The organism is Variovorax sp. MHTC-1, assembly GCF_003984645.1.
Taxonomy (GTDB): Bacteria; Pseudomonadota; Gammaproteobacteria; order Burkholderiales; family Burkholderiaceae_C; genus Variovorax.
The window spans coordinates 1-111430 of sequence record NZ_RWKI01000012.1; the positions used below are offsets into that span (position 1 = coordinate 1).

Consider the following 111430-nt stretch of genomic DNA (forward strand, 5'->3'; position numbering starts at 1 on the left):
AGCCGGGGGAAAAGCTCGAAAGTCAGCTGCCAACTATCATCCAGGCTCTGCTCGGTCGAGCCGAGTTGTCCATGCGCTACTCCGCACAGATCGTCTACGAGCACAGAGTCGAGCGACGCGCCGAGATCGCGGAAGAGCGTGAAGCGGCCGAGCGCGCAAAAGAAACCCAGCGCCTGGAAGAAATCGCCGCACATCGAAAAAGAGTTCGACAGCACATCATCGACTTAGGTGAGCAGCGCAGAGCCTCTCAAGATATTCGCGACATGGTTTCGGCGCTTTCCACTCACCCAGACCTCATTTCCAGACCAAACTCGCAGTTCAACGAATGGGTGCAACTGGCACTGAGCGTTGCCGACGAGCTTGACCCCATGAAGCGGCCCCTTGATATGACTATCAACAGTGCAGGTGACGTCATGCTCGCGCCAAGCGTACAGATCAACTTAGCTCCTCGATCTGACTGACTGCCTGAAAATGCAGCGGCCAGACTAGCACTGCGTATTTCAGGGCATCGTGGACGCCCATTTCAGCCGATCGTGGGCGGTATTTCAGATGAACGTGGACGATTGCGGAGCGTGCGGGTGATCTCGACCGTTGGCATGCTGGCCGATTTTTCGGCCCGCCATGCCCACTCCCAGGATCACGATGCGCCAGATTCGACAGGCCCTTCGCCTGCACCTTGAAGCCGACCTGAGCTACGCCCAAGTCGCCCGCGCCGTCGGCATCGGCAAGGGAGCCGTCGGCAAATTCATGCCGCTGGCGCGTGCTGCCGGCGTGGATTGGAGCGTGTTGCCCAGAGGCTCTCGGATGAAGAACTGGAAGCTCGCCTTTACCGGCCGGCCGTGCCGCGCTCGAGCCGACAGCTCGACCCGGACTACGCCTGGATTCATCAGGAACTCAAGCGCCCGGGCGTCCGCAGGTGGCTTCTTGCCTAGTCTATAGTCTTGCGCTAGACTCAATTTTATGCTTCATCCCGCCCATGCGTTCCGCCTTCATGAGGCAGCTGCATTGAGCGGATTCAGCAAGTACATGCTGGACTACTTGGCCCGAGAAGATGTCTTCCGTCCCGAGGCAGGCGTTGGCGGCCGAGGTGTCGCGCGCAGGTACAGCTTTGCAGACATAGTGGTGCTGCGCGCGCTCCGGCAGATCTGCAAGGATCGCGGACGAATCAGGCACTTGCGGGTCGCTCTGAGCACCTTTCGGGACGAGTTCGGGCCGATCGAGGTGGGCCAACGCATCGACCAGCTGCTGTTTGTCCAGGGGGGCGAGCTTTGCTTGCGGACGGCCGAGCAGGCAGACTGCGAGCTTCGCACCGGCCAGTTGGCCTTTTCGTTCGTCGTAGACTTGGATCGGCTGACCCAAGAGGTCTCCGCGAGTCTGATCGTCGATAGCAAGAACAACGTCGTGCGTCTGGAGCCTAGCAAGGCGAAAGAGGCGGAGGCCATTCGACAGAAGGTGTGGGCCGCCGTGCGACAAAAGAGAGAACAGCGTCGAGGCGCCGCATGAGCACTGCGGATTAGTGTGGCGCTCGGTTTGCCGACTGTCGTATCCTCTGCAGTCCTATGGGCAGGAGCACGGACGTGACTAGGAATTTTGGTGTATTTTTTACGCCGGCACGCGACAGCGGCGCCCGCTGTCGTCCTGACTTGAGGGGTCTGCCATGAGCATCATTTCGCTTCTTCCAGGTGACGACAGTGACATGCTTTGCAAACGCTACGCCTCGGACGTCTCTCGATATTTCTCCGAACCCGGTGGCGCTCGCGTAACCCTGGCCCAGGTACCTCTGGAGAACGTTTTCCGTGTTCTTGAGATGTACCGGTACGACGCCTTCGCAGATGAACATCGCAAGGGGGTGCTCGCCCTTGAAACCGGTGAGCCGGAGTACTTGCATGCTGGGGGCTTCAAGGACTGGTACGTGAACATCCAAGATGCCCTTGAGCGGGCCAAGGCGGAGGTGTTTGGCTCGGTCGACAAGGAGCAGGTAGTCACGACGCTGCAAGATTCATTGCGGCAGCTGGTTGCTGGCAAGCTGGATACTGCCATTGCCAATCAGTGCCAACTTTTTTTCCGCCGCTTCTCGGAACAGCTCCCCGCAAGGTGATGCTCTCACCCAAGGCCTTCCTGCTCCAGGAATGCGCCAACGTACGTGATGTTCTCGACGAGACGCTCAGGTACAAGTACGGCGCAGACGGCAGCAAAGATTTTTACGACGAGTGCCTCATCCGGCTCGAATCCACCGAGGCCGGCATCAAAGGCTGCGAAGAGGGCGATCACAGTCAGCTCACTGCCTTCTCCAAGTTGCTGCAGCGTCTGACATATCTCATCGCGCGAATCGAACGCTCATCTATCGGAGAGTACTCGTGGCCATTCGTCGAAGAGTTGAAGGATCTGGCAGCTGGCATCTGTTCTGAAGCGACACTGGCCGACGATTCCACGCCGCCCCAGATTCATGTCCTGTCGCAGGGCGAGTTTGGCTATTCGATTGATCCAGAGCAAAGCCGCCCTTCGGCAAGTCGGCGCAAAATTCTGACAATCGTGCTCCCGCGGACGCTGAAGCACTTCGTGCTGCTACACGCGATCCTGGGGCACGAGATCGGCCACGCGATCTACGCGAATGCGAAACACCAACGACATCTAAAGCACGTGCGTCGCACCCATCTTGGGAAGACGGGCAATGTTCTCGAGTCCTCGGCCACAACCGCCGCCCGAATGTTCGACAAAGATGCCCCCTTCCTCGTCAAGCAGCACTTGATTAGTCGGAGCATGCGACAAGAGGCCGATCTTTACCGCTTTTCAGACTGGGACGCGTGGGTCGAGGAGGTCCTGTGCGATCTCATCGGGTTGGTGAGCTTCGGTCCAAGTTATGTCGCCGCAGCCTGGCACCTGCTCCTTGCGATGGATCCAACCGGATTGCGCTGGGGCCCAGACCACCCCCCGATCGCGTGGCGTCTCAACATGTTGCTGGACGGCGCTTCGATTCTTGGAATGGACACGGTGTCCAGCGGTGACCCAGGAACAGATGCGGCAGCGAAGAGCTTCTGGGACGCAATTCGAAACAAGAGGTACGCCGACCCTTGGTGCGACATCATTGATCGAGCATCTCTAACGGACGCCTTGAATGAAATTAAGGCGCTCCTCGATGTGCATCCGCCAGCGGCTTACCCATCGAATCCAGATCGGCTCCTACCCGGTCTGCTCAATGACCTGGGGCATCTGGTGCCTCCCGCGGGCTTCGCTGTGGAGCAGGATGATTCATTGACGCTCGAGCAGATCGATTTTCGGCACATCCTCTATGCCGGTTGGATTCATGGGCACTCTACGGACATCGATCAGAAGACACTGAATCGACTGTGTGAACATGCCATCATGCAACAGCGGGCCATCAAGAAGTTCCAGGGCACTACCGCATGACCGCGCTGTCGAGAAGTTCGATTCTGGCGCGCATGAAATCGCGCGAACTCTTCATCTCGCCGATCCTCGGCACTGACCAGCTAGGAATGTCATCTGTCGACTTGCGCATGGGGACCGTCGCCCTCGTGGCTCGCGCAGGTGCCCAGTCGCACGTTGATCCAAACGCCTATGCGAACGCTCCTATGCAAGCCCATGGGGCGATGGAGGGCAAGAAGCAAAAGCACGAGCGCTTCGACATCCCTTTCGGGGAGTCCTTTCTACTCCATCCTGGGTCACTCGCCTTGGTTCCCACGCTTGAATGGGTGCTACTGCCTGGGGATCTGCAAGGTGTGGTGACGGCTCGTTCATCTTGGGCGCGGGAAGGGCTGAACATCGCCACCGCCACCATCGTCAATCCAGGCTACACGGGCATCGTCACGCTTGAACTGGCCAACTTCGGCCAGATCCCGATCAAGCTCTATCCGGGCCTGCGACTTGCGCAGATCGCGTTCTACGATCTTCACCGTGCGGACCCAGCGCGTGACGACGAACACCTGAAGAAACAGGGGCAATTCCAGATGGCCTTTGAGCCTTCAGCCGGAGACATTGCGAAGAAGGACGAAGCGTTCTTGAGCAAAGGGCCCGGACGCACTTGAACGCAGGTTGAATCTCCGCTATTCTGCGGATTAACGTAGATTCAATGCATGACCGAAGGCAAGACACTGGGCAAGGTCATTTCCGAAGCGCGAAAGGCCAAGGGAATGAACCAAAAGGAACTCGCGGCGTCTGTACGCCGCGAAGACGGCGAGTCAATTTCGCCTCAATATCTCAACGACCTTGAGCATGATCGCCGGGTGCCTTCCTCGGAGATCGCGCTGCAACTAGCTAGCGTGCTGGGCCTGCATCCGGATTACCTGCTCTACTTGGCGCGCAAATGGCCTGACGACCTGACTGACAGAGGGCTGCAACCGGAGCAATTCGAGAAGGCCATGATGGCCTTCCGAAAACAGCTGTCCCGTTAGGAGCCAGCCGTGCGGATGATTCTAGATGTCACCAGAAGGCTTCCCGAGCGACCGCACTACACGCAGGAAGAGTTGGACGAAATCTCCGAGTACGCGGTGACAAGCTATCTCACCGAAAAGCACGGAAATGCGCTGTTCCCAATCTGCACAGATGATCTAGCGTCGTTGATCGAGGTGCACGCGGAGGACCTCGACCTCTACGCCGATCTTTCACAACTAGGGTCCGACGTAGAGGGCGTGACTCTTTTCAATCCGGACGGCAAGCCCAGCATCCGCATCGCTGCCAGGTTATCGGAGGCCAAGCGAGAAAATAGATTGCGCACGACGCTTGCGCACGAGCTTGGACACGCGCTGCTGCACAACATCCTGTTTGAGCGCTGTACGGGGCCTGGTCTCTTCGACGATGAAGAAGTTCAGACGGACCGCGTTCAGGCTTGCAGGGAAGGAAACATGCTCAATGCTGGTCAATCCGACTGGATGGAGTGGCAAGCGGGCTACGTGTCGGGCGCAATCCTAATGCCGGCCACGCAAGTGCGTCTGGTCATCGCTCATCGATTTCCCAACTACATCCGTGGCGGCCTTGCCGCCTGTGGCGATCTCTTTGAAGCCATGGTGGGAGAAGTGCAGTCCGCCTTCCAAGTCTCCTCTGAAGCCGCCCGCATCCGTCTGCTGAAGCTGCAAGTAGTTCGCGATGCCGGGCTGACCTCCACCCTGTTCTAAACGGCCCACACCCCGGGGGGCTTGCGCTTGCAAGAAATTTATCCAATAATCCGCTTATCAGCGTATCGGCTGTTAGGCGGTTCCGCTAAATCACGGATCTGCCGCTCAAGGTGGAGGGTCAACAGCCCTTCGAACAAGGTGCAACCCATCGATCAAGGAGATCGCATGAAAACGCAACACGGCAGTCAAGATGGTGATGAACAGCGCATCGTGATCCTGGACGAAGCGCTCCAGGAACGCACCGTCGACATGAACGACCCGAAGGTAAACGCCACGCAACTGGCGGCAGCCGCAGGCTACCGGTCTGCCGACGAGGTAATCGTGCTCCAGCGCCTCAAGAGCGGGAACCTTGAAGAGATCAGGCCCGACGAGGTCGTCGACCTGCGCGAAGCGGGTGTCGAACGGTTCTACGTGATCGAGAGCGACGCGACCTACCGGTTCATCCTGGATGGCATGAAGATCGAGTGGCCGAAGGCCAAGGTCAATGCAGCACTGCTGCGCCACCTCACCGGCGTGGACGAGGACTTCGACGTCATCCTGGAGCTGGAAGAGAGCCCTGATCGCGTTCTGGACGATGACGATGTCGTCGATCTCTCAGGCAAGGGCACTGAGCGTTTCCGTACCAAGCGTGCGCCAAAAACTGTCACGGTCTACTACGGCGAAGTGCCCTACGAGATGCCGCGCGGCGTCTATACGACCGAACAGCTCAAGACGAAGTTCCAAGTCGAACAGGGCTATGTGCTGGCGGTATTCGAGGGCGATCGCCTGGTTCCCCTGAAGCCCGACCAGCGCGTGCGCCTGAAGAACGACATGCGCTTCACCTCCCACGCCCCCTGCGGCCAGTCGTCGTGAGCGCTCACAAGTTCGAGGCGCTCAAGCAGTACTACCCCGCGGCACAGGCGGTCCACGAGGGGGGGGTGCTGTGCGCCTTCCTCCCCGCGCTGAGGATCGACACGCCGGCGGGGATCGTACAACTCGACGCCCTGCTCTACCCTGCGCACCACGCGGGTTACGAATCCCGCCTGTTCCTGGAACGGCAGATCAGCGCCCTCAACGCCAAGAACTGGAACGCCTTCCAGTTGATCGGGCGCAACTGGCAGGCCTGCTCCTGGCAGGGAGTGTCGGCCGCACTGCCCTGGCATCAGATGCTTGCCAACCACTTGAGGGCCTTCGCATGAACATCAGGGTCAAAATCCTGTCGTCCCTGCTGCGGGATATCCGCGCCGATCTGCATCGACACCACCCATTCGCCTATGAGCGTGTCGGCTTCATCAACGCCGGTGCGACTTGGATGGGTGACGATCTCATGCTGGTCGCCCGTAACTACCAGCCAGTAGCAGACGACGACTATGAGCGCAGCATGGCGGTGGGCGCACAAATCGGCCCCGACGCCATTCGCAAGGCACTCGAGGCAGCCTACAAGCACAAGTCCTGCATCCTGCACGTCCACACGCACGGCGGATGGAGCCGTCCCGAGTTCTCGGCCACCGACCTGAAAAGCGCTGCCAGCTTCGTGCCGGGTTTCTTCAACGCTTTGCCTGGAATGCCGCACGGGATCATCGTCCTCAGCAACGACAGCGCCCGCGGACTGATGTGGACCGCGCCAAAGATCCGCCCCACTTACGTTGCTGGATTCGTGGAAATCGGCGCGCAATTTCAACGGATTGGAGAAGCAGCATGAGCAAGAGCGCCCGCCAGAGCTTCCTCGGCGCAGACAGCACGCGCGTATTGGCTGAGGCCCGTGTGGGTATCGTGGGCCTGGGCGGCGGCGGCTCACACGTCGCCCAGCAGCTCGCCCATGTCGGCATCGGCAACTACGTCCTGGTTGACCCCGATGTCATCGAGGAGTCGAACCTCAACCGCCTGGTCGGCGCGACGACCGCCGACGTGGAGCAACGCGCGAGAAAAGTCGATATCGCCAGTCGCGTCATTCGCGGGGTGCTCCCGGAATCCAACATCATCGCAGCGTTCGCGAACTGGCAAGACGCGGCCGGCCATTTGAAGTCGTGCGACCTCATCGTGGGCGGACTCGACTCGGTCCGGGCGAAGGACGAGCTAGATCGCTACTGCCGAAGGTACCTCATCCCCTACGTAGACATGGGTATGGACGTGCACAAGGTCGGAGACCACTTCCTGATCGCGGGACAAGTCGTTCTGGTAACGCCTGGCGCACCGTGCCTGCGTTGCCTAAGCGTTGTCACCGATGACGCGCTGGAGCAGGAAGCACGCAAGTACGGTGCCGCAGGAAGCAAGCCTCAAGTCGTATGGCCCAATGGCGTGCTCGCCGCTGCCGCGGTTGGCCTCGTGATCCAACAGATCTGCCCCTGGCACGCCACCGCCCCTGCCGGCGCATACCTCGAATACGACGGCAATAAGCACACGATCGTCCCGCATCAAGGCCATACGGTGTTGTTGCAACGTCGCTGCTCGCACTTCTTTGCCGAAGAGGCGGGAGACGCCATATTCGACATCAGACGACCGCCCTCCAGGCATGCCGAGATGGAGCGACGCCCCGCCCCTTGGCAAAGGCTGTTGCTCGCCCTGCGAAAGGGGCTCCGATCGATACTCGCGGGGTCATTGGCGCATTGAGCCAGGAAAGTCCTCGCGTTCGGCCCACCTGCATCGACGTGTACGCGGAAGTTCGCCAAGACTTCGGCAATCTCGTCGTTGCCCAAGCGGGCGATAGCGGAAAAGATCCGCGTTCCACGAACTGTGGCGCGCAGATGGGAAATTGTCATGAATCTTGACCTTATCTCAGTAGTGGACCGCACCGTAGTTGGCGCCTAACTTGTTGCTCCACAACAAAACCACCGATCAGTAAATGTGGCGCACCACACAGGGCAAGCTGAGCGGCCCGCTGCTCGACCGCATCGATCTGCACATCGAGGTGCCTGCAGTCTCGGCTGTGCAGCTGCTCGAAGCGCCGGCCGGCGAAGCCACCGGCAGCATCCGCGGGCGCGTGGTCGAGGCGCGTGGACGCGCGATGGAGCGCCAAGGCAAACCGAACCAGGCTTTGCAGGGTGCCGAGATCGACCGGCATGCCGCGCTCGATGCGGCGGCGCTCAAGTTCATGCACAGCGCGGCGGCGCGGCTGGGCTGGTCGGCGCGCAGCACGCACCGTGCGCTGAAGGTCGCCCGCACGATCGCCGACCTGGCCGGCGCCGGCGACGTGCAGGTCCCGCATGTGGCGGAGGCGGTGCAGTACCGCCGGGCCTTGCGCGCGGACACCTAGAGCAGCCCGCGGCCTGCCAAGTTGCGCATCAGCGCACCGATCCCGAAAGACCAGCGCGCGGCCTGGTCCGAATGCACGACGCGGTTCTCCAGCGCGCCGAGCTCGGGCGCCGAGATGGTCACGCGGTCGCCGACCACATGGGTGAAGCCCTGGCCCGGGCCTTGGCGGTCCTGCGTCGGCGCGAACATGGTGCCCAGGAAGAGCATCAGGCCGTCCGGGTAGGCATGGTGCGGGCTGATCGCCTGCGACACGATGTCCAGCGGGTCGCGGCTGATCAGCGCCAGCGAGCTCTCGCCTTCGAGCACGAAACCTTCAGGGCCGGCGACGCGCAGCGCCACCGTGATGCGGCGCACGTCGTCGATGCCGAAGTGGGCGTCGAAGAGGCGGATGAAGGGGCCGATCGCGCACGAGGCGTTGTTGTCCTTGGCCTTGCCGAGCAAGAGCGCGCTGCGGCCTTCGAAGTCGCGCAGGTTGACGTCGTTCCCCAAGGCGGCGCCCAGCGTCTGGCCACGGCTGTTGACCGCGAGCACGACCTCCGGCTCGGGGTTGTTCCAGACCGAGCCCGAGTGGATGCCGACGTCGGCGCCGGTGCCCACCGAGGCCAGTACCGGCGCCTTGGTGAAGATCTCGGCATCGGGGCCGATGCCGACCTCGAGGTACTGCGACCAGGCGCCCTGCGCGATCAGCAGCTCCTTGACCTGCGCCGCCTGCGGCGAGCCGGGCACGATGCCCGCGAGGTTGTCGCCGAGCACGCCGCCGAGCGCCGTGCGGATGGCATCGGCCTTCGATGCGTCGCCGCGGGACTGCTCCTCGATCACGCGCTCCAGCAGGCTGGCGACGAAGGTCACGCCGCTGGCCTTGACGGCCTGCAAGTCGCAGGGCGCCAGCAGCCAGGGTAGTTCGGGATCGCGCCTGGCCTCGTCGCTGTTGGCCAGCGCCGCATCGAGCGCAGCGATGCGCGGTGCGTTGTTGTCGCGCAGGGCCTGCTGCACGGCGCCTGCGGCATCGTCGAGTTCGAGCAGCTGGCTGATGGTGGGCGCGAGGCGGGTGAGGTCGTGCAAGCCGCCCTCTTTCACGGCCACCGGCGTCGGCCCTAGGCCCGGCTGCCAGAGGCGTCCGATCAGGGTGGCGCGCCCGGCATCGCGAGGCAGGCTGGGGGCGGGCGAGAGGGTCGGGGGCATGCGAGGTCTCCAGATTGATCGGGCCGATGAGCCGGCCTCTGCATGGGCGATCGTACGGGACTGTCAGCGCGCCGTGTGGGCCTGTCCTGCGGCACGCACGCGCGCGACGCTCCGCGGCAGGTCTTTCCAGGCAGTCGCCTGCGGTGCGAAGCGCGCGCGCATGTAGCCGGCCAGCTCGGCGATCTGCGCATCGTCGAGCGCATCGCGGAAAGCCGGCATGAAGCCGATCTCGCGCGAAGCCGGTTCGCGCACGCCGTCGAGGATGGTGCGCAGCAGGTTGTCCGGCTTGTCGCTCGTGAGGTTGCTGTTGAGCGCGAGCGGCGTGTTCACGCCCAGCAGGGTCGGCCCGTTGCCGTCGTGGTGGCAGGCGGCGCAGGCGCCGTCGAACATGCGCTGGGCGGGGCCCAGCAGTTGGCCCTGGCCGGCGGCGGCGGTGGCGACCGCGCGCTGCGCCTGTGCGCTCGCTTCGACATCGCTCGCGGCCGGGTTGAAGGAGGCGAGATAGGTCGCCATCGCGCGGATGTCCTCGTCGGGCACCGAACCCAACTCGCGCACCACCTCGGCCATCGGGCCGCCGGCGATGCCGTGGCGTGGGCTGTGGCCGTTGCGCAAGTAACGGTAGAGCGCATCGGCATTCCAGGGCACGGCTGCCTTCGAGAGGCTCGTCAATGCCGGCGCCTCCCATCCCTCGACCATCGCGCCGGAAAGAAAGGCGCTGCCGCCCTGCTCCGCGCCCAACGCATTGCGCGGCGTGTGGCAGGCGCCGCAGTGGCCCAGGCCATTGACGAGGTAGGCGCCGCGGTTCCATTCGGCGCTTCGGTTCGCCACCGGCTGCATCGGCGCCGGATCGTGGAAGAGCGCATTCCAGCCGGCCATCAGCGGCCGCAGGCCGAAGGGAAACTTGAGCTCGGCTTCGGGCGTGGGCGCGCGCACCGCGGGCAGCGACATGAAGTAAGAGTAGAGCGCCTGCAGGTCGTCGTCGCTGGTCTTGGCGAAGGCGGTGTAGGGAAAGGCCGGATAGAGGTGATGCCCGTCGCGCGAGATGCCCTCGCGCATCGCGCGCTGGAAGGCGCTGAAGGACCAGCGGCCCAGGCCGGTGTCGGCATCGGGCGTGAGGTTGGTGGTGTAGATGGTGCCGAAGGGCGTGTCCATCGCACGGCCGCCGGCATGGGGCGTGCCGCCCGGCGCGGTGTGGCAGACGGCGCAGTCGCCGATGGCGGCGAGCGTGCGGCCGCGTTCGATGGTGGATGGGCTGTAGGCGGGGGCGCTGAAGGTGACGGGGGCGATGGTCGAGCGCCAGCCGAACAGGCCGGCGATGACGCCGATGCCGCCGATGACGAGGGCTGCTGCCGTGGCCCACACGGACTTGCTCCTTCCCCTTCCGGGGGAAGGTTGGGATGGGGGTATGACGGCGCCAGCATTGACCGACCGCGTGCCCCCATCCCAGCCCTCCCCCGGCGGGGGAGGGAGAGGATTCAGCGCAGCCCGTACCACCTCCGGCGTGAACGGCGGCGCCCTGAAGCGCACCCCCGTCGCATCGAAGATCGCATTCGCGATCGCCGCCGTGCCGGGCACCGAGGACGATTCACCCGCTCCCAGCGGCGGCTCGCCGGGCCGCTGCATGTGCATGACCTCGATCACCGGCACGTCGCGGAAATTGACGATCGGATAGCTGCCCCATTCGCGGCTCGCCACCACGCCGGGGTTGGGCGCCGCCTGCGGCGCGAACTGCACGCGCTCTTTCAACGCGCGGCTGGTGGTCTGGATCACGTTGCCGTGGATCTGGTGCTCGACACCGGCCGGATTGACCATCAGACCGGCGTCGTGCCCGACCACCACCCGGCGCACATGCACCTCCCCGGTCTTGCGGTTGACCTCGACATCGGCCACCCAGGCCGACCAGGCTGCGCCGAAGCCGGGCCACTTGCTGTGCACGTAGCGCGCGTACGCAAAGCCCTGGCCGAACAGCACGTCGCCACCGGGGCCGAGGCCCCCGTCTGCGTTCTCCTGTGGACCGGTGCGCATGCGCCAGCCGGCCTTCTGCGCGGTTTCGCGCACCAAGTCCACCGCGCGCGGATCCTGCAGATGCCGCAGGCGGAATGCGACCGGATCGACGCCGGCGGCGGTGGCCAGCTCGTCGACATAGGACTCGTGCGCGAAGGCGTTCGGCAGCGCCGACACGCCGCGCAGCCACGACGCGCGCACGATCGGCGCCATGTCGTTGACCTTGACGCGCAGGTTGCCGTAGGCATAGGGCGGCCGCGCGGTGCGGTCGCCCATCTCGAAGGCCTGCGCCGCCGGCTCGACGGTGCGCGTGAGCAGGAGCGCCAGCGTGGGCGCGCCGTTCGACGGGTAGGAGGTCTCGAAGTCGTAGGCCGCGACGCCGCATTCGGCATCGAGCCCGCCCTGCACCTGCATCAGCTGCGCCGCGCCCTTGGGCTCCCACGCATGCTCCTGCTCGCGCGTGAGCTGCACGCGCACCGGCGCGCCGGCCGCGCGCGCGAGCAATGCCGCATCGGCCGCGACGTCGTCGGCACTGTTGCGGCCATAGCAGCCCGCGGCCTCCATGCGCACGACGTCGACCGCGACGTCCTGCAAGCCCATGAGCTTGGCGAGATCGGCGCGCAGCACATGCGGATTCTGCGAGCCGGCCCATACGCGCAGCTGCACATCGCCGCCCTCGCCTTCGGGCTGCCAATGCGCGAGCGCGCACGAAGGCCCGATCGACGCATGCATCTGATAGGGCCAGACATAGGTGCGCGGCATCGGCTCGGCCGCGTCGGCGAGCGCGCCGTCGACATCGCCTTCGTCGACCAGGAGGCGCTGCGTGGCGGGATTGGCGCGGATCGCGCCTTCGAGGTCATCGAGCGAGGGCAGGCCCGGCCATTGCTTCCACGCCACGCGCAACTCGCGCAGCGCCTGCTCTGCATGTTCCTCGCGCTCGGCGACGATGCCGACGAAGTCGCGGATCACCACCACCGCGCGAATGCCGGGAATGTGGGCGATCGAGGATTCGTCCACCGATTCGAGCGTGTTGCCGATGTAGTCGCCATGGTCCGCGCCCGCATAGGGCGGGCGCACGACGCGGCCGTGCAGCATGCCGCTCGCGCGCATGTCGTGCACGAAGACCAGCTCGCCCGCGAGCTTGGCCGGGATGTCGACGCGCGGCACCGGGCTGCCGACGATGCGGTAGTCCTTCGGGTCCTTGAGACGGGCGCCGCCGTCGAGCTGGAGCACGGTGCGCGCGCCCGCCACCAGCTCGCCGAAGCCGACGCCGAAGGCCGAACCGTCGCCGGCATGGATGCGCCCCTCGCGCACCGCCAGCAGCGAAGGCTGCACGCCGAAGCGCTCGGAGGCCTGCGCGACGAGCCAGGCGCGCGCCTGCGCGGCCGCGAGCCGCAGCGGCTGCGCATGGATCTGCAGCGAGGCGCTGGCGATGGTCGCGCCCTGGTTCGGCGCGCGCGCGGTATCGCCGAGCACCATGCGGATCTGCGCTAGCGGCAGGTCGAGCTCCTCGGCGACGATCTGCGACAGCGCGGTCTGGATGCCGGTGCCGAGGTCGACGTGGCCGTGGAGTGCGGTCGCGCTGCCGTCGTCCCACAGCGCAAGCAGGATCTCGGGGCCCTCTGCGGGATTGCCGAACACCGCGGGCGGCTGGCCGTTGACCGCCGGCGGCGCGGGCGGCGTCTCGCGCACGACGACGAGCACGCCTTCGGCATGCAGGAAGTCGCTGCGAGTGCGCGGCAGGTCGGCGCGCCGGTTCACGAATCAGCGTCCTTCGATGCCATCAGCTCTGCAGCGCGCTGCACCGCGGCCATGATCTCGACATGCGTGCCGCAACGGCACAGGTTGCCCGAGAGCTCGTTGCGGATCTGCGCCTCGCTGGGATGCGGCTCGCGCGCCAGCAGCGCCGCCGCCTGCATCACCATGCCGTTCAGGCAGTAGCCGCATTGCGCCGCCTGGGCCTCCTCGAAGCCCTGCTGCACCGGATGCCAACGCCCGCGCCGCGCCGCCGGACCGCCCCAAGGCGCGGCAGCCCCCTCGGGGGGTGGCGAGGACACGATAGTGCCGAGCCTGGGGGCGACATCTGCCAGCCCTTCAAGGGTCGTGATCTCCCGGCCGGCCACGCCATGCGCCGGAATCACACAGGCCCGTGCCGCCACGCCGTCCACCCACACGGTGCAGGCGCCGCACTGGCCCAGCCCGCAGCCGTACTTGGGTCCGTTCAGGCCGAGGTCGTTGCGCAGCACGTGCAGGAGCGATGCCTCGCGCGGCACCGCGAGCACCTGCGCGCACCCGTTGACCTGCAGGGCGAAGGTCTCAGCGCTGAAGGCGTCCGTCACGTGTGTACATCTCCAGATCGACGAAGGTCGAGCCGTTGTGGTTCTTCGGCCCGTAGGCCACCGGGAACTCGCCGATGCGCGTCTCGCCCAGGCTCTCGAGCGCGGCGACGAAGCTCTCGCGCGTGAGGTGGCGGCCGGCGCGCTTGATCCCTTCGACGAACACGCGCGCGGCGATGTAGCCCTCGAGCGCGGTGTAGCTGTCGATCTTCTCGCCGAACTCGGCGCGGTCACGCCGGTAGTCGGCCACGATCGGCACCCGCACCGCCTGCGGCGGCGGCACGATGCTGGCGGTGACCAGGCCTTCGAGCTTGCCGCCCAGGCGCTGCGCCGAACCGGCCGCATCGGTGATGCCGACCGACAGCGTGTAGAGCGGCGCCGCCGCCCCGCCGCCGCGGTAGTCGCGGATGAAGACCTCGCTCATGCGCCCGGCCATGATCATCACCACCGCGCCGGGCTTGGCCTTCATCAGGCTCTCACCGATTTCCTTGGCGTCGGTCGCGGCAATCGCCATCGGCAGCGCCTGCACCACCTTGACCTTGTATTCGGCCGCGAGCTGCTCGCAGGTCGCGAGGTTCGACTTGCCGAAGGCGCTGTCCTGGTACACGACGGCGATGTTGTGGATGCCGATGGTCGACAAGTGGCTGATGATCTTGCGCAGCTCCAGGTCGTAGCCCGCGCGCACGTGGAAGAGATTGCGTTTGAGCCTGGTGCGGAAGGAGGTGGTGCCCACCAGCGGCGCGAACATCGGCACGCCGGCCTTGTCGGCCAGCGGCATGGCCGCCGCCAGGTTGCCGGTGGCGACGAAGCCCATCAGCGCGAACACCTTGTCCTCGTCGATCAGCTTGGCCGTGTTGATCGCGGTGCGCTGGGGCTCGTAGGCATCGTCGTAGGACAGCAGTTCGATCTTGCGGCCGTTGACGCCGCCGCCCTTGTTCACGCGGTCGAAGTAGAGCTTGATGCCGGCGCGGTAGTCGTTGCCGAAATCCTGCGCCACGCCGCTGAAGACGGCCGATTGGCCGATGCGGATGCTGGTGTCGGTGACGCCGGTTTCGGCGGCGTGCGTGAGCGTCGAGAAGACAGCGAGCGCGGCGGCACAGCGCGCCGCCGCGGCGCGTCGGGAGATGGGGGCCATCGCTCAGGCCGCCACTTCGATGTCGGCGGACTGGATGCGCTTGACGCCCTTGGCCGCCATCTGCTTCCAGGCCTTGGCCAGCGAGCCGTCGAGGTCGATGGCGCGCGTCGCGTCCTCGATCACGTAGGCTTCGAAGCCGGCCTTGCGCGCATCGAGCGCGGTCCAGGCGACGCAGAAGTCGGTGGCCAGGCCGCTCACGAACACGGTCTTGATGCCACGCTGCTTGAGGTAGCCGGCCAGGCCGGTGGCGGTCTTGCGGTCGGCTTCCTCGAAGGCCGAGTAGCTGTCGACGCCCTTGTGGAAGCCCTTGCGGATGATCAGCTGCGCGGTCGGCAGCTTCAGGTCCTTGTGCAGCGCCGCATCCTCGGTGCCCTGCACGCAGTGGTCGGGCCACAGCACCTGGCTGCCGTAGCCCAGCTTGATGCTGCTGAAAGGCTTCTGGCCCGGATGCGCGCTGGCGAAGGAGGCATGGCCCTGCGTGTGCCAGTCCTGCGTGACGACGATGTTCTCGAAGGCGGTGGAGAGCTTGTTGATCACCGGCACCACCTCGGCACCGCCCTTGACCGGCAGCGTGCCGCCGTCGACGAAGCAGTTCTGCACGTCGACCACGATCAGGACCGCGTTCGCTGCCGGCCTGATCTTCGCGGCAGCGAGCAGCGGCGCCGAGAGCCCCGCGAGCCCCAGGGCTGCGGCGGACTGGAGAAAGGTTCTGCGGTGCGTGTTGTGCATGGTAATAACTCCTCGGGCTAAGAAAACGCTGGGCCACGCCGGCGCCGGGCCGCCCCAAGGCGGCGTGCGGCCCCTTCGGGGGGCAGCGACGACACGAAGTGCGGGAGCGTGGGGGCCATATGCTTCAAACGCTCAGGTAGGCCCTGCGCACCTCGTCGTTGGCTGCCAGTTCGGCCATCGATGCCTGGTAGCGGATCTGCCCCTTCTCGAGCACGTAGGCGCGGTCGGACACGAGCTCGGCGAAGTGCATGTTCTGCTCCGACAGCAGGATGCTCACGCCCTGCGCCTTGAGCTCGAGGATCATGTTGGCCATCTGCTCGACGATCACCGGCGCCACGCCTTCGGAGGGCTCGTCGAGCAGCACCAGGTAAGGATTGCCCATCAGCGTGCGCGCCACGGTCAGCATCTGCTGCTCGCCGCCGCTCATGCGGCCGCCGGGTCGGTTCGGCATCTCGCCGAGGTTCGGGAAGAGCTTGAACAGGCGCTCGGGCGTCCACAGCGGCGCATCGCTGCCGTCGGTCCATCGGCGCGCGGCCTGCTTGCCGACCTCGAGGTTCTCCATCACTGTAAGGTCGGTGAACACGCGCCGGTCCTCGGGCACGAAGCCCAGGCCGAGCTTGGCCGCATGGTGCGGCTCGCTCTTCGAGATGTCGTGGCCCAGGAAGCGCACCGCGCCGCGGCGTTTGCCGAGCATGCCGATCAGCGTCTTGAGCGTGGTCGACTTGCCGGCGCCGTTGCGTCCCATGAGCGCGACGACTTCGCCGCGCCGCACCTCGAGGTCGACGTCGTAGAGGATCTGCGCGGCGCCGTACCAGGCGCACAGGGCCTTGGCTTCGAGCAGGACTTCATGCGTGCTCATGCGTTTTCTCCCACCGCGGCATTCACTGCCGCCGCCTTCTCGGCAATCTTCTCGAAGGTCTTCCCGCTGCCGAAATACACCTCCTGCACTTTCGGATGGTCGCGGATCTCGAGCGGCTTGCCCTGCGCGATGAGGCGCCCGCGCGCCAGCACGATCATGCGGTCGGCGTACGCGAACACCACGTCCATGCTGTGCTCGGTGAAGAGCACCGCCATGCCGCGGTCGATCACCAGTTGCTTGGTCAATGCCATCAGCGAGTTGCGCTCCTTGGGCGCCATGCCGGCGGTGGGCTCGTCCATCAGCAGCAGCTTGGGCGAATTGGCCATCGCGATCGCGAGCTCGACGCGCTTGACGTCGCCATAGGCCAGCACGCTGCAGGGCCGGTCGGCTTGGCTCTTCATGCCGACCTGGTCGAGCAGCGCCAGCGCTTCCTCGCGCTTGTGGTCGGCGGCGCGGCGCCAGGTCGAGAAGAGCCGGTGGTCATGCGAGAGCAGCGCCATCTGCACGTTCTCCACCACCGTGAGCGAGGCGAAGGTCTCGGCGATCTGGAAGGTGCGTCCCACGCCCATGCGCCAGATCTCGCGCGGCTTGCGGCCCACGAGTTCCTGGCCGTCGAGCAGGATCGAGCCGCGATCGGCCTTCAACTGGCCGTTGACCATGTTGAAGGTGGTGGACTTGCCGGCGCCGTTGGGGCCGATCAATGCGAGCAGTTCGCCCGGCGCGAGCTCGAAGCTGATGCCGTCGACGGCTTTGACGCCGCCGAAGGATTTGCCGAGTTCCGAAACTTTAAGAAGGCTCATGGTCTTACTCCCTCCCCCGCCGGGGGAGGGTGGGGGTAGGGGCGCCGGACGCCTGTTCAATCGTTGCGTTGGATGAAGGTTCGGCGCCCCCACCCCAACCCTCCCCCGGAAGGGGAGGGAGCAAGAGCCCGTTCATGCCTCTGCCTCCTTCAACTTGCCGGCCGCGCCACCGCGCCGCCGATCGAACAGCTGCTTGGCAAAGCCCGCGATCCCCTGCGGGAACAGCAGCACCAGGAGCAGGATGATCCCGCCCAGCATGGCGCGCCAGTAGTCGGTGTTGCGCGCCACCGTGTCGTGCAGCCAGGTGAAAGTGACGGCGCCCACCACCGGACCCGCCAGCGTCTGGATGCCGCCCAGCAGCACCATCACCAGCCCGTCCACCGACTTGCCTACGCTCAGCGATTCGGGCGAGATGCTGCCCTTGGAGAACGCGTAGAGCGCGCCGGCCAGCCCCGCCGCGGTGCCCGCGATCACGAAGGCGACCCACTGCATGCGCTTGACGTCGATGCCGATCGCATCGGCCCGAAGCGCCGAGTCGCGCCCGGCGCGCAGCGCATAGCCGAAGGGCGAGAACAGCACGCGCCGCAGCCACAGCACGCCGATCGCGACCAGCACCAGCGTGAGCCAGTAGTACACGCGCTTGTCCGAGAGCCACGCCGCCGGCCAGACGCCGGTGAGGCCGTTGCTGCCGCCCGTGAAAGTGTCCCACTGGTAGGTGACGGCCCAGGTGATCTGCGCGAAGGCGAGCGTGAGCATCGCGAGGTAGACGCCCGACAACCGCACCGCGAACCAGCCGTAGACGAAGGCGCCGGCCGCCGCCACCAGCGGGGCGATGACGAGCGCGAGCTCCATCGGCATGCCGCTCGTGCGCACCAGCAGCGCGGCACCGTAGGCCCCGAGCCCGAAGTAGGCCGCATGCCCGAAGGAATGCATGCCGGCCGGGCCCATGATGAAGTGCAGGCTGGTCGCGAACAGCGCGGCGATCATGAGGTCGATCATCAGCACGGTCGTGTAGGGCGAATCGGCCGTGATGAAGGGCATGGCCGCGAGCACCAGGCCGAACACGGCGGCCGCGATCAGGTAAGCCTTGCTCGGGCGGCGCAGCGGCTCCTCCTGCATGCCCACGTAGCGGCTCGGCGCCTGCGGCCGGCCGAACAGGCCCCAGGGGCGCCACACCAGCACCACCGCCATCACGAGGAAGTCGACCACCAGCGTGAGCTTGGAGAAGGAGACGCTGATGCCGAAGACGTCGACCACGCCGAGCCAGATGCAGATCGCCTTGATCTCGGCGATCAGCAGCGCGGCCGCATAGGCGCCGGGGATCGAGCCCATGCCGCCCACCACCACGACCACGAAAGCCGCGCCGATGGTGTTGAGGTCCATCTCGAGCGTGGCCGGCTCGCGCGGCAGCTGCAGCGCGCCGCCCAGGCCCGCAAGCAGTGCGCCGAGCGCGAACACGGCGGTGAACAGCCATGCCTGGTTGACGCCGAGCGCGCTGACCATCTCGCGGTCCTGCGTGGCGGCGCGCACCAGCGTGCCGAAGCGGGTGCGCGTGAGCAGCATCCAGACCAGGCCGAGCACAAGCGGGCCGACGACGATCAGGAACAGGTCATAGGACGGGAACTGGCGTCCGAGGATCATCACCGAGCCCGAAAGGCCGGGCGCGCGTGGGCCCAGCAATTCGTCGGGACCCCAGAGCCACAGCACCGCGTCCTTGATCACCAGCACCAACGCGAAGGTCGCGAGCAGCTGGAACAGCTCGGGCGCCTTGTAGATGCGGCGCAGCAGCACCACCTCGATCAGCGCACCCAGCACGCCGACCGCGAGCGCGGCGATCACCAGCGCCGGCCAGAAGCCGAGCCCCGTGCCCAGCCGCTCGACCAGCGTGTAGGCGATGTAGACGCCCACCATGAAGAACGAGCCATGCGCGAAGTTCACGATCCGCGTGACGCCGAAGATCAGCGACAGGCCTGCCGCCACGAGAAACAGCGAGGACGCGCTCGCCAGCCCATTCAAGAGCTGAACGATGAAACCCGAAAAGCTCATTCGAAGATCCTCGACATGGAAGCTCTACCCGAAGAGGGCCCCCGCGCGGCCGGCGCAGCCAGGCTGCCCGTTCGCGAAACACCGCGGAACCGGCTTTGCCGGGCCGCTGGTGTTGCCCCCGGTAGGGGGTTGGCGAAGCGACACGAAGTGCGCGCAGCCTGGGGGCGAGCGTCAATCATTGGCTCGCGACTTCTTCAGCTCGGCGACGGGCGGCTGGTACTTGGGGTCGGCACCGTCGAGGTAGACGTAGTTCACCATCACGCCCTTGCCGCCTTCGTTCTTGGTGCGGCCCACGAAGGCGCCCATGGTCGACTGGTGGTCTTCGGGGCGGTAGGTGATCTTGCCGAAGGGCGTGTCGACCTGCAGGCCCTTGAAGGCCGCGACCAGCTTCTCGGTGTCGGTGCTCTTGGCCTTGGCGATGCCGGCAGCGGCCGAGTGGATCATGCTGTAGCCGACCACCGAGCCGAGGCGCGGGTAATCCTTGAATTTGGCCTGGTAGGCCTGCTCGAACTTCTTATGCTCGGGCGTGGTGATGCCATACCAGGGATAGCCGGTCACGATCCAGCCGTTGGGCGCCTCGTCCTTCAGCGGGTCCAGGTACTCGGGCTCGCCGGTCAGCACGCTCACCACCTCGCGGTCCTTGAACAGGCCGCGCGTGTTGCCTTCGCGCACGAACTTCGACAGGTCGGCGCCGAACAGCACGTTGAAGATTGCATCCGGCTTGGCATCGGCCAGCGCCTGCACCACGCTGCCGGCATCGACCTTGCCGAGCGGCGTGGCCTGCTCGGCGACGAACTCGACGTCCGGCTGCGCAGCCTTCAGCAGGTTCTTGAACGCGGCCACGGCCGACTGGCCGTACTCGTAGTTGGGGTACACCACGGCCCAGCGCTTTTTCTTCAGCTTGGCCGCCTCGGGCACCAGCATCGCGGCCTGCATGTAGGTGCCGGGGCGCAGGCGGAAGGTGTATTGATTGCCGCCCTGCCAGGTGATCTTGTCGGTCAGCGGTTCGCCCGCGAGGAAGAAGAACTTCTTCTGCTTCGCGAAGTCGGTCACCGCGAGGCCGGTGTTGGACAGGAAGGTGCCCGCCAGCATGTCGACCTTCTCGCGCGACACCAGCTCCTCGGCCACGCGCACCGCGTCGCCGGGGTTGGCGTTGTCGTCGCGCGTGACGAGCTCGATCTTCTTGCCGTTGACGCCGCCGGCGGCGTTGATCTCGTCGACCGCGAGCTCCATGCCCTTCTTGTAGGGCTCGAGGAAGGCGGGCTGCGCCTTGTAGCTGTTGATCTCGCCGATCTTGATCACGCCCTGCGCATGCGCGGCGGGAATCAGTGAGACGGTGAGCGCGGCGAGCGACACGACGTTGAAGGCAAAGCGCATGGTCATGGGGAACTCCTCGTTGAAAATGGTCAATGGGACCGGACAAATGCGGTGCGCGCAGCGCACTCGCCGTTCGGGGGCGGCCGCGGAACCGGCTTCGCCGGGCCGCAGGGCGGCGCCCCCGGAAGGGGGTTGGCGGACCACACGAAGTGGGGGAGCCTGGGGGTGAGCTTCATTTCAGGCCGTCTTCGCCCTTGATCTCGGAAACTTGGAGACCACCGATGCGCGGGAGCGGCCGCCCGCTGTCGGTGACCGCGACCGCAACGACGATCTCGTTGGCGCGCGGCGCATCCGACACGCGAGCCTCGACGGCATCGAAGTGGCTGCGCACGAAGGCCGCGTCCTTGTGGCCCAGCGGCACGTCGATGGCGGTGCCGAGCGTGCCGCGCTTCTTGGCCGAGGGCACCAGCGCCGCGCCTTTTTCCACCGCCAAGCGCAGCGGCGCGCCGAGCTTGGGATGCAGGATGGCCGCGGCATGCTCGAGCTCGCCGGCTTCGCCGACGATCGCGCCCTTGCCGTAGCTCTGCGCCTGGCCGGGCTCGATGCCCAGCGCGGCCACGGCCTTCTGGCCGAGCAGCGCACCCAGCTCCTCGCCGATGGCGATCAGTTCGTCGAGCGACTCGCTGTAGCGGCCCGCGTAGGGGTTCTCGATCACAGCGATCGCGACGGCGCGGCGCGTGGGCGGCTCGATGGCCTGGCCCATTTCCTTGCGGGTTTCGTCGACCTGCACGACGAGCTTGCGGATGTTGGCGGTCATCTTGACTACTCCTGTTCTGGTTTTAGGCATTCGCGCCGGCGAGCGCAGCGAGGCCCTTTCGGGAAACACCGCGGAACCGGCTTTGCCGGGCCGCTGGACGCAGTGAGCAAGCAACGGAGGTGGTCAGTCATCTCAATCCATCCCACTTGGAAATGTTCTCGGCGCGCAAGCCGCCCACGCGTTCGTGCACGCGGTAACCCGTGCTCATCGCGAGGATGAAGACGATCTCGTCGGCGGCCGGCGCGCCGGGCACGCGCACTTCGATCGCATCGAACTGGCCGCGCACGTAGCTGGCATTGATGTTGGTGAGCGGCACGTCGAGCGCCGCGCCGGGCGGCCCCACCTTCTTGGTGGAAGGCACGATCGAGAGCGCGTTGCCCGGCTGGCCGGTCTTCTTCTCGTCGACCGTGCCCGAGCGGTAGGCGGCACGGTCGCCCTTCCAGCCGAGCAGCTCGCGCATCGCATAGCCGCCGGGCACGTGCCACAGCGCGCCGTGCTCCAGCTCGCCGGCCGCGCCGACGATCGCGCCCTTGCCGTAGGTGGCGATCCGCTCGAGCGGCACATCCATCGCGGCATGCAGCTTGTGCGCCATGTCCACGCCGACCGGGTCGAGCAGCTCCATCATCGGCAGGATGTCGGGCTCGTAGCGGCCTGCGAAGGGATTGGTCAGCACCGCGCCGATGGCGCCGCGCACCAGGGGCGTTGCGGCGCGCGGTCCGAACTCGTGGTGGATGTGCTCGACGTGGGTGAAAACGCGACGTATCTCGATCATGAAAAGAAGCCCTGCTTTTCGTTAAGCAAATACTGAACCAACTGCAGCGGCCCGGGTCGGCCCCGCAATGGCCGAGACACCGGATGCATGCGAGCTTAAGGGCTCGACCATCGCCCATTGCCCCTGACAAACCAGCACGACCGACCACACCAGGCCCGATTGCTGCAAGGCCGCCGCGCGGGCCGCGCCCGCATCCAGTGCGCGGCGCACCTGCGCGGGCGCCAGCGGCGGCACGTCGGTCGTCACCAGTATCTCGCCGAGGTCGCTGTCGTCCTTGCAGGTGCTGGCCGGCTGTCGACGGATGCCCGGATCCTCGACATCGACCGCATTGGCAATCACGGTGGCGGCGGCATCGGCTTCTGCCGCCGTGGCGGCGAGCACGGTCACGCTGTCGGCGATGCCGAGCGAGAAGCTGCGGCCGCGCCAGCCGCTGGTGGCGACGCCGCGCACCGGCATCTCGGCGCTGATCTCGAACTGGCCGTCGGTCGCGAGCGGCCCGCCGTCGCGCAGATCGAAGCGCGCGAGATCGGCGAACAGGCCGACGCGTGCCGAATGGCCCGGAGCCAGATGCAGCGCGATGTCGCCGCCGTCGTTGATCCACGCGCGCTCGATGCCGGGGCGCTGGTAGCAGGCGATGAGTTCCTGCGCCACGGCGCCAGCCACCGCGGCCATCGGCGTGATGAAGCCGGCGCTGAAGGCGGCACAGGCCTGCCACATGCGCCGGGCGATCGGGCCTCGCAGCGCGCATTCGGCGCCCACGGGTTGGCGCAGCAGGGGCAGCTCGGCCACCAGCTCTTCTAGGACGCCGCCGAAGCGCCGCCATGCGATCTCGTGCGCGACGGCGACCTCGACTGCGTCGCCGTGCGCCTCGGCCACGATGTCGATCGGGCCGTGGTTGAGATGCCAGCGGCCGCCGTCGAGCGCGCTGCGTTGGGCGGTCATCGCGCAGAGCTCCACGGAGAGAACATGCGGCCGCCGTCGGGCCGCCCCAAGGCGAGCCGCGCCTCCCCCTCGGGGGGTGGAGTTACACGAGCGAAGCTCGTGAAAAGCCGGGGGGCAGACATTTCTAGCCCAGCATGGGAGGCTGGCCGAGAGGCCAGGGATTCGCATCGTCCATGCGAAGCCATTGGCGCGCGAGCGGCGCACCGTCGTTCTGCCAGGCGCCGCGCGCCAGCGCCTGCTCGAGCGAGAACACATGCTCCATGTGGCCGCCGAGTGCAGCGTAGTCCTCGCGCCGCATGCTGAACTCGATGGGCGCGACGATCGCGGGCGTGGGCACGGTGCCGAAGCTGTTGTCGGGCATGCGCAGTACGTCGGCCATCACGGTGATGCCGCCGCCGGGCCACACATAGGCCGGTGCACCGCCGCAGGTCACGTTGACCAGCGCGCGCTTGATGGCGCGCGTGAGCAGCACCGGGTTCTCGGTGACGCCGGCGCGCAAGGACCCGCCGGCGCCGCCGAGGAAGAGCACGCTGCACAGCGAGGGCTCGCAGTTCTCGCCGATGCGCTCGATGATGCGCCGCACTTCGGCCGGCATCTCCTGCTCGACCGGCTGCAGCGCGTCATCGAGCACATACCACTGCGCATGCTCGCCGGTGGTGGAAGTCATCAGGAGACGCAGGCCGGGTCTGGCCACGCCCTCTTCCCAGCCCTCGATGATCGACAGCGGATCGTCGATGTCGGTGCCGCCCCAGCCGGTGCCGGGGTTCGCCACCTGGAAGTAGCGCCCGGGCGTGGACTTGCGCCCGCGCATCTGGATGCCCGAGGGCGGCATGTCGAGGCAGCGGCCGGCCTGGTGCTCGGTGAGCACGCCGGTGATGTGGTCGTCGACCACCACCACCTCGTCGGCCTGGCTGAAAAGCTGGCGCGCGAAGATGCCGATGGCCGCCGAGCCGCAGCCCACGCGCATGCGCTTTTCTTCCACGCCGTTGACGATGGGCGCACGCCCGGCTTGGATCACCATGCTGGCGCCGCCGTCGATCACGCATTCGACCGGCTTCTTGTTGCCCAGCAGCTGCATCAGCTCGGCCGTCATGCGGCCTTCCTTCTTGCTGCCGCCGGTGAGATGGTGCACGCCGCCGAGCGAGAGCATCTGCGAGCCGTACTCGGCCGTGGTGACGTGGCCCACCACCTCGCCGCGATAGCGCACGTTGGCCTGCTCGGCGCCGAGGAAACGGTCGGTGTCGATCTTCACCTTGAAGCTGCAGTAGCTGAAGATGCCCTCGGTCACGACCGTGACCATGTCGACGCCCTGGGCCTTGGAGGCCACGATGAAGGGTGCGGGCTTGTAGTCGGGGTAGGTGGTGGAGGAGCCCACGCCGGTGACAAAGACCTCGTCCGCATGGAGGAGATCACCCCTCCAGTCCGGGTCCACCTCGGCGCTCGCCTCTTCAGCCGCCGGCCGCGCGAAAGGCACCAGCGCGGGCGATTCGCTCGCCAGTTCGCGGCGCAGGAGCAGCACCGGGTCGACCCGCACCAGCACGCCCTCGCGGTTGGCGTAGCGGTCGCAGGCGCCGGTGCGTCCCTCGGAGATCTGGCACAACACCGGGCAGGCGTTGCACTCGACCTTGCTGGCACTCATGCGCTCGTTGCGCAGGGGCGAGCGGCTGTCGGACTCGGGCAATACCGGCATGTCCATGCCGGGCAATCCGTCTGTCTTGGTGTGTTCGGTCATCGGGGGCTACTCTTGAAATCAGGGCCGATCGGATCTGCAACAACCGTGCCGGAGACCGGCTTGTATTGGACTCTCGGTTTGTGTAGCATTCCCTACACTTTCATGTTGCAATCACTACATTGAAGACCAATGTAGCAAACAGAATCGATGCTTGCAATGGTGTTTTCGCGGCGTCGCCGACAATCGGCAGGTTCCCTTTTCATTCATAACCATCCCTGATTCCTATGAGTGCATTCAGCGAAGAACGCGTGTTGAGCGTCCACCATTGGACCGACCGCCTGTTCACCTTCACCACCACGCGCGACCCGGCGCTGCGCTTCTCCAACGGCCACTTCACGATGATCGGCCTCAAGGTCAACAACAAGCCCTTGCTGCGCGCCTACAGCATCGTGAGCCCGAACTACGAAGAGCACCTGGAGTTCCTCAGCATCAAGGTCGAGGAAGGCCCGCTCACCTCGAAGCTGCAGCACATCCAGGTCGGCGACAGCATCATCGTGGGCCGCAAGCCCACCGGTACGCTCCTGATCGACTACACGCTGCCCGGGAAGCGCCTCTACCTGTTCGGCACCGGCACCGGCCTGGCACCGTTCATGAGCATCATTCGGGACCCGGACACCTACGAGAAGTTCGAGCAGGTCATCCTGGTGCACGGCGTGCGCCAGATCGACGAGCTGGCCTACCACGACCTGGTGACCGACCATCTGCCCAAGCATGAATTCCTGGGCGAGATGATCGAGAAGCAGCTGCTCTACTACCCGACGGTGACGCGCGAGGAGTTCCGCAACATGGGCCGCATCACCGAGCTGATCGAGACCAACAAGCTGACCGACGACCTGGGCCTGCCGCCGCTCAATGCCGCGGAGGACCGCGTGATGCTGTGCGGCAGTCCGGGGCTGCTGGTCGACCTCAAGCACCTTCTCGAAGCCAGAGGTTTCAAGGAGGGCAACACGTCGACCCCCGGCGACTTTGTCGTCGAACGCGCCTTCGCCGAGAAGTGATGGCCCCCCGGCTTTTCACGAGCTTTGCTCGTGTAACTCCACCCCCCGAGGGGGAGCCGCGGCTCGCCTTGGGGCGGCCCGGCGGCGGCCGCTGAGCCATGGCCACGCGCAAGGCGATCCCGCCCAAGCCGGCCACGCGCCGCACCGGCGTGCGCGAGGCCGCCGCGCAGGCCACGCGCGAGAGCATCCTGCGCGCGGCCACCAAGGTGTTCGCGAAGTACGGCTACGACGGCGGCAGCGTCGAGAAGATCTCGAAGGCCGCCAAGTCCTACGACCGCATGATCTACTACTACTTCGGCAGCAAGGAAGGCCTCTTCATCGCGGTGCTCGAAGGCATCTACCGGCGCATGGACGAGGCCGAAGCCGCGATCGATCTCGACGCCTCGCGGCCGGTCGAAGCGCTGACGGCGGTGATCCGCTTCGTGCTCGGCTACTACCGCAAGAACCCCGAGTTCGTCACCCTGCTCAACACCGAGAACCTGCACAAGGGCCGGCACGTCGCGAAGTCGCTGCGCGCGCGCGAGTACTCGTCGCGCGCCATCGCGATCATCCAGAAGCTGCTCGAAAGCGGCGTCGCGCAGGGCCTGTTCCGCGACGACGTGGCGGCGCGCGATCTCTACCTGCTGATCGCCTCCACGGGCTACTTCTACACGTCGAACCGCCATACGCTGACCGCTTTTCTCGGCGAGCCGCTGGAGACGCCGGAGGCCGTCGAACACTGGGAAGACTTCGTGATCGAAACCGTGCTGCGCACGGTCGACGCGGGTGCTTCCGACGAAGAAACCACCTCACCCCACGAAGAGGCAACGAAATGGCAGAAGTCGCAACCGGCGCAAAGTCGGGCAAGGTCGTCATCCGGAACATAGGCCTGCTGCTGTCGGGCGACATCGACAAGCCCATCCTGGACGCCGACACCCTCGTCGTGAACGACGGGCTGATCGTCGCGGTCGGCAAGGAGAAGGACTGCGACTGCGAAGGCGCGCAGACCGTGATCGACGCCAGGAAAACCTGCGTCGCTCCGGGCTTGATCGACAGCCACGTGCACCCCGTGTTCGGCGACTGGACGCCGCGCCAGAGCCAGCTCGGCTGGATCGATTCGACGATGAACGGCGGCGTGACCACGATGATTTCCGCTGGCGAGGTGCACCTGCCCGGCAGGCCCAAGGACATCGTGGGCGTGAAGGCGCTGGCCATCACCGCGCAGCGCGCCTTCGATAACTTCCGCCCCGGCGGGGTCAAGGTGCTGGCCGGCGCGCCGGTGCTCGAGAAGGGCATGGTCGAGAGCGACTTCAGGGAGCTGGCCGAGGCGGGCGTGGGCCTCCTGGGCGAGGTCGGCCTGGGCTCGGTGAAGGCCGGCTACGAGGCTAAGGAGATGGTGGCCTGGGCGCGCAAGTACGGCATCCAGAGCACCATCCACACCGGCGGCCCCTCGATCCCCGGCTCCGGCCTGATCGACAAGGACGTGGTGCTCGAGGCCGATGCCGACATCATCGGCCACATCAACGGCGGCCACACCTCGCTGCCCGAGGCGCATGTGTGCGAGCTGTGCGAGAAGTCCTCGCGCGCGATCGAGATCGTGCACAACGGCAACGAGCGCGTCGCCATCGCGGCGGCCAGGGCGGCGCTCGATCTGAAATGCCCGCACCGCGTGATCCTCGGCACCGACGGGCCGGCCGGCTCGGGCGTGCAGCCGTTGGGCATCCTGCGCATGGTGGCGATGCTGTCCTCGATCGCGAACATCCCGGCCGAACTGGTGTTTTGCTTCGCGACCGGCAACACGGCGCGCATCCGAGGGCTCAACTGCGGGCTGATCGAGGTCGGCCGCGCAGCGGACTTCGTCTTCATGGACCGCGCGCAGCACACGGCCGGCAAGACGCTGCTCGAAAGCGTGCAGCTCGGCGACATTCCGGGCGTCGGCATGGTGATGATCGACGGCATCGTGCGCTGCGGCCGCAGCCGCAACACGCCGCCGGCGACGGAGATCCCGGTCGTGGTGTCCGGGGTGCACTGACTGAACAGGCGCACCGAACATCCCGCTATGGCTTTACCTTCACCGCAAACCCGGTCTTGATCAGTGTCGACAATCGCGCCGCGTCCCAGTTGGTCAAGTGAATGCAGCCATTGGTTTCCCGGTGGCCGACGCGCGCCGGAGACGGCGTTCCGTGAATGCCCCAGTGGGGTTTCGAAAGACCAATCCAGGTGCTGCCCACCGGATTGTTGGGGCCGGGCGGCACTTCGACCTTCTTCGCCTTCGCCGGCGCATTCTTGAGGAGCCCGGGATCGTAGGTGAAGGTTGGATTCTTCACTTCGTTGGTGATCTTCATCCTGCCTGGTTCCAAGGGATCAAGCCGCCCGCCGATGCTGATCGGGAAGCCGGCCAGCGACTTGCCGTCGCGGTCGAGCACGAAGAGCATGCGCTCGGACTTGTCGATCTCGATCGACGCCGCGGCTTTCACAAGCGCTGGATCCGCAGCGCCGGCCACGTTGACAACCACGATCTCATCGCCGGCCCTGAAGCGCGCGCCCTTGTTCAGGTCCGCCAGCAGCTTCGGCGCCATGTGGTGCTTTTCCGCCAACGCTTCCTCGACCGATTCGTAGTCGAGCGATTTCAGCTTTGCCCTATCGGCCATGTCCTTTGGCGTCGCCGTGAAGGGCCCGGCAGCATCCCTCTCGGTGATGACATATGCGGCGAACAAAGGCGCGGTGTCGTTCCTGAGGGCCGCCCAGGTGGCGGCGTGCACCTTGCCGGTGGGCGCGATGCCGCTCGCCGCCTGGTACGCGGCCACCACCCGCCGCATGTTTGCACCAAAGCCGCCGTCGATCTCGCCGGGCGAGAACCATGCGCGGTCAAGCAGGATCTGGGCACGAACCACCGCGGCGCCTCTGGCGCCCTGGGAAAGCATCGGCGTCTCAGTCGCCGCATTGAGCCGATCCAATGCCCTGGGTTGCTGCGCATCGGAGGGGGCGGTCTTGGCTGCGGCCGATGTCTTGGCAGCGCAGGCCGCCCACGACGCACCGGATGCAGCGAGCGCCCCAGCAATCAGCAGGAACTTGCGGCGAGGAGAGGTCATCGAGCGATGCCAGCGCGAGCGGATGGAAGTAGCAGCGTATCCGCACCGCAGGGCGTCACTGTCGGCGTGCGCCCCGTATGGGAGCCGTCCACAACCCAGGACGCAAGATGGGAGGACGGCGTCTCTTTGAAAACTCAGGGTCGATCCGGCCCAGCCCGGCAGTCACGCGTGGCGCTGCCCGGCCGCGCAATGCCGTGCTACTCGTTGTGACCGTGATAAGCGACAGCAGCCCTCACCGCTCGCGCCTCGACTTGAATATCAGGTGCCGCGCGGAAAGAAAGTTGAGCACCATCCCCGCCAGGCTGCCGAGCGCCACCCCGGCCGCCGGCGCCCATGGGCCGCTCAGCGTGTGCAGCACCAGCACGTAGACGCCGTAGTTGACGAAGGCGCCGCCCAGCATGGTGAGCAGGTAGCCGAGATACTCGCGCAGCATCGAGACGCCCGAATGCCGGGCCGCGAAGGTGTAGCGCCGGTTCAGGGCCCAGGTCGCGGTCGCGGCCGCCGCGAAGGACAGCACGCGCGCGAAGTACCAGCCGAGCCAAGGCGCCGCGAGATACAGCACGCCCACATCGACCCCGAGGCCGGCGACGCCGGCGGCCGCGAAGAACAGGAATTCGCGGCCCGCCTTCATGCGCGGCCGCGATGGCGCACGCCCGGGATCGAAAGGTAGCGCAAGCGCTTGGCCTCCTGGCGGCCGATGGTCACGGTGTGCAGCACGATGCCGCAGACGAAGGCCAGCATCGCGCTCAACATGGTGCCGGTCAGCAGGACCGCGGTGGGCAGCCGCGGCACCAGCCCGGTCTGCGCGTAGGTGATGGCCAAGGGCACCGCCGCCGCGACCGAGGCCAGCGCCAGCACGGTCGCGATGCCCGAGAAGAAGAGCAGCGGCCTTTCGCTCACGAACAGCTTGCAGATGGTCTTGAGAATGCGCCAGCCGTCGCGGTAGGTCGAGAGCTTGCTGTGCGAGCCCTCCGGGCGCGAGCGGTAGCGCACCGGCAGTTCGGCGAAGGGCATGCGCAATTCCAGCGCATGGACCGTGAGCTCGGTCTCGATCTCGAAGCCCTCCGAGACGGCCGGGAAGGACTTGGCGTAGCGCCGCGAGAACACGCGCAGGCCCGAGAGCATGTCGGTGAGATGGCCGCCGAAAAGCCCCGCCACCGCGCCGGTCAGAAGGCGGTTGCCGAAACGGTGCCCGGTTCGGTAGGTGTGGGCGTCTTCGCCGTCGTCGACGCGCGAGCCGACCACCATGTCGAGGTTGCCTTCGACCAGCGTGTCGATCAGGCGGCGCAGCTCGCCGAGGTCGTAGGTGGCATCGCCGTCGACCATCACGTAGATGTCGGCCTCCACGTCCGCGAACATGCGCCGCGCCACGTTGCCCTTGCCGCGCAGCGCCACGTGCGTCACGCGCGCACCGGCGGCGCGGGCGATGGCCGCGGTGTCGTCGGTCGAGGCGTTGTCGAACACATGGACATCGGCCTCGGGCAGGACCGCGCGGAACTCGTCCACCACCTGCGCGATGGCCAATGCCTCGTTGAAGCACGGGACCACGGCAGCGATGCGCAGCGCGGGCAGTACGGGCAGCGGGACTGGGCGCAGATCAGGGTGCTCGGTCATTCTTGTATTGCAGGATGCGATAGGCCTTGGCGCCGTCTTTCTGATACATCAAGGCGAAATGATCGTCGAAACCGGGGCCGGTCGTGATTTGCGGCACCAGCGGGTCGGGCATGACGATGGCCTCGAAGCCCAGCTTCGCGAGCTTGTGCGCCATCTCGGCAGGGGGAAGAGGAAGGAAGTCCGTGTAGCGCCACGGCCCCAGCGCGTCGCCCCAGATCGGATCGGGCCCGTAGTAGATCGCCTCGCTCAGCCCGATCTGGTAGACGCGGCCGGTGGCGTGCTCGCGCAGGTAGTTCATGACGGCATAGCCCGGCACGTTCGCCCGCAGGAAGGCCTCCCGCGTCTCTGGCGTCGGCGACACCTTGGTGAGCGCGCGCGCGGTATGCCGTACCGACACCGCCGCGAGCGCCGCCAGAAAGACAACGACGAAGAGACTGCCCGCGCGCACCGGCCAGCCCACGCGGCTTGCTACCGGCAGCAGCCAGCGCAGCCCCGCCACGATCCAGCCGAGCAGCACCTGCCAGCCCAGCACCGCGATGAGCGCGATCAGCGGGAACGAAGCCGTCAAGTAGCGCGGGTAGCGCGAGGTCAGCGCCCACACGAGCACCGAGTAGGCGCAGAAGATGATCGCGGCGTGCACGGCCGGCGAGCGTCGCCAGGCCTTGCTGAGGGGCGCGAGCACCACCGGCCAGATCAGGAGGCTGGGAAAGGCGGCATGGATGCGCACGTCGTCGAGCTGGTTCTTGTAGTCGGCCAGGTTCCAGTTGCTGAAGCCGAAGAGCTTGGCGCCGATCGGATTGAAGGGATCGCCCGTCATCAAGGCGTTGCGCGCATACCAATAGATGCAGGGAACCAGGAAGCACACCAGCGCGACGGCCCAGACGCCCGGGCGCCGTTCGCGGCGGATCACGAACCAGGCCACCAGCGGCAGGAAGGTCAGCGCCTGGTACTTGGAGCCCGCCGCGAGGCCGAGGAAGAAGGCTGCCAGCGCGAGCCAGCGCGGGCCCTGCTCCGGCGGCGATTCGCGCCACCACCAGAGGGCGGTGCAGGCCGCCAGCACGAACAGCGCGACGCCCGTGTCGATCAAGGCGTTCGAATAGTCGCCCATGCCCAGCCAGATCGCGGCGCCCGCGCAGCCCAGCACGCGGTTCAGGTGCAGCACGCCCAGGCGGTAGACCATCCACACCGACAGCCAGCCGGCCAAAGCGTTCAGGAAATGCGCCAGCACGTCGTCGCCGACCAGCAGCGCGGCGGCATAGAGCAGGTTGTAGTTGTACGGAAACCAGGGATAGCGCAACCATTCATGGATGCCGAGCGAGCCGCTTTGCGCCACCTCGCGCGCATACGGCAGGTGGTACATCAGTTCGTCGAAGGCGGCCGGCGGCGCCAGCGGCGCCAGCAGCGTGGGCAGCGCGACCAGCGCCAGCGCCACCAGCCCCGCCTTGTCGACCCATGACAGGGGCAACCCGGGGTCGAAGGCACGCACTTCCCGCCGCCATGCCGGGAACTGCACGCAAGCCGCCGCGAAGCCGATCGCGACCAGCAGCAGCACGCCGGCGGTGCCGAACGCGCCCGCAATGCCGAGCAGCTGGAACGCGCAGATGAAGACGCCGACCCCGAGCGCGGTGGCCATCGCGGTCTCGAGCCAGACGTCGTGGCGCACCGGCGAACCCATGCGCGACACCACCACCCGGCCGAAGCCCCAACAGCCGGCAACGAAGATCGCCAGCGCCGCATAGTGCGCGGCGGCAAAGGTGAGTTTCTGCAGCATCAGAGATTGGGCGCGAGCAGCCGCTCGAGATCCGCTTCGCTTTGCTTGCGCCGTGCTGCCTGGTCCAGCAACTGGTCGTGCCCGATCTTGCCGACGTTGAAGTAGGTTGCCTCGGGATGGCTCAGGTAGAAGCCGCTGACGCTGGCGGCGGGCATCATGGCGAGGCTCTCGGTCAGGGTCATGCCGATGTCCGCGCAGTTCAGAAGGTCGAACATCGGCCGCTTCACGCTGTGGTCGGGGCAGGCCGGGTAGCCGGGCGCGGGGCGAATGCCGCGGTACTTCTCGCCGATCATGTCCTCGTTGCTCAGCGCCTCGTCGGGCGCGTAGCCCCAGAGGTCGGTGCGCACGCGGTGGTGCAGCGCCTCGGCGAAGGCCTCGGCCAGCCGGTCGGCCAGCGCCTTGAGCATGATGGCCGAGTAGTCGTCGAGATCGTCGACGAAGTATTTCTCCTTCTTCTCCACGCCGAGCCCGGCGGTGACGGCGAACATGCCCACATAGTCCTTCAGGCCGCTCTTGCGCGGCGCGACGAAGTCGGCCAGGCAGCGGCTCGGGCGCATGACGCCTTCGATCTCCTGCTTCTCGCTCTGCTGGCGCAGGCCCCACCAGGTGAGCGCGGCCTCGGTGCGCGACTCGTCGGTGTAGAGCACGATGTCGTCGTCGTTCTCGGTGTTGGCGGGCCAGAAGCCGATCACCCCGCTGGCAGTGAGCCAGCGCCCTTCGATCAGGCGCTTGAGCATGCGCTGGCCGTCGGCATACACGCGCACGGCCTCGGTGCCGACCACCTCGTCCTTCAGGATCGCGGGAAACGGGCCCGCGAGGTCCCAGGTCTGGAAGAACGGGCTCCAGTCGATGTACTTCGCGAGCTCGGTGAGGTCGAAGTTCTTGAACACGCGCCGGCCGATGAACTTGGGCACGGGCGGCTGGTAGTTCGCCCAGTCGATCGGCGTCTTGTTGGCGCGCGCCTTCGAAAGCGGCCACAGCGGCGTCTGCTTCTTGTTGGCGTGCTGGTGCCGCACCTTGTCGTAGTCCGCGTTGATCTCGCCGATGTAGGCGGCCGCCTGGTCCGACAGCAGCGACTGCGCCACGCTCACGCTGCGCGAGGCGTCGGGCACGTAGACCACCGGCCCTTCGTAGTGCGGCGCGATCTTCACCGCCGTGTGCACGCGGCTGGTGGTGGCGCCGCCGATCAGCAACGGAATTTTCCGGATGCGGAAATGCTCGTCCTTCTGCATCTCGCCGGCGACGTACTGCATCTCTTCGAGGCTCGGCGTAATTAGGCCCGACAGGCCCACGATGTCCGCGCCCTCGACCTTGGCGCGCGCCAGGATCTCGTGGCACGGGACCATCACGCCCATGTTCACCACCTCGAAGTTGTTGCACTGGAGCACGACGGTCACGATGTTCTTGCCGATGTCGTGTACGTCGCCCTTGACAGTGGCGATGATGATCTTGCCCTTGGTGCGCACGTCGCGGCCCGCGGCCTCGTCCTGGCGCTTCTCTTCCTCGATGTAGGGAATGAGGTGCGCCACAGCCGACTTCATCACGCGCGCCGACTTCACCACCTGCGGCAGGAACATCTTGCCCTGGCCGAACAGGTCGCCGACGATGTTCATGCCGTCCATCAACGGGCCTTCGATCACGTGCAGCGGCCGGCCGCCCTTGGCCAGGATCTGCTGGTAGGCCTCTTCGGTGTCTTCGACGATGAAGTCGGTGATGCCGTGCACCATCGCATGCGAGAGCCGCTGGTTCACATGCACCGGATGCTCGGGCGTGCCGCGCCACTCGAGCTTCCTGCTCTCGTCCTTGGCGCCGCTCTTGGCGGTCTCGGCCACTTCGACCAGGCGCTCTCCGGCGTCGGGGCGGCGGTTCAGCACCACGTCTTCCACGCGCTCGCGCAGCTCCGGCTCGAGGTCGTCGTAGACGCCCACCATGCCGGCGTTGACGATGCCCATGTCCATGCCCGCCTGGATCGCGTGGTACAGAAACACGGTGTGAATCGCTTCGCGCACCGGGTCGTTACCGCGGAAGCTGAAGCTCACGTTCGAGACGCCGCCCGACACCTTGGCGCCGGGCAGGTTCGCCTTGATCCAGCGCGTGGCGTCGATGAAGTCGACCGCGTAGTTGTTGTGCTCCTCGATGCCGGTGGCGATCGCGAAGATGTTGGGGTCGAAGATGATGTCCTCGGGCGGGAAGCCGACCTCGTCGACCAGGATGCGCCAGGCGCGCTCGCAGATCTCGATCTTGCGTTCGTAGGTATCGGCCTGGCCCTTCTCGTCGAAGGCCATCACGACCGCGGCCGCGCCGTAGCGGCGAAGCAGCGTCGCGTGGTGCTTGAACTGGGCCTCGCCCTCCTTCATGCTGATCGAGTTGACGATGCCCTTACCCTGGATGCAGCGCAGGCCGGCCTCGATCACCTCCCACTTGGAGCTGTCGATCATGATCGGCACGCGCGCGATGTCGGGCTCGCTGGCGATCAGGTTCAGGAAGCGCACCATCGCGGCCTTGCTGTCTAGCATGGCCTCGTCCATGTTGATGTCGATCACCTGAGCGCCGTTCTCGACCTGCTGGCGCGCGACCGCCAGCGCTTCCTCGAACTGGCCGTTCAGGATCATGCGGGCGAAGGCCTTGGATCCGGTGACGTTGGTGCGCTCGCCGATGTTGACGAAGAGCGTGCCCGCGCCGATCTGCACCGGCTCCAGGCCGGACAGCTTCATCGGGGGAACGAGGACGGAAGACGGATCGGAGGACATGGGCTCACCTGCGGAACGTGGGTCAGGCGAGCGTCGTTGCGAGCCCAAGCCTGACGAGGTCGCTTCGACGGAGAAGAACGACCGCGCTGCAACGCTCCTTGGGAGCCGCGGATTTTACGCCGGCTGCGCCGCCCCGGCCGCCGATGCCGGCAGGCCGAACAACAGGTCGAAAGCCCAGTTGAAGACGAAGGTATAGACCAGGAAGAACACCACCAGGCCCAGGTCCATCACCAGCGCCTGCCACAGGCTCACATCCATCCACCAGGCGAAGACCGGCACCAGGAAGGCGACCAGCCCGCCCTCGAAGCCGATCGCGTGGGCGATGCGGCGGCGCAGGCTGCGGCCTCGCGTGGCCTGGCGCGACTCCCAACGCTCGAACAGGGTGTTGAAGGCGAGGTTCCAGAGGATCGCGATGACCGAGGCGATGACCGCCACCACGCCCGAATGGCCCATGCCCTGCCCCGACATCAGCGCCAGCCCGGCGCTGGCCGCGACGATGGCGAGACCTTCGTAAAGCGTGATGTAGACGAGGCGGCGCTTGAGCCCTTGCATGAATCTTCCTGTGTGGATGGCAGTTGGGCTCCAACTTTATGTGCGTCCATCTGATATAAAAAGTCATCTTCCTTCAGATTTACTGAAAGATCCGCGCGTGAGCTTTTCCAGTGACAACGTGCATGTGTTCCTGGCCGTGGTCGACCACGGCTCCTTCTCGGCCGCCGCACGGGCGCTCGGCCGCGTCCCCTCGGCCGTGAGCATGGCGATCGCGAACCTCGAGGCCGAGCTGAACCTGCCGCTCTTCGACCGCGGCGGCCGCGAGCCCCAGCCCACGGCCGCGGCGCGCTCGCTGGAGCCGCAGGCGCGGCTGCTGGCCGCGCAGCTCAAGCAGCTGCAGGTGCAGGCACTGGCGCTCACCCAGGGCCTGGAGAACCGGCTCACGCTCGCAATCGCGCCCGAGCTGCTGGCCGCGCCCTGGAGCGCGCCGCTGGCCGCGCTGGCGCAGGAATACCCGCTGCTGGAGGTCGAGGTGCTGGCGGCGCCGCAGGCCGATGCGCTGGCGCTGCTGCACAGCGGCCGCGCGCAGCTGGCGCTGGTCTTCGAGCGACCCAGCCTCGACGGCCGCGAGGGATTTCAGGAAGTGGCCAGCGACACCATGGTGGCCGTGATGGCACCCGACCATCCGGTGCTGGCCGCGGCGGGCGGCCGGCTGCGCGAGGAGCACCTGACGACCACGCGCCAGATCGTGGTGGCCGGACGCGATCTCGCCACCAGCGACCCGCGCTTCGTGTTCGCGCGGCATGTCTGGCGCACCGACAACGCGCTGGCCGCGCTGAGCCTGATCACGGCCGGCCTCGGCTGGGGCTGGCTGCCGCGCAACTTCGCGCGGCCGCATGTGGCGGCCGGCGCGCTGGTGGAAATCCCCTTCGAGAACCTGTCGAACGGGCTCGACCTCTGGGTCGACGTGGTGTGGTCGCGCGAGCGCCCGCTGGGGCTGGGCGCGCAGCGCTTCGTGGCGCTGATCGCGCGCAAGAAGACCTAGCCTCGAGCCTCTACGGGCGATCGTCCGACGACGACGGCGGCCGGTTGATCCGGTCCAGTTGTCGTTGCCGCTGCTCGGCACCCGGCATCGCCACCGGCGGGCGAATGCCCGGCTGGCCCGGATTCATGGCCGGTGGACGCCCCGGATGCACGTCCGGCGGGCGCCCCGGATGCACGTCCGGCGGGCGGCCCGGATGCACGTCAGGCGGACGACCCGGACGCACGTTCGGCGGGCCGGCGTGCTCCGGCGGCCGGAAACCGCGGTCGGGACGCGGCGGCCGGACACCGTGATCCGGCGGTGGATGCTGCCCTGGCGGAGGCCGCCAACCCGGCTGCGGCTGCTGACGGAAGTCCCGTCCCGGATGCGCGTAGCCGGGGTCGCGCCACGGATTGGGCCGCCAGTCCGGCCGCGGTGCCGGCACCGGGCGCCAGCCGGCGACGGGCGGCGGCGGATGACGCTCACCCCACCAGCGCCGCTCGCCATACCAGGGGCGGTCGCGGTAGTGGTTGCTCCAGTAGTTGCCGATCGTGAAGCCGACGATCGGCACACCGATGATGGCGCCGTAGCTGGCCAGGGGCACACGCCGGTCATCATCGTAGGCGTAGTCGATGTTGGCGGCGTAGACCCAGCCGCGCAGGCCGTCGGGCAGGACCACGTCGCACCAGGCATAGCCGCTGGTGCAGCCAAGCACCTCGAAGGGCTGGCCGTGGCCAAGTCGCGCCACCAGCGGATAGTCGCCCGACGGGCCGGCACGCAGATTGACGGTGCCGCGAGAGAAGGCCTCCTGAGCCGCCGCGGCGACCGGCAGAACCAGGGCGATGGCGCCGATGCCGATCCATCGCTGGGCGAGCTTGTTCATGGAATGTTCCTTTGCACTCAGGCTACGCGCGCTCGACATGTTGTCAATCAGCCACGGCCTACCCTCAGCAACGGCCAGCCGCGCAAACGCGTGCACCGCCCGGGTGCTTCTTTACCTCAGGCCGCTTCGGGATACGCGGCTGCGCGATGCAGCGTGCGCCCCGCCAGCGGCGCCACCGATCGCCCGATGGCGGCGATGTGGTCGGGCGTGGTGCCGCAGCAGCCGCCGACGATGTTGACCAGCCCGTCGGCGGCGAACTCGTGCAGCAGGCGCGAGGTGACCTCGGGCGTTTCGTCGAAGCCGGTCTCGCTCATCGGGTTGGGCAGGCCCGCGTTGGGGTAGCAGCTGATGAAGGTGTCGTCGGCGACGCGCGCCAGCTCCTGGATGTAGGGCCGCATCAGCGCCGCGCCGAGCGCGCAGTTGAGGCCGATGGCCAGCGGCCGCGCATGGCGCACGCTGTGCCAGAAGGCGGTGACGGTCTGGCCGCTCAGGATGCGGCCGGAGGCGTCGGTCACGGTGCCGCTGATGATCAAGGGCAGACGCTCGCCGCTGGCTTCGAAGTACTCGTCGATCGCGAACAGCGCGGCCTTGGCGTTGAGGGTGTCGAAGATGGTTTCGACCAGCAGCACGTCGGCGCCGCCCTCGACCAGCGCCTCGACCTGCTCGTAGTAGGACGCGCGCAGCTCCTCGAAGCTCACGTTGCGCGCGCCGGGGTCATTCACGTCGGGGCTGATGCTGGCGGTCTTGGGCGTCGGGCCGAGGGCGCCGGCCACGAAGCGCGGCTTGTCCGGCGTGCTGAATTTGTCGCAGGCGGCGCGCGCGATGCGGGCCGATTCGAAGTTCATCTCGCGCGCCAGCTCGGCCATCTTGTAGTCCTCCTGCGCGATGCGGGTGGCGCCGAAGGTGTTGGTCTCGATCAGGTCGGCGCCGGCGGCCAGGTAGCCCTCGTGGATGTCGCGGATCACGTCGGGGCGGGTCAGCGAGAGCAGCTCGTTGTTGCCCTTGACGTCGCGCGGGAAGTCCTTGAAGCGCTCGCCGCGGTACTGCGCCTCGCTGAGCTTGAAGCGCTGGATCATCGTGCCCATCGCGCCGTCGAGGATGGCGATGCGCTCGGCCAGGATGCCGGGCAGTTGCTGGGCGCGGGTGTAGGCGAGGGGCTTCATGCCCCGGATTGTAGAAAGCGCGCCATGGCTCGGCCCGCGGGCGGTTATCGGTTCTTCTGCAGGGCGAAATCGAGCACCGCCTCGATCATGCGCCGCACCTGCGGCTGCACGCCGGCTGCCACATCCGGCAGGTAGTCGAAGGGCAGCTTCTCCTGCATGTAGCTGGCCTGCGTCATCTCCAGCTGCACGGCATGCACGCCGGCCGCCGGGTTGCCGTACTGCCGCGTGATGTGGCCGCCCTTGAAGCGGCCGTTGAGCACGCCGGCGTAGACCGGGTTCGAGGTCGCGATGCCGAGCAGCGTGGCGGCCAGCGCCGGATCGCAGCTCGCGCCGTTCGCGGTGCCGAGGTTGAGGTCGGGCAGCCGGCCCTCGAAGAAGCGCGGCAGCACCGAGCGGATCGAGTGGGCATCCCATAGCGCGACGGTGCCGTGCACTGCCTTTAGCCGGTCGAGCTCGGCCTGCAGCTGGCGGTGGTAGGGACGCCAGATCGCATCGACGCGCGCTGCGATCTCCGCATCGCCGGGCAGATCGCCGGCGGCGTAGAGCGGGGTCTTGTCGAAGGTATCGACCGGGCACAGGCCGGTGGTGTCCTGGCCCGGATAGAGATTCTGGTTGTCCGGCGGGCGGTTGAGGTCGACCACGTAGCGTGAGTGGGTGGCGACCAGCACCGAGGCCCCGAGTTCGTCGGCGAAGTCGTAGAGGCGTTCGAGGTGCCAGTCGGTATCGGGCACCTGGCGCGCCTCGTCGGTGAAGCGCGCCGCCAGCGCGGCAGGCACATGCGTGCCCACATGCGGCATCGAGATCAGCAGCGGGCGCGTGCCCTGGCGGAAGCGGAAGGCGGGTTCGGTGGTTTCGAAGGTCATGGTGTCGTGAGCAATTGAGAGCGCGCGGCGACGAAGGCCGCCGCGGCTTCGGAGCGAAGAGGATGGCGGCCGGCCGCGACGCACGGCCGGCCCGCGATCCATACGGTGTCGACGGCGCTGGTGCGATGGCTGGCGAACACATGGGCCGAGAGCATGTCGGCGGCGGACAGGCCCGCCAGCGATGGATGTCGAGCGTCGAGCGCCACGAAGTCGGCCTGCTGGCCGGCCGAGAGGCCGGCGACTGCGCGGCCCGATGCCTGCGCCCCGCCCTGCACGGCCGCCAGCGTCATCGCGCTCGCCACCGAAGGCTCGGCCGCATCGGCGCCGACATTGCGCTGGCGGGTCGCCAGCCGCTGGCTGTATTCGAGCATCATTAATTCTTCTGCCGCGTTGACGCAGGCATGGCTGTCGGAACCCACGCCCCAGCGGCCGCCGGCCGCGCGCCAGGCGCCGAAATCGAAGATGCCGTCGCCCAGGTTGGCCTCGGTGGTCGGGCACAGGCCCGCGACCGCGCCGCTCGCGGCCGCGCGCCGGTACTCGTCCGCATCCATGTGCGTGGCATGCACCAGGCACCAGCGCGCATCGACCTCGGCATGGTCCAGCAGCCAGGCGACCGGGCGCTGGCCGCTCCAGGCCAGGCAGGCATCCACCTCGGCGATCTGCTCGGCGATGTGGATGTGGACGGGCGCCGTGGCGTCGATCGCGTCCAGGCCCGCGAGCGCCTCGCGCAGGCTCTCGGGCGGCACCGCGCGCAGCGAATGCGGCGCCAAGCCGAGCCGCGCGCCCTGCGCTTGGCACAGCGGGCGCAGGCGCTCGAGCAGGCGCAGCATCGAATCGGTCGCGCGGATGAAGCGGCGCTGGCCCTCGTTCGGCGGCAGGCCGCCGAAGCCGCTCGCCTGGTAGAGCACGGGCAGCAGCGTGAGGCCGATGCCTGCGCGCTCGGCGGCGCGCAGCAGCGCGAGCGCAAGCTCGGCATCGTCGGCGTAGGGCCGGCCGTCGCTGTCGTGGTGCAGGTAGTGGAACTCGCAGACCGAGGTGTAGCCGGCTTCGAGCATCTCGATGTAGAGCCAGGTCGCGATCGCCTCGACCTGCGCGGGCGAGATCTGCGCGGCGAAACGGTACATCAGCGTGCGCCAGCTCCAGAAGCTGTCCTGCGCCGCGCCGCGGAACTCGGTGAGTCCGCCGAAGGCGCGCTGGAAGGCGTGCGAGTGCAGGTTGGGCATGCCGGGCATGACGGGACCTTCCACTGCCGGCACATCGCGCGGCATCGCGGCATCGGGCTGCACCTGCGTGAGCCGGCCCGCTTCGTCCCAGCCCAGCAGCACATTGCGGTGCCAGCCGGTGGGCAGCAGCGCGTCGTTGGCGAAAAGGGCTTGGCTCATCGGGCAATCCGTCCCTGCCGCACGATGCGCTTCGCGGCCCGCCGGCCGAACCAATAGGCAAGTTCCGCGACGTCGCGGGCATCCCACAGCACGAAGTTGGCCGGCGCCCCGACGGCGATCGCGCCGTGCGTTTCCTGCAGGCCCAGCGCGCGTGCCGCATGTACCGTGACGCCGGCCAGCGCCTCGGGCACGGTCAGGCGGAACAGCGTGCAGGCCATGTTCATCATCAGGAGCAGGCTCAGCGCCGGCGAGGTGCCGGGGTTGTGGTCGGTGGAGACGGCCATCGGCACGCCGGCCGCGCGCAGCGCCTCGACGGGCGGCAGGTGGGTGTCGCGCAGCGTGTAGTAGGCGCCGGGCAGCAGCACGGCCACGCTGCCGGCCGCGCGCATGGCTTCGATGCCCTCGGCAGAAAGATGCTCGACGTGGTCGCACGAGAGCGCGCCGTAGCGCGCCGCGAGCGCCGCGCCGCCCATGTCGGAGAGCTGCTCGGCGTGCAGCTTGACCGGCAGGCCGAGCGCCTGCGCGGCCTGGAACACGCGCTCGGTCTCGGCCAGCGAGAAGGCGATGCGTTCGCAGAACACGTCGACCGCGTCGACCAGCCCTTCGGCCGCCAGCGCCGGCATCATCTTCTTGCAGACGAGTTCGATGTAGTCGCCGCTGCGCCCCGCGTACTCGGGCGGCAGTGCGTGGGCGCCGAGGAAGGTGGTGCGCACGGTGACGCCGTAGGCCTCGCCCAGGCGCCGGGCCACGCGCAGCTGCTTGCGTTCGTGCTCGAGCGAAAGGCCGTAGCCGGACTTGATCTCGATCGCGCACACGCCGTCGGCCAGGAGCTGTTCGAGCCGCGGCGCGGCCTGTGCATAGAGCGTGTCTTCGTCGGCCTCGCGCGTGGCGAGCACCGACGAGACGATGCCGCCGCCGGCCTTCGCCACTTCCTCGTAGCTGGCGCCGGCGAGCCGCATCGCGAACTCGTTGGCGCGCTGGCCGCCATAGACCAGGTGCGTGTGGCAATCGACCAGGCCGGGCGTGACGAGCGCACCGCCACCCTCGTGCCGTGGCAATCCCGCGCACTCGGCCGGCAACGAGGCCGCGGCGCCGATCCATCGGATCACACCCTGCTCGACCACGATGGCAGCCTGTGTGCCCTCGGGCAGGTCTGCGTAGCGCAAGGCGCCGGGCGCAAGAAACAGGTCGGTCCACAGCCCGTCGGCGGATGCAAGAGAGGCAGCGGGCAATGTCATTTGTCAGGTCTCCTGTTGTCCGTCTGGTCGCGGCATGGATCGAAGCGAACGGCCAGCAGCCGCGCATCGGCACCGTCGGGCCTGGCGTGCCACGCATGCGGCGCATCGGCCCACCACAGGCCTTCGCCCTCGACGCAATCGATGGTCGACACGCCGTCGAGCTCCCACTGTCCGCGCAGCGCCAGCAGCATGCCGTGCGTTGCGCTGTGCAGCAGCGCCGCGCTTTCGAGCACCTGCAGCTTCGCATGCCAGCGACCGCGGCGCACCATGATGTTGAAGTCGCTCGACGCGCCGCCGAGCAGCGTGCAGTCCAGCGGCACATCGCCGCTGAATGCATAGGGACGATGCAGCGTCGCGAGACGGTGGTCGACGGCATGCTCGGCCGAGCGCAGGTGCACGCCGTCGCCGGCCAGCAGCATGATCGTGCGGTCGATGCCAGGGAACACCGAGAACGGGCCGCTCGCGGCGATGGTCGCGATGGACAGGCGCCACTCGAAGTCCCCGAGCCCTGCGCCGGGCGGCCAGCAGGCGATCTCGCGCGTGCTGCCGCCGCCGTTCTTCCACGGCGTGACGGGCAAGGAGGCGGTATCGAAGGCGTGCAGGCTCATTCCGTCGCACTCACTCGGGCAAGATGTTCTTCTTCTTGATCACGTCGGCCCAGCGCGCGGTTTCGGTCTGGATGGTGGCCACGATGTCCTGCGGCTTGCCGCTGCCCGGCTCCAGGCCGAGCCCGGCGAACTTCTCCTTCATCTCGGGCTTGGCCAGCACGCGCGCGGTGTCGGCGTTGAGGCGATCGACGATCGTCTTGGGCGTCCCGGCCGGCGCCATCAGCGCGTACCACGAGACGGCCTCGAAGCCGGGCAGGCCCTGCTCGGCGATGGTCGGCAGCTCGGGCATGGCGGCGGAGCGCTTGAGGCTGGCGACGCCGAGCGCGCGCAGCTTGCCGGACTTGACATGCGGCAGCACCGCCGACATCGAACCGAACATCATCGTCACCTGGCCGCCCACCACGTCGTTCAACGCCGGCCCGATGCCCTTGTAGGGCACGTGGATCAGCTGCAGATCGGCATCGAGCGCCATCAGCTCGCCGGCCAGGTGGGCCTGGCTGCCGGCGCCGGGCGATGCGAAGCTCAAGCTGCCGGGCTTCTGTTTGGCCAGCGCCAGCAGCTCCTTCACCGACTTCGCCGGCACGGCGGCATTCACGACCAGCACGTTCTCCACCGTCGCGAGCATCGCGACCGGCTGCAGCTCCGAGGCCTTGTAGGGCAGCGAAGGAAAGAGGGTCGGGTTCACCGCGATGTTGCCGACCGGCACGATGCCCAGCGTGTACCCGTCCGGCGCGGCCTTGGCGATCAGGTCGACGCCGATGTTGCCGGCCGCGCCGACCTTGTTCTCGATCACGAAGGGCTGGCCCAGGATCCCGGTGAGCTCCTGTCCGAGCACGCGCGCCACCACGTCGGCCGGACCGCCCGGCGCGAAGGGCACGATCAGGTGGACCGGCTTGGCGGGATAGGCCTGCGCATGCGCGGCCAAAGGCGGGGCGAGCAGCAGGGGCAGGAGAAGGGCGAGACGGCGCTTGATCATCATCAGAGTTCCTCGAAAGGTGGAATGGCACGTTGGGCAATCGCCGCGAGGACTTCGTAGTCCGCGGGATCGGGTACGGCGAAGCCTGCAAGCAGCAAGCGCTCCGTCACGGCTGCAAGCTCCGGCACCTTGGCTGCGGCTTGCAATGCATCGCGCAGGCGAGCGAGTTCGTCGGGCAAGAGCGCAGCCGTCGCGACCAGCGGCGGGATCGGCATCGCCTCGGTGCTGGCGACGATGCGCACCTGCCGGGCCAGCGCCGGTTCGTTGTAGCGCAGCAGGTCGTGGTAGTAGCTGTCGAGCGGGCCGACGTCGATGCGGCCCGCGGCCAGGGCTTCGATGACGCCGCGTGCATGGATGAGGTCGCCGATGGCCGCGCGGTACAGCCGTGCGCCGCGCGCCGCACGGTATGGCGCGAGATGGTTGCGAAACGCGACACCGCCCGACATCGAATCGGCCAGCGTGTAGCCGACCACGCCGCCGAAGGTGTCTTCGAGGCGTTCGTATTTCGACTCGGCGCGCACCACGATGTCGGTGAAGTAGATGGGCCGGCCCGCGTAGCGCTCCGGCGACGGGATCGGCGCGGCCACCAGCGTGGGCCGCGGCGCGCGCTGCGAAAACGGCAGACCGCACATCATCGCGAGGCCCAGATCGTCGCGCGCCCACAAGGCGGAGAGCGGCGCCGGCGCGTCGTAGTCGATCACGTCCCAGGCCAGGCCCGCGCGCGCGAGCGCCCATGCGAGCAGCTCTTTCCAGTCGGCGCGCGCCGAAGCGGTGGCCGAGTACATGCGCGCGTTGGCGACCGGCGTCATCGGCTTCAGCGAAAGCGCAGCTGCTGCCCGACGCCCATGGTCTTCGCCTTCGCCAGCATGGCCGAGCCGAGCGCGATGTCCGACAGCGAGAGACCGCGGTGCCAGAAGAGATTGGTCTCGTCCTCGCTCTCGCGGCCGGGCTTGAGGCCGGCCACGATCTGGCCGAGCTCGGCATGCAGCGTCTCTTCGGACAGCTTGCCGCTGTCCACATGCGCGCGCAGCGCCCCGAGGGGGCCGGCCTTGGCCTGGCCCCAGTCGTCCATCACCATCTTGTCCATGATGTCGGTCAGCGACAGCTCGACCGCGCTCATGGTGCCGTAGGGAATCACGCAGGCGCCCTTCTTGATCCACTCGGTCTTGAGCATGGGCGTGGGCTTCTCGAGGCGCGAGGCCTCGACCACGATGTCGGCGCCGCGCACGCAGGATTCCCAGTCTTCGGTGACGGTGATCTTCATGCGCAGGTCTTTTTCGAGCCGTGCGGCAAAGGCGTCGCGGCTTTCCTTGCGGCGCGAGTGCACGCGGATCTCGTCGAACTTGAAGATCGAATGCAGCAAGCGCACGTTCCAGTACGAGGTGCCGCGCGCGCCGATGTGGCCGAGGATCTTCGAACTCTTGCGCGCCAGGTGCTTGGCGCCGATGGCGGTGATCGCGCCGGTGCGCATGTCGGTGATGTCGGAGGCATCGATGATGGCCACCGGCACGCCGGTCTTCGGGTCGAAGAGATTGAGCAGCGCGAGCTCCGAGGGCAGGCCCTTCTCGTAGTTGCGATAGAAGTCGCCCACCACCTTCACGCCGGCCACGCCGAGCGGGCGGATGTAGCCGCGCAGCACGTTGAAGTGGCCCGGATAGTCCTTCTCGGGCACGAGGTGCATGCGCGGCTCGATGGTGGTCTCGCCGCGGCCCTGGGCCACGAGGCCTTCCTCGACCGCCGCGACGATCTCGGCATCGGTCATCGCCAGCGCCTGGACGTCGAGGTGGTTCAGGTAGTGCAGGTAGATCTCGGACATCGCTTCAGCCTTTCTTGACCATGGGGAGGTTCAACCCGTGCTTCTTCGCAGTGGCGACGGCCTGCTCGTAGCCCGCATCGGCATGGCGCATCACGCCGGTGGCCGGGTCGTTCCACAGCACGCGCTCGATGCGCTTGGCCGCTGCGTCGGTGCCGTCGCAGACGATCACCACGCCGGAGTGCTGCGAGTAGCCCATGCCGACGCCGCCGCCGTGGTGCAGGCTGACCCAGGTCGCGCCGCCCGCGGTGTTCAGCAGCGCGTTGAGCAGCGGCCAGTCGGAGACGGCATCGCTGCCGTCCTTCATCGCCTCGGTCTCGCGGTTCGGGCTCGCAACCGAGCCGGTGTCGAGATGGTCGCGGCCGATCACGATCGGGCCCTTCAGCTCGCCCGACTTCACCATCTCGTTGAAGGCGAGGCCCGCCTTGTGGCGCTCGCCCAGGCCCAGCCAGCAGATGCGCGCCGGCAGGCCCTGGAAGGCGATGCGCTCGCGCGCCATATCGAGCCAGCGGTGCGTGTGCGTGTTCTCGGGGAACAGCTCCTTGATCTTGGCGTCGGTCTTGTAGATGTCTTCCGGGTCGCCCGAGAGCGCGACCCATCGGAACGGGCCCTTGCCTTCGCAGAACAGCGGCCGGATGTAGGCCGGCACGAAGCCGGGGAAGTCGAAGGCGTTCGCAACGCCCTCGTCGAAGGCGACCTGGCGGATGTTGTTGCCGTAGTCGACGGTGGGAATGCCCATCGCCTGGAACTCGAGCATCGCCTGCACATGCACCGCGCAGGACTTGGCCGCGGCCTTGCGCAAGGTGGGGTGCTGCGTCGCATCGGCCTTGGCGGCTTCCCACTGGGCGAGCGTCCAGCCGATCGGCAGGTAGCCGCTCGCGAGGTCGTGCGCCGAGGTCTGGTCGGTCACCAGGTCGGGCTTGATGCCGCCGGCCTTGGCGCGCTTCACGAGCTCCGGCAGCACTTCCGCCGCATTGCCCAGGAGGCCGATCGACACCGCTTCCTTGGCCGCCGTGTGCTGCTTGATCAGCGCGATCGCGTCGTCGATGTCCTTGGCCTGCTTGTCGAGGTAGCGCGTGCGCAGGCGAAAGTCGATGCTGGCCTGCTGGCATTCGATGTTGAGCGAGACCGCGCCGGCGAGCGTGGCGGCCAGCGGCTGCGCACCGCCCATGCCGCCCAGGCCGGCGGTGAGGATCCACTTGCCCGAAAGGTCGTCGTCGTAGTGCTGGCGGCCGGCTTCGACGAAGGTCTCGAAGGTGCCTTGCACGATGCCCTGGCTGCCGATGTAAATCCAGCTGCCGGCCGTCATCTGGCCGTACATCATCAGGCCCTTGCGGTCGAGTTCGCTGAAGTGCTCCCACGTCGCCCATTTCGGCACCAGGTTCGAGTTGGCTATCAGGACGCGCGGCGCGTTCTCGTGCGTCTTGAACACGCCGACCGGCTTGCCCGACTGCACCAGCAGCGTCTCGTCGTCGTCGAGCTCCTTCAAGCTCGCGAGGATCTGGTCGAAGGAAGCCCAGTCGCGCGCGGCGCGGCCGATGCCGCCGTAGACCACCAGGTCCTGCGGGCGCTCGGCCACTTCGGGGTCGAGATTGTTCTGCAACATGCGAAACGGCGCCTCGGTGAGCCAGCTCTTGCAGCTGAGCGTGCTGCCGCGCGGCGCGCGGACCACGCGGCTCGCGTCATGGCGCGGATCGCTCTTCTGGGCTGCAACGAATTTGTCGGGTGCGTTCATGGCGAAGTGTCCTTTCGATGACGAGGAACGGTGTTTCAGGCCCGGCTGGGCAGGATGGCTTGCAGGGCTTCGGGCCAGCGGCCCCGGCGCGCCCACTGGCGCATGGCTTCGATGTCGGGCGCGAGGAAGCGGTCCTGGTCGATGAAGGCGACGCGCTCGCGAATGGCGGCGAATTCGGCTTCGATCAGGGGCGAGGACTTGGGCCCTCTCTTGAGTTCGATGCCCTGCGCCGCAGCCATCGCTTCGATGCCGACGACCACCGCCGTGTTCTCCACCATCTCGGCCAGGCGCCGGCCGGCGAAGGTGGCCATCGACACATGGTCTTCCTGATTCGCCGAGGTGGGCAGGCTGTCGACGCTGGCCGGATGCGCGAGCGACTTGTTCTCCGACGCCAGCGAAGCGGCCGTGACCTGCGCGATCATGAAACCGGAGTTGACGCCGCCGTCGCGTACCAGGAAAGGCGGCAGGCCCGAGAGGCCGCTGTCGAGCAAGAGCGCCATGCGGCGCTCGGAGATGGCGCCGATCTCGGCGATCGCCAGCGCGATGATGTCGGCCGCGAAGGCGACCGGCTCGGCGTGGAAATTGCCGCCGGAGATCACGTCTCCGTTGTCGAACACCAGCGGGTTGTCGGATGCGGCATTGGCTTCGATGCGCAGCACGCGCGCCGCGTGCGCGAGGTTGTCGAGGCAGGCGCCCATCACCTGCGGCACGCAGCGGACCGAATACGGGTCCTGCACGCGGCCGCAGTCGGCATGCGAGGGAATGATCTCGCTGCCCTCGAGCAGCGCGCGCACCGCGGCCGCCACCGCGATCTGGCCCGGCTGACCGCGTGCGGCATGGATGCGCGCATCGAAGGGCTTGATCGAGCCCTGGATCGCTTCGAGCGAGAGCGCCCCGGCCATCAGGCCGGCCGCGAACACGTCCTCGGCGCCGAACAGGCCGGCGAGCGCGAGCGCGGTCGACACCTGCGTGCCGTTGAGCAGCGCCAGCCCCTCCTTGGGGCCGAGCACGAAGGGCTTGAGCCCGATGCGCGAGAGCGCCTCGGCGCCGCCGATCACCGCGCCGTCGGGCGCCGTGACTTCGCCCTCGCCGATCAGCACGCAGGCCAGGTGCGCGAGCGGCGCGAGGTCGCCCGACGCGCCGACCGAGCCCTTGGACGGAATGCGCGGCAAGAGGCCGGCGTTGCCGAGCGCGATCAGCGCATCGACGATCTCGGGCGCGATGCCGGAGTGGCCGCGCGCCAGGCTCACGGCCTTGGTCGCGAGCACCAGCCGCACCACGCCCTCGGGCAAGGGCGCGCCGGTGCCGGCGCTGTGCGAGAGCACAAGGTTGCGCTGCAGCTCGGCCAGGCGCTCATGCGGAATGGTGGTCTGCGCGAGCTTGCCGAAGCCGGTGTTGATGCCGTACACCGTGTCGCCGGCTTCGACGATCCTGCGCACCGTGGCCTGGGACGCGAGCAGGCCGCTGCGCGCCGACGGATCGAGTGCGAGCTGCACGCCGCCGGCATGGATGCGGCGCAGCGTGGCGAGGTTGACCTCGCCGGGCGTGAGGACCAGGGGCGGGAGGGAGAGAGAGGCGTTGTCCATGCGGATCCTGTCTATACAAGTAGTGCGGTGCGAGAACGAAGAGGTGCTCTTCCCCGTTCAACCGAATGAGGGATTGCCGTCGGCGCGGAAGCGGCTGCCGAGCCGGTAGCGCGACGCGGGATGCAGGCAGCGCACCATCGTCACCGGCACGGTGCGCGTCCAGGTGCGGCGCGTGAGCAGCAGGCAGGGGTCGGTCACCGGCATCGCGAGGCGCTCGGCCTGCTCGGCCGTGGGCAGCACCGCATCGACCACATGCTCGATCTGGTCGAAGGGCACGTTGCGCACCAGGTACTCGCTGGGCGAGACCGCGGAGAAATCCTGCTCGAGGAAGGTCGGCACCGCGTGCGGATTGACGTGGCGGTCTTCGAGCTGCACCGGGATGTCGTTTTCCAGATGCAGGCACACGGTGTGGAAGACCGACTCGCCGGGGCGCAGGTCCAGCCACACGGCGACGTCGGGCGAGGCCGCGATGCGCTCGGCCACGAGGAATTCGCATCGGTAGTCGTGGCCGCGCACGCGGATCTCGCTCGCGATGTTGGCGATCTGCAAGAGCGTCGACTGCGGCTTGTCCTCGGCCACGAAGCTGCCGACGCCGGCCACGCGCACGATGCGGCCCTGCTCCACCAGTTCGCGCAGCGCGCGGTTGACCGTCATGCGCGCGACGCCGAACTGCGCGACCAGCTCGCTCTCCGACGGCAGCCGGTGGCCGGCCGGCCAAGAGCCGTCCTGGATCTTGCGCGTGATGAAGGCCTTGACCTGCTCGTACAGTGCGAGCGCAGGCTGCGGCGAACGGCTCTTGCGGTGGTTCATCTCAATGTTCGGCGGCGGCCATGGATTCAGCGCGGATCTCCTCGGTCAGCCGCGCCTTGATCTCCATGAACTCTGGCGAGGTCTTGATCGTGTAGTGGCGCGGATGCGGGAAGTCGACCGCGATCTCGCTCTTGATGCGGCCGGGCCGCGCGCTGAACACAGCCACGCGGTTGGCCATGAAGATGGCTTCGTCGATGTCGTGGGTGACGAAGAGCACGGTCTTCTGCGCCGATTCCCAGATGCCGAGCAGCAGCTCCTGCATCAGCACGCGGGTCTGGTTGTCGAGCGCGCCGAAGGGTTCGTCGAGCAGCAGCATCTTCGGGTCGTTGGCGAGCGCGCGCGCGATCGCGGTGCGCTGCTGCATGCCGCCCGAGAGCTGCTTGGGGAAGTGGTTCTCGAAGCCGCGCAGGCCGACCTTGGCGATGAAGTAGTCGCTGCGCTCCTTCTGCTCGGCCTCGCTCATGCCGCGCTCGCGCAGGCCGAAGCGGATGTTCTGCGCGATCGTGAGCCAGGGGAAGAGCGTGTAGCTCTGGAACACCACGCCGCGGTCGGCGCCCGGGCCTTCGATGGTCTGGCCGTCGAGCAGCACGCGGCCTTCGCTCGGGTAGTCGAGGCCGGCGACGATGCGCAGCAGGGTCGACTTGCCGCAGCCGGAGGGGCCGAGGATGGTGACGAAGTCGTTTTCCTTGACCTCGAAGTCGATCGGCAGCAGGGCCTGCGTGCTTTGGCCGCGGGTGCCGTTGAAGGTGCGGGAGACGCCTCTGATTGAAAGTTGATTCATGGCAACCTTGGGGTGATGCCGGCCTCATGCTGTTCGGTCGCCGCGAGGCGAGCGAAGCGAAGCCCGTTCGTGAAACACCGCGGAACCGGCTTTGCCGCGCCGCCGGTGTTGCCCCCGGAGGGGGTTGGCGTAGCGACACGAAGTGCGCGAAGACTGGGGGAGAGCCATCAGATCGTGCTCCATGCGAACAGGCGGCGGTTGAGTGCCTTGAAGGCGAAATCCGAGATGAGCCCGATCACGCCGATGACGATGATCCCGAAGATGATCTGCCCTGTGTTCAAGAGCGCCTGGCTGTCGGTGATCATGTGGCCGATGCCGGAGGACGAGCCGATCAGTTCGGCCACGATCACGTAGGTCCAGGCCCAGCCCAGCACCAGGCGCAGCGTCTCGGCGATGCCCGGTGCCGCGCCCGGGATCAGCACCCGCGCGACGATGCCGCGGCTGTTGGCGCCCAGCGTGTAGGCGGCCTCGACCAGGTCGCGGCGCGCGCTGCCGACGGTCACCGCGACCATCAGCGTGATCTGGAACACCGAGCCGATGAAGATGACCAGCAGCTTCTGCGCCTCGCCGATGCCGGCCCAGAGGATCAGCAAGGGGATGAAGGCCGAGGCCGGCAGGTAGCGGCAGAAGGAGACGAAGGGCTCGAAGAAGGCTTCGACGCTCTTCCAGGTGCCCATCGCGATGCCCAGCGGCACGGCGACGATGGCAGCCAGCACGAAGCCGCCGAACACGCGCCACACCGTCATGCCGATGTCGTGGATGAAGTTGTACTCGGTGAAGAGCGATACGCCTTCCTTGAGCATCGTGACCGGGCTGGCTAGGAAGGTCGGCGAGACGAAGCCGCCGAGCGTGAAGAAGGCCCAGACCGCCACGAAGAGCACGAAGAAGCCCAGGCCGAGCAGCCAGCGCGCACGCGCGCTGACCGGCTCGAGCGGCGCGTGGGCGCGGCGCCGCCGCGGTGCCGGCTCCATGGCGGCCGGCCCGGCAGAGACTGCCGGCTTGGAGGCGTTGATGACGGGCGTCGCGTCCATGCTTGCCGCTCGCTGTTACTTGATGAAGCTGGTGTCGAAGGTGACCGAGAGATCCGCGGGCGCCTTGCGGATCACGCCGGCCTCCAGCAGGATGGCCTGCGCGTCCTTCATGAAGGGCACGATCTCGCTGGCGAAGAATTTCTGGTTGGCCGCCTTGTCCGACCAGCGCAGGTAGGCCGAGGACTTGGCGAACTGCTCGCCGGTCTGCTTGACGGCCGCGCCCATGATCTCGTTGGACTTGACGGGGTCGGCCTTGATCATCTCGATGGCTTCGAAGTACGAGTTGGTCAGCGCCTGCGCCGCCTTGGCGTTGGCCTTGAGCCAGGTCGGCGCGCAGCCGACGGTGTCCATCACCATCGGGTAGTCGAGCGTGGTCGCGAGGATCTTGCCGGCCGCCGGGTTGGCGCGCACGGTCGAGAGGTAGGGCTCGTAGGTCATCGCCGCGTCGTTCTGGCCGGCCACGAAAGCCTGCGCTGCCGGCTGCGGCTCGAGCGAGACCAGCTTGACGTCCTTCATCGTCATGCCGTTCTTGTTGAGCATCCAGGCCAGGCCGAAGTACGGCGCAGTGCCCGGCGCGCTGACGCCGATGGCCTTGCCCTTCAGGTCGGCGAAGCTCTTGACGTCGTTGCGCACGGCCAGGCCGTCGGCGCCATAGGACTTGTCCATCTGGAAGATCTGCACGATGGGCACGCCGTTGGCGTTCCAGGCCACGTGCGTCTCGACCGTGGTGGCCGCGCACTGGATCGCACCCGAGGCAAGTGCCAGGTGGCGGTCCTTCTGCGGAATCATCTTGATCTCCACGTCCAGCCCGTTCTTCTTGAAGATGCCGGCCTTGTCGGCCAGCGTGAGCGGCGCGAAGCCGGTCCAGCCGGACATGCCGAGGGCGATCTTGGTTTCTTGCGCCTGGGCGCTTGCCGCCATGCCAGCGACACACACGCTCGCCGCCAGCAGCGAGGCGATTTTTCCGACCGTCTTGACCATCAAGGTTCTCCTGTTGCGTTTCAAAAAATCTTCGATCGCCCCGCTGTCCCATGACAGCACTCAGCAGGGCGCCGAGTGTGGATCGCTGCGCTGCACCTGTATATACAGGTTAACCCGAGACACGCCCGAATTGGAACCCGCCCTCGCCCACTCCCGGTGCACGAACGGAATCGCCATGCACCAGGAAGCTGTCTAGACAGGACTGCAGAACAGCGAACCCGAGCCCTACTGCAAAGCCCGTACCAGGCAGATGCAGCTGTCCTTCTGCGGGTTATTCAGGATTCGCCGGTCCGCTTGTCGGACAAAGATCGCGCTCCCAGCCCTTGTCCCCGCATGGAGGAAAAGTTGGCGATCGAGGCCCCTGCAAGCACCGGCGTGTTTCAGCGTCTGAGCGTCGAGCCCGCCTACAAGGCGGTGTCGATCGCGATCGAGCGCGCCATCCTGGACGGCAGCCTGCCGCCCGGCTCGGCGCTGCCGACCGAGCAGGAACTGGCCGAGCGCTTCGGCGTGCACCGCTCCACGGTGCGCGAAGCCATCCGCCAGGTCGAGCAGGAAGGACTGCTGCAACGCCGCGAAGGACGGCGGCTGTTCGTCTACCTCCCTGGCGTGCAGGACCTGGCGCCGCGCGCCACCCGGCTGCTGCTGTTGCAGCAGACCACCTTTCAGGAGCTTTGGGAGTTGGCCATGTCGCTGGAGCCGCTGGCCGCGCGGCTGGCCGCACTGCGCGCCGAGCCGCAGGACCTGCAGCAGCTCAAAGACAACCTCGCCGCCGGCGACAAGGCGCGCGACCTGCCGGCCCAAGTGCGGCTGGACGTCGAATTCCATGCGCTGGTCGGCCGCGCCAGCCACAACCGCGCTCTGATGCTGGCGCGCGAGCCGGTCGGGCTGCTCTACAGCCCGACGCTCTTGCGCATCTTCAGCCACCTGCCGCAAGCCGAGACCCGCAACCGGGCCGCGCACCACCGCATCGTCGATGCGCTGATGCGGCGCGACGCCGACGCCTCGGCCGAGTGGACGCACAAGCACATGGTCGATTTTCAACGCGGCTTCGCAATGGCCGGCCTGGACATGGCCACGCCGATCGCGGCGCCGCCCCCTGCGGCAAGACATCAACAGGAGACATGACATGACCCGACGCATCGAAGTAAAGCGGTATCTGCATCGTGCTGCGGCGCTGGCCGCGCTGGCCACGGGAATGGCCGGCGCCCATGCGCAGGAGACCTTCAAGGTCGGCATCGTCAGCTTCCTCTCGGGCCAGGCGGCCGAAAGCTTCGGCATCCCCGCGGTCAACGGCGCCAAGGTGATGGTCGATGCCTTCAACAAGGGCGCGGCGCCGGCGCCCTACAACAAGGTCGGTTTCGGCGGGATGAAGATCGAGGCGGTGTACGTCGACGAGAACGGCGGCGCCACCAAGCAGGTGCAGGAACTGCGCAATCTCTACGACCGCGAGAAGGTCGATGCGGTGGTCGGCTACGTCAGCTCCGGCGACTGCCTCGCGGTGGCGCCCGCGGCCGAGGAGATGAAGAAGTTCCTGATCCTCTACGACTGCGGCACGCCGCGCATCTTCGAGGACAACAAGTTCAGCTACGTCTTCCGCACCGCTTCGCACGGCGCGATGGACAACGTGGCGCTGGCGCGCTATCTCAAGGCGCGCAACGTGAAGGTCGACAGCTTCAACATGATCAACCAGGACTACGCCTGGGGCCAGGACTCGAAGAAGGACTTCACCGGGTCGATGGAAAAGCTGTTTCCCAATGCCAAGGTGGGCGAAGACCAGTTGCCGAAGTTCGGCGCCGGCCAGTACGGCACCGAGATCTCGGCGCTGATGGCCAAGCCGGCCGACGTCACGCATTCCAGCCTGTGGGGCGGCGACCTGCAGGCCTTCGTGCTGCAGGCAGCTCCGCGCGGCCTGTTCAAGCGCACGAAGGTCGTGCTGTCGGCGGCCGACCATGTGCTGCCGGGCCTGGGCGAGAAGATGCCCGACGGCACGATCCTCGGCGCGCGCGGCGCCTACGGCCTGATGTCGCCGAAGTCGGCGCTCAACGACTGGTGGTGGGATCTTTACTCCAAGGCCTACAACACCTACCCGGTGCAGGCCCCGTACCGCATGGCGCAGTCGCTGCTGGGCCTGAAGCTGGCGGTCGAGAAGGCGATGGCCGCCAACGGCGGCAAGAAGCCCAGCCACGAGCAGCTGGCCGCGGCGCTCAAGGGCCTGGAGTGGGACTCGCCCGCGGGCCGCATCCGCATGGCGCTGGGCGACGGCCACCAGGCGGTGCAGGACACCGCGATCGGCAAGACGCGCTATGACGCGGCCAAGAAGATGGTGGTGCTGGAAGACATCCTTCGCTTCCCGGCCGACTGCGTCAATCCGCCTGCGAACATGAAGTCGGAGGAATGGATCAAGGCCGGCTTCCCCGGCGCCAAGGGCTGCCCGTGAGGTGGATCTTCCTGCTGCGCGATCCGATCTTGCACCTGCGGTGCTCGCCGTACCCATGTACGGCTGCGCTCCTCGGCGCAACCTCGGACCGCTCGCGAAGGAAGCTCCATCCTCACGAGGACTAAGAAATGAATACCCTCGTCACCATCCTTGTGGACGGCCTGACCTACGCGTCGTGGCTGTTCATCGTCGCCCTCGGGCTCACGCTGGTGTTCGGCGTGCTCAAGATCCTCAACATCGCGCACGGCAGCTTCTACGCGATCGGCGCCTATGCGGCGGCCAGCTTCGTGGGCTGGGGCGCCAGCCTGAAATGGGCGCCCGCGCTCTCGCTCGTGGCCATGCTGCTGGCCGCGGTGGCCGTGGCCGTGGTGCTGGCACCGCTGACCGAGCGCGGCCTGCTGCGATTCTTCTACGGCCGCGACGAGGTGCTGCTGGTGCTCGTGACCTACGCGATGTTCCTGATCATGGAAGACCTCACCAAGCTGATCTGGGGCGCCAATCCGTACTACGTGTCGGAGCCCTACGGCCTGTTCGGCAATCTCGACATCGGCATCCAGAGCTGGGTGGGCTACGACTTCGCGCTGGTGGCGCTGGCGGTGGTGGTCGGCGGCGCGGTGTGGTGGGGCCTGAACCGCACGCGCCAGGGCAAGATCGTGCTGGCGGTGATCCACAGCCCCGAGGTGGCATCGAGCATGGGCGTCAACGTGTCGCGCGTCTACATGATCGCGTTCACGGCCGGCATCTTCCTGGCGGCGCTCGGCGGGGCCTTCACGGCGCCGATGATCTCGGTGCAGCCGGGCGTCTCGGTGGGCGTGATCATCGTGTCCTTCGCGGTAGTCATCATCGGCGGCCTCGGCAGCATCGAGGGCGCGGCGGTCGGTGCGCTGATCGTCGGGTTGGCCCGCTCCTTCGCCGTGCACATGGCGCCGGTGGCCGAGCTGTTCTCCATCTACATCGTGATGGCCGTGGTGCTGATGTTCCGGCCCGAGGGCCTGTTCCAGCGCACACAGGCCCGCAAGATCTGACGCCATGGCAGCAGCGATCCCGAGACCGTCCGCCACGGCGCTTCCGCGCCAGGCCGCGATCCGGCGCCGGCGCAGTGCCGCGCTGGGCCTCGCCGCCTTCGTCCTGCTCGCCGTCGCAGGCTGGTTCAGCCCGAGGTGGCTCACCTTCCTGGTCACCATGGCGGCGGCCAACGGCCTGGTGTCGCTCGGCATCGTCGGCCTGATGCGCGGCGGCGTGGTGCCTTTCGGCCAAGGCATGCTCTTCGCCGCCGGCGGCTACAGCGCGGCGCTCATCTACAACAAGCTGGGCTTCACTGATGCGCTGGGGCTGACGCTGGCCGGCGGCCTGGCCGCTGTGGTGCTCGCCGCGCCCTTCGCGCCGCTCCTGTCGCGCTACCGCGGCATCTTCTTCGCGATGCTGACGCTGGCCCTGTCGATGGTGGCCTACGGCCTCTTGATGAAGCTCGACATGCTGGGCGGCTCGGACGGCTTCAATCTCGGGCGGCCGACCCTGCTGGGCCAGAAGCTGCCCGACGCGCATACGGGCTACATCCTCTACCTGCTCACGATCGGCGTCGCGACGGCGATGGCGGTGCTGGCGCGGGTCTACTTCGATAGCACGCGCGGCCTGGTGACGCTGGCGGTGCGCGAGAACGAGCTGCGCGTCGAGTACCTGGGCGGCTCCGTTCGCCAGGCGATGACCATCAACTTCATCCTGGCGGCCTTCTGCGGCGGGCTGGGCGGCGCGCTGGCCGTGATGTCGCTCGGCCACATCGAGCCGCAGTTCAGCTTCTGGACCACCTCGGGCGAGTTCGTCTTCGTCGCCATCCTGGCCGGCTGGCAGAGCGTGGCCGCGGTGTTCCTGGCCAGCACGGTGCTGGAGGTGGTGCGCTCCTTCTCCAGCGCGTACTTCCCCAACACCTGGCAGCTGGCGCTGGGCCTGTTCCTGCTGTTCGTGATCCGCTTCCTGCCGCGCGGCATCGGCTCGCTGTGGATGAAGAGGGGCAAAGGATGAGCGACGCCATGCCGCCCGAAGGCGCTCGCACCGCAGCCGAAGGCGAAGGTGGTATGCCAACGACCGCCGTGCTGGAGGCGCGCGGCGTCAACAAGCGCTTCGATGCGGTGGTGGCGGCGGCCGACATCCACATCAGCGTCGCCGCGGGCGAGCGCGTCAGCCTGATCGGCAGCAACGGTGCGGGCAAGACCACCTTCGTCAACATGATCACCGGCTACCTGAAGCCCGACGAAGGCCGCATCACGCTGGACGGCCGCGACATCACGCCGCTGGCGCCGCGCGCCATCACGCGGCTGGGCGTGGCGCGCTCGTTCCAGATCCCGCAGCTCTACGCCGAGCTGACGGTGCTCGACAACATGCTGGTGGCCAATGCCTGCCACGACCACCGGCGCCTGAGCTTCTGGCAACCCGCGCGGCGCAGCGAGGCGATCGAGCGCGCAGAGGCGCTGCTCGAGCGCTTCCGGCTCACCGAGCACCGCGAGCGCCGCGTGGCCGAGCTGCCCGGCGGCGTGCGCAAGCTGCTGGACATCGCGATGGCGCTGACGGCGGCGCCGAAGCTGCTGCTCCTGGACGAGCCCACCAGCGGCGTCTCGGCCGAGGAGAAGTTCCCGATGATGGAAACCGTCATGGCCGCGCTCGGCGAGGAGGCGATGACGGTGCTCTTCGTCGAGCACGACATGGACATCGTCGAACGCTACGCCAGCCGCGTGGTGGCCTTCTACAGCGGCCGCATCATCGCCGACGGCGTGCCGGGCGAGGCGCTCGCCACCGACGAGGTTCGCCGCTACGTGACCGGCGAATTGCTGAAGGAGTAGACGCATGCTGCAGATCGAAGACCTGCATGTCGCGATCCAGTCGGTGGAAGCCCTGCGCGGGCTGTCGCTTTCGGTCGGCAACGGCGGCATGGTCGGGCTGGTCGGGCGCAACGGCGCCGGCAAGACCACACTGATGCGCGCGGTGATGGGCCATCTGAAGCCCTCGCGCGGCCGCATCGTCTTCGACGGGCATGACCTGGCCGCGCTGCCGCCGCACGCGCGCGCCGCTCTAGGCATCGGCTACATGCCGGAAGACCGCGGCCTGGTGCCCGAGCTGACGGTGGAAGAGAACATCCTGGTGCCGGTGTGGGTGAACAAATCGCTCGCCGAGGCCGACCGGCTCGCGCTGGTGTACCGCGTGCTGCCCGAGCTGCAGGAGATGCGCGCGCGCCGCGCGCTGCTGCTTTCCGGCGGGCAGCAGAAGCTGGTGGCGCTGGCACGCGCCCTCGCCGTCGGCACGCGCCTGCTGCTGCTCGACGAGCCCTTCGAAGGGGTGGCACCGGTGCTGTCGAAGCGCTTGAGCGAAGTGATCGGCGGCCTCAAGGGCAGCGAGATCTCGGTGCTGATCGCGCAGAGCGAGCTCAACCACTCGCGCCGCATCGTCGACAGCGAGGTCGTGATCGAGCGCGGCGCCAACCTCGCGAGGGCCGCAGCATGAGCCGCTGGGCCGCTCCCGAGGCGAATACCGCAGCGCGCATGCGCGGAGGTTGCCGAATCCGCCGCCGGGCCGCCCCCGAAGCGAATACCGCAGCGCGGCGCGCGGAGGTTGCCGAATGACCCACTGGCGGGACTTCGCGGTGCCGCCGATGCGCCAAGAAGCCCTGTACGGCGACCGCGTCGTGCGCTGCTTCGCCGAGCGGCCGGCCAGCCTGCATGCCATGTTCGAACGCGCCCGCACCACCCGCGCGCAGCACGACGCGATCGTCTGCGAAGGCCACCGATGGAGCTACGCCGAAGCCGGCGAGACGGCCGATCGCCTGGCCGGCGCCTTCGCGGCCGCGGGCATCGCAGCCGGCGAGCGGGTGCTGATGCTGATGGGCAATCGGCCCGAGTTCCTGTTCGTGCTGCTGGCCTTGCAGCGGCTGGGCGCCATCGCCGTGCCGGTGGGCGTGCGCGAGCAGCGCCCGGGCCTCGCCTACATCGCGCAGCAGTGCGGCGCCAAGGCGATCGCGTTCGACGACGCGCTGGCCGATCGCCTGCCCGACGGCGCGGAAGCGCCGTCGCTGGCGCTGCGCATTGCCGCATCGACGCTGGCCCCGATGGCCGATGCGGCGCCGCCGCCGTCGCCGGCAGCCGCCGTGCGGGAGACCGATGTCGCCGTGATTCTCTACACCTCTGGCACCACCGGCCATCCCAAGGGCGCGCTGCTCACGCACCTGTCGATCGCGCATTCGGTGCTGCACTTCCAGGCCTGCATGGGCCTCCAGCCCGGCGACCGCTCGGCGCTCGCGGTGCCGGCCAGCCACGTGACCGGGCTGATCGCGATCATCGCGGCGATGTGGCAGGTCGGCGGCGCGGTGGTCGTCGTGCCCGAGTTCAGGGCCGAGCCCTTCGTGCGCCTGATGGCGAGCGAGCGCGTCAGCCACACGCTGATGGTGCCGGCGATGTACCAGCTGTGCCTGCTCAGCGAGGCCTTCGGCCGCGAAGACCTGTCGGCCTGGCGCATCGGCGGCTACGGCGGCGCGCCGATGCCGGTGGCGACCATCGATGCGCTCGCCGCGCGCTTGCCGGGCCTCACGCTCGTCAATGCCTACGGCGCCACCGAAACCACATCGCCCGCGACGATGATGCCCGCAGGGCTGACCCGCGCGCATGCCGATTCGGTCGGCGTCGCGCTGCCCGCGGCCGAGATCCGCGTGATGGACGACGAGGGCCGCGAGGTCGCCCCCGGCGCAACGGGCGAGCTCTGGATCGGCGGCCCGATGGTGGTGCCCGGCTACTGGGCCAACCCGGAAGCCACGGCCGCGTCGTTCACGGCCGGCTTCTGGCATTCGGGCGACCTCGGCGCGATCGACGCGCAGGGCTTCGTGCGCATCTTCGACCGCAAGAAGGACATGCTCAACCGCGGCGGCTTCAAGATCTACTCGGTCGAGGTCGAGAACGTCCTGATGGCCTGGCCGGGCGTCGCCGAGGCGGCGGTGGTCGGCAAGCCCTGCCCGGTGCTGGGCGAGCGGGTCCATGCCTTCGTGCATGCGCCCGGCATCACGCCGGACGACGCTGCGCTGCGAAGCCACTGCGCAGAGCGCCTGGCCGACTACAAGGTGCCCGAGAGCTTCAGCTGGAGCGCCGAGCCGCTGCCGCGCAATGCCAACGGCAAGCTGATGAAGCGGGTGCTGCGCGCGCAGCTCTGAATTCGTTTCGACAGGGAGTTGTTCAGACACGAGAGGAGAAGAAGCATGAAGTGCATCCGGATGGCTTCGATCGGCGCCGCGGCGCTGGCACTCGGCCTGGCCGCCACGGCGCAGACCTCCTGGTACCCGAGCAAATGGGGCGCGAACGACGAGATCGGCAGCGCCAACTACCTCACCCCGAAGGTCGCGCTGGAGGCCGCGAAGCTGGTGAAGGCCGGCAAGGTCTATTCGCTGGGCATCACGGTGAACACCACCACGCCGGCCTTCCCGCCGCGCACCTGCCAGATCTACATCGTGCAGCCGGGGCAGGTCGGCTCGGCGGAAGGCCTGGGCTCCTCGCACACCACCTACAACGACGACATCCTCAACTGCTGGACCGGCATCGGCACGCAGATCGACGGTCTGGGCCACATCGGCGTGGGCGATCGCTACTACAACGGCGCGAAGTGGGGCGAGTTCGCCACCATGGGCGGCCTGAAGAAGCTGGGCATCGAGAAGATCCCGCCGATGGTGTCGCGCGGCGTGCTGCTCGACATGGCGGCCTATTTCAAGACCGAAGTGGTGCCGGAAGGAACCGCCTTCAACCAGAAGGAGATCGACGAAGCCGCGCGCGCGCAGGGCGTGGAGATCCGCGAGGGCGATGTCGTGATCTTCCACACCGGCTGGCTCAGCCTGATCGAGAAGGATCCGAAGCGCTACGGCTCGGTCGAGCCGGGTCTCGGACGCGAGGGCGCGCGCTACCTGGTATCCAAGCGAGTGGTGGCAGTCGGGGCCGACACCTGGGGGCTGGAGGTGATCCCGTTCGAAAAGGAAGGCGGCAAAGACGGCCCGATCTTCGGCGTGCACCAGATCCTGCTGCCGATGAGCGGCACCTACATCCTGGAGAACATCAACACTGCCGAACTGGCCAAGGACAAGGCCTACGAATTCATGTTCGTGCTCGGCCAGAACAAGTACCAGGGCGCGGTGCAGTCGATGATCAACCCGGTGGCGATCCGCTGACCGTGCACGACGCCGGGCAAGGCTGAGACAATCACGCTCACGCGTACCGGGAGGGCGCGTGCTGCTTGGGAGCCGTGTCGGCCTTCAAGGCCCGCACCGCGGGCGCAAGCAGCCATCAAAGTTGTCGCCATCTTGTCCGCCTTGCCATCCACTGCATCGTCCGCCGAGCCTCAGCAGATCCTGCAGGAGGTGTTCGGCTATACCGCCTTCCGCGGCCCTCAGGCGCCGATCGTCGACCACGTGACCGCCGGCGGCGATGCGCTGGTGCTGATGCCCACGGGCGGCGGCAAGTCGCTGTGCTACCAGATCCCGGCCATCGCGCGCCAGCGCGCGGGCCGCGGCGTGACGGTGGTGGTGTCGCCGCTGATCGCGCTGATGCACGACCAGGTCGGCGCGCTGCACGAGGCCGGGGTCGACGCGGCCTTTCTCAACTCCACGCTCGACTGGGAGCAGACGCAGGATGTCGAGCGCCGCATGCTGCGCGGCGAGATCACGCTGCTCTACGCGGCGCCCGAGCGCGTGACGACGCCGCGCTTCCTCTCGCAGCTCGATTCGCTGCAGGAGCGCGGCAAGCTCTCGCTGTTCGCGATCGACGAGGCGCATTGCGTGAGCCAGTGGGGCCACGACTTCCGGCCCGAGTACCGCGCGCTGACCGTGTTGCACGAGCGCTATGCCGGCGTGCCGCGCATCGCACTCACCGCCACCGCCGATGCGCTGACGCGCGCCGACATCGTCGAGCGCCTGCAGCTCGAGGAGGCGCGCCAGTTCGTCTCCAGCTTCGACCGGCCCAACATCCGCTACACCATCGTCGAGAAGAAGGATGCGACGACGCAGTTGCTGCGCTTCATCGAGCGAGAGCACGAAGGCGATGCGGGCGTGGTCTATTGCCAGTCGAGAAGACGCGTGGAAGAGGTGGCCCAGACGCTGCGCGATGCGGGCGCCAATGCCCTGCCCTACCACGCGGGCCTGGATGCCGCCGTGCGCCAGAAGCACCAGGACCAGTTCCTGCGCGAGGAAGGCATCGTGATGGTCGCGACCATCGCCTTCGGCATGGGCATCGACAAGCCCGACGTGCGCTTCGTGGCCCACCTCGACATGCCGAAGAACATCGAGGGCTACTACCAGGAAACCGGCCGCGCCGGGCGCGACGGCGCCCCGGCCGATGCCTGGATGGCCTACGGCCTGCAGGACGTGGTGAACCAGCGCCGCATGATCGACGAGAGTCCGGCCGGCGAGGAATTCAAGCAGGTGATGCGCGGCAAGCTCGATGCGCTGCTCTCGCTCGCTGAAGCCAGCGATTGCCGGCGCGTGCGGCTCTTGGGCTACTTCGGCGAGAAGAGCTCGCCCTGCGGCAACTGCGACAACTGCGTCAACCCGCCCCAGGTGTGGGATGGCACGGACGCGGCGCGCAAGCTGCTGTCCACCATCTACCGCGTCCAGCAGCAAAGCGGCATCAGCTTCGGCGCCGGCCACATCATGGACATCCTGCGCGGCAAGACGACCGAGAAGGTCACGCAGTTCGGCCATGGCTCGCTCAGCACCTTCGGCATCGGCAGCGAGTTCAGCGAGGCGCAGCTGCGCGGCGTGCTGCGCCAGCTGATCGCCACCGGCGCGCTCACGGTCGATGCGCAGGCCTACAACACGCTGCAGCTCACCGAGGGCTCGCGCGCCGTGCTCAAGGGCGAGACGCAGGTGCTGCTGCGCGAGTCGGTGTCGTCGCCGGCCGAGCGCAAGCCGCGGCGCGAGAAGACGGCGCGCGGCGCGCCCTCGCCGGCCGCGGCCACGCTCGACGCGACGGGCCAGGCGCGCTTCGCTGCGCTCAAGGCCTGGCGCGCCGAGGTCGCGCGCGAGCACAACCTGCCGGCCTACGTGATCTTCCACGACGCGACGCTCGCCGCCATCGCCGAGCGCGCACCGGCCACGCTCGAGGACCTGCAGGGCATCAGCGGGATCGGCAGCAAGAAGCTCGAAGCCTACGGGTCGGACGTGCTGCGGGTCTGCGCGGCCTTCTAGTGCCGCGCCAGCAGCCGGCTTTCGCGCGCCGGCGAGCGCACCAGGTAAGGCTGGCCGGCGGCCTCCGATTTGCGCAGCGCCATCTCTTCCTTGTTCGATGAAACGGGCGCCGGACAGGCGCCGCCGCTCTGCAGCGCCAGCGCGGCCGCGAGCCGCGCCTCCGCCGGATCGCCGAGCGCATGGCCGAAGTCGTCCGGCACCACGCAGGTGGGCGCGAAGCCGTCGCTGTAGTCGCCGAAGCCCTGCTGGTTCACGCCCTGGAACTGGATCGCGAAGTAGGTCGTGCCGCAGTTGTCCTGCGGGAAGAAGCCATAGGGCTTGCCGCAGGTGGTGCCGCCGACCAGGTTCACCGTGACACCGATGCCGCGCAGGCTGTTGACCACCGATTCGCTGGCGGAGCAGGTGTCGGGGCCGGCCAGCACGGTGACGCGCGACAGGCCCAGCCGCGGCAATGCCTGGCCCGCCGGCACCGAGAAGCCGCGCGAAGTCGCATGGAAAGGCAGGGTGGCTTGCGCAGGCGACAGGTTGAAAGGATTCTTGTTGTTGAACTGCAGGCGCTCGAACACGGCGCCGGTGGTCGCCGCGCCCGAGCTGACCATGGAGGCCAGCTCGCTGGCGATGTCGAGCAGGCCGCCGCCGTTGTAGCGCATGTCGATCACCAGGTCGGTGATGCCGTCGCTCTTGAGCTGGTTCACGGCCGCGACCAGCGGCGCCTCGGCCGTTGCCAGGTAGTCGTTGAAGAGCAGATAGCCGACCGGGCCGCTGGCCGTGGCGATGGTCTTCACGTTCTGCACCGGTGTGCGGGTGATGCGCGCGGCGGTCAGCGTCAGGGTGCGCTCGCTGCCGTCGGGCGCGCGCAGCTTGAAGCTGTGCGCCTCGCCTTCGCGCGCCGGCGCGAGGCCGGCATTGAGCGTGGCGGTGTCGGTGCCGCTCACGACATCGACACCGTCGATCTCGAGCAGCCGGGTCCCGCGCACGATCGCGGCCTGTGCCGCAGGCGAGCCGGGCTCTGTATAGGCCACGCGCACGTCGCGCGGCGGCGAGGCGCTCAGGAAAGCCAGCTCGGCGCCGTAGCCCACGCCGACGCCGTTGCGCGACAGGGCGCGGTAGACGGCGGTGTCCTGCGTGAAGTGGAAGCGGTCCTTGGCGCGGCCGGCCGCCGTGAGCCCGGGCGTCTTGAGCACGCTGAAGTAGGTGATCGGCGTGGCGTAGTCACTGGCGGCCAGCGTGGCGGGCACCTCGTCGAACCAGAGGTAGGTTTCGTCGATCCATCCGCGCACCCAGCGCTTCTCGGTGGCGAGCGTGCCGGGCTGGTCCGGGAAGGCAGCGCCGGTGTCCGGGTCGATGCCGGTGCGCGGCGCCGCACACTGGCCGGCGACGCTGGAGGACGCAACGATCGCCTCGTCGCCGGAAGCGGCTGTCGGCGCCATGGCCAGCGGTGCTCCGCCGCCGCCTCCACCGCCGCCTCCGCATGCCGTGAGCACGGCCGCGGCCGCGAGCATGGCCAGCGCTGCCGCGCGCATGCGCAGTACATCCCTCATGAAACTCTCCCCCGCGCGCCGGTGCCCGGCGTGGCTGCTGTTTGATCTTGCTTATTGGACGAAGCCGATGCCGCGCGATTCGCGCACTTCGGGCTTGATCCGGTGCTCGGCATCGAGCTGGTCGAGAAACTCGGCGGCCGAAAACTCGACCGCGAGGATATCCGTCTGGCGTTTCACTGCCGCGAAATCGCCCGGGCAGAGCTGCGGAAGGCGGGCCAGCCGCCGCGTGATCTCGCCCGTCATGCGCGTCGCATCGCCGTCCAGCGCCTCGGTGATGAACATGCGTTCGCGCTGCTCGCCGGTCAGCGGCATGAACTTGATCTTGAAGGTGAAGCGGCGCAGCGCGGCCTGGTCGATCCGGTCGAGCAGGTTGGTGGTGCAGACGAAGATGCCGTCGAAGCGCTCCATGCCCTGCAGCATCTCGTTGACCTCGGTCACTTCATAGGTGCGCTGCGCGCCGCGGCGGTCCTGCAGGAAGCTGTCGGCCTCGTCGAGCAGCAGGATCGCCTTCTCGGCTTCGGCCTCCTTGAACATGGCGGCCATGTTCTGCTCGGTCTCGCCCACATACTTGCTCATCAGGTCGCTCGCCTGCTTGATGATCAGCGGGCGGCCGATGGCCTTGGCGATGTGCTCGGCGAGCGCGGTCTTGCCGGTGCCGGGCGCGCCGTAGAAGCACAGCGTGCCATGGCCGCGCGCCTTGAGCGCCTCGACGATGCGCGGGATCTCGAAGCGGGTTTCGACATTGAGCATGCCGAGGTCGTAGGTGGTCACGCTGCGGCGCGCGCCGAGGCCGTCCGGCGTGCCCAGGGCCAGATCGGCATTGCGCAGCTGCCGCTCGATCAGGCTTTCGACCGATGTTCCTTCGGTCATCGCCAGGCCGGCGAAGCGCACCGCGGTGCGGATCTGCGCCGGCGTCAGGCCCTTGCGGCCGGCCAGCTTGGCGGTGAAGGCCTCGGACACCGAGACGCCTTCGAGCGTCTTGCGCACCAGCTGCTCGCGCGCGCCGGGCGGCGGCGACTTGAGCTCGAGGTGGTAGGCGAAGCGGCGCCGGAAGGCCGGATCGATCTGCTCGATGCGGTTGGTCACCCACAGCGTGGGCACCGCATTCGATTCGAGGATTTGGTTGACCCAGGCCTTGCCGCTCACGCTGCCGCTGGCCGGGGCGGGCACCTGCTCGGCGCGCGCCATGAACTGGGCGGCCTCGGTGCTGATCGGCGGGAACACGTCTTCGACTTCGTCGAACAGGAGCGCAGCCTGCGCGCTGCCCTTGAGGAACACCTGCGCGATCTGCAGCGAGCGGTAGCGGTCGCGGCCGGAGAGCGAGTTGCCATCGCGATCGGCGTACTCGACCTCGAAGAGCTCGAGCCCCGCGGCCTGCGCGACCACCTTGGCGAGCTCGGTCTTGCCGGTGCCGGGCGGGCCGTAGAGCAGCACGTTGACGCCCGGCTCCTTGCGCGCCACCGCGGCGCACAGCAGGGTGATCAGCATCTGCGCATCGTCGTGGACGAAGGCGAAGTCCTGCACCGTCAGCGCACTCTTGGCGGACGGCCGCGTGAACACGGCCATCAGCTCGTTGTGGTCGCGGTATTCGCGCATCAGCACCGGCGGCAGCTTCTCGCTGACCTTCATCAGGTCGGCCAAGTCGGTGATGTTGTGCTCGGAGATCAGGTTTTCGACCAGGCCGATGCGCTCGAGCCGGGAGCCCGCGCGCAGCGCTTCACCCACGTCGGTTGCATTGACGCCGGCCACCTCGGCGATGGCGGCGTAGGCCTCGGGCGCATTGTTGACCTTGAATTCGACCAGCAGCGAGCGCAGATCGCGCTGGTAGCGTGCCAGCGTGCCGTAGAGCAGCAGCGCGCGCTCGGCCTTGTTGAGCTGCAGCAGGCCGGCGAGCGCGTCGATGTTCTTCTCGACCAGTGTCGACTGCTTGCGCAGCGCATGCGTGAGCCAGTCGCGCGTGACCGAGAGCACGGAGAGCAGGTCCTTCGGCTGGTCCTTGGCGTATTCGTCGAGATAGAAGAACAGCGTGCCTTCTTCATAAGGGCCGCGCCAGACGCCGTGGCGCTCGAGCAGCGTGCGGCCGTCGAAGTTCTCGACGCCCTTCCAGATCTCATTGCCCGCGCAGCGCCGCCCGAGGAATTCGCGCAGGCGCAAGAGCACCGGCGCGGGCCAGACCAGGTGCCGGCCGGTGAGCGAAAGAAGGCCGTTGAGGTCGCGCCGCACGTTGAAGCGCGGCCCTTGCTTGGCTGCCAGCGTGAGGACGAAGTGCGAGCACATGAGCTCGAGCACCGGCGCCTCCTTGAGTCCGGGCGACGGCAATGCGTGCCCGCGCGAAGCAGCCGCCACCACATCGACCCCGGAACGCTTGACCATCGAACAACCTCACGCTAGGAGAATGAGAACCTGAGCGCGACCATAGCGCAGAGTTTTGGCTTGGGGAAGACTCGGGAACGGTAAAAACCCTGATGTTGCGAATCCGTCCACAATGCCGCCCATGCTTGGAATCGAAGACATCGAACGCGCCGCCGTGCGCCTGCGCGGGCAGGTGCTCGATACGCCCTGCGTGGAATCGCGCACCCTGTCCGAAATCGTCGGCGCGCAGGTGTTCCTCAAGTTCGAGAACCTGCAGTTCACGTCGTCGTTCAAGGAACGGGGCGCCTGCAACAAGCTCGTCGATCTTTCGCTGGCCGGCACCCGCGGTGTGATCGCGATGTCGGCCGGCAACCATGCCCAGGGCGTTGCCTACCACGCGCAGCGCCTCGGCCTCAGGGCCCTGATCGTGATGCCGCGCTTCACGCCGGGCGTGAAGATCGAGCGCACCCGCGGTTTCGGCGCGGAGATCGAACTGCATGGCGACACCCTGGACGCGGCGCGCGCCCATGCGCTGGCGCTCGCCGAGCGCGAAGGCCTGGCCTTCGTCCATCCCTATGACGACGAAGCGATCATCGCGGGCCAGGGCACGGTGGCGCTCGAAATGCTCGATGCGGTGCCCGAGCTCGACGCGCTGGTGGTCTCGGTCGGCGGCGGCGGGCTGATCGCCGGCATGGCGCTCGCCGCACGGGCGCGCAAGCCCGGCATCGAGATCGTCGGCGTCCAGACGCGGCGCTTTCCGGCGATGGTCAATGCGGTCCAGGGCACGCAGCACGTGCAGGGCACGAGCACGATCGCCGAGGGCATCGCGGTGGGCACGCCCGGCGTGCTGACGCGCGAGATCATCGCCTCGCAAGTCGACGACCTGCTCTTGGTCGACGAGGGCGACATCGAGCAGGCCGTGCTGATGCTGCTCGAAATCGAGAAGACGCTGGTCGAAGGCGCCGGCGCCGCCGGGCTCGCTGCACTGATCCGCCATCCCGAGCGCTTCAAGGGCAAGCGGGTGGGGCTGGTGCTCTCGGGCGGCAACATCGACCCGCTGCTCCTGGCCGCGATCATCGAGCGCGGCATGGTCCGGGCCGGCCGGCTCGCGCGCGTGCGCGTCAGCGCACGCGACGTGCCGGGCTCCCTGGCCCAGATCACGGCCACTGTGGCGGAAGCGGGCGCCAACGTCGATGAGGTGCACCACCAGCGCGCCTTCACCATGCTGGCGGCGCAGAACGTCGACATCGAACTGGTGCTGCAGACCCGCGGCCGCGCGCACCTGTCGGCCGTGCTCGACGCGCTGCGGGATGCCGGCTTCGAAGCGGAAGAGCAACGCTGAGGGCTCTGGCAAGCCCCTAGATGGCCATCTGCAGGCCAGTCGGTAAAATGGCCTCAGTTTTGCGAACCCAAGGAACAACGATGTCCAACCCAACGCCTGTCGAACCCGGCCAAGACGCCGTCGTCGAAGCCGACGCCGTCGAATCGATCGTTCATCTGATGCCCCTGGTCCTGCCGGTGGCCGGCGGCGTGCTGATGCTGCTTTTGGCATCCATCGCCGTCTACATGGCCTGACATCCGGCTGCGGCGCCGGCGTACACCGCGCGCCGCGCCGCGATTCGAGGATGCGGGGCCCTCGCCAGGCGCCATCGATCCTCGCCTCCCGAGACGGGAAACGTTTTTTCCAACGGACCTCGCCTGCTCCAGGCACCGAGCCCCGTTCGGAAAGACGATTTTTCAACTTAGGAGACACATTGATGAACGCACCTCTCAAGGGTTTGGCCGTACAGGCGCCCTCGTATGTCAGGAATGCGAAGCTGATCGCCTGGGTGGCCGATATGGCCGCGCTGTGCAAACCCGAGGCCGTTCACTGGTGCGACGGCAGCACCGAAGAGTACGACCGGCTCTGCCAGCGCCTGGTCGACGCCGGCACCTTCAAGAAGCTCGACCCCGCCAAGCGCCCCAATTCCTTCCTTGCGAGTTCCGACCCGAGCGATGTCGCCCGCGTCGAAGACCGCACATTCATCTGTTCCGACAAGAAGGAAGACGCCGGCCCGACCAACAACTGGATGGCGCCGGCCGAAATGCGCGCCACGCTGCAGCCGCTGTTCGACGGCTGCATGAAAGGCCGCACGATGTACGTCGTGCCCTTCAGCATGGGACCGCTGGGCTCGCCGATCGCGCACATCGGCATCGAGCTGTCCGACAGCCCCTACGTGGCGGTCAACATGAAGATCATGACCCGCATGGGCAAGCCGGTGTACGACGTGCTCGGCGCCGACGGCGAGTTCGTGCCCTGCGTGCACACGGTGGGCGCGCCGCTGGAGCCCGGCCAGAACGACGTAGCCTGGCCCTGCAACAAGACCAAGTACATCGTCCACTACCCTGCGACGCGCGAAATCTGGAGCTACGGCTCGGGCTACGGCGGCAACGCGCTGCTGGGCAAGAAGTGCTTCGCGCTGCGCATCGCCTCGAACATGGGCCGCGACGAGGGCTGGCTCGCGGAGCACATGCTGATCCTCGGCGTGACCAATCCCGAGGGCAAGAAGTACCACGTGGCCGCGGCCTTCCCGAGCGCCTGCGGCAAGACCAATTTCGCGATGCTGATTCCGCCGGCCGGCTTCGAAGGCTGGAAGGTCACGACCATCGGCGACGACATCGCCTGGATCAAGCCCGGCGCCGACGGCAAGCTGCACGCGATCAACCCCGAAGCGGGCTATTTCGGCGTCGCACCCGGCACCAACATCCAGACCAACCCGAACTGCATGGCCAGCCTGGACCGCGACGTGATCTTCACCAACGTGGCGCTGACCGACGACGGCGACGTCTGGTGGGAAGGCATGACCGAGGAGCCCCCGGCGCATGCCATCGACTGGCAGGGCAATGACTGGACCCCGGCCATCGCGAAGGAGACCGGCGCCAAGGCCGCGCATCCGAACGCCCGGTTCACGGTCGCGGCAACCAACAACCCGGCGCTCGACGACGCCTGGGACGACCCGAAGGGCGTGGCGATCGACGCCTTCATCTTCGGCGGCCGTCGTTCCACCACCGTGCCGCTCGTGACCGAGGCGCGCAACTGGGTCGAAGGCGTCTACATGGCCGCGACCATGGGTTCGGAAACCACCGCCGCAGCGGGTGGCAAGCAGGGCGTGGTGCGGCGCGATCCGTTCGCGATGCTGCCCTTCGCCGGCTACAACATGAGCGACTACTTCCAGCACTGGCTGGATCTCGGGAAGAAGCTCGAAGCCCTGGGCGCGAAGCTGCCCAAGATCTATACGGCCAACTGGTTCCGCAAGGGCGCGGACGGCAAGTTCGTCTGGCCCGGCTACGGCGAGAACATGCGTGTCCTGAAGTGGATGATCGACCGCATCGAGCACAAGGGCGAGGGCACGGAGCATGTGTTCGGCGTCAGCCCGCGCTACGAAGACCTCAACTGGACCGGCCTGGACTTCAGCGCCGAGCAGTTCGACACCGTCACCCACATCGACAAGGCCGCCTGGCAGGCCGAACTGAAGCTGCATGCCGAGTTGTTCCAGCAACTGGCGCACCACCTGCCGAAGGAGCTGTCGGCCACCAAGGCCGCGATCGAGCAGCGCCTGGCGGCCTGATCGCTGCGCTCGCCCCAAAGAAAAAGCCGCCCGAGGGCGGCTTTTTTCTGGGTCCGAGCGGATCAATAGTACTGGCCGAGGTTCACGCGGCGCAGTGCCTGGTAGAGCGTCGGCGTCGCGGCGTCGGCGGAAGCCTTGGCGACGGTCACCGGCTCTTCGGCCGCGTCCGCTTCCGCTTCCTGGCGCGAAGCGATCGCCTGCAGGTCGCGAAGAATGCGCGGATCGTGCTTCGCATAGGCCATGAACTGTTCATCGGCGCGGGCCGCGGCACGGCGTTCCGCTGCAGCGCGCATGCCGGACAAGGCACGGACGGCCAGGCTGCGCGCGGTACCGGCGAAGAAAGCGATGGCGGCGAAAGCCACGCCCCAGAGCACGAGCCAGGCGACGAGCAGCCCACCGTCGTTCCAGGTCGACATGAGCTTGTCGGCCACCACGAGCAGGGATGCAACGATGGCGGCGAGCAGCAGCGCTGCCAGGCCGCGGGCGCCGTCGAAACTGCGGCGTGCGGCGCGAATGTGGTCGATCACGGCCTCGGCGCGGGCGACGCCCGGATGAGTGGCCGGTTGGTCTACGTGAACAAAGCTGGTCATGATGAAGTCCCTCCAAAAGGACGAGTGGCCGAGGCCGATGGGGTGATATTAGTAGTTTCCCTAATGTTCCACCACTTTATCTTCGTGATGCCTATCATTCATACAGCTGATGGACGTCAACTTTCGCACGCTCGACCTCAACTTGCTCCGCGTCTTCGACGAGGTGATGGCGGAGCGCAACCTCACGCGCGCGGCTCGCAATCTCGCGATCACGCAGCCCGCCGTCAGCAATGCGCTGCGCCGCCTGCGCGAGACGCTCGGCGACGAGCTGGTGCGCCGCTCCGGAAGCGGCGTGGAGCCGACACCGCGCGCCTTGGCGCTGTGGCCGACCGTGCGCGACGCCCTGCGGCAGCTGCAGCACACGCTGGCGCCGGGCGAGTTCGACGCCGGCATCGCCGACACCACCTTCCTGCTGGCCATGGCCGACGCCACGGCCGCCGAGCTGGTTCCCGGGCTGGTGCAGATCGTGGAAAAGGAGGCACCCGCCGTCTCGCTGCGCGTGCTGCCGCTGACCACCCGCGATCCCAGGCGCATGCTGGAGAACGAAGAGGTGGACATGGCGATCGGCTACTTTCCGGCCGTGATCGCCAGCCTGGCGGCGCGCGGCCAGTCCGATGCCGCCATGCCGTTCGAGACGCAGCGGCTCTATGTCGGCGAGTATGTCTGCGTGATGCGGCGCGGCCATCCGCTGGCGGATTCGCCGCTGACGCTGGACGATTTCTGCGCCGCGCGCCACCTGCTGGTGAGCTTTTCGGGCCGGCCCTACGGCTTCATCGACCAGACGCTGGGCGCACTGGGGCGCGAACGGCGCATCGTGATCACGGTCAACCAGTTCTTCACCGCGGGACGGGTGGTCGCGAATTCGGATCTGCTCACCGTCCTGCCGCGCCACTTCGTCAAGGTCACGGGCATCGACGAGCAGCTGGTCCTGCGCGAACTGCCCTTCCAGCAACCGCTGGTGCATGTCGATGCGATCTGGCACCGGCGGGCGCAGCATGGCCATGCGCACGAATGGCTGCGGCAGGCGCTGCTGCGCTCTGCCGCCGCGGCCTTCGCAGGCTCAGCGGACGACGCTTAGCCAGGCGCTGGCAGCAGTGCGCAGTTCCTGGGCGCGATGGGCGTCGAGGCCGGCGCTGTGGTCGGCGCTTTCCATCAGCGCGGCGGCCGGGCTGGCGGGGACTTCGATGGTGTCGAAACGGAAGAAACGTGCCACTTGGGCAACAAGGCTGAACATGATGGTGCACGGCCCGAAGCCGGCGCTGGAGTGGTAATGGAACCAAGATTAAGGGTTTTCCCCAGTATTTCAAGCCGCTTCTCATGCACGTTATGCATGAGGATATTCGCCTAGACTCGCGCGCCATGAAACTTCAGCTGCTCTCGGACCTGCATCTGGAAGCGCACCCCCAGTTCCGGGCCGCACCCGCACCAGGCGCCGATCTGCTGGTCCTTGCAGGCGATATCGGCTCCTACCAGGCCGGATCGCGCATCGTCGAGCCCGATTTCGGGCTGACCCGCTTCTCGCCGCGCCATGGCTGGCCGACGCCGGTGCTCTACGTTCCGGGCAACCATGAATACGACAACGCCGATTTCGACGCGGTTCATGCGCGCTTGCGCGGGCTCTGCGAGACGCTGGACATCGGGTGGCTGGAACGCGAAACCCGGCTCATCGAGGGGGTGCGCTTCATCGGCACCACGCTGTGGGCCGACTTCGATGCGCTGGCCGAGCCGGCCGACAGCATGACCGAGGCGCTTCGGAAACGCGGAAAGGCGATGCGCGCCGCGAACTTCTACCTGGAGAAAGCCGCCACCGTGCGCTCGGAACTGCCCTTCTTGGCAGAAGCACTGAGAGAGCACTCACTGACGTGCCAAGCCTGGCTGCGCAATGCGCTCGCCGAGCCCTTCGACGGCCCGACCGTCGCCATCACGCACTTCGCGCCCACGCTGGCGAGCGCCGATCCGCGCTATGGCCTGAGTCCGGGAACGGCGGGTTTCTGCAATTCGCTCGACGAGCTGCTGCCGAGCGCCGACCTGTGGCTGCACGGGCATCTTCACCATGCGTTCGACTATGTGAAGAACGGCTGCCGCGTGGTGGCGAATCCGCTGGGGTATCTCGGCAAGGGCGAGCAGGAGGGCTTCAGGCCCGAGCTGCTGATCGAAGTCCCGCGCCGCTGAATCTAGGCCGGCGACACCCCGGCGCGACCGGCCTCGACCGCGAAGCGCGCCTGGGTGTGGAAGCTTGCCTCTGCCCGCACCGGGTACGCGGTGGCCCGGAATTCGCAATGCATCGCCTCCGGCGTGACCTCCATCAGCGCATAGCCGCGCTCGTCGCCGCGCGCATGCACGATGTCCGGGTTGTCGCGCCGCATGCGCGCCATCGCCGCCTGGCTCGCACCGCGCGAGCTGATCGAGCCGCCGACGAATTCGCTCGCGACGACCGCGGAGCCCGGGTCGTTCGGCCGCACGCGCAGATCGGCCGCGACATGGCGGTGCACGTCGCCGCCGAGGGTCACCACGTTCTTCACGCCGGCGTCGTCGATGCCCTGAAACAGTTGCCGGCGTGCTTCGGGATAGCCGTCCCAGCCGTCGGTCCAGGTCTGGCGGCCCTGCGGGGTATCCAGGACGGTGGAGCTCATCTGGGTGGACTGGCCGAACAGTTTCCACTGCCGCCGCGAATCGGCCAGGCCCTGCGAGAACCATCGCGACTGCTCGGCGCCGAGCATGGTGCGCGACGGGTCCGCAAGCTCTGTGCAGCCGATCACCCCACGGCCGGAATCGTGGGCCGGATCGGCGCAGGCATGGCGGCTGCGGTGCTGGCGGCAGTCCAGTGTCCAGAGCTCGGCCAGGTTGCCCCAGACGTAGCGGTCGTGGATGCGCATCGCCGCGCCCTGCGGCGGCAGCGCGAGCGGCATGTGCTCGAAATAGGCTCGGTAGGCCGCGGCGCGGCGGCGCAGGAAAAGCGCGGGCTCGGTATAGGCGGGGTCACGGTCGCCGGCATAGTCGTTGACCACCTCGTGATCGTCCCAGGTCAGGATCCACGGATGCGCGGCATGCGCGGCCTGCAGGTCCGCATCGCGCTTGTAGAGCGCGTGGCGCTCGCGGTAGCCCTCCAGCGTGTGCGGTATGGGGGCGCCGTGCCGGCGCATCTCGGGATTCGCGCTGCTGCCTTCGTAGATGTAGTCGCCGACGAAGAGCACGAAGTCCAGCTCGCGCCCGGCGATCTCGCGGTGCGCGGCATAGAAGCCGTGCTCGTAGTTCTGGCAGGAAGCGAGCGCGAAGCGCAGCCGCAGCAGCTGCGCATCCGGCGCCGGCGCGGTGCGCGTGCGGCCTACCGGGCTTTGCGCATCGCCGCAGCGAAAGCGATACCAGTAGTGGCGCTGCGGCGCCAGGCCCTGCGCATGGACATGCACGCTGAAGGCGCGCGAGGCATCGGTCACGACCTCGCCCTGCTTGACCAGGCGTTGCAAGCCGGCGTCGCCGTAGATCTCGTAGCGCACGCTGCACGCCGGCAAGGCATTGCGCGCCGCTTCGTCTTCGGCCTCCGGCAGCAGCCGGGTCCAGAGCACGACACTGTCCGGGCGCGGCTGGCCGCTCGCGACGCCGAGCGTGAAGGGGTTCGAGCGCCAGCGCGGCGCAGGCTGTGCGCAGGCCGCCAGCGGCGCGGTGCAGCCGGCGAGCGCCAGCCACAGGGCGGCGCGATGGAGGTCTCGGCGAGTGGGATTCATGGTGTTCCTACGGCAGATGCTCGCCCGCCGGCGGCGACAACAACAACCATGTGCACCAGTGCGGCTACCGATTTCGCGAGCTTCGGCATGCGCCGCAATGTAACGCCGCACCGCCCCCTATGATCGGCGCGCACTCAACAAGGGACACGCGTGCTCAACGGCCTCTGGCTCGGCTTCTTTCTCGCGGCAGCGCTGGCCGCGCTTTCGCGCTGGCTCATCGGCGGCGACGCCGCCGTCTTCGCCGCCCTGGTCGAGAGCCTGTTCGCGATGGCCAAGCTTTCGGTCGAGGTGATGGTGCTGCTGTTCGGCACGCTCACGCTGTGGCTGGGATTCCTGCGCATCGCCGAAGCGGCCGGGCTGGTGGCCGCGCTCGCGCGCATGCTGGGGCCGCTGTTCCGGCGCCTCATGCCCGAGGTGCCCGCAGGCCATCCGGCGCTGGGCCTCATCACGATGAACTTCGCGGCCAATGCGCTGGGCCTGGACAACGCGGCCACCCCGATCGGCCTGAAGGCGATGCGCGAGCTGCAGACGCTCAACCCGAGCGCGACCACGGCGAGCAATGCGCAGATCCTGTTCCTGGTGCTCAACGCCTCCTCGCTGACACTGCTGCCCGTCAGCATCTTCATGTACCGCGCGCAGCAGGGCGCGGCGGATCCGACGCTGGTGTTCCTGCCGATCCTGATCGCGACCAGCGCATCGACGCTGGTCGGGCTGCTCTCGGTCGCCTTCGTGCAGCGACTCAGGCTGTGGGACCCGGTGGTGCTGGCCTACCTGCTGCCGGGCGCGCTGCTGCTCGGAGGCTTCATGGCGCTGCTGGCGACGCTCTCGTCGGCTGCGCTGGCTTCGCTGTCATCGCTGCTCGGCAACCTCACGCTGTTCGGCATCGTGGTCGCTTTCCTGCTGGCCGGCGCGCTCCGGCGCGTGAAGGTCTACGAATGCTTCATCGAAGGCGCGAAGGAAGGCTTCGACGTCGCGAAGAACCTGCTGCCCTACCTGGTCGCGATGCTGTGCGCGGTCGGCGTGCTGCGGGCCTCCGGCGCGCTCGACCTGGCGCTCGCAGGCATCCGCTGGCTGGTAGGCCTCACCGGCTGGGACGCGCGCTTCGTCGACGCGCTGCCCACCGCGCTGGTCAAGCCCTTCTCGGGCAGCGCGGCGCGCGCGATGCTGATCGAGACCATGCAGAGCCAGGGCGTGGACAGCTTCGCGGCGCGGGTCGCGGCCACCATCCAGGGCAGCACCGAGACCACCTTCTACGTACTGGCCGTGTACTTCGGGGCCGTGGGCATCCAGCGTGCGCGGCATGCGGTGGGGTGCGCACTGCTGGCGGAACTGGCCGGCGTGGTCGGCGCCATCGCCGTCGGCTACTGGTTCTTCGGCTGAAAGCTTGCGACAGCGACATCCGAGGCGATCGGCCAGAATAGGCCCTCACTTCCCCGCCTCCCCGTGACCGCACCCGCCCAGGCGCAACCGCCCTCCTTCACGTCCGACGAATTCCGCGATGCGCTCGGCATGTTCGCGACCGGCGTGACCATCGTCACGGCACGCGCCGCCGACGGCAGCCTGGTCGGCCTGACGGCCAACTCCTTCAACTCGGTGTCGCTCGACCCGCCGCTGGTGCTGTGGAGCCTGGCGCGCGGCGCGGCCTCGATGGCGGCTCTCAGCACCGGCTCGCACTACGCGATCAATATCCTGGCCGCCAGCCAGAAGGCGCTGGCCGAACGTTTTGCGACCAAGGACGTCGACCGCTGGGCCGACGTCGCCTTCAGCGAAGGCGTGGGCGGTGCGCCGATGCTGGTGGGCGCGGCTGCGAGCTTCGAGTGCTTCAACCGCAGCCGCTACGACGAAGGCGACCACGTGATTTTCGTCGGCGAGGTCGAGCGCTGCACGCACAACCCAGGCGCCTCGCCGCTGCTGTTCCACGGCGGGCGCTTCTACACCGAGCATCCGCTGTAGCGCAGGCCGCGCTCAGCGCCGCAGGCTGAGCTTGTAGCGGAAGGTGTCGGCGCGGTAGACCGCGATCTCCACATGCACCGGCCCGCCGCCGGCGGCGTGCACCAGCCGCTCGACCTGCAGCACCGGCGCGCCGGGCGCGAGCTGAAGCAGCTTCGCTTCCTGCGGCCGCGCCAGCCCGGCGCCGATCTCCAGCTGCGCCTCGCCGATTGCGAGGCCGCCTTCGTGCTCGAAGATCTCGATCAGGTCGCGCTGCGAGAAGTCCACGCGCGCCAGCTTCTCGCCCAGGAAGCGCGGCAGGTAGGAGTTGTTGACCGAGAGCGGCTCGCGGTCGAGATAGCGCAGCGTCTGCAGGTGGTACACCGTCTCGCCGGCCGCGAGCTGCAGCTGGCGCGCCACGGCAGCCGGCGCCTTCACTTCGCGCCACGCGAGCCGCTTGCTGCTGACTGCGTGCTGCTCCAGCGCCAGCGCCTCGTTCAGCCCCTGCAGGCGATTCAGGCTCTGCGCCGCCTTCGGATGGGACACGAAGGCACCTTTTCCGTGCAGCTTGACGATCAGGCCCTCGGCCTGCAGTGCCCCCAGGGCCTGCCGCACGGTGATGCGGCTCACGCCGTGCTCTGCAGTCAATTCCGATTCGGACGGCAGCTTGGCCCCCGGCGCGAGCCGGCCGTCGAGGATGCGCGCACGCAGCGCGTCGCGCAGCTGCGCATGCAGCGATTGCGGAAGTTCAGGCATTCGTCACCCTTGGATTGGATTTGGCATAGGGTTTGCATGGCTTGTTATAACTTGTCATAACAAGTAGTATCTCGCACTGTCTGGGTGCTTTTCTTTTCCGTTCATTCCATCGACCGAGGAAACGACCATGTCTGCAACCCGCGCCTTCCGTTCCGTCACCGCCGCGCTCGTGCTCGGCGCCAGCCTCGGTGCCGCCCAGGCCCAGGGCTACCCCGCCAAACCGATCTCGCTGATTGTGCCGTTCTCGGCCGGCGGCGGCGTCGACGCCACGGCGCGCCTCTTGACTGCCAAGCTCGGCGAGCTGCTCAAGCAGCCGGTGGTGATCGAGAACGTGGCCGGCGCGGCCGGCACCATCGGCACCCAGAAGGTCGCGCGCTCGCCGGCCGACGGCTACACGCTGCTGTTCGCGGTGGCCAGCCCGCTCAACGTCGCGCCGCTGGTCGCGCCCTCGGCCGTGCGCTACGACACCTTCAAGGATTTCGTGCCGGTGGCGACGGTCGGCACCTCGCCCTTCGTGCTGATCGGCAAGACGGCGCTGCCCGCGCGCACCGCGGGCGAACTCATCCAGCTCGCGAAGGCGCAGCCGGGCAAGCTCAACTTCGGCACCGACGGCGTCGGCACTTCGCTGCACGTCACGGCCGAGATGTTCAAGCAGCGTGCCGGCATCGACATCGTGCACGTGCCCTACAAGTCGGGGCCGCAGGTGCTGACCGACGTTGCCGGCGGCCAGGTCGATCTGGCGGTGCTTCCGCTCACGCTGGCGCAGCCTTTCATCAAGGACGGCAAGGTCAAGGCCTTCGGCGTCACCTCGCTGGCCCGCTCGCCCAGCGCGCCGGCGATCCCGGCGCTGGCCGAGACGCCGGAGCTCAAGGGCCTGGAGATGGATTCGTGGCTCGGCGTGCTGGCCCCGGCCGGCACCCCGGCCGCCGTGATCGCGGCCTGGGTGAGCGCGCTCGACGCCACCCTCAAGGACCCGGAGATCGCGCGCAAGCTCGGCGAGGTCGCGGTCAAGCCGCAGCTGATCGCCGGGCCGGCCTTCGCCGACTACCTGGCCAAGGAGCGCAAGACCATCGCCGGCGTGGTCCAGACCGCCGGCATCAAGGTCGAGTAGAGAGGGTGTCCCGATGCTGATGACGATGACCAGCGCCTGGATCGTGCTGCCGGCCGTGCTCCTGGCCGGCGGGCTGATCGGCGCCAGCGGCATCGGGGGCGTGCTGCTGGTGCCGGTGCTGACCCAGCTGGGCGCAGTGCCGCTGCCGCAGGCGATCGCCGCGGCATCGCTGGGCTTCGCGCTGCCCGCACTGGTCGTGCTCGGCCCGCTGCGCCGGGAGCGCGCTTTGGCCGCGCGCTGCGTGCCGCTGCTCGCGGGCGCGCTCGCAGGCGCGGCCGCCGGGGCGCTGATGCTGCGCTGGCTGCCGGCCGGCCTCCTCATGTCCGGCGTGACGGCATTGGTGCTTTTCGCGGGCTGGCGCGGCTTGATGGCGGCATCGAACCCGGCGCCCGCATCCGCGGCAGCGCTCGGCACCACGGCCCTGCTCGCACTGGGCGCGCTGGTCGGGCTCAGCTCGGCACTCACCGGCACCGGCGGGCCGGTGCTGGTGATCCCGCTGCTGATGCTGCTGCGCCAGCCGCTCGCCTTCGCGGTGGTCGCGGCGCAGGCCATCCAGTTGCCCGTGGCGCTGGCGAGCAGCACGGTGCATGCGATCGAAGGCCGGCTCGATCTTTCACTTGCGCTGCTTTGCGGCGTGTTGATGCTGGCGGGCTCGATCGCGGGGCAGCGTGCCGCGGCCCTGCTCGACGTGCGCCAGATGCAGCGCATGGTGTCCCTGCTGCTGCTGGCCGTGGGCGCCTGGTTCGCCTGGCTGCTGCTCACCTGACATCACTCGGAGCGATCATGCTGACTCCCGACCTTTTCGACTCGCGCCAGGCGCTGCTGCTGGCCCCCGAATGGCTGATGCTGCCCGAGGGCCCGCGACAGGACATGGCCGTGCTGGTGCGCGACGGCCGCTTCGCACAGGTGGGCCGCCTGGCCGAGGTGCGCGCGGCGCATCCGGCGCTGGCGCCGATCGCATTGCCCCAGCGGCTCCTGATGCCGGGCCTGGTCGACACCCACACCCACCTGACCCAGTCCTTCGGCAAGGCGCTCGCCTTCGGCGAACCTTCGGAGATCTTCCGCCGCATTTGGGTGCCGATGGAATCGATGCTCGATGCCGATGCGGCCTACCTCGCCGCCAAGCTCTCGGCGCTCGAGTCGCTGCGCGGCGGCTTCACGACAGTGGTCGATGCGGGCACCCGCTCGGAGGCCGGCCTCGATGCCGTGGCGAGCGCGGCACGCGACACCGGCATCCGCTGCGTGCTCGGCATGATCTGCAACGACGCGGGCCTCGAGGGCGACGAGGCCGGCACCCAGCGCATCCTCGACGCGGCAGCGACCTTCCTGGCCCGGCTCGAACACGATGCGCTGGTGCATCCCTCGCTCGCGATCTCGATCCCGGAGGCCGCGACCGATCGCATGCTGCACGACGTGGCCTTGCTCACGCGAGAAAGCGGCCACCGCTTCCAGACGCACGTGAACGAACACCTGGCTGCGGTCGAACGCTCGCTGGTCGCGCGCGGCCTGCGCCCGCTCGAACTGCTGCATGCCTGCGGCGCGCTCAACGCATCGGCCCTGCTCGCGCATGCCACGCTGCTGACGCCGCGCGAAGTGGGCCTCCTGCGCGACAGCGGCGCTGCCGTCGCCTACAACCCGGTGGCGAGCCAATGGAAAGGCAACGCGGTGCTCGACGCCGGCCTGCTCGCCATGCTGGGCGTGCCCTTCGGCCTCGGCACCGACGGCACGCGCGCCGACGGCTTCCGGCTGATGGACGCCGCCGAGGCCACGCAGCGCCTGACGCACGGCCTGGCCAACGGCGACTCCTCCTGCGGCGGCGGCTGGCTGTGGCTCGACCACGCCACGCACCGCGGTGCGGAGGCCGCGGGCCTGGGCGGCGTCACGGGCCGCATCGCGAGCGGCCTGGCCGCCGATTTCCTGCTGCTCGACCTCGACGTGCCGGAGTTCGTGCCGAGCTGGGACCTCACATGGGAGCTGGTGCGCTTCGCGAACCGCGACCAGATCGAGGCGGTGTTCGTCAATGGCGCGCTGCGCCTGTGGAAGGGCTGGCCCACCGACTGGGACGCGCGTGCGCTGATGGGTGAAGTGGCCGCCGTTGCGCGCCGCGATGTCCAGCGCGCGCCGATCCAACGCGTGCATCCGATCACCGATCTTCATCGCGCCGGACAACAGCTCACCGGCGGCGCCTGAAGGATTCGCGCAGGCGGGCTACGATCGGCGGATGCTTTCCGCCTGCGTCGCGACGCGCCGGTGGCGCCGTCGTCGGGGGTGCGAGCGCCTGAGCCGTGGTGCCCCGGCGCTGGGTCTGCCTGCAGGATTGCGTGCCCTCCTATGCGATAGCCCGCCCTGAACAGAGACGAATCCCAGAAGAAAAGAATGATCGAAAGAAAGCACCACCTCGACAGCCGCGCCACCACGCTGCTGCTCGCCTGCTGCGCCTTCTGGGGACTGCAGCAGATCCTGATCAAGACCACGGTGACCGAGGTGCCGCCCTTGTGGCAGGCATCGATCCGCATGTCGGGCGCGGTCGTGCTGCTGTGGCTGTGGTGCCTGTGGCGCCACGTGCCGCTGTTCGAGCGCGACGGCACGCTCGCCGGCGGCCTGGTCGCCGGCTTGCTGTTCGCGGGCGAGTTCACCTGCATCTACATCGGGCTGCAGCACACCACCGCCTCGCGGCTCACCGTGTTCCTCTACACCTCGCCCTTCGTGGTGGCGCTGCTGCTGCCGCGCTTCGTGCCGGCCGAGCGGCTACGCGGCATCCAGTGGATCGGTCTCGCGATCGCCTTCGCCGGCGTGGTGCTGGCTTTCAGCGAGAGCTTCGGCCACAGCACTTCGGGCCAGCTGTTCGGCGATGCGCTCGCGCTCGCGGCCGGCGTGCTCTGGGGGCTGACGACGCTGGCGATCCGCACTACCCGGCTCGCCACCGCCAGCGCCGAGAAAACGCTCTTCTATCAAATCGCGGTCACCGCAGCGGTCTCGCCGCTGCTGTCGCTCGCGCTCGGCGAGCAGTGGGGCTTCTCGTACTCCACCTACGCCTGGTTCTCGATCTTCCTGCAAACCGCGATCGGCGCCTTCGCGAGCTACCTGGCCTGGATGTGGATGCTCCGACACTACCCGGCGACCCGCATCTCCTCCTTCACCTTTCTCACGCCGCTGTTCGCGCTGGTGTTCGGCGTGGTGCTGCTGAAGGAGCCGCTGACCTTGCAGCTGGTGCTGGCGCTGGCAGGCGTGGCGCTGGGGATCGTGCTCGTGAATCGGCGCGCAGGCGTGAAGGAAGTGCCTGAATTCGTGAGCCGCACATGAACTTCCAGCCCATCCTCGACGAGATCAATGCCGAGCTTCGCCCGCTGCTGGGCGCCGGCGGCACGGTGGCCAGCTACATCCCGGCGCTGGCGCGCGTGCCGGCGCAGCAGTTCGGCATCGCGCTGCGGACCTGCCAGGGGCAGGAGGCTTCGGCCGGCGATGCGGCCACGTCCTTCTCGATCCAGAGCATCTCCAAGCTCTTCACGCTCACGCTCGCAATGCGGCGCATGGGCGACGCGCTGTGGGAGCGTATCGGCCGCGAGCCCTCGGGCAACCCGTTCAACTCGCTGGTGCAGCTCGAGCATGAGCAGGGCAAGCCGCGCAATCCTTTCATCAATGCCGGCGCCATCGCCGTGGCCGACCGGCTCGTGAGCCAGGGCGACGCCAAGGCCGACATCCTCGAGCTGATGACAAGTCTCTGCGGCGAACCGATCGGCTTCGATGCCGAGGTCGCCGCCTCCGAGGCCGCAACCGGCTACCGCAACTACGCGCTCGCGAACTTCATGAAGAGCTTCGGCAAGCTCGACAACGACGTCGAGCCCGTGCTGGACATGTACTTCCACCAGTGCGCGATCCGCATGAGCTGCGTGCAGCTGGCGCGCGCCGCGGGCTTCCTGTGCCGCGACGGCGCGCACCCGCGCGACGGCGAGCCGGAGATCACGACCGAGCGCCACGCACGCCGCATCAACGCACTGATGCTGACCTGCGGCACCTACGACGCCGCCGGCGACGTCGCCTTCTCGATCGGCCTGCCGTGCAAGAGCGGCGTCGGCGGCGGAATCGTCGCGGTGGTGCCCGACCAGCTCACGCTGTGCGTCTGGTCGCCGGCGCTCGATGCCACGGGCAATTCGCTGCTGGGCATGAAGGCGCTCGAGCTCTTCGTTGCGCGCACCAGCCTTTCCATCTTCTGACCCACACCATGACAGAACAGACCACCCTCATTCAGGAAGCCACCCTCTGGAGCGACGAGCGCTGGACCGCGCGCGTGATCAAGAACGAGGACGACGACGGCTGGGCCGTCTCGATGACGCGTCACGGCGACCCCGAACCGGCACTGGTCGGGCCCTGGACCATGGGCCGCGACAAGAAGAATCCCAAGCCGCTCGATGCGCCGGCCTTCCACACGCTGGTCAAGACGGCCGCCGAAGTGCTGCGCCGGCACGAGCAGCAGCTGCATGCGCAGCTCAACAAGAGGGTGAGCGTCGGCGCCGGATCGGAGCGGATCCGCGTCTCGCTGCAGATCGTGCCGGACGAGGACAACCCGCATGCCCTGCTGCGCGCGCACGACGAGCTCGGCGCCGAGCTGGGCGAGGTGCGTGTGGCGCCTGGCTTCAGGCTCAACGCCGACAGCGCGGCGGCGTGGATCGAAGGCGGTTTCCAGAAGCCGCGCTGAGATAGAACCCGCTGCCGTTCGGGCTGAGCTCGTCGACGCCTTCGACAAGCTCAGGGCGAACGGGAGCCTACGCCTGGCTGAAGCGCGCGAGGATCTGCAGCACGCGCTCGGTCGCGCCGTCGAGCGTCGGCCGCGGCCGGTGCGCGATGCCGAGCCGGCGCACCAGGCGCGGGGAAAGCGGCAGGATCTGCAGCCGCTCGTTGAGCGGCGCGTCGGTGGTCTGCTGCAGCGGCAGCAACGCGGCGCCGTAGCCGGCGGCCACCAGGCTGCGGATTGCGGCGTCGTAGTTGAGCTCGATGCGCGCGCGCGGCGAGTGGCCGGCGGCGGCGAACCATTCCATCGTGAGCCGGTACATGTGCGTGGTGGCGTCGTTGAAGATCAGCGGCCGTTCCGCCAGCCACTGCGGCGTGGCCCGCTTCGGCGCCTTCCAGCGCTGCGGCACGAAGGCCATCATGGCCTGGCTGCGCCAGTGCGAGACCACCAGGTCGCGCAGCGGCGGCTGCGGCATCGCGACCAGGCCGATGTCGAGCGTGCCGGCCGCGAGCCGCGCCATCGCCTCGTTCGATCCGAGGATGCTGACCTCGACGTCGATCCCGGCGTGATGCTGCTCGAGCGCTTCGAGCACCTGCGGCAGCAGGTCGACCACCACGCCGGTGGAGGTGCCCAGGCGCACGCGGCCGACGCGGCCTTCGGCCTGGCGCCGCAGCACATCCACCGCTTCGTCGGCGTCGCGCAATAGGCGCCGCGCGCGCTCCACCAGCGCCGCGCCGGCCGCGGTGGGCGTGACACGCCGGCTGCCGCGCACCACCAGCGGTGCGCCGAGCCGCGACTCGAGCTCGCTGATGTGCAGGCTCACCGTCGGCTGCGCGAGGTGCAGCGCCTGCGCGGCGGCCGAGAAGGTGCCCAGGTCGACGATAGACACCAGGGTGCGGAGTTGGTCCAGGTTCAGCTGTCGCATCAGGAATCCTGATTGGTGACTTCAGAAATCTCAACTTCCACAATAGCATGCGGCGCCGCACCATCGCTGCATCTCAAGGAGAGATGCGATGGAACTCAAGATGAATCTGCCCGCAAAGGAGCCGATGCAAGCCTTTATCGGCTGGTTCGCGCGTGCGCTCGCCAGCCGCCGCGAGCGCCACCAGGCGCTGCAGCTCGCGACCATGAGCGAGCACGAATTGCTCGACCTCGGCATCGGACGCAGCGAAGTGCCGGCGCTGCTCGGCGGCCAGGCCGGCGCGCGCCGCGGGCGGACCTAGGCCGTGCCGTACCCACCGCCCGCCGGCGTTTCGATCACGAACACGTCGCCGGCCGCCATCTCGACCTGCGCGCTGTGGCCCAGCGCTTCGATGCGCCCGTCGGCGCGTTCGACCCGGTTGATGCCGACGGCCCCCGGGTGGCCGCCGGCCATGCCGAAGGCGCCGTGCTCGCGGCCGTTGCTGAGGATCGATGCGGTCATCGGCTCCAGGAAGCGGATCCTGCGCACGCCGCCGTCGCCGCCGCGCCAGCGGCCGGCGCCGCCGGAGTGGGCGCGGATCTCGTAGCTGTCGAGCCGCACCGGGTAGCGGAACTCCAGCACCTCGGGGTCGGTCAAGCGCGAATTGGTCATGTGGGTCTGCACGACGCTGGTGCCGTCGAAGCCCGAGCCGGCGCCCGAGCCGCCCGAAATGGTTTCGTAGTACTGGTGCTGCGCATTGCCGAAGGTGAAGTTGTTCATCGTGCACTGGCTGGCCGCCATCACGCCCAGTGCGCCGTACAGCGCGTTGGTCACGCAGCTCGAGGTCTCCACGTTGCCGGCGACCACGGCGGCCGGCGGCGTGGGGTTGAGCATGCAGCCTTCGGGCACGATCACGTGGATCGGTTTCAGGCAGCCGGCGTTGAGCGGAATGTCGTCGTCCACCAGCGTGCGGAACACGTAGAGCACGGCGGCCATGGTGATCGACTTGGGCGCGTTGAAGTTGTTCGTCAGCTGCGCGCTGGTGCCGCTGAAGTCGACCGTCGCGCTGCGCGCGGCGGTGTTCACGCGCACCCGCACTCGGATTTGCGCGCCGTTGTCCAGCGGCAGCGTGAACTCGCCGTCGGCGAGCGCGGTGATCACGCGGCGCACGGACTCCTCGGCGTTGTCCTGCACATGCTGCATGTAGGCGGCCACGGTGGCGCGGCCGTACTGCGCGACCATCGCCTGGAGCTCCTGCACGCCCTTCTCGTTGGCGGCGATCTGGGCGCGCAGGTCGGCCAGGTTCTGCCCGATGTTGCGGGAGGGATGGGCGCCGCCGGCCAGCAGCGCGCGCAGTTCTTCCTCGCGCAGCAGGCCCTGGTCGACCAGCTTGAAGTTGTCGATCAAGACGCCCTCGTCCGCGATGGTGGCGGAGAACGGCGGCATCGAGCCCGGCGTGATGCCGCCGACGTCGGCGTGGTGGCCGCGCGAGGCGACATGGAACGACGGCTTGGCGTCATCCGGTTCGAGATAGACCGGCGTGACGACCGTGATGTCGGGCAGGTGCGTGCCGCCGTGGTAGGGGTCGTTGAGCACGTACACGTCGCCCGGCCGCATCCCCGGGTTGCCGTCGATCACGGTCTTGATCGATTCGCTCATCGAGCCCAGGTGCACCGGCATGTGGGGCGCATTGGCGATCAGGTTGCCGGTGGCATCGAACAGCGCGCACGAGAAGTCGAGGCGCTCCTTGATGTTGACCGAGTAGGCCGTGTTCTGCAGCCTGAGGCCCATCTGCTCGGCGATGTTCATGAACAGGTTGTTGAACACCTCCAGCATCACCGGGTCGGCCTCGGTGCCCACGGCCCGGGCGGAGACGCGCGGTGCAATGCGCTTGAGCTCGACGCCGCAGCCGGTGATGCGTGCCTGCCAGCCCGGCTCGACCACGGTGGTGGCATTCTTTTCGGCCAGGATCGCGGGGCCGTCGATGCGCGCGCCCGGGGCCAGCGACTCGCCGAGATGGAGGGCCGCCTGGCGCCAGCCGGCCGGCTGCTCGTCGGCCTGGCAATACATCGAGACCCGGCCGGCCGGCTCCGGCCGATGGTCTTCGGCCGCAGCGGCCTGCGCCGATGCGCTGCGCTCGCCGGCAACGACTGCCTCGACCGACACGGCTTCGATCACCAGCGCGCGATCGGGCATCAGGAAGGCGAAGCGCCGCCGGTAGGCCTGCGCGAACTCGTCGCTGATCGCGGCGATGGCCTCGTCGGGCGTCGTCCCGAGCGGCAGCGTGCAAGGCAGCGCCGTGTCGGTGCCCTCGTAGCGCAGCTGCACGCGATGAAAGCTGTCGATGCCGGCGCGGATGACGCCCTGCGCCGCCAGCTCGTCCTCGGCCTCGGCACGCAGGCGCTCGGCAGTCTCGACCGCCGCCGCAAAGCCCGCGGCGTCGAGCTGGCGCTCCACCGCCGCCTCGCGCATCGCGATCTGGTCGGCCAGTCCCATGCCGTAGGCCGACAGCACGCCGGCGAACGGATGCGCGTAGATGGTGCCCATGCCCAGCGCGTCGGCCACCAGGCAGGCATGCTGGCCGCCGGCGCCGCCGAAGCATTGCAGCGTGTAGTGCGTGACGTCGTAGCCGCGCGCCACCGAGATGCGCTTGATTGCATTGGCCATGCTGGCCACCGCAATCTGCAAGGCGCCGCTGGCCACCTCTTCGGCGTTGACGCTGCGGCCCGTGGCATCGCTCATCTCTTTGGCCATGGCTTCGAAGCGCTGCCTCGCCGCCTCGCGGTCCAGCGCCTCGTCGGCCGCCGGCCCGAACACCTTCGGAAACCAGGCCGGCTGGATCTTGCCGAGCAGCACGTTGGCATCGGTGGTGGCGAGCGGCCCGCCGCGCCGGTAGCTCGCGGGCCCCGGGTTGGCGCCGGCCGACTCCGGCCCGACGCGCAGGCGCGCGCCGTCGAAGTGGATCACCGAGCCGCCGCCGGCCGCCACCGTGTGGATGCTCATCATCGGCGCGCGCATGCGCACGCCGGCCACCTGGGTTTCGAAGGCGCGCTCGAACTCGCCGGCATAGTGGGACACATCGGTCGAGGTACCGCCCATGTCGAAGCCGATCACCTTCTCGTGACCGGCCTGCACGGCCGTGCGCACCATGCCGACGATCCCGCCGGCCGGGCCGGAAAGAATCGCGTCCTTGCCCTGGAAGCGCCGCGCCTGCGTGAGGCCGCCCGAGCTCTGCATGAAGAACAGGCGCACGCCCGGCATCTGCGCCGCCACCTGGTCGACATAGCGGCGCAGGATGGGCGAGAGGTAGGCATCGACCACCGTGGTGTCGCCGCGCGGCACCAGCTTCATCAGCGGGCTGGTCTTGTGCGATGCCGAGACCTGCGTGAAGCCGATGGCGCGCGCGATCCGCTCGGCCGCGAGTTCGTGCGCGGTGTAGCGCCAGCCGTGCATGAAGACGATGGCGCAGGCGCGAATGCCGGCGTCGAAGGCGGCCTGCAACGCATCGCGCAGCGCCGCTTCGTCGAGCGCCTGCACCACATCGCCCTGGGCCCCGATACGTTCCTTCCCCTCGACCACGCGCTCGTACAGCAGCTCGGGCAGCACGATGTGGCGGTCGAACAGGCGCGGGCGCGCCTGGGTGGCGATGCGCAGCGCGTCGCGAAAGCCGCGCGTGGTGACCAGCACCGTGCGGTCGCCCTTGCGCTCCAAGAGCGCGTTGGTCGCGACCGTGGTGCCCATCTTCACGCACTCGACGCGATCGGACGTGATCAGCTCGCCGGCTTTCAGCCCGAGCAGCCGGCGGATGCCTTCGACGGCCGCGTCGCGGTAGTGCTCCGGGTTTTCCGAGAGCATCTTGAGGGTGTGCAGCGTGCCGTCGGGCGCGCGGCCCACCAGGTCGGTGAAGGTGCCGCCGCGGTCGATCCAGAACTGCCAGAGTGGGCTTGCTTGCTTATTCATTGCGGTGGAGAGGAAGAGGAGGACGACGTGGGCGGCAAGGCGCTACTTCGCGACGCCCATCACGTAGTCGGGCAGCCAGGTAACGATGCCCGGGAACAGCGTGATGAGCGCGATGCACAGCACCAGGCAGCCGAAGAAGGGCAGCGCGGCCTTGGCGATGAGGTTGCTGTCCTTGCCGGTCATGTTCTGCAGCACGAACAGGTTGAAGCCCACCGGCGGCGTGACCTCTGCGATCTCGACCAAGAGCACGACGAAGATGCCGAACCACACGAGGTCGAAGCCGGCCTTCTGCACCATCGGCAGCACCACGGCGGCCGTGAGCACGATCATGCTGATGCCGTCGAGCGCGGTGCCGAGCACCAGGTACACCACCACCAGCGCAGCGATCAGCGCCGTCGGCGACAGGTGCATAGCATCGACCCACAGCGCCAGCTCGCGCGGGATGCCGGTGAAGGCCATGGTCTTGGTCAGGAAGGCGGCGCCGGCCAGGATGAACATGATCATGCAGCTGGTGCGGGCCGCGCCCATCAGGCCTTCGCCGAAGTTGCGCCAGGTGAGCGACCGGCTCCACAAGGCCAGCGCCAGCGCGCCGACCACGCCATAGGCCGCGCATTCGGTCGCCGTGGCCCAGCCGGCCACGAGTGCCCAGCAGATGAACACGATCAGCGCGCCGCAGGGAATCAGGTTGCGGGAGCGGCGCAGCTTCTCGACGAAGCCGAGCGCGGGTTCGGCCGGCGGCATGCGCTTCGGATTGCGCAGCGCCCACCACATGATGTAGCCCGAGAACAGGGCCATCAGCACCAAGCCGGGCAGGAAGCCGGCGAGGAAGACGCGGATGATCGAGGCGTCGGCCGCCACCGCGTACACCACCATGGTGATGGAGGGCGGAATCAGGATGCCCAGCGTGCCGGCAGTGGCGAGCGAACCGAGCGCCGTCTTCTCGTCGTAGCCGCGCTTCTGGAGCTCCGGCAGCGCCACCTTGGCGATGGTGGCGCAGGTCGCGGCCGAGGAGCCCGAGACCGAGCCGAAGATGCCGCAGCCCAGGATGGTGGTGTGCATCAGCCGGCCCGGCACGCGGCCGAGCCAGGGTGCCAGGCCCTCGAACATTTCTTCGCTGAGCCTGGTGCGAAACAGGATCTCGCCCATCCAGATGAAGAGCGGCAGCGCGGCGAGCTCCCAGCTCGCGTTGCTTTCCCAGAAGGCCGAGAACAGGTTCAGGCCCGGCTGGGTCGAGGCGAAGAAGGCCTGGCCGACCCAGCCACAGATGGCCAGCGTCATCGCAATCCACACGCCGCCAGAGAGCAGCATCAGCATCACCAGCAGCAGCACGCCGCCGACCATCAGGATGTCCATGATTCGGGCCTCAGGTCAAAGGTCGGAAGAGAAGTCGCCCTGCGCATGGCGTTCCTCGACCAGTCGCACGAAGGTCGGGACGCCGCCGCGCAGCACGATGACGAATTCGTCGACGACTGCGAGCACCAGCAGCAGCGCGCCCAGCGCGAAGCTCAGCTGCGGGATCCAGATCGGCAACGGGAGCAGGCCTTGCGCCACTTCGTTGAAGGCCCAGCTCTCGTAGGTGAACCTGCAGGCCCACCAGGCCAAGTAGGCGGTGGCCGGCGTCGCGATGCCCAGCGAAAGCAGCTCCAGCACGCGGCGTGCGCCGGGCCCGAGCTTTTCGAGCAGCAGGGTCACGCGCACGAAGTCGCCGTGCTTGAAGGCATGCGCCATGGTCAGGAAGGCCGCCGCCGCGCACAGCCAGGCCACCACGTCGGTGATCGCGCCGGTGGCGACGTCGAACTGGCGCCCCAGGCTCTGCACCACCATCAGCAGGCAGATCAGCGCCACGCAGCCGGCGCCGAGCACGCCGGCACCCAGATACAGCCCGTCAAGCAGGCGGCGCAGCGTGGAAGCGCTGACCGAAGGAAGGGTGCCGATGTCGGAAGGCAGGCGCACTGCCCCCTCCACCGTGGCACCCGGTGCCGGTGTTTGCATGGGATGTCTCCGGTGGGGGATTTACTTCTTGTAGGCGTCCACGATGGCCTTGCCATCGGCGCCGGCGACGCGCAGCCAGTCCTCGGTCATGCGCGCGCCGACAAGCTTGAGTTCCTGCTTGAGGACTTCGCTGGTGGCGTCGATCTTCATGCCCTTGGCAGCCAGCTGCTTGATGTATTCGCCGTCCTTCTCCTCGCTGATGCGCCAGCCGCGCTGCTCGGCCGCGGCAGCCTGCTTGAGCACGGCCTCCTGCGTGGCCCTGTCGAGCGTGTCGAAGGCCTTCTGGTTCACCACCACCGCGTTGCGCGGCAGCCATGCGTTGACGTCGTAGAAGTACTTGGCCTGCTCGTAGAGCTTGCTGTCCACGCCGCTGGCACTCGAAGTCAGGAAGTTGTCGACGCCGCCGGTGGCCAGCGCCGCGCTGAGCTCGGCCAGCTGGATCGTGACCGGCTGCGCGCCGACCGATTGCGCGATGGCCGAGGTGGCCGGGTTGTAGGCGCGCATCTTGGTGCCCTTCAGGTCCTTGGTCGAGGCCACCGGCTTGATGGAGTACAGGCCCTGCGGCGGCCACGGCACGGCGTATAGCAGCTTCAGGCCCTGGGCCGCGAGCGTGTTGCTCAGGTAGGGCTGGGACACCTCGTGCAGGCGCCTCGCTTCGGCATAGCTGGTGGCCAGGAAGGGAACCGAATCGAGCCCGAACATCGGCGCCTCGTTGGCCGCGCTGGACAGGATGAACTCGCCGATCGGGGTTTGCGCCGACTGGACGGCGCGCTTGATCTCGTTGGCCTTGAACAGCGAGGCGTTGGGGTGCACCGCGATCTTGAGCTTGCCGGCGGTGGCCTTGTCCACCTCGTCGGCGAACTGCTGCAGGTTCTGCACCTGGTAGGTGTTGGCGCCGTAGCCGGACGGCAGGTCCCATTTGGTCTGGGCCGTGGCGCCGGCAGCAGCGAGCGCAGCCACGAGGGCGGCAGAGAGGCGAATCTTCATGGGAGTCTCCTTGTCGTAGTGATGAAGCTCAGCAGCGACCCAGCTGCCGGTTGAGAAGGTCGGTCACCAGCATGGCGCCCGGTGCGTGGGTGATGCAGAAGGCGGGCCTGGCCTGTGCGACGGCCGCCTGCGGGGTCACGCCGCAGGCCCAGAACACGGGGATCTCGCCGGCACGGATCTCGACCGCATCGCCGTAGTCGGGGCGCGCCAGGTCGGCGATGCCGATGGCGGCCGGGTCGCCCAGGTGCACCGGGGCGCCATGGACCTCGGGCATGCGCGAGCTGATCTGCACCGCGCGGATCGCATCGGCGGCCCCGAGCGGCCGCATCGTCACCACCATCGGTCCGTGGAAGGCGCCGGCGCGCGCCGTCTGGATATTCGTGCGGTACATCGCGACGTTGCGGCCCTCGTCGACATGGCGCAGCCGGATGCCGTCGGCCAGGAGCGCATGCTCGAAGGAAAACGAGCATCCGATCACGAAGCTCACGAGGTCGTCGCGCCACAGCGTGCGGATGTCGGTGGGCTGCTCGACCAGCTCGCCCGAGCGCCAGACGCGGTAGGCCGGCACGTCGGTGCGGATGTCGAGCTCCGCGCCGAGGCACGGCAGCATCGGATCGCCGGGCTCGGACACCGCCAGCAGCGGGCAGGGCTTGGGGTTGCGCTGGCAGTAGCGCAGGAAATCGCCGGCCAGCGCCTCCGGCAGGATCACCACGTTGCCCTGCACGTACTCGCGCGCCAGGCCGCTGGTGTGCGTGGCCAGCGCGCCGCTGCGCGCCGCGCGGCGCACGCTCAGCGCATCGGAGGCGGCATCGAGGGCCGGCGGGGCATTCGTGTTGGCTGTGGGTTCTGCGGGCATCGTGCATCCTCGTAAAGGCTTTCGTGTGTGAAAGCTCCGTGACGGGACGCATTGTGGAAATTAACGCGCGCCAACTCCAACGCAAAATTTCTTGCTCAGCTCATCGATTTTTTGTGTGAACCAGTTTTGGGCGATGCGAACTGCAAGGCCGAGGCCAGCGCCGCCTCGGTCAGGTGCGAGGTCGGGTCTTCGCGATAGCTCGCATGGATCGGCAGCGGCGCCGGTGCGGTGTCGCACTTCAGCACGCGCAGCGGCAAGCGCAGCGCCAGATGCTCGGCCGCGGCCCGGGGCAAGGTGGCGATGCCGAAGCCGGCCTCGACCAGCTGCGCCATGGCCGAGATCGACGAGATCGCGTGCACGCGCGGCGTCTCCAGGCCGGCGCGCCTGAACAGATCCAGCAGCGCCACATGAGGCTGCGAGCCGCGCTGGAAGGTCAGCAGGTCGAAGCCGAACAGGTCCTGCAGCTTGTAGAGCCGCCGCGGGTGCAGCACCTGGTGCCCGACGAAGCTCATCTCCATGGTGGGCAGCGCATGCGTGCTCACGCCCTCGCCGCTGGCAGGCAGCGCGGCGAACACCAGGTCCTGCTTGCCGCGCTGCAGCTGGTCGACCAGCACCGGCGTGGTTTCCACCGTGAGCTCCAGCTCGAAGTCCGGATGCGTGGCCTGCATGTGCTTGAGCCAGTCGGTCAGCCAGGTGTGGACCACCGACTCGATCGCACCGATGCGCAGCACCTGCGCGCGTACGGTGCCCGATCCCATCTCGGACTTGATCTGCTGCTGCATTTCCAGAAGCCGCTGCGCCAGGCGGTGGAAGCGCTGGCCGGCGACCGTGAGGCGGAACTGCTTGTCGCGCCGGTCCAGCAGCAGCACGCCGAGCTCGCGTTCCAGCGCGGCGATGCGGCTGGACAGCGCGGATTGCGTGAGGTGCAGCTTCTCGGCCGCGCGCGTCACGCTCTTGAGTGCCACGGCCCAATGGAAAGCTTCGACGAAGCGCAGGTTCATGGGGCCATTCTCTCCCGCGAGGCGTCCGGCCAGCGCGCTGCAGACCCCGCGCCAGGTCGACGGCCTTGAGCACGCCGGTGCAGCGTGGCACGATCGCGCCGGTGAGCAGCAGACCCGCCCCAGCGCAGTACCTGAGCGACCTCGCGCGGCTGCGCCGCGTTCGCGACCGGATCGACCGGGAGTACGCGCAGCCGCTGGACGTCGAGGCGCTCGCCCGCGGCGTGAACATGTCGGCCGGGCACCTCAGCCGCCAGTTCCGGCTCGCCTACGGCGAGCCGCCGTACGCCTATCTGATGACGCGGCGCATCGAGCGCGCGATGGCGCTGCTGCGTCGTGGCGACCTCAGCGTCACCGAGGTCTGCTTCGAGGTCGGCTGCGCGTCGCTGGGCACCTTCAGTACGCGCTTCGCCGAGCTGGTCGGCGTGCCGCCCAGCACCTATCGGAGTCAGAGAGAGCCTGAGACCGCAGGGATCCCGTCGTGCGTGGCGAAACAGATCACCAGGCCGATCAGGAATCGAGAAGCGCCGATCACCGACCCGCCCATAGACTGATCGCCTGGACATCAACCCGACCGGAATGACCCCCATGGACCTCAGCATTCACACAAGCTTCCTCCCGCACGACGATCCCGACCCTCGCTGGCCTTCTATCGCGACACCCTTGGCTTCGAGGTCCGAAAGGACGTCGCGTACGGCGGAATGCGCTGGATCACGGTCGGCCCCGCCGGCCAGCCCGACACCTGCATCGTCCTGACGCCACCGGCTGCTGCCCCCGGGCTCACCGATGACGAGCGCCGCACCATCGCCGAGATGATGGCCAAGGGCACCTACGCCATGATCATCCTGGCCAGCGCCGACCTCGACGGCACCTTCGAGCGCCTGCAGGCCAGCGGCGCCGAGGTCATCCAGGAGCCGATCGACCAGCCGTACGGCGTGCGCGACTGTGCCTTCCGGGATCCCGCCGGCAACCACATCCGGATCAACGAAGTGGGCCGAGCGAAGACACGATGAGCAAGGCCCCGAGGAAGGACACGCAGTCGCCTGCGCCGCACGCCGCCGACCGCCACGATCTGATCCGCGTGCACGGCGCGCGCGTCAACAACCTCAAGGACATCAGCGTCGAGCTCCCGAAGCGCCGGCTGACGGTGTTCACCGGCGTCTCCGGCTCGGGCAAGAGCTCGCTGGTGTTCGGCACCATCGCCGCCGAGTCGCAGCGGCTGATCAACGAGACCTACAGCGCCTTCGTGCAGGGCTTCATGCCGACGCTGGCGCGGCCCGAGGTCGACGTGCTCGACGGGCTGACCACCGCGATCATCGTCGACCAGGAACGGATGGGCGCCAACCCGCGCTCCACCGTCGGCACCGCCACCGACGCCAACGCGATGCTGCGCATCCTCTTCAGCCGGCTGGGGAAGCCGCACATCGGCTCGCCCAACGCGTTCTCCTTCAACGTCCCCTCGGTGCGAGCGAGCGGCGCGATCACGGTCGAACGCGGCGAGGGCAAGACCAGGACCGTGAAACAGACCTTCACCCGCACCGGCGGCATGTGTCCGCGCTGCGAGGGCATGGGCAACGTGAACGACATCGACCTGTCGCAGCTGTACGACGACAACAAGTCGCTCAACGAGGGCGCGCTCACGATCCCCGGCTACAGCATGGACGGCTGGTACGGCCGCATATTCAACGGCTGCGGCTTCTTCGACCCGGACAAGCCGATCCGCAAATTCACGAAGAGGGAGCTGCAGGATCTCCTCTACAAGGAGCCGACCAAGATCAAGGTCGACGGCATCAACCTGACGTACGAGGGGCTGATCCCGAAGATCCAGAAGTCCTTCCTGTCCAAGGACGTCGACGCGCTGCAGCCGCACATCCGCGCCTTCGTGGAGCGTGCGATGACCTTCCGTACCTGTCCCGACTGCGGCGGCACGCGTCTCGCCGAGCCTGCGCGGTCCTCCAGGATCAAGGGGATCAACATTGCCGATGCGTGCGCGATGCAGATCAGCGACCTCGCCGGATGGGTCCGCGGCCTCGACGAGAAGTCGGTCGCGCCGCTGGTCGCGGTATTGCTGCGGACCCTCGACTCGTTCGTCGAGATCGGGCTGGGCTACCTCTCGCTCGACCGGCCGTCGGGCACCTTGTCGGGCGGGGAGGCGCAGCGCACCAAGATGATCCGCCACCTCGGCTCCTCGCTCACCGACGTCACCTACGTCTTCGACGAGCCCACCATCGGCCTGCACCCGCATGACGTCCAGCGGATGAACGACCTGCTGCTGCAGCTGCGCGACAAGGGCAACACGGTGCTCGTCGTCGAGCACGAGCCGGAGACGATCGCGATCGCCGACCACGTCATCGACCTCGGACCCGGCGCAGGCACGGCGGGCGGCACCATCTGCTTCGAGGGCACCGTCGAAGCGCTGCGGGCCAGCCGCACCACCACCGGCCGCCACCTCGACGACCGGACCGCCCTGAAAGAGACGGTGCGCCCGCCCACCGGCCGGCTTTCGATCCGCGGCGCGACGACGCACAACCTGCAGCGCGTCGACGTCGACATCCCGCTCGGCGTGCTGGTCGTGGTCACCGGCGTCGCGGGCTCCGGCAAGAGCTCGCTCGTGGAAGGGTCGATCCCCGCCTCGGCGGGCGTGGTGTCGGTCGACCAGACGCCGATCCGCGGCTCCCGACGGAGCAACCCGGCGACATACACCGGGCTGCTCGAGCCGATCCGCAAGGCGTTCGCGAAAGCCAACGACGTGAAGCCGGCGCTGTTCAGCGCCAACTCCGAGGGCGCCTGCCCCACCTGCAACGGCGCCGGCGTCATCTACACCGACCTGGCGACGATGGCCGGCGTCGCCACCCCCTGCGAGGACTGCGAGGGCAAGCGCTTCGAGGCCTCGGTGCTGAAATACAAGCTGGGTGGCCGCGACATCAGCGAGGTGCTCGCGATGTCGGTGACCGAGGCCGAGAAGTTCTTCGGCGCAGGCAAGGCGCACACGCCGGCCGCGCAGGCCATCCTCGAGCGGCTCGCCGGCGTGGGCTTGAGCTACCTTAGCCTCGGCCAGCCGCTCACCACGCTGTCCGGCGGCGAGCGGCAGCGGCTCAAGCTGGCCACCTACATGGCCGAGAAAGGCGGCGTCTACATCCTCGACGAGCCGACCACAGGCCTGCACCTGGCCGACGTCGCGCAGCTGCTCGGCCTGCTCGACCGGCTCGTCGACGCCGGCAAGTCGGTCATCGTCATCGAGCACCACCAGGCGGTCATGGCGCATGCCGACTGGATCATCGACCTCGGCCCCGGCGCCGGCCACGACGGCGGCCGGATCGTCTTCGAGGGAACGCCCGCCGAGCTGGTTGCCGCCCGTTCGACCCTCACCGGCGAGCACCTCGCGGCTTATGTCGGCGCCTGACCGCCGGACTTGAACCAGCGCCCGCCCGGCGCAGGCCTCAGCGCGGCACGCGCTGGCGCGTCGACGCCCGTACCACCAGCTCGGGCCGCAGCACGACTGTGGAGGCCGATAGCGCCTTGCCCTCGATCTCGTCGAACAGCATCTCGGCCGCGCGCCAGCCGAGCTCGCGGTGCGGCAGGCGGATGGTGGTGAGCGGCGGATCGACCATGTCGACCAGCGGCATGTCGTTGTGGCCGGTGATCGAGATGTCCTGCGGCACGCGCAGGCCCTGCGCGCGCAGCAGGTCGTAGGCGCCCAGCGCCACCAGGTCGTTGCAGCAGACCACGGCTTCGGGCCGATCGTTCTGCGCCAGCAGCTGCGCCATGGCCTTGCGGCCGGCCTCGCGGCTGTAGCTCTCGCATTCCGCCACGCAAGCGAGCTCGAGGCCGCGATCGCGCAGCGCCTGTTCCACGCCCTGCCGGCGCGCGACGCCGGTCGGCACGTTCTGCGGCCCGGCCAGGTGCGCGATGCGGCGATGCCCCAGGGACGCCAGGTGGTCGACCGCCAGCTTCATCGCCAGCCGGTCGTCGCTGACCACCGCAGGCAGTCGCCCGCTCTCGTCGGCGCGGTTCACCAGCACGGTGTGCATGCCGGCCTTCTTGAGGAAATCGACCAGCGGATCGTCGCGCGTGGCGATCGCCATCACCAGCCCGTCGACCTGCTGCGCCAGCATGCGCTCGACCACCGGCCGCGCGAGCGCGTGGTCCATCACGTTGGTCACGAACACGAAGTAGCCGCGTGCCGCGGCGCTGGCCTCGATGCCCTGCAGGATGGGCGGGAACACCGGGTTGGTGATGTCCGGCACCAGCACGCCGATGGTGTGGGTGCGGCCGGTGCGCAGGGCCGAGGCCGCGCGGTTGGGCCGGTAGCCCAGGCGCTGCGCCGCCTCTTCCACCACGCGCAGCACCTCCTCGCTGATCAGCGCGCGCTTGTCCGGATTGAGCGCGCGCGAAACGGTCGAGACATGCACGCCGGCGGCCTGCGCGACATCGCGGATCGTGACCGGGGAAGACGGTGGTGGGCTCATTTACTGCAAACGATTGATCTTGGCGAGAACACAGAGTATCGCCTTGATTTCATTGGGGGCTCTCGCAAAGCCCAGTCTTGCGCGGAAATTTTTCCTGGCCATAATGTGCAAACGTTTGCAAAGAAAGATGCGCCCCATGAACATCGTGACTACCCCCGAGTCGGTACTTCAGATCGCCACAGCCGCGATGGCTCGCACGCCCGACGAGCGCCTGCGCACCGTGATGGCCGCGCTCACCCGCCACCTGCACGCCTTCGTCCGGGAAGTGCGCCTCACCGAAGAGGAGTTCGAGCAGGCGCTCGAATTCATCGTCGGCATCGGCCAAGCCACCGGCGAGAAGAAGAACGAAGTGGTGCTGGCCGCCGATCTGCTGGGCGTCTCCACGCTGGTCGCGCTGCAGAACAACCAGGACCCGCAGGGCGAATCGCCCGCCGCGCTGCTCGGCCCCTTCTGGCGCGCCAATGCACCGCTGTGTCGGGCCGGCGAGTCGATCGCGCGCTCCGACACGCCGGGGGTTCCGCTCGAGGTGCGCGGCGTGGTGCGCGACGCCGAGGGCCGGCCGCTCGCCGGCGCCATCGTCGACGCCTGGCAGGCCTCGCCCGTGGGCCTGTACGAGAACCAGGACCCGGCGCAGGACGACATGAACCTGCGCGGCCGCTTCGAGACCGATGCCGAAGGCCGCTACCACTTCCGCACGGTGCGCCCGGCCGGCTATCCGGTGCCGACCGACGGGCCCTGCGGCGACTTGCTGCGCGCGCAGCAGCGCCATCCCAACCGGCCTGCACACCTGCACTTCATGGTCAGCAAGCCGGGCCACAAGGTGCTGATCACCCAGGTCTTTGCCGATGACGACCAGAACCTCGAGAGCGATCCGGTGTTCGGCGTCACGCGCAAGCTCATCGGCTGCTTCGAGCCCGAGGGCGACGGACAGCAGGCCACGCTGCAGCACGACTTCGTGCTCGAACCCGGGGAGATGAAGTTTCCCCGTCCTCCCATTCCCTGAACTTCCACGGACTTCACCCGCATGAGCTTCGATCCCACCCCCCGACTCGACGGCAAGGTGGCCGTCATCACCGGCGGCCTCGGCGCCATCGGCTATGCGACGGCCCAGCGCCTCGCGGCGCTCGGTGCCGGCTGCGTGCTGCTGCACCGCCAGGGCGACGACGCGGCGGAACGCGCAGCGGCGCTGCCCCCCGCCCAAGGACAGCGCCACGCCGCGCTTCGCGCCGACATCGTCGACACGCCCAGCCTCCAGAAGGCCGCGGCCGAGGTGAAGGAGCGCTATGGGCGCTGCGACATCCTCGTCAACAGCGCCGGCCACACGCAGCCGATAGCAGCCGGCGACCTCGACGCACTGACCGACGAGCTCATCGACGAACTGATGGCGGCCAACTTCCGCGGCGTCTTCGCCACCATCCGCGCCTTCGCACCGCTGCTCAAGGCGAGCGGCGACGGTCTAATCGTCAACATCTCGTCGATCGCCGGCTTCACCGGCGTCGGCAGCAACCTGGCCTACGTCGCGGCCAAGGCCGGGCTCGACGTGGTCGGCGATGCGCTGGCCAAGGCGCTGGCACCCGCGGTGCGCGTGGTCTCGGTGTCACCGGGCGCGGTCGAATCCTCCTTCGTGCCGGGCCGAGGCGAAGACTTCAAGAACAAGATGGCGAGCACCACGCCGCTCGGTCGCATCGGCAAGCCCGAAGACGTGGCCGCCACGGTCGAGGCGCTGGCCACCACGCTGCGCTTCGTGACCGGCACGCGCATCGTGGTCGATGGAGGACGACACCTGTGAAAACCTTGATCACCTGCGCCGTCACGGGCAACCTGGTGAAGCCCGAGCAGACGCCGCATCTGCCGATCACGCCGGCGCAGATCGCCGACGAGTGCCTGGCCGCAGCCGAGGCCGGCGCCGGCCAGGTGCACATCCACGTGCGCGATCCCGAAAGCGGCAAGCCCTCGATGCAGGTCGAGCTGTATCGCGACGTCGTCGACCGCATCCGCCGGCAGAACCGCGAAGTCATCGTCAACCTCACCACCGGGCCGGGCGGCCGCTTCGTTCCCAGCGAGGACGACCCCAAGGTCTACGCGCCCGGCACCAGCCTCTTGCCGCCGGAAAAGCGCGTCGAGCACATCGCGCTGATCAAGCCCGACGTCTGCTCGCTCGATCTCAACACCATGAACTCGGGCCCCGACGTGGTCATCAACACGCCGAAGAACGTGCGCCGCATGGCGCGCGTGATCCGCGAGGCGGGCGTCAAGCCCGAGCTCGAAATCTTCGACTCCGGCGACATCCACATGGCGCTGGACCTGATCGCCGACGGCACGCTCGAAGGACCTGCGATGTGGACCTTGGTACTGGGCGTGAAGTACGGCTTCATGCCGACGCCCGAGGCCGTGATGTACGCGCGCAGCATGCTGCCGCCCGGCGCCTTCTGGAGTGCCTTCGGCATCGGCCGCATGGAGTTCCCGATCGTGGCGCAGGCCTGGCTGCTGGGCGGCCATGTGCGCGTCGGCATGGAAGACAACATCTATCTGGAGAAGGGCGTGCTCGCGAAGAGCAACGCGGAGCTGGTGGCCAAGGCGCGCGACATCATCCAGAGCCTCGGCGGGGAAGTGGCGAGCGCGCGCGAGGCGCGCACGATGCTCGGCCTCTCGGGAGGGCGCTGAGCGATGAGCGCAGTTCTCCACACAACGACGAAGGCGCGCGCCGTGCGCGTGCAGCAGAAGGCCGCCGATCTCGACACCCTGAAGCTCGACTTCGCGGACCAGCCGGAGCCCGCTCCCAAGCCCGGCTTCGCGGTGGTGCGTGTCGGCGCAGCCGCTGTGAACCCCAGCGACGTGAAGGCCAGCCTGGGCCTGATGCCGCAAGCCGTATGGCCGCGCACGCCGGGGCGCGACTTCGCGGGCGTGGTGGTCGCGGGCCCGACCGAATGGGTGGGGCGCGAGGTCTACGGCTCGGGCGGCGACATCGGCATCACGCGCGACGGCTCGCACGCGCGCTTCCTGCTGCTGCCGGCGGAGGCCTTGCGCGCGCGGCCGCGCAGCATCTCGATGGACGAAGCCGGCGCGGTGGGCGTGCCCTTCGTCACCGCCTACGAAGGCTTTCGCCGCAGCGGCATGCCGCAGGCCGGCCAGACGGTGCTGGTGCTGGGCGCGAACGGCAAGGTCGGGCAGGCCGCGGTGCAGCTCGCTGCGCAGGGCGGCGCACGCGCGATCGCGGTGCAACGGCGCGCCGGCCCCTTCGAAGGTTTCGCGAGCGGCCCGGTCGACGTGATCGATGCAGGCGCCGGCGATATCGCCGCCCAGGTGCGCGAACTCACGAACGGCCGCGGCGCCGACATCGTCTACAACACCGTCGGCAGCGCCTACTTCGAAGCCGCGAACAAGGCCATGGCCAAGGGTGCGACGCAGATCTTCATCGCCACGCACGACCGCGCCGTCGCCTTCGACATCTTCGCCTTCTACCGCGGCATGCACACCTACGTGGGCATCGACTCGCTGGCACTGGACTGCGTGGCTGCCACCGCGCAGCTCGATGCGATGCGCGAGGGCTTCGAGCGCGGCACCTTGAAGCCCTTTCCCGTGGCGCGCGCCTATGCGCTCGAAGACGCGGCCGAAGCCTATCGGCTGGTGCTCTCGGGCAGCACCGAGCGCGTCGTGCTGCGTCCCTGAGGAGACGCCATGCACGTCACCCGATTCGACAACGCCCAGCCCTACGAGGCGCCCAACCACGTCGACATGCGCTGCTTGCGCCTGCAGGGCAAGGAGGCCGGGCCTTCTGTGCAGATGTGGATGGGCATGAGCCAGATCCTGCCCGGCGGCCACACCGGCCTCGACGGCTCGCCGGTCGAGAAGCTCTACCTCGTGCTCGAAGGCCAACTGCACGTGGTGGCCGAGCTCGAGGGACAGCGCGACGAACAAGTGCTGGGCCCCTACGACTCCTGCCGCTTCGCGCCCGGCGAAAAGCGGCAGCTCGTGAATCGCAGCAACCGGCCCGCGCTGGTCGCGCTGGTGATGGCGAATGCGCCGCCCGCCGGCTGAGCCTTCTTCCCTTTCCCACCAACGATTCCAACGGAGACAAACCCATGACGACATTCCTCCCCGGCCGCCGCCAACTGATCGCCGCGGCGCTGGCCGCCTGCGCCCTCACGGGTGCACATGCGCAAGGCGATTGGCCGCGCGGCCAGACGATCAAGCTGATCGTTCCCTTCACCGCAGGCAGCGGCACCGACATCGTGGCGCGGCTGGTGGCGGAACGGCTCGGACCGGCGCTGGGCACCAGCGTGATCGTCGACAACAAGCCGGGCGCGGGCGGAACGCTCGGCGCGGCGCAGGTGGCGAAGGCGCCGGCCGACGGCTACACGCTGCTGGTCCACTCGGCGGGGCACCTGGTCAATCCTTCCATCTATCCCAGCCTCTCCTACGACACGCTGAAGGACTTCGCGGGCGTGACGCCGATGGCGAGCCTGCCCAACATGCTGGTCGTGGCGCCCAACCGCTTTGCCGACGTGAAGGACCTGGTGGCGCAGGTCAAGGCTAAGCCCGGCGGCTTCAACTACGGCTCGGCCGGCAACGGCTCGGCCACGCACATGAACGCCGAGGTGTTCCGCCTGGCTGCTGGCGTGCAGGCGCAGCACGTGCCCTTTCGCGGCACGCCGGAGGCGATGACCGAGGTGATGGGCGGGCGCATCGACTGGTTCTTCGCGCCGATGGTGTCGGCGCTGCCGCTGGTCAAGGACGGCAAGCTCAAGGCGCTGGCGGTCGGCACCGGCAAGCGCTCGGGCGTGATGCCGCAGCTGCCCACGACCGTCGAAGCCGGGGTGCCCGGTTCGGAATACCTGTTCTGGGTCGGCCTGTTCGCGCCGGCCAAGACGCCGAAGCCGGTGGTCGACCGGCTGCAAGCCGAGGTGGCGAAGATCATGACGGCGCCCGATCTCAAGGAGCGCCTGGACAAGCTCGGCGCCGAGCCCTTCACCATGCCCTCGGCCCAGTTCGACAAGTTCATCGCCGACGAGACCGCCAAGGCGCAGCAGATCGTGAAGGCGGCCGGCATCAAGGTCGATTGAAGGCCATGAGCTTGTTCGGTGGCGCGTCGTCACGCGCCTGGCAGCACTGGTGCGACGCGGAATGCGCGCACGCCGTAGACGCCGCCGTTGCGGCGCCTGATCGCCGGCAGTTCCTTCGCACCTCGCTTGGCGCTGCGGCTGGAGGCCTGTCCAGCCTCTGGCTTCCGGGCTGCGCCACCGCCTCGCCCGCGGCGCCGGCCGACACCGTGGTGCTGAATGCCCGCGTCGCGACCATGGACGCGAAGACGCCGCGCGCCCAGGCCTTCGCCATCGCCGGCGAGCAGTTCGCAGCCGTCGGCAGCGACCGCGAGATCTCGCGCTGGATCGGCCCGCGCACGCGCGTCATCGATGCAGAGGGCCGCTGCATCACGCCCGGCCTCATCGACTCGCATGCGCACTTCATTCGCGGCGGGCTCACCTACACGCAGGAGCTGCGCTGGGACGGCGTGCCAGCGCTTGCCGATGCGCTGCGCATGCTGCGCGAGCAGGCGCTGCGCACCCAGCCGCCGCACTGGGTGCAAGTGGTGGGCGGCTTCTCGCCCTACCAGTTCCGCGAGAAGCGGCTGCCGACCCTGGACGAGATCAACGCCGCCACCGGCGAGGTGCCCTGCTTCGTCATGAACCTCTACGACCGCGCGTTCCTGAATCGCGCGGCCCTGCGCGTGCTCGGCTGGAACCGCGACACGCCGAATCCCTTCGGCAGCACCCTCGAAAAAGACGCCGCCGGCAACCCGACCGGCCTGGTGGTCAATACCACCAGCCTGGGCGGGCTGGTCGCGCTGTTCGCGCGCGTGCCCAAGCTGTCTGATGCGGACCAGGCGCTGTCGACCGAGCTCTACATGCGCGAGATGAACCGGCTGGGCCTGACCAGTGTGGTCGATGCCGGCGGCGGCGGGCAGAACTACCCCGAGCACTACGGCGGTATCCAGCGGCTCGCGAGCGAACGCCGGATGACGCTGCGCATCTCCTACAACCTGTTCGCGCAGCGCCCGGGCCAGGAGATCGACGACTACCGGCTGTGGTCGCAGAAGGTCTCGCCCGGCCAGGGCGACGACTACCTGCGCATGGTGGGCGCCGGCGAGTACATCCTGTGGGCCGCGACCGATCCGGCCAACTTCGGCAAGAGCGTCGCGCAGGCGCCCGCCATCATGGAATCGAAGCTGGCCGAGGTGGCGACCTACCTCGCCGGCAAGGGCTGGCCGATCCGCATGCATGCGAGCTACGACGCCACCGCCGTGCGCATCCTCGACGTGCTCGAAAAGGTGAACCGCGAGGTGCCGCTCAAGAACCTGCGCTGGGCGCTCGACCACTGCGAAGGCTTGTCGCCGCGCTCGATGGAGCGCGTGGCCGCGATGGGCGGTCGCATCGCGATCCAGAACCGCATGTCGCTCGACGGCGAGGCGTACGCGCAGACCTGGGGCCGCGAGGCCGCGGCCGATGCGCCGCCGATCGGCCGCATGCGCGCCATGGGCCTGCCGGTGGCCTGCGGCACCGACTCGAGCCGCGTGACCAGCTACAACCCCTGGGTCTCGCTGCATTGGCTGGTGACCGGCAAGACATTGGGCGACACGCGGCTCAACGCCGAGCGCAACCTGGTGAGCCGCGAGGTCGCGCTTCGGATGTGGACGCTCGAGGGTGCGGCACTGACCGGCGAGGACGCCCGCAAGGGCTCGATCGCGCCCGGCAAGCTGGCGGATTTCGCGGTGCTGTCCGACGACTTCTTCGCGATCAAGGAGGACGACATCAAGGACATCACGGCCGTGCTCACCATGGTCGGCGGCGAGGTGGTGCATGCGAGCGGGCCCTTCGCGGCGCAGGCGCCGGCCGTCGTCAAGCCGATGCCCGACTGGCTGCCGGTCAATGTCTACGGCGGCTACCAGCACCGCCGCGCCGGCCGCACCGCGTCGCACGGTATAGGCTGCTGCGGCAGCCCCGCAACGGCGCCGATCATCATCGGCGACCAGGGCGCGTGGCGCTACCAGTGCGGGTGTGCGGCGATCTGAGCTTTTTGCTCTACCCTTCGCCATGCCCATTCTTCCCGCCATCCTGCTGTTCCTGCACCTGCTCGCCGCCGCCTTCTGGGTCGGCGGCATGGCCGCGATGCACTTCGCCGTTCGCCCCGCCGCCGTGGCGACGCTCGAGCCGCCGCTTCGGCTGCCCTTCATGGCGGACACGCTGTCGCGCTTCTTCGTCGGCGTGGCCATCGCCATCGGCGTCCTGCTCGCCAGCGGTCTCTGGATGGTGATGCTCGCGGGCGGCTTTGCGCGCGTGCACTGGAGCGTGCATGCCATGCTCGGCGTAGGGCTGGTGATGATGGCCCTGTTCCTGCACGTCCGCTTCGCGCCCTACCTGCGCCTGCAGCGTGCGGTCGCGGCGCGCGAATGGCCGGTGGCTGCGGCGAATCTCGGCACCATCCGCAAGCTGGTGGCGCTCAACCTCGCGCTCGGCGTGGCGGTGTTCGCGCTGGCGATCGTCGGGCGTGCGTTCTGAGACGCCCCTTAGGCCGACGGACTCAACTCGTAGTTGGTGCTCCGGCCACCCGAGTCGGATTTCTTCAGAACACCGAGCGCAATGAGCTCGTTGATGTCGCGCAGCGCGGTATCGGGCGAGCACTTCGCGATCGAGGCCCATTTGCTGCTCGTCAGCTTGCCCTCGAAACCGTCGAGCAGGCGGTTGACGAGCTTGATCTGCCGCTCGTTGAACGGCGTCTCGGCCCAGCGCTGCCAGAAGCGTGGCCTTCCCAGCACGGCGGACAGCGACGCCTCGGCGCCCTCGACCGCGCGCAACAGACAGCCCAGGAACCAGGCCAGCCACGGCGTGACGTCCATCGTGCCCTTCTGCGTCTGCTCCAGCATCTCGTAGTAGTCCTTGCGCTCGCGCTGGATCTGGGCCGAGAGGCTGTAGAAGCGCTGGCTGGATCCTTCCGCCCGGGCCAGCGCCATGTCGCCCACGGCACGCGCGATGCGTCCGTTCCCGTCATCGAAGGGATGGAGCGTGACGAACCACAAATGGGCCAGGCCTGCGTGGACGAGCGGGTCGCCACCCCGCGCCAGCTCGAACCATTCGAGGAAACGGGCCATCTCCTCCTCCAGCCGCTGGGCAGGCGGTGCCTCGAAGTGCAGCTTGCGCCGCCCGACAGGACCGGACACAACCTGCATCGGCCCTGACGCATCGTCTCTCCATGCGCCGGTACGGATCGGCGAAAGACCGCTGTAGCCGGTCGTGAAAAGCGCGGCGTGCCAGCCGAACAGGCGCTCGCGCGTCAGGGGCTGCGCAGCGGCGCCGGTGGCGTCGAGCACCATCTCCACCACGCCGTCGACATGCCGGTCGGCCGGCGCCAGCGCGCCGATGTCCAGGCCCAGGCGGCGCGCGATGGACGAACGCACGGTCTCCGGGTTCAACTGCTCGCCTTCGATCTCGCTTGTCTTGAGCACGTCGTCGGTCAGCACGCGCAGGGTGGCCGCATCGCGCTGCGGCATGCCCATGGCCGTCATCCGTCCGAGCAGGTGGCCTTGGGCGCCGTGGACCGCAGCAAGCGGGGCGGCAAGACGCGACAGGTCGTAGTGCAGGCGCGGCCAGCTGGAGTGCTGCCAGATATAGACATAGACGCCTGCATCTCTTTCTCCGCTGTTCATGCGGAGATTGTGCGCCCTATTCTCCGCAAACGCCGCATGATTTACCGCAGAGTATGCGGAGAATAGGCTGCGCAATCTCCGCAGGACAGAGGCGGACGCGTACTCCGCGTCTCCAGCTCTCAGCGAACCACGCCGCTAGACCACGCCCGCCGCGCGCAGCGCCGCACGCTGCTTTTCATCGATGCCCAGCTCCGCCAGCACCTCGTCGGTGTGCTGGCCCAAAGCCGGCGGCGCGTGCCGCAGCACCGGCGGCGTGGACTGCAGGCGCAGCGGGCTCGCGACGCCGACGATGTGGTCGATGCCGTCGCCGGCCTGGCGCGGCATCGACACCGCGAGGCCGCGCGCCTTGACCTGCTCGTCTTCGAAGGCCTGGGCGATGTCGTTGATCGGGCCGCAGGGCACGGCCTTGTCCTCGAGCAGCGCGATCCATTCGGCGGTGGTGCGCGTGCGCGTGACGGCCTCCATCTGCGGGATCAGCACTTCGCGATGGCGCACGCGCAGCGTGTTGGTCGCGAAGCGCGGGTCGCTCGCCCACTCGGCATGGCCGGCCGCCTCGCAGAAGCGCGCGAACTGGCCGTTGTTGCCGATGGCCAGCAGCATCGCGCCGTCCTTCGTGTGGAAGTCCTGGTAGGGCGCCAGGCTCGGGTGGCTGTTGCCCTGGCGCTGGGGCGCGACGCCGGTGTTGAGAAAGGCGCTGGCCTGGTTGGCGAGGATGGCCATGCCGACGTCGAGCAGCGCCATGTCGATGTGCTGGCCCTCGCCCGTCCGATGCCGCACCGCGAGCGCGGCCAGGATGGCGCTCGACGCGTAGACGCCGGTGAACAGGTCGGTGAGCGCCACGCCCACGCGCAGCGGGCCGCCGCCGGGCACGTCGTCGGGGCGGCCGGTGATGCTCATCATGCCGCTGGTGGCCTGGATCATCAGGTCGTAGCCGGCGCGCGAGGCATGCGGACCGTCGTGGCCGAAGCCGGTCACGCTGCAGTAGATGAGCCGCGGATTGGCCGCGCGCAGGCTTTCGTGGTCGAGGCCGTACTGCTTCAGGCCGCCGGTCTTGAAGTTCTCCACCACGATGTCGCTCTGCGCGGCCATCTTCTTCAAGAGCGCCTGGCCCTCGGGCGAGGCCATGTCGATGGTGACCGAGCGCTTGTTGCGATTGCAGGCGGTGAAGTAGGTGGCCTGGTCGGTGTCGCGGCCGTGCGCGTCCTTCAGGAAGGGCGGCCCCCAGGTGCGCGTGTCGTCGCCGACGCCGGGGCGTTCGATCTTGACGACATCGGCCCCCAGGTCGGCGAGGATCTGCGTGCACCACGGACCGGCGAGCACGCGCGAGAGGTCGAGAACCTTGATGCCGTCCAACGCAGCATGCGAGGAGGATGCATTCATTGATGGAACCCTTCAGCTTCCAGCATCATTCCAGGGGCGCGCCGCGCACGGCCGCCCGAAGCGGCCGCGCCGCCCCCTTGAGGGGGGAGGCGGCTACACGAAGTGAGCAAGCAACGGGGGTGGGCATCACATCAGTTGGCGAACGCTGCAATGCCGGTTTGGGCGCGGCCCAAAATCAATGCGTGAATGTCGTGCGTGCCTTCGTAGGTGTTGACCACTTCGAGGTTGACCAGGTGCCGCGCCACGCCGAACTCGTCGCTGATGCCGTTGCCGCCCATCATGTCGCGCGCGAGCCGGGCGATATCGAGCGCCTTGCCGCAGGAGTTGCGCTTGAGCAGCGAGGTGACTTCGACCGAGGCCGTGCCCTCGTCCTTCATGCGGCCCAGGCGCAGGCAGCCCTGCAGGCCCAGCGTGATCTCGGTCTGCATGTCGGCCAGCTTCTTCTGGATCAGCTGGTTGGCCGCGAGCGGGCGGCCGAACTGCTTGCGGTCCAGCGTGTACTGGCGGGCGCGGTGCCAGCAGTCCTCGGCGGCGCCGAGCGCACCCCAGGAGATGCCGTAGCGCGCGCTGTTGAGGCAGGTGAAGGGGCCCTTCAGGCCCTGCACCTCGGGAAACGCGTTTTCCTCGGGACAGAACACGTTGTCCATCACGATCTCGCCGGTGATGCTGGCGCGCAGGCCGACCTTGCCGTGGATCGCCGGGGTGCTCAGACCCTTCATGCCCTTCTCGAGCACGAAGCCGCGGATCGGGCCGACCGTGCCGCTCTCGCTCACCTCCTTGGCCCAGACCACGAACACGTCGGCGATCGGGCTGTTGCTGATCCACATCTTGGCGCCGGTGAGCGCGTAGCCGCCGGCCACCTTCTTGGCGCGCGTGACCATGCTGCCGGGGTCGGAGCCGTGGTCGGGTTCGGTCAGGCCGAAGCAGCCGATCCACTCGCCGGTGGCGAGCTTGGGCAGGTACTTCTGCTTCTGCGCCTCGGTGCCGAACTCGTTGATCGGCACCATCACCAGCGAGCTCTGCACGCTGGCCATCGAGCGGTAGCCCGAATCGACGCGCTCGACTTCGCGCGCGATCAGGCCGTAGCAGACGTAGTTGAGGCCGGGGCCGCCGTACTGTTCGGGAATCGTCGGGCCCAGCAAGCCGAGTGCGCCCATTTCGCGAAAGATGGCGGGATCGGTCTCGCCGGTGCGGAAGGCGTCGAGCACGCGCGGCGCGAGGCGTTCCTGGCAATAGGCGTTGGCGGCATCGCGCACCATGCGTTCGTCGGCGGTGAGCTGCTGGTCGAGCAGCAGGGGATCTTCCCAGTGAAAGGCGGCGTGGGCCATGTGTGGTCTCCGGTATAGGGCTTGGGGTTGAGCCGATCGTAAGCGCGTGGCAGGGCGAGCGCAAACGAGGATTCCACACCCAGTTATGCGTTCTGCTCACTTCAGAGCACAATTCTGGAACGCCACGCCATTGGCAGCGCCCTTGCTTCAACTATGTAGCGCCCGCATACCATGCGTCGAAAAATCCCCTCCACCCAGGCACTGATCTGCTTCGAGGCCGCCGCGCGCCATGAGAGCTACACGCGCGCCGCGCAGGAGCTCGCCCTCACGCAGAGCGCGGTGTCGCGCCAAATCACGGCGCTGGAAGACTTCCTCGGCATGGCGCTGTTCCGCCGCACGCGCCACGGCGTCGCCCTGACGCCCGGCGGCGCCGACTACGCGCGCCAGATCGCACGCCAGCTCGACACCATGGAGCGCGACACGCTCGACGCGATGGCGCGCCAGGGCCTGGGCGGCTCGCTCCAGCTTGCGGCGGTGCCGACCTTCGCCACGCGCTGGCTGATCCCGCGGCTGCCCGGCTTCGCCGCCCTGCATCCCGACATCACGGTGCACATCGAAACGCGCACCCGTCCTTTCCTCTTCACCGACACCCCCTTCGATGCCGCGCTCTACGCGGGCACCAGCGCGCAGACCGCCAACTGGGCGGGCACGCAATCGACTCTTCTGCTGCATGAAGACGTAGTGCCGGTGTGCAGCCCGGCGCTGATGGCGCCGCGCAAGCAGCTTTCGCCTGCCGTGGTCGCCCGGCTGCCGCTGTTGCAGCAGAGCACCCGGCCCGACGGCTGGCACCAGTGGTTCGCCGCGCAGGGGGTGGATGCACCGCGCGCGCGCAGCGGGCCGCGCTACGAGCTGTTCTCGATGCTGGCGATCGCTGCCGCGCACGGCCTCGGCATGGCGCTGATGCCGCGCATGCTGATCGAGCCCGAGCTGGCGCGCGGCGAGCTGGTCGTGGCCTGCAACCGGCCCCTGCGTGCGGAGCGCGGCTATTTCCTGGTGACGCCCGCGACCCGTGACGAACGGCCCGCGCTCGGCCTCTTTCGCCGGTGGCTGATCGAGCAGTGCGTGGCCGGCCCGGCAGGGACTACCACATGAACAGCGAATAGGAACAAAATCGTCTTTCAACTCCGGGTCCCCGGCCAAGGATGGAGACGCGCGATGCCTACCTACCAGTACCGTTGCCAGAAATGCGGCGAGGTCTTCGAGCACGCCGAACATGTTGCCGAGCATGCGACCGTCCAGCTGCGCTGCCCCAAATGCGGCAGCGAGGCGGTCCAGCCGCAGCCGACACAGTTCTTTGCCAGGACATCCAAGAAGAGCTAGGCATCCGGCCCGCCGCTCTTCTATGTTTCGAGGCTTGCCCCGTCGCCGGCGGCAGGTGTTTGTTGTCGATCAGTTCTTTTCAAAGGAGCGAACATGTCACTGCGCATCAACGACGAAGCCCCCAACTTCACGGCCAAGACGACCAAGGGGGAAATCAACTTCCACGAATGGATCGGCGACCAGTGGGCGATCCTGTTCTCGCACCCCAAGGACTTCACGCCGGTGTGCACCACCGAGCTGGGCTACATGGCGAAGATCGAGCCCGAGTTCACCAGGCGCAACGCCAAGCTGATCGGCCTCAGCATCGATCCGGTGGATGCCCATGACCGCTGGTCCAAGGACATCGAGGAAACGCAGGGCTACCTGCCGACCTATCCGATGATCGGCGACACCGAGCTCAAGGTGGCCAAGCTCTACAACATGCTGCCCGCCGAAGAGCCCGGCACCTCCGAGGGCCGCACCGCCGCCACCAACGCGACCGTCCGCTCGGTCTTCGTCATCGGCCCGGACAAGAAGATCAAGCTGATGCTGACCTACCCGATGACCACCGGCCGCAACTTCGACGAAATCCTGCGCGTGCTCGACTCGATGCAGCTGACCGCCAAGCACAAGGTCGCCACGCCGGTGAACTGGAAGCAAGGCGAGGACGTGATCATCGCCGGCTCGGTGTCGGACGACGACGCCAAGAAGCTGTTCCCGGGCGGCTGGGACGCGCCCAAGCCCTATCTGCGGGTGGTCAAGCAACCCGGCTGAGCTCGGCGGACCGCATGGTCTTCGAACAGGTCGCGACCGGCGGCTGCCAGTCCTACCTGGTCGGCTGCGACCAGAGCTGCGCCGCCGTGCTGATCGATCCGGAACTGAGCCAGATCGACCATTACATCGCGCTCGCCGCCCGCGACGGCGTGCGCATCCGCTACCTGATCGACACCCACACGCACGCCGACCACTTCTCGGCCACGCACGAGCTC

104 protein-coding genes, 1 pseudogene and 1 riboswitch (1 of these 106 cut by a window edge) are annotated in these 111430 nt (G+C 68.1%); of the genes and pseudogenes, 54 read left to right on the forward strand and 51 right to left on the reverse strand.

All coding sequences use genetic code 11. The annotated features are described in order from the left end of the window. From EJI01_RS19130 to EJI01_RS19190, 12 genes and pseudogenes are all read left to right on the forward strand, one after another. On the forward strand, positions 1 to 461 hold a 461-nt coding region (locus tag EJI01_RS19130), incomplete at its 5' end, for a hypothetical protein (RefSeq protein ID WP_221885690.1). A 499-nt stretch (positions 462 to 960) separates the two neighbouring features. Next, on the forward strand, positions 961 to 1503 hold the full coding sequence (locus EJI01_RS19140) for a MerR family transcriptional regulator (RefSeq protein ID WP_126838717.1): 543 nt from the start codon (positions 961 to 963) through the stop codon (positions 1501 to 1503). Positions 1504 to 1657: 154 nt separating this feature from the next. Beyond that, a complete protein-coding gene (locus EJI01_RS19145; RefSeq protein ID WP_126838718.1) occupies positions 1658 to 2098 on the forward strand; it encodes a hypothetical protein in 441 nt (146 codons plus the stop codon). Continuing rightward, positions 2095 to 3408 carry a hypothetical protein gene (locus EJI01_RS19150; RefSeq protein WP_221885691.1) on the forward strand — a complete coding sequence of 438 codons (1314 nt, stop codon included), beginning with the start codon at positions 2095 to 2097 and terminating at the stop codon, positions 3406 to 3408. Before EJI01_RS19145 ends, EJI01_RS19150 begins: the two co-directional genes overlap by 4 nt. Next, positions 3405 to 4043 (forward strand): dCTP deaminase, encoded by a 639-nt coding sequence (gene dcd / locus EJI01_RS19155; protein WP_126838720.1) that lies wholly within the window; start codon positions 3405 to 3407, stop codon positions 4041 to 4043. The genes EJI01_RS19150 and dcd overlap by 4 nt, the downstream gene beginning before the upstream one ends. 48 nt (positions 4044 to 4091) lie before the next feature. Continuing rightward, positions 4092 to 4409: a helix-turn-helix domain-containing protein gene (locus tag EJI01_RS19160; RefSeq protein ID WP_126838721.1), complete on the forward strand. Its 318-nt coding sequence runs from the start codon at positions 4092 to 4094 to the stop codon at positions 4407 to 4409. Between the two features lie 15 nt (positions 4410 to 4424). Next, entirely contained in the window at positions 4425 to 5129 is a 705-nt protein-coding gene (locus tag EJI01_RS19165) for an ImmA/IrrE family metallo-endopeptidase (RefSeq protein ID WP_126838722.1), read from the forward strand. A gap of 165 nt (positions 5130 to 5294) precedes the next feature. Beyond that, positions 5295 to 5981, forward strand: a complete 687-nt coding sequence (locus EJI01_RS19170) for a multiubiquitin domain-containing protein (protein WP_126838723.1) — start codon at positions 5295 to 5297, stop codon at positions 5979 to 5981. Further along, positions 5978 to 6307 (forward strand): hypothetical protein, encoded by a 330-nt coding sequence (locus EJI01_RS19175; RefSeq protein WP_126838724.1) that lies wholly within the window; start codon positions 5978 to 5980, stop codon positions 6305 to 6307. The genes EJI01_RS19170 and EJI01_RS19175 overlap by 4 nt, the downstream gene beginning before the upstream one ends. Beyond that, positions 6304 to 6810: a hypothetical protein gene (locus EJI01_RS19180; RefSeq protein ID WP_126838725.1), complete on the forward strand. Its 507-nt coding sequence runs from the start codon at positions 6304 to 6306 to the stop codon at positions 6808 to 6810. Before EJI01_RS19175 ends, EJI01_RS19180 begins: the two co-directional genes overlap by 4 nt. Further along, positions 6807 to 7718 carry a HesA/MoeB/ThiF family protein gene (locus EJI01_RS19185; protein WP_126838726.1) on the forward strand — a complete coding sequence of 304 codons (912 nt, stop codon included), beginning with the start codon at positions 6807 to 6809 and terminating at the stop codon, positions 7716 to 7718. The genes EJI01_RS19180 and EJI01_RS19185 overlap by 4 nt, the downstream gene beginning before the upstream one ends. A gap of 247 nt (positions 7719 to 7965) precedes the next feature. Next, a pseudogene (locus tag EJI01_RS19190) lies at positions 7966 to 8361 on the forward strand (hypothetical protein); the annotation flags it as partial. On the opposite strand, the gene EJI01_RS19195 reads toward EJI01_RS19190, so the two are convergent. The 13 genes from EJI01_RS19195 to EJI01_RS19255 form a co-directional block, all read right to left on the reverse strand. Next, positions 8358 to 9542: a fumarylacetoacetate hydrolase family protein gene (locus EJI01_RS19195; protein WP_126838728.1), complete on the reverse strand. Its 1185-nt coding sequence runs from the start codon at positions 9540 to 9542 to the stop codon at positions 8358 to 8360. The pseudogene EJI01_RS19190 and the gene EJI01_RS19195 overlap by 4 nt on opposite strands. A 63-nt stretch (positions 9543 to 9605) precedes the next feature. Then, the gene (locus EJI01_RS19200; RefSeq protein WP_126838729.1) at positions 9606 to 13307 is read right to left on the reverse strand and encodes a molybdopterin cofactor-binding domain-containing protein; all 3702 of its coding nucleotides are present in this window, start codon (positions 13305 to 13307) and stop codon (positions 9606 to 9608) included. Continuing rightward, positions 13304 to 13885 (reverse strand): (2Fe-2S)-binding protein, encoded by a 582-nt coding sequence (locus EJI01_RS19205; RefSeq protein ID WP_126838730.1) that lies wholly within the window; start codon positions 13883 to 13885, stop codon positions 13304 to 13306. The genes EJI01_RS19200 and EJI01_RS19205 overlap by 4 nt, the downstream gene beginning before the upstream one ends. Next, the gene (locus EJI01_RS19210) at positions 13863 to 15017 is read right to left on the reverse strand and encodes an ABC transporter substrate-binding protein (protein WP_126838731.1); all 1155 of its coding nucleotides are present in this window, start codon (positions 15015 to 15017) and stop codon (positions 13863 to 13865) included. Before EJI01_RS19210 ends, EJI01_RS19205 begins: the two co-directional genes overlap by 23 nt. A gap of 3 nt (positions 15018 to 15020) precedes the next feature. Next, positions 15021 to 15746 carry a bifunctional nicotinamidase/pyrazinamidase gene (gene pncA, locus EJI01_RS19215; RefSeq protein WP_126838732.1) on the reverse strand — a complete coding sequence of 242 codons (726 nt, stop codon included), beginning with the start codon at positions 15744 to 15746 and terminating at the stop codon, positions 15021 to 15023. A gap of 124 nt (positions 15747 to 15870) precedes the next feature. Then, a complete protein-coding gene (locus tag EJI01_RS19220; protein ID WP_126838733.1) occupies positions 15871 to 16605 on the reverse strand; it encodes an ABC transporter ATP-binding protein in 735 nt (244 codons plus the stop codon). Beyond that, the gene (locus EJI01_RS19225; RefSeq protein ID WP_126838734.1) at positions 16602 to 17405 is read right to left on the reverse strand and encodes an ABC transporter ATP-binding protein; all 804 of its coding nucleotides are present in this window, start codon (positions 17403 to 17405) and stop codon (positions 16602 to 16604) included. Before EJI01_RS19225 ends, EJI01_RS19220 begins: the two co-directional genes overlap by 4 nt. 132 nt (positions 17406 to 17537) lie before the next feature. Then, entirely contained in the window at positions 17538 to 19451 is a 1914-nt protein-coding gene (locus EJI01_RS19230; protein ID WP_126838735.1) for an ABC transporter permease, read from the reverse strand. A gap of 171 nt (positions 19452 to 19622) precedes the next feature. Then, positions 19623 to 20828 (reverse strand): ABC transporter substrate-binding protein, encoded by a 1206-nt coding sequence (locus EJI01_RS19235; RefSeq protein WP_409513970.1) that lies wholly within the window; start codon positions 20826 to 20828, stop codon positions 19623 to 19625. Positions 20829 to 21000: 172 nt separating this feature from the next. After that, entirely contained in the window at positions 21001 to 21585 is a 585-nt protein-coding gene (locus EJI01_RS19240) for an amino acid synthesis family protein (protein WP_126838737.1), read from the reverse strand. 127 nt (positions 21586 to 21712) lie between these two features. After that, a complete protein-coding gene (locus EJI01_RS19245; protein WP_126838738.1) occupies positions 21713 to 22357 on the reverse strand; it encodes an amino acid synthesis family protein in 645 nt (214 codons plus the stop codon). Between the two features lie 21 nt (positions 22358 to 22378). Continuing rightward, on the reverse strand, positions 22379 to 23299 hold the full coding sequence (locus tag EJI01_RS19250; protein ID WP_126838739.1) for a UPF0280 family protein: 921 nt from the start codon (positions 23297 to 23299) through the stop codon (positions 22379 to 22381). A gap of 124 nt (positions 23300 to 23423) precedes the next feature. Next, on the reverse strand, positions 23424 to 25031 hold the full coding sequence (locus tag EJI01_RS19255; protein WP_126838740.1) for a 6-hydroxynicotinate reductase: 1608 nt from the start codon (positions 25029 to 25031) through the stop codon (positions 23424 to 23426). A gap of 224 nt (positions 25032 to 25255) precedes the next feature. On the opposite strand from EJI01_RS19255, the gene EJI01_RS19260 reads away from it, so the two are divergent. The 3 genes from EJI01_RS19260 (at position 25256) to EJI01_RS19270 (ending at position 28040) form a co-directional block, all read left to right on the forward strand. Then, on the forward strand, positions 25256 to 26029 hold the full coding sequence (locus EJI01_RS19260) for a ferredoxin--NADP reductase (RefSeq protein ID WP_126838741.1): 774 nt from the start codon (positions 25256 to 25258) through the stop codon (positions 26027 to 26029). Between the two features lie 98 nt (positions 26030 to 26127). Then, positions 26128 to 26895 carry a TetR family transcriptional regulator gene (locus EJI01_RS19265; RefSeq protein ID WP_126838742.1) on the forward strand — a complete coding sequence of 256 codons (768 nt, stop codon included), beginning with the start codon at positions 26128 to 26130 and terminating at the stop codon, positions 26893 to 26895. Beyond that, positions 26841 to 28040, forward strand: a complete 1200-nt coding sequence (locus EJI01_RS19270) for an amidohydrolase family protein (RefSeq protein ID WP_126838743.1) — start codon at positions 26841 to 26843, stop codon at positions 28038 to 28040. Before EJI01_RS19265 ends, EJI01_RS19270 begins: the two co-directional genes overlap by 55 nt. A 25-nt stretch (positions 28041 to 28065) precedes the next feature. Here EJI01_RS19270 and EJI01_RS19275 read toward each other — a convergent pair whose 3' ends face one another. From EJI01_RS19275 to EJI01_RS19300, 6 genes are all read right to left on the reverse strand, one after another. Further along, on the reverse strand, positions 28066 to 29100 hold the full coding sequence (locus EJI01_RS19275; protein WP_126838744.1) for a L,D-transpeptidase: 1035 nt from the start codon (positions 29098 to 29100) through the stop codon (positions 28066 to 28068). Between the two features lie 232 nt (positions 29101 to 29332). Continuing rightward, a complete protein-coding gene (locus EJI01_RS19280) occupies positions 29333 to 29731 on the reverse strand; it encodes a GtrA family protein (protein WP_126838745.1) in 399 nt (132 codons plus the stop codon). Continuing rightward, positions 29728 to 30714, reverse strand: coding sequence for a glycosyltransferase family 2 protein (locus EJI01_RS19285; protein WP_126838746.1), 987 nt, complete (start codon positions 30712 to 30714; stop codon positions 29728 to 29730). Before EJI01_RS19285 ends, EJI01_RS19280 begins: the two co-directional genes overlap by 4 nt. Next, positions 30698 to 32485 carry an ArnT family glycosyltransferase gene (locus EJI01_RS19290; protein WP_126838747.1) on the reverse strand — a complete coding sequence of 596 codons (1788 nt, stop codon included), beginning with the start codon at positions 32483 to 32485 and terminating at the stop codon, positions 30698 to 30700. Before EJI01_RS19290 ends, EJI01_RS19285 begins: the two co-directional genes overlap by 17 nt. Then, positions 32485 to 35199, reverse strand: coding sequence for a methionine synthase (metH, locus tag EJI01_RS19295; RefSeq protein ID WP_126838826.1), 2715 nt, complete (start codon positions 35197 to 35199; stop codon positions 32485 to 32487). The genes EJI01_RS19290 and metH overlap by 1 nt, the downstream gene beginning before the upstream one ends. Before the next feature lie 57 nt (positions 35200 to 35256). After that, positions 35257 to 35339: riboswitch (S-adenosyl-L-homocysteine riboswitch) on the reverse strand. A 10-nt stretch (positions 35340 to 35349) separates the two neighbouring features. Then, positions 35350 to 35787: a PACE efflux transporter gene (locus tag EJI01_RS19300; protein ID WP_126838748.1), complete on the reverse strand. Its 438-nt coding sequence runs from the start codon at positions 35785 to 35787 to the stop codon at positions 35350 to 35352. A gap of 97 nt (positions 35788 to 35884) precedes the next feature. Here EJI01_RS19300 and EJI01_RS19305 point away from each other — a divergent pair, with 97 nt between their 5' ends. Further along, complete coding sequence (locus tag EJI01_RS19305; RefSeq protein ID WP_126838749.1) at positions 35885 to 36772, forward strand: LysR family transcriptional regulator; 888 nt, start codon at positions 35885 to 35887, stop codon at positions 36770 to 36772. A 10-nt stretch (positions 36773 to 36782) separates the two neighbouring features. On the opposite strand, the gene EJI01_RS19310 is transcribed toward EJI01_RS19305, so the two are convergent. The 15 genes from EJI01_RS19310 to EJI01_RS19380 all read right to left on the reverse strand — a co-directional run bounded on the left by EJI01_RS19310 (position 36783) and on the right by EJI01_RS19380 (position 52598). Further along, positions 36783 to 37631: an SH3 domain-containing protein gene (locus tag EJI01_RS19310; RefSeq protein ID WP_126838750.1), complete on the reverse strand. Its 849-nt coding sequence runs from the start codon at positions 37629 to 37631 to the stop codon at positions 36783 to 36785. Positions 37632 to 37747: 116 nt separating this feature from the next. After that, on the reverse strand, positions 37748 to 38794 hold the full coding sequence (locus EJI01_RS19315) for a homocysteine S-methyltransferase family protein (protein WP_126838751.1): 1047 nt from the start codon (positions 38792 to 38794) through the stop codon (positions 37748 to 37750). A 44-nt stretch (positions 38795 to 38838) separates the two neighbouring features. Then, positions 38839 to 39657, reverse strand: a complete 819-nt coding sequence (gene hutG, locus EJI01_RS19320; RefSeq protein WP_126838752.1) for an N-formylglutamate deformylase — start codon at positions 39655 to 39657, stop codon at positions 38839 to 38841. Then, positions 39654 to 41039 (reverse strand): formimidoylglutamate deiminase, encoded by a 1386-nt coding sequence (locus EJI01_RS19325; protein ID WP_126838753.1) that lies wholly within the window; start codon positions 41037 to 41039, stop codon positions 39654 to 39656. The genes hutG and EJI01_RS19325 overlap by 4 nt, the downstream gene beginning before the upstream one ends. After that, positions 41036 to 42277 carry an imidazolonepropionase gene (gene hutI, locus EJI01_RS19330; protein WP_126838754.1) on the reverse strand — a complete coding sequence of 414 codons (1242 nt, stop codon included), beginning with the start codon at positions 42275 to 42277 and terminating at the stop codon, positions 41036 to 41038. Before hutI ends, EJI01_RS19325 begins: the two co-directional genes overlap by 4 nt. Then, entirely contained in the window at positions 42274 to 42885 is a 612-nt protein-coding gene (locus EJI01_RS19335) for a HutD family protein (RefSeq protein WP_126838755.1), read from the reverse strand. Before EJI01_RS19335 ends, hutI begins: the two co-directional genes overlap by 4 nt. A gap of 10 nt (positions 42886 to 42895) precedes the next feature. Continuing rightward, positions 42896 to 43864 (reverse strand): Bug family tripartite tricarboxylate transporter substrate binding protein, encoded by a 969-nt coding sequence (locus EJI01_RS19340; protein ID WP_126838756.1) that lies wholly within the window; start codon positions 43862 to 43864, stop codon positions 42896 to 42898. Further along, on the reverse strand, positions 43864 to 44670 hold the full coding sequence (locus EJI01_RS19345; RefSeq protein WP_126838757.1) for a phosphate/phosphite/phosphonate ABC transporter substrate-binding protein: 807 nt from the start codon (positions 44668 to 44670) through the stop codon (positions 43864 to 43866). Before EJI01_RS19345 ends, EJI01_RS19340 begins: the two co-directional genes overlap by 1 nt. A 5-nt stretch (positions 44671 to 44675) precedes the next feature. Further along, positions 44676 to 45677, reverse strand: a complete 1002-nt coding sequence (locus EJI01_RS19350) for an ornithine cyclodeaminase family protein (protein ID WP_126838758.1) — start codon at positions 45675 to 45677, stop codon at positions 44676 to 44678. 4 nt (positions 45678 to 45681) lie between these two features. Beyond that, entirely contained in the window at positions 45682 to 47409 is a 1728-nt protein-coding gene (gene hutU / locus EJI01_RS19355; RefSeq protein WP_126838759.1) for a urocanate hydratase, read from the reverse strand. A 35-nt stretch (positions 47410 to 47444) separates the two neighbouring features. Beyond that, positions 47445 to 48995: a histidine ammonia-lyase gene (gene hutH, locus EJI01_RS19360; RefSeq protein ID WP_126838760.1), complete on the reverse strand. Its 1551-nt coding sequence runs from the start codon at positions 48993 to 48995 to the stop codon at positions 47445 to 47447. A 57-nt stretch (positions 48996 to 49052) separates the two neighbouring features. After that, entirely contained in the window at positions 49053 to 49805 is a 753-nt protein-coding gene (gene hutC / locus EJI01_RS19365) for a histidine utilization repressor (protein WP_126838761.1), read from the reverse strand. A 1-nt stretch (position 49806) separates the two neighbouring features. After that, complete coding sequence (locus EJI01_RS19370; RefSeq protein ID WP_126838762.1) at positions 49807 to 50586, reverse strand: ABC transporter ATP-binding protein; 780 nt, start codon at positions 50584 to 50586, stop codon at positions 49807 to 49809. A gap of 167 nt (positions 50587 to 50753) precedes the next feature. Continuing rightward, positions 50754 to 51617, reverse strand: coding sequence for an ABC transporter permease (locus tag EJI01_RS19375; protein WP_126838763.1), 864 nt, complete (start codon positions 51615 to 51617; stop codon positions 50754 to 50756). A gap of 15 nt (positions 51618 to 51632) precedes the next feature. After that, positions 51633 to 52598 carry an ABC transporter substrate-binding protein gene (locus EJI01_RS19380; protein ID WP_126838764.1) on the reverse strand — a complete coding sequence of 322 codons (966 nt, stop codon included), beginning with the start codon at positions 52596 to 52598 and terminating at the stop codon, positions 51633 to 51635. A gap of 345 nt (positions 52599 to 52943) precedes the next feature. On the opposite strand from EJI01_RS19380, the gene EJI01_RS19385 reads away from it, so the two are divergent. The 9 genes from EJI01_RS19385 (at position 52944) to recQ (ending at position 63235) form a co-directional block, all read left to right on the forward strand. Beyond that, positions 52944 to 53723 (forward strand): FadR/GntR family transcriptional regulator, encoded by a 780-nt coding sequence (locus EJI01_RS19385; RefSeq protein WP_221885692.1) that lies wholly within the window; start codon positions 52944 to 52946, stop codon positions 53721 to 53723. A 1-nt stretch (position 53724) separates the two neighbouring features. Continuing rightward, positions 53725 to 55035 (forward strand): ABC transporter substrate-binding protein, encoded by a 1311-nt coding sequence (locus tag EJI01_RS19390; protein ID WP_126838766.1) that lies wholly within the window; start codon positions 53725 to 53727, stop codon positions 55033 to 55035. 128 nt (positions 55036 to 55163) lie between these two features. Then, entirely contained in the window at positions 55164 to 56060 is an 897-nt protein-coding gene (locus EJI01_RS19395) for a branched-chain amino acid ABC transporter permease (protein WP_126838767.1), read from the forward strand. A gap of 4 nt (positions 56061 to 56064) precedes the next feature. Next, complete coding sequence (locus tag EJI01_RS19400) at positions 56065 to 57054, forward strand: branched-chain amino acid ABC transporter permease (RefSeq protein ID WP_126838768.1); 990 nt, start codon at positions 56065 to 56067, stop codon at positions 57052 to 57054. Positions 57055 to 57107: 53 nt separating this feature from the next. After that, positions 57108 to 57869: an ABC transporter ATP-binding protein gene (locus tag EJI01_RS19405; protein ID WP_126838769.1), complete on the forward strand. Its 762-nt coding sequence runs from the start codon at positions 57108 to 57110 to the stop codon at positions 57867 to 57869. Between the two features lie 4 nt (positions 57870 to 57873). Further along, positions 57874 to 58527, forward strand: coding sequence for an ABC transporter ATP-binding protein (locus EJI01_RS19410; protein ID WP_126838770.1), 654 nt, complete (start codon positions 57874 to 57876; stop codon positions 58525 to 58527). Between the two features lie 115 nt (positions 58528 to 58642). After that, positions 58643 to 60220 carry a class I adenylate-forming enzyme family protein gene (locus EJI01_RS19415; protein WP_126838771.1) on the forward strand — a complete coding sequence of 526 codons (1578 nt, stop codon included), beginning with the start codon at positions 58643 to 58645 and terminating at the stop codon, positions 60218 to 60220. 45 nt (positions 60221 to 60265) lie between these two features. Then, on the forward strand, positions 60266 to 61222 hold the full coding sequence (locus EJI01_RS19420; RefSeq protein WP_260602521.1) for a cyclase family protein: 957 nt from the start codon (positions 60266 to 60268) through the stop codon (positions 61220 to 61222). Between the two features lie 132 nt (positions 61223 to 61354). Continuing rightward, entirely contained in the window at positions 61355 to 63235 is a 1881-nt protein-coding gene (gene recQ, locus EJI01_RS19425) for a DNA helicase RecQ (RefSeq protein WP_409513968.1), read from the forward strand. On the opposite strand, the gene EJI01_RS19430 is transcribed toward recQ, so the two are convergent. Then, positions 63232 to 64776: a S41 family peptidase gene (locus tag EJI01_RS19430; protein ID WP_221885693.1), complete on the reverse strand. Its 1545-nt coding sequence runs from the start codon at positions 64774 to 64776 to the stop codon at positions 63232 to 63234. The two genes, recQ and EJI01_RS19430, sit on opposite strands and share 4 nt — an antisense overlap. Before the next feature lie 51 nt (positions 64777 to 64827). Next, the gene (locus tag EJI01_RS19435) at positions 64828 to 67149 is read right to left on the reverse strand and encodes an ATP-binding protein (protein WP_126838772.1); all 2322 of its coding nucleotides are present in this window, start codon (positions 67147 to 67149) and stop codon (positions 64828 to 64830) included. A gap of 121 nt (positions 67150 to 67270) precedes the next feature. Between EJI01_RS19435 and EJI01_RS19440 the strand changes: the two genes are divergently transcribed. The 3 genes from EJI01_RS19440 to EJI01_RS19445 all read left to right on the forward strand — a co-directional run bounded on the left by EJI01_RS19440 (position 67271) and on the right by EJI01_RS19445 (position 70736). After that, entirely contained in the window at positions 67271 to 68470 is a 1200-nt protein-coding gene (locus tag EJI01_RS19440; protein WP_185878976.1) for a threonine ammonia-lyase, read from the forward strand. An 80-nt stretch (positions 68471 to 68550) separates the two neighbouring features. Next, entirely contained in the window at positions 68551 to 68703 is a 153-nt protein-coding gene (locus EJI01_RS28830; protein ID WP_185878977.1) for a hypothetical protein, read from the forward strand. Between the two features lie 182 nt (positions 68704 to 68885). Beyond that, positions 68886 to 70736, forward strand: coding sequence for a phosphoenolpyruvate carboxykinase (GTP) (locus EJI01_RS19445; RefSeq protein WP_126838774.1), 1851 nt, complete (start codon positions 68886 to 68888; stop codon positions 70734 to 70736). Positions 70737 to 70798: 62 nt separating this feature from the next. On the opposite strand, the gene EJI01_RS19450 is transcribed toward EJI01_RS19445, so the two are convergent. Further along, on the reverse strand, positions 70799 to 71326 hold the full coding sequence (locus EJI01_RS19450; RefSeq protein WP_126838775.1) for a hypothetical protein: 528 nt from the start codon (positions 71324 to 71326) through the stop codon (positions 70799 to 70801). Between the two features lie 109 nt (positions 71327 to 71435). Between EJI01_RS19450 and EJI01_RS19455 the strand changes: the two genes are divergently transcribed. Continuing rightward, a complete protein-coding gene (locus EJI01_RS19455) occupies positions 71436 to 72404 on the forward strand; it encodes a LysR family transcriptional regulator (RefSeq protein ID WP_126838776.1) in 969 nt (322 codons plus the stop codon). Here EJI01_RS19455 and EJI01_RS28835 read toward each other — a convergent pair. Beyond that, positions 72387 to 72560 (reverse strand): hypothetical protein, encoded by a 174-nt coding sequence (locus EJI01_RS28835; RefSeq protein WP_185878978.1) that lies wholly within the window; start codon positions 72558 to 72560, stop codon positions 72387 to 72389. The genes EJI01_RS19455 and EJI01_RS28835 overlap by 18 nt on opposite strands. A gap of 125 nt (positions 72561 to 72685) precedes the next feature. On the opposite strand from EJI01_RS28835, the gene EJI01_RS19460 reads away from it, so the two are divergent. After that, positions 72686 to 73498 carry a metallophosphoesterase gene (locus EJI01_RS19460; RefSeq protein ID WP_126838777.1) on the forward strand — a complete coding sequence of 271 codons (813 nt, stop codon included), beginning with the start codon at positions 72686 to 72688 and terminating at the stop codon, positions 73496 to 73498. A 2-nt stretch (positions 73499 to 73500) separates the two neighbouring features. On the opposite strand, the gene EJI01_RS19465 is transcribed toward EJI01_RS19460, so the two are convergent. Continuing rightward, a complete protein-coding gene (locus EJI01_RS19465; RefSeq protein WP_126838778.1) occupies positions 73501 to 75048 on the reverse strand; it encodes an alkaline phosphatase D family protein in 1548 nt (515 codons plus the stop codon). A 150-nt stretch (positions 75049 to 75198) separates the two neighbouring features. Between EJI01_RS19465 and EJI01_RS19470 the strand changes: the two genes are divergently transcribed. After that, on the forward strand, positions 75199 to 76428 hold the full coding sequence (locus EJI01_RS19470) for a nucleoside recognition domain-containing protein (RefSeq protein WP_126838779.1): 1230 nt from the start codon (positions 75199 to 75201) through the stop codon (positions 76426 to 76428). Between the two features lie 63 nt (positions 76429 to 76491). Then, positions 76492 to 77001: a flavin reductase family protein gene (locus tag EJI01_RS19475; RefSeq protein WP_126838780.1), complete on the forward strand. Its 510-nt coding sequence runs from the start codon at positions 76492 to 76494 to the stop codon at positions 76999 to 77001. A 12-nt stretch (positions 77002 to 77013) separates the two neighbouring features. On the opposite strand, the gene EJI01_RS19480 is transcribed toward EJI01_RS19475, so the two are convergent. Beyond that, positions 77014 to 77733, reverse strand: coding sequence for a GntR family transcriptional regulator (locus tag EJI01_RS19480; protein ID WP_126838781.1), 720 nt, complete (start codon positions 77731 to 77733; stop codon positions 77014 to 77016). Between the two features lie 127 nt (positions 77734 to 77860). Between EJI01_RS19480 and EJI01_RS19485 the strand changes: the two genes are divergently transcribed. The 6 genes from EJI01_RS19485 (at position 77861) to EJI01_RS19510 (ending at position 83540) form a co-directional block, all read left to right on the forward strand. Then, the gene (locus tag EJI01_RS19485) at positions 77861 to 78844 is read left to right on the forward strand and encodes a Bug family tripartite tricarboxylate transporter substrate binding protein (protein WP_126838782.1); all 984 of its coding nucleotides are present in this window, start codon (positions 77861 to 77863) and stop codon (positions 78842 to 78844) included. A gap of 13 nt (positions 78845 to 78857) precedes the next feature. Further along, entirely contained in the window at positions 78858 to 79610 is a 753-nt protein-coding gene (locus tag EJI01_RS19490; RefSeq protein ID WP_260602522.1) for a sulfite exporter TauE/SafE family protein, read from the forward strand. A gap of 17 nt (positions 79611 to 79627) precedes the next feature. Beyond that, complete coding sequence (locus EJI01_RS19495) at positions 79628 to 81034, forward strand: amidohydrolase family protein (RefSeq protein WP_126838783.1); 1407 nt, start codon at positions 79628 to 79630, stop codon at positions 81032 to 81034. A 186-nt stretch (positions 81035 to 81220) separates the two neighbouring features. Beyond that, on the forward strand, positions 81221 to 82147 hold the full coding sequence (locus EJI01_RS19500; protein WP_126838784.1) for a DMT family transporter: 927 nt from the start codon (positions 81221 to 81223) through the stop codon (positions 82145 to 82147). Beyond that, a complete protein-coding gene (locus EJI01_RS19505; RefSeq protein WP_126838785.1) occupies positions 82144 to 83058 on the forward strand; it encodes a glutaminase in 915 nt (304 codons plus the stop codon). Before EJI01_RS19500 ends, EJI01_RS19505 begins: the two co-directional genes overlap by 4 nt. Before the next feature lie 8 nt (positions 83059 to 83066). Further along, complete coding sequence (locus EJI01_RS19510) at positions 83067 to 83540, forward strand: hypothetical protein (protein WP_126838786.1); 474 nt, start codon at positions 83067 to 83069, stop codon at positions 83538 to 83540. 67 nt (positions 83541 to 83607) lie between these two features. Here the strand turns inward: EJI01_RS19510 and EJI01_RS19515 are convergent, their stop codons facing one another. Further along, positions 83608 to 84498, reverse strand: coding sequence for a LysR family transcriptional regulator (locus EJI01_RS19515; protein ID WP_126838787.1), 891 nt, complete (start codon positions 84496 to 84498; stop codon positions 83608 to 83610). Positions 84499 to 84586: 88 nt separating this feature from the next. Between EJI01_RS19515 and EJI01_RS19520 the strand changes: the two genes are divergently transcribed. Continuing rightward, positions 84587 to 84796, forward strand: coding sequence for a DUF1127 domain-containing protein (locus EJI01_RS19520; protein WP_126838788.1), 210 nt, complete (start codon positions 84587 to 84589; stop codon positions 84794 to 84796). On the opposite strand, the gene EJI01_RS19525 is transcribed toward EJI01_RS19520, so the two are convergent. The 6 genes from EJI01_RS19525 to EJI01_RS19550 form a co-directional block, all read right to left on the reverse strand. Beyond that, positions 84793 to 88434 carry a hydantoinase B/oxoprolinase family protein gene (locus tag EJI01_RS19525; RefSeq protein ID WP_126838789.1) on the reverse strand — a complete coding sequence of 1214 codons (3642 nt, stop codon included), beginning with the start codon at positions 88432 to 88434 and terminating at the stop codon, positions 84793 to 84795. The genes EJI01_RS19520 and EJI01_RS19525 overlap by 4 nt on opposite strands. A 42-nt stretch (positions 88435 to 88476) precedes the next feature. Continuing rightward, positions 88477 to 89787, reverse strand: coding sequence for a TRAP transporter large permease (locus EJI01_RS19530; protein ID WP_185878979.1), 1311 nt, complete (start codon positions 89785 to 89787; stop codon positions 88477 to 88479). Between the two features lie 15 nt (positions 89788 to 89802). After that, entirely contained in the window at positions 89803 to 90336 is a 534-nt protein-coding gene (locus EJI01_RS19535; protein ID WP_126838832.1) for a TRAP transporter small permease subunit, read from the reverse strand. A gap of 111 nt (positions 90337 to 90447) precedes the next feature. Further along, positions 90448 to 91413: a TRAP transporter substrate-binding protein gene (locus tag EJI01_RS19540; protein ID WP_126838790.1), complete on the reverse strand. Its 966-nt coding sequence runs from the start codon at positions 91411 to 91413 to the stop codon at positions 90448 to 90450. 28 nt (positions 91414 to 91441) lie between these two features. Further along, positions 91442 to 92269, reverse strand: a complete 828-nt coding sequence (locus tag EJI01_RS19545) for a putative hydro-lyase (RefSeq protein ID WP_126838791.1) — start codon at positions 92267 to 92269, stop codon at positions 91442 to 91444. 95 nt (positions 92270 to 92364) lie between these two features. Then, the gene (locus EJI01_RS19550; RefSeq protein ID WP_093104436.1) at positions 92365 to 93270 is read right to left on the reverse strand and encodes a LysR family transcriptional regulator; all 906 of its coding nucleotides are present in this window, start codon (positions 93268 to 93270) and stop codon (positions 92365 to 92367) included. A gap of 65 nt (positions 93271 to 93335) precedes the next feature. On the opposite strand from EJI01_RS19550, the gene EJI01_RS19555 reads away from it, so the two are divergent. The 3 genes from EJI01_RS19555 to EJI01_RS19565 all read left to right on the forward strand — a co-directional run bounded on the left by EJI01_RS19555 (position 93336) and on the right by EJI01_RS19565 (position 96670). Next, on the forward strand, positions 93336 to 93821 hold the full coding sequence (locus EJI01_RS19555) for a helix-turn-helix transcriptional regulator (RefSeq protein WP_409513969.1): 486 nt from the start codon (positions 93336 to 93338) through the stop codon (positions 93819 to 93821). Positions 93822 to 93908: 87 nt separating this feature from the next. Next, positions 93909 to 94280 (forward strand): VOC family protein, encoded by a 372-nt coding sequence (locus tag EJI01_RS19560; protein WP_260602528.1) that lies wholly within the window; start codon positions 93909 to 93911, stop codon positions 94278 to 94280. Beyond that, positions 94277 to 96670, forward strand: a complete 2394-nt coding sequence (locus EJI01_RS19565; protein WP_126838792.1) for an ATP-binding cassette domain-containing protein — start codon at positions 94277 to 94279, stop codon at positions 96668 to 96670. Before EJI01_RS19560 ends, EJI01_RS19565 begins: the two co-directional genes overlap by 4 nt. 37 nt (positions 96671 to 96707) lie before the next feature. Here the strand turns inward: EJI01_RS19565 and EJI01_RS19570 are convergent, their stop codons facing one another. Further along, positions 96708 to 97736, reverse strand: coding sequence for a LacI family DNA-binding transcriptional regulator (locus EJI01_RS19570; RefSeq protein ID WP_126838793.1), 1029 nt, complete (start codon positions 97734 to 97736; stop codon positions 96708 to 96710). Between the two features lie 136 nt (positions 97737 to 97872). On the opposite strand from EJI01_RS19570, the gene EJI01_RS19575 reads away from it, so the two are divergent. The 8 genes from EJI01_RS19575 to EJI01_RS19610 are packed head-to-tail and all read left to right on the forward strand — an operon-like array spanning position 97873 to position 105289. Next, entirely contained in the window at positions 97873 to 98739 is an 867-nt protein-coding gene (locus EJI01_RS19575; protein ID WP_126838794.1) for a dioxygenase, read from the forward strand. A gap of 21 nt (positions 98740 to 98760) precedes the next feature. After that, entirely contained in the window at positions 98761 to 99525 is a 765-nt protein-coding gene (locus EJI01_RS19580; protein WP_126838795.1) for an SDR family NAD(P)-dependent oxidoreductase, read from the forward strand. Next, complete coding sequence (locus EJI01_RS19585) at positions 99522 to 100400, forward strand: 3-keto-5-aminohexanoate cleavage protein (protein ID WP_126838796.1); 879 nt, start codon at positions 99522 to 99524, stop codon at positions 100398 to 100400. Before EJI01_RS19580 ends, EJI01_RS19585 begins: the two co-directional genes overlap by 4 nt. A 3-nt stretch (positions 100401 to 100403) precedes the next feature. Further along, entirely contained in the window at positions 100404 to 101405 is a 1002-nt protein-coding gene (locus EJI01_RS19590) for a zinc-binding alcohol dehydrogenase family protein (RefSeq protein ID WP_126838797.1), read from the forward strand. 9 nt (positions 101406 to 101414) lie between these two features. Next, the gene (locus tag EJI01_RS19595) at positions 101415 to 101774 is read left to right on the forward strand and encodes a cupin domain-containing protein (protein WP_126838798.1); all 360 of its coding nucleotides are present in this window, start codon (positions 101415 to 101417) and stop codon (positions 101772 to 101774) included. A gap of 44 nt (positions 101775 to 101818) precedes the next feature. Continuing rightward, on the forward strand, positions 101819 to 102799 hold the full coding sequence (locus EJI01_RS19600) for a tripartite tricarboxylate transporter substrate binding protein (protein ID WP_126838799.1): 981 nt from the start codon (positions 101819 to 101821) through the stop codon (positions 102797 to 102799). Positions 102800 to 102804: 5 nt separating this feature from the next. Continuing rightward, on the forward strand, positions 102805 to 104802 hold the full coding sequence (locus tag EJI01_RS19605) for an amidohydrolase (protein WP_126838800.1): 1998 nt from the start codon (positions 102805 to 102807) through the stop codon (positions 104800 to 104802). Positions 104803 to 104824: 22 nt separating this feature from the next. After that, complete coding sequence (locus EJI01_RS19610) at positions 104825 to 105289, forward strand: CopD family protein (protein WP_260602523.1); 465 nt, start codon at positions 104825 to 104827, stop codon at positions 105287 to 105289. Positions 105290 to 105297: 8 nt separating this feature from the next. Here the strand turns inward: EJI01_RS19610 and EJI01_RS19615 are convergent, their stop codons facing one another. From EJI01_RS19615 to EJI01_RS19625, 3 genes are all read right to left on the reverse strand, one after another. Beyond that, complete coding sequence (locus tag EJI01_RS19615; protein ID WP_126838801.1) at positions 105298 to 106434, reverse strand: Fic family protein; 1137 nt, start codon at positions 106432 to 106434, stop codon at positions 105298 to 105300. Positions 106435 to 106569: 135 nt separating this feature from the next. Then, positions 106570 to 107814, reverse strand: coding sequence for a CaiB/BaiF CoA transferase family protein (locus EJI01_RS19620; protein WP_126838802.1), 1245 nt, complete (start codon positions 107812 to 107814; stop codon positions 106570 to 106572). 131 nt (positions 107815 to 107945) lie between these two features. Next, positions 107946 to 109142, reverse strand: coding sequence for an acyl-CoA dehydrogenase (locus EJI01_RS19625; RefSeq protein WP_126838803.1), 1197 nt, complete (start codon positions 109140 to 109142; stop codon positions 107946 to 107948). 171 nt (positions 109143 to 109313) lie between these two features. Between EJI01_RS19625 and EJI01_RS19630 the strand changes: the two genes are divergently transcribed. From EJI01_RS19630 to EJI01_RS19645, 4 genes are all read left to right on the forward strand, one after another. After that, the gene (locus EJI01_RS19630) at positions 109314 to 110234 is read left to right on the forward strand and encodes a LysR family transcriptional regulator (RefSeq protein ID WP_126838804.1); all 921 of its coding nucleotides are present in this window, start codon (positions 109314 to 109316) and stop codon (positions 110232 to 110234) included. Between the two features lie 63 nt (positions 110235 to 110297). After that, entirely contained in the window at positions 110298 to 110462 is a 165-nt protein-coding gene (locus EJI01_RS19635) for an FmdB family zinc ribbon protein (RefSeq protein ID WP_126838805.1), read from the forward strand. 93 nt (positions 110463 to 110555) lie between these two features. Then, positions 110556 to 111215, forward strand: coding sequence for a peroxiredoxin (locus tag EJI01_RS19640; protein WP_126838806.1), 660 nt, complete (start codon positions 110556 to 110558; stop codon positions 111213 to 111215). Between the two features lie 14 nt (positions 111216 to 111229). Continuing rightward, a protein-coding gene (locus EJI01_RS19645; protein ID WP_126838807.1) for an MBL fold metallo-hydrolase crosses the window boundary here: on the forward strand, positions 111230 to 111430 show its 5' portion. It continues 840 nt past the right edge of the window; only the first 201 of its 1041 coding nucleotides appear in the window; it begins with the start codon at positions 111230 to 111232; its stop codon lies off the right edge, out of view.

Excerpts from the sequence above, each read along its gene's own strand:
- EJI01_RS19285 (WP_126838746.1), bottom strand. The coding sequence starts at position 30,714 with ATGACCGAGCACCCTGATCTGCGCCCAGTCCCGCTGCCCGTACTGCCC.
- EJI01_RS19515 (WP_126838787.1), bottom strand. The coding sequence starts at position 84,498 with ATGCGACAGCTGAACCTGGACCAACTCCGCACCCTGGTGTCTATCGTC.
- EJI01_RS19230 (WP_126838735.1), bottom strand. The coding sequence starts at position 19,451 with ATGAGCTTTTCGGGTTTCATCGTTCAGCTCTTGAATGGGCTGGCGAGC.
- EJI01_RS19550 (WP_093104436.1), bottom strand. The coding sequence starts at position 93,270 with ATGAACCTGCGCTTCGTCGAAGCTTTCCATTGGGCCGTGGCACTCAAG.
- EJI01_RS19265 (WP_126838742.1), top strand. The coding sequence starts at position 26,128 with ATGGCCACGCGCAAGGCGATCCCGCCCAAGCCGGCCACGCGCCGCACC.
- EJI01_RS19145 (WP_126838718.1), top strand. The coding sequence starts at position 1,658 with ATGAGCATCATTTCGCTTCTTCCAGGTGACGACAGTGACATGCTTTGC.
- EJI01_RS19260 (WP_126838741.1), top strand. The coding sequence starts at position 25,256 with ATGAGTGCATTCAGCGAAGAACGCGTGTTGAGCGTCCACCATTGGACC.
- EJI01_RS19370 (WP_126838762.1), bottom strand. The coding sequence starts at position 50,586 with ATGAATCAACTTTCAATCAGAGGCGTCTCCCGCACCTTCAACGGCACC.
- EJI01_RS19630 (WP_126838804.1), top strand. The coding sequence starts at position 109,314 with ATGCGTCGAAAAATCCCCTCCACCCAGGCACTGATCTGCTTCGAGGCC.
- EJI01_RS19505 (WP_126838785.1), top strand. The coding sequence starts at position 82,144 with ATGAACTTCCAGCCCATCCTCGACGAGATCAATGCCGAGCTTCGCCCG.
- EJI01_RS19170 (WP_126838723.1), top strand. The coding sequence starts at position 5,295 with ATGAAAACGCAACACGGCAGTCAAGATGGTGATGAACAGCGCATCGTG.
- hutU (WP_126838759.1), bottom strand. The coding sequence starts at position 47,409 with ATGAACGCACCCGACAAATTCGTTGCAGCCCAGAAGAGCGATCCGCGC.
- EJI01_RS19510 (WP_126838786.1), top strand. The coding sequence starts at position 83,067 with ATGACAGAACAGACCACCCTCATTCAGGAAGCCACCCTCTGGAGCGAC.
- EJI01_RS19350 (WP_126838758.1), bottom strand. The coding sequence starts at position 45,677 with ATGTCCGAGATCTACCTGCACTACCTGAACCACCTCGACGTCCAGGCG.
- dcd (WP_126838720.1), top strand. The coding sequence starts at position 3,405 with ATGACCGCGCTGTCGAGAAGTTCGATTCTGGCGCGCATGAAATCGCGC.
- EJI01_RS19275 (WP_126838744.1), bottom strand. The coding sequence starts at position 29,100 with ATGACCTCTCCTCGCCGCAAGTTCCTGCTGATTGCTGGGGCGCTCGCT.
- hutC (WP_126838761.1), bottom strand. The coding sequence starts at position 49,805 with ATGAACCACCGCAAGAGCCGTTCGCCGCAGCCTGCGCTCGCACTGTAC.
- EJI01_RS19310 (WP_126838750.1), bottom strand. The coding sequence starts at position 37,631 with ATGAACAAGCTCGCCCAGCGATGGATCGGCATCGGCGCCATCGCCCTG.
- EJI01_RS19620 (WP_126838802.1), bottom strand. The coding sequence starts at position 107,814 with ATGAATGCATCCTCCTCGCATGCTGCGTTGGACGGCATCAAGGTTCTC.
- EJI01_RS19640 (WP_126838806.1), top strand. The coding sequence starts at position 110,556 with ATGTCACTGCGCATCAACGACGAAGCCCCCAACTTCACGGCCAAGACG.
- hutG (WP_126838752.1), bottom strand. The coding sequence starts at position 39,657 with ATGACCTTCGAAACCACCGAACCCGCCTTCCGCTTCCGCCAGGGCACG.
- EJI01_RS19545 (WP_126838791.1), bottom strand. The coding sequence starts at position 92,269 with ATGCCCGCAGAACCCACAGCCAACACGAATGCCCCGCCGGCCCTCGAT.
- EJI01_RS19455 (WP_126838776.1), top strand. The coding sequence starts at position 71,436 with ATGGACGTCAACTTTCGCACGCTCGACCTCAACTTGCTCCGCGTCTTC.
- EJI01_RS19395 (WP_126838767.1), top strand. The coding sequence starts at position 55,164 with ATGAATACCCTCGTCACCATCCTTGTGGACGGCCTGACCTACGCGTCG.
- EJI01_RS19440 (WP_185878976.1), top strand. The coding sequence starts at position 67,271 with ATGCTTGGAATCGAAGACATCGAACGCGCCGCCGTGCGCCTGCGCGGG.
- EJI01_RS19465 (WP_126838778.1), bottom strand. The coding sequence starts at position 75,048 with ATGAATCCCACTCGCCGAGACCTCCATCGCGCCGCCCTGTGGCTGGCG.
- EJI01_RS19540 (WP_126838790.1), bottom strand. The coding sequence starts at position 91,413 with ATGAAGATTCGCCTCTCTGCCGCCCTCGTGGCTGCGCTCGCTGCTGCC.
- EJI01_RS19345 (WP_126838757.1), bottom strand. The coding sequence starts at position 44,670 with ATGACGCCGGTCGCCAACGCGCGCATGTACTCGGCCACCGCTTCGGCG.
- EJI01_RS19165 (WP_126838722.1), top strand. The coding sequence starts at position 4,425 with ATGATTCTAGATGTCACCAGAAGGCTTCCCGAGCGACCGCACTACACG.
- EJI01_RS19580 (WP_126838795.1), top strand. The coding sequence starts at position 98,761 with ATGAGCTTCGATCCCACCCCCCGACTCGACGGCAAGGTGGCCGTCATC.
- EJI01_RS28835 (WP_185878978.1), bottom strand. The coding sequence starts at position 72,560 with ATGTTCAGCCTTGTTGCCCAAGTGGCACGTTTCTTCCGTTTCGACACC.
- EJI01_RS19140 (WP_126838717.1), top strand. The coding sequence starts at position 961 with ATGCTTCATCCCGCCCATGCGTTCCGCCTTCATGAGGCAGCTGCATTG.
- EJI01_RS19520 (WP_126838788.1), top strand. The coding sequence starts at position 84,587 with ATGGAACTCAAGATGAATCTGCCCGCAAAGGAGCCGATGCAAGCCTTT.
- hutH (WP_126838760.1), bottom strand. The coding sequence starts at position 48,995 with ATGGACAACGCCTCTCTCTCCCTCCCGCCCCTGGTCCTCACGCCCGGC.
- EJI01_RS19195 (WP_126838728.1), bottom strand. The coding sequence starts at position 9,542 with ATGCCCCCGACCCTCTCGCCCGCCCCCAGCCTGCCTCGCGATGCCGGG.
- EJI01_RS19250 (WP_126838739.1), bottom strand. The coding sequence starts at position 23,299 with ATGACCGCCCAACGCAGCGCGCTCGACGGCGGCCGCTGGCATCTCAAC.
- EJI01_RS19595 (WP_126838798.1), top strand. The coding sequence starts at position 101,415 with ATGCACGTCACCCGATTCGACAACGCCCAGCCCTACGAGGCGCCCAAC.
- EJI01_RS19530 (WP_185878979.1), bottom strand. The coding sequence starts at position 89,787 with ATGGACATCCTGATGGTCGGCGGCGTGCTGCTGCTGGTGATGCTGATG.
- EJI01_RS19240 (WP_126838737.1), bottom strand. The coding sequence starts at position 21,585 with ATGACCGCCAACATCCGCAAGCTCGTCGTGCAGGTCGACGAAACCCGC.
- metH (WP_126838826.1), bottom strand. The coding sequence starts at position 35,199 with ATGAAGCTGTCCGGCCTGGAGCCGGTGCAGATCGGCGCGGGCACGCTC.
- EJI01_RS19420 (WP_260602521.1), top strand. The coding sequence starts at position 60,266 with ATGAAGTGCATCCGGATGGCTTCGATCGGCGCCGCGGCGCTGGCACTC.
- EJI01_RS19485 (WP_126838782.1), top strand. The coding sequence starts at position 77,861 with ATGTCTGCAACCCGCGCCTTCCGTTCCGTCACCGCCGCGCTCGTGCTC.
- EJI01_RS19525 (WP_126838789.1), bottom strand. The coding sequence starts at position 88,434 with ATGAATAAGCAAGCAAGCCCACTCTGGCAGTTCTGGATCGACCGCGGC.
- EJI01_RS19400 (WP_126838768.1), top strand. The coding sequence starts at position 56,065 with ATGGCAGCAGCGATCCCGAGACCGTCCGCCACGGCGCTTCCGCGCCAG.
- EJI01_RS19590 (WP_126838797.1), top strand. The coding sequence starts at position 100,404 with ATGAGCGCAGTTCTCCACACAACGACGAAGGCGCGCGCCGTGCGCGTG.
- EJI01_RS19450 (WP_126838775.1), bottom strand. The coding sequence starts at position 71,326 with ATGACCAGCTTTGTTCACGTAGACCAACCGGCCACTCATCCGGGCGTC.
- EJI01_RS19160 (WP_126838721.1), top strand. The coding sequence starts at position 4,092 with ATGACCGAAGGCAAGACACTGGGCAAGGTCATTTCCGAAGCGCGAAAG.
- EJI01_RS19445 (WP_126838774.1), top strand. The coding sequence starts at position 68,886 with ATGAACGCACCTCTCAAGGGTTTGGCCGTACAGGCGCCCTCGTATGTC.
- EJI01_RS19315 (WP_126838751.1), bottom strand. The coding sequence starts at position 38,794 with ATGAAGCCCCTCGCCTACACCCGCGCCCAGCAACTGCCCGGCATCCTG.
- EJI01_RS19225 (WP_126838734.1), bottom strand. The coding sequence starts at position 17,405 with ATGAGCCTTCTTAAAGTTTCGGAACTCGGCAAATCCTTCGGCGGCGTC.
- EJI01_RS28830 (WP_185878977.1), top strand. The coding sequence starts at position 68,551 with ATGTCCAACCCAACGCCTGTCGAACCCGGCCAAGACGCCGTCGTCGAA.
- EJI01_RS19430 (WP_221885693.1), bottom strand. The coding sequence starts at position 64,776 with ATGAGGGATGTACTGCGCATGCGCGCGGCAGCGCTGGCCATGCTCGCG.
- EJI01_RS19390 (WP_126838766.1), top strand. The coding sequence starts at position 53,725 with ATGACCCGACGCATCGAAGTAAAGCGGTATCTGCATCGTGCTGCGGCG.
- EJI01_RS19615 (WP_126838801.1), bottom strand. The coding sequence starts at position 106,434 with ATGAACAGCGGAGAAAGAGATGCAGGCGTCTATGTCTATATCTGGCAG.
- EJI01_RS19375 (WP_126838763.1), bottom strand. The coding sequence starts at position 51,617 with ATGGACGCGACGCCCGTCATCAACGCCTCCAAGCCGGCAGTCTCTGCC.
- EJI01_RS19495 (WP_126838783.1), top strand. The coding sequence starts at position 79,628 with ATGCTGACTCCCGACCTTTTCGACTCGCGCCAGGCGCTGCTGCTGGCC.
- EJI01_RS19460 (WP_126838777.1), top strand. The coding sequence starts at position 72,686 with ATGAAACTTCAGCTGCTCTCGGACCTGCATCTGGAAGCGCACCCCCAG.
- EJI01_RS19625 (WP_126838803.1), bottom strand. The coding sequence starts at position 109,142 with ATGGCCCACGCCGCCTTTCACTGGGAAGATCCCCTGCTGCTCGACCAG.
- EJI01_RS19380 (WP_126838764.1), bottom strand. The coding sequence starts at position 52,598 with ATGGTCAAGACGGTCGGAAAAATCGCCTCGCTGCTGGCGGCGAGCGTG.
- EJI01_RS19565 (WP_126838792.1), top strand. The coding sequence starts at position 94,277 with ATGAGCAAGGCCCCGAGGAAGGACACGCAGTCGCCTGCGCCGCACGCC.
- EJI01_RS19300 (WP_126838748.1), bottom strand. The coding sequence starts at position 35,787 with ATGCAAGGGCTCAAGCGCCGCCTCGTCTACATCACGCTTTACGAAGGT.
- EJI01_RS19575 (WP_126838794.1), top strand. The coding sequence starts at position 97,873 with ATGAACATCGTGACTACCCCCGAGTCGGTACTTCAGATCGCCACAGCC.
- EJI01_RS19325 (WP_126838753.1), bottom strand. The coding sequence starts at position 41,039 with ATGAGCCAAGCCCTTTTCGCCAACGACGCGCTGCTGCCCACCGGCTGG.
- EJI01_RS19500 (WP_126838784.1), top strand. The coding sequence starts at position 81,221 with ATGATCGAAAGAAAGCACCACCTCGACAGCCGCGCCACCACGCTGCTG.
- EJI01_RS19610 (WP_260602523.1), top strand. The coding sequence starts at position 104,825 with ATGCCCATTCTTCCCGCCATCCTGCTGTTCCTGCACCTGCTCGCCGCC.
- EJI01_RS19220 (WP_126838733.1), bottom strand. The coding sequence starts at position 16,605 with ATGAGCACGCATGAAGTCCTGCTCGAAGCCAAGGCCCTGTGCGCCTGG.
- hutI (WP_126838754.1), bottom strand. The coding sequence starts at position 42,277 with ATGACATTGCCCGCTGCCTCTCTTGCATCCGCCGACGGGCTGTGGACC.
- EJI01_RS19255 (WP_126838740.1), bottom strand. The coding sequence starts at position 25,031 with ATGACCGAACACACCAAGACAGACGGATTGCCCGGCATGGACATGCCG.
- EJI01_RS19185 (WP_126838726.1), top strand. The coding sequence starts at position 6,807 with ATGAGCAAGAGCGCCCGCCAGAGCTTCCTCGGCGCAGACAGCACGCGC.
- EJI01_RS19415 (WP_126838771.1), top strand. The coding sequence starts at position 58,643 with ATGACCCACTGGCGGGACTTCGCGGTGCCGCCGATGCGCCAAGAAGCC.
- EJI01_RS19335 (WP_126838755.1), bottom strand. The coding sequence starts at position 42,885 with ATGAGCCTGCACGCCTTCGATACCGCCTCCTTGCCCGTCACGCCGTGG.
- pncA (WP_126838732.1), bottom strand. The coding sequence starts at position 15,746 with ATGCACAACACGCACCGCAGAACCTTTCTCCAGTCCGCCGCAGCCCTG.
- EJI01_RS19405 (WP_126838769.1), top strand. The coding sequence starts at position 57,108 with ATGCCAACGACCGCCGTGCTGGAGGCGCGCGGCGTCAACAAGCGCTTC.
- EJI01_RS19410 (WP_126838770.1), top strand. The coding sequence starts at position 57,874 with ATGCTGCAGATCGAAGACCTGCATGTCGCGATCCAGTCGGTGGAAGCC.
- EJI01_RS19570 (WP_126838793.1), bottom strand. The coding sequence starts at position 97,736 with ATGAGCCCACCACCGTCTTCCCCGGTCACGATCCGCGATGTCGCGCAG.
- EJI01_RS19245 (WP_126838738.1), bottom strand. The coding sequence starts at position 22,357 with ATGATCGAGATACGTCGCGTTTTCACCCACGTCGAGCACATCCACCAC.
- EJI01_RS19210 (WP_126838731.1), bottom strand. The coding sequence starts at position 15,017 with ATGGCCCCCATCTCCCGACGCGCCGCGGCGGCGCGCTGTGCCGCCGCG.
- EJI01_RS19180 (WP_126838725.1), top strand. The coding sequence starts at position 6,304 with ATGAACATCAGGGTCAAAATCCTGTCGTCCCTGCTGCGGGATATCCGC.
- EJI01_RS19270 (WP_126838743.1), top strand. The coding sequence starts at position 26,841 with ATGGCAGAAGTCGCAACCGGCGCAAAGTCGGGCAAGGTCGTCATCCGG.
- EJI01_RS19490 (WP_260602522.1), top strand. The coding sequence starts at position 78,858 with ATGCTGATGACGATGACCAGCGCCTGGATCGTGCTGCCGGCCGTGCTC.
- EJI01_RS19480 (WP_126838781.1), bottom strand. The coding sequence starts at position 77,733 with ATGCCTGAACTTCCGCAATCGCTGCATGCGCAGCTGCGCGACGCGCTG.
- EJI01_RS19280 (WP_126838745.1), bottom strand. The coding sequence starts at position 29,731 with ATGAAGGCGGGCCGCGAATTCCTGTTCTTCGCGGCCGCCGGCGTCGCC.
- EJI01_RS19340 (WP_126838756.1), bottom strand. The coding sequence starts at position 43,864 with ATGATGATCAAGCGCCGTCTCGCCCTTCTCCTGCCCCTGCTGCTCGCC.
- EJI01_RS19600 (WP_126838799.1), top strand. The coding sequence starts at position 101,819 with ATGACGACATTCCTCCCCGGCCGCCGCCAACTGATCGCCGCGGCGCTG.
- EJI01_RS19235 (WP_409513970.1), bottom strand. The coding sequence starts at position 20,828 with ATGCGCTTTGCCTTCAACGTCGTGTCGCTCGCCGCGCTCACCGTCTCA.
- EJI01_RS19435 (WP_126838772.1), bottom strand. The coding sequence starts at position 67,149 with ATGGTCAAGCGTTCCGGGGTCGATGTGGTGGCGGCTGCTTCGCGCGGG.
- EJI01_RS19290 (WP_126838747.1), bottom strand. The coding sequence starts at position 32,485 with ATGCTGCAGAAACTCACCTTTGCCGCCGCGCACTATGCGGCGCTGGCG.
- EJI01_RS19635 (WP_126838805.1), top strand. The coding sequence starts at position 110,298 with ATGCCTACCTACCAGTACCGTTGCCAGAAATGCGGCGAGGTCTTCGAG.
- EJI01_RS19605 (WP_126838800.1), top strand. The coding sequence starts at position 102,805 with ATGAGCTTGTTCGGTGGCGCGTCGTCACGCGCCTGGCAGCACTGGTGC.